This window comes from Fuchsiella alkaliacetigena, assembly GCF_023227765.1.
Lineage (GTDB): Bacteria > Bacillota > Halanaerobiia > Halobacteroidales > Acetohalobiaceae > Fuchsiella > Fuchsiella alkaliacetigena.
On record NZ_JALKBZ010000002.1, the window covers coordinates 1 to 115,343 of the forward strand.

Below are 115,343 nucleotides of genomic sequence, written 5' to 3' on the forward strand. Positions count from 1 at the left end.
ATTGCTATTTTGCCAAGCAGAAAAAAAGATGACCTAATAAATTACTTTGAAGAGGAATGGCCAAAAGAGGTTAGAGAGAATATAAAAGCTATATCTATGGATATGTGGGGTGCCTACAACTCAATGGCTCAAGAAGTGTTTCCAAATGCTAAAATAGTAGTAGATAAATTTCATATGGTAATGAAAGTAAATGATGCTCTTGATGATATAAGGAAAAAAGTAAAAAGAGAAGCTAATGAAGAAAATAGTACTAAGTTCTATAAAAGTCGCAACTTGCTAAGAAAACAGGGTGAAGAATTGACAGATGAAGAACATGATAAGCTCATAGAAATTTTTAAACTAAGCCCATCATTAGAAAAAGCTTGGGAGCTTAAAGAGGAATTTAGAGATGTATTACAGATGAATAAGCTTTCTGAAGCTGAAAATGCATTAAATGATTGGTATGACCGTGTTGTAGATAGTAGTTTAAAAGCATTTTTAAAAGCTAAAGAGACAGTTGAAAACTGGGAAGATAAGCTACTAAACTTTTTTGAAACAAAGATAAGCAATGGATTTGCTGAAGGAATAAATAATAAGATCAAATTAATAAAGCGAATAGGATACGGAGTGACTAATTTAGAAAGTTTGAGACATAGGTTGTTTATAGCTTTTATGTAAAACAGAAATAAAAATAAAGTTCGAAATCTATTGTAATTATTTTCTAATAGACTTCGATTACAACAGAGATTATTTTTCACAACATTAATTAAAGAGCCATAATATTAAGTCCTGGCGCTAACTCTGTTAACGATAACTCCACAAAGTTAAAGCCAGGCAGCTTATTAATCTCAATCTCACTAAAGCTCAACACCTCTTTACTCATGCTCCTGCCTCCTTTTGCGCCAATAAAACAGCCAACAGTCGCCGTCCCTGTTGGGAAATCAGTTTAAATACATCCTCTTTACTAGGCGGCTTAATTCGATTTTTTTTCTTTAAAGGAGTATAAGCATTAGAATTGTAAGCCTCATTTAACTTATTATAAATCCGCTGAACTAGCTCTTTAGGTAGTTCAGCCTGCTCTCCTCTTTCCAGTTTTAAAAGATAATCAGCCAATAAAGATACAGAACTATTAGCTCCTGCTAAATCAGTTAGCTCCACCGGCGGATGAGTTTGATTCTTCAACTGCTCAATCAGTATTCGACTACCGGCTACCCGACCTTCCAACTGCTGAATTAAACTTTCTCGCTGCTGATCAATTTCAAGATGTAAGTCACTACAACCACTCAAAATAACCTCCAGTAATATCAACTCCGGACTCCAATCAAAACTATATTCTCGCCTTAACTGTGCTTCCAAATTACTAAAGATAAGTCCTGGTAACTGCTTAACTTCCGCCAGCTGAGCAGCATCAATCTCCAAGCTAGCATACTTTAAGTTAGCTATGGGTAAACGTGAAGCCTCAAAATCACCAGGGTCCTTAATAGTCACCGTCCAAATACTATGACACTTTCGCTCATTAGGATTTAAAGGCTGTGGAGAACCAGGATTTAAAATAATACCAGCCGAATGCTCATCCAAAGCTGGCTGATGAACATGGCCTAGTACCCAAGCAGTAGTTCCTACTCCCTTTAACTCAGCGCTAGCCACTGGTGCATAATTACTGCTAGGATTATTTCTTTCAGCATGAAGCAAGGCCACAGTAGCTAGTCCATTATCGGGCAGCTCAAAGTCTACTAAAGGACTGCTAGTCACATGTTGTTGAGGATAGGACCAGCCACACAAATTCAAAACCGCTTCTCCCTTTCTTTTTAACTGTCTACTTTCCCACTTCCCTTCAGCTCCTAAAAAGATAAAAAATTTTGAATCTATACTAGCAGCTAACTCCGGTAAAAGATCATAATCGTGATTACCCGCCACAGCAAAAGTTACTATCTGCTCCGCAGCTAAGCTGTTAATTCCTTGCTCAAAGGGCCCATAGGCCTGATAATAACAGCTCTCCCGATCTATTATATCTCCGGCTATCACTACTGCATCCACCTCTAAATTTATCGCTTTCCGCACTATATCCTTCCAAATAGAAATAGGCGAAAAACTGCTAGAGCTATGCTCACTAGGAATCCGGCTCGGATACCTACCTAAGTGTAAATCAGCAGTACATAGTAAATTTATTTCTGCTGCCGACATCAAAACTACCTCCTTACCCTCTAACTTTCCAACTCATTATACCATAAAAGACCAATTATTCAAAGTTTCAACACTGAAGTTTGAACTAAAAAAGTTTTCCTTAAACTGCTAAAGGAAAATTGAAAAATATCCAGAATTAGTATTAATAAGCCTAAAAACTTAAATTACCGAGGAGGTAAGTCAATGCTAAAAGCTTTTAAAGTCCTCTTAATAATAGCTATATTAATAGTTTTGAGCTCTGTATTTATTTTTGATATGCAAGTAGAGGAAGTTATAGAGAAAACTGGAGTAATTATTGAAGAGGTAGCTACTCCCCAATATACCGGGGTGATTATCGATACCAGAGGCTTAGAAGTAAGCACTGCTCTTTACCCACAGGTATTTGATACTCAGGGGAACTTGCTTTACGGGCCCACAGTAGTTGGCCCTGAAGATAGCTCTTCTTTAGTCGCTTATTCACGCTCTTTAGAAAAGGCTAAAGCCATGGAGCGAGCCGGCTCTAATCCGCTGCTTATTGAAGCCAGTAGTACTGTAAACAATACTGATCTAATACTAGACTCTCAAACTGTTGAACAGCTGTTAAAGAGCAATGAAAAAAATGAAATCTTGGATAAAAAAGCCGTTATCTTTGTTATAGATTAGACTTTTTTTAAAGCTCCAAAGTTGACTTTTGGCCGAGGTGAATTAAATAAAACTAGCCTTGGCCTTTCCTATCTAGAATCTGATAGGAAAGATTAAATATATCCTCTTTAATTATGTAGTAATCATTTAAATCTATCACCAACAGATAATCTCCTACTCTACCTGATAAATCTCCCCAAGTAGTTCTGATCTTAGTGTTTTCTGCTAACTGCATAGCATCTACCACATTATTCTCTAAACTTCTGCAAATATTATGTTCCTTTATATTATCCTTAGTTATTCTATAGCTTTTAGCTAATGATTGTAAAGTTATTCCATAATCATCAATAAACTGATCAGAAACAGGAGTCACCTCTTGCTCAGTTATAACCTCATATCTTTGCTTAAATTTCTCCTCACTAATAGGCCAAACTTCATTTTTCATACCTATAATTAGTTTATCGTCACAGCTAGCCGTTTCAATTCCTTCTAAAGTTTTAACTCTAATATCATTTTCAAAGTAATCACCTATATTTAAATATCTAAAATAATTACTCTTTTTCTTAGCTTTAAAGAAAGCATTCTCCCCAAAAATCTGAAAAGGATTATCTTGGGAAGTCTCCAAAAATCTTAAATCTCTATAATAATCAATCAGTTTAGTTCTGATAAATATATCAAAGCTAATATTCTGAGCAGACTGCTCAAACTGCTCTTTAATAATAAATCCTCCTGCTTTATGACAATGCCCACCTCCGGAGCCTATGCCTTCTACTAACTCTATAGCTATTTCCTGAGCAGTTATATAATCGTGATAGCTTCTAATAGAAAATTTAAATCCATTTTCTCTAATAGAATAAATCAGCACAATATCTATTCCATCTATTTCCGATAATAGATCCGAAGTATGACCTAATAGATTATCACCACAGTCACCAATTTCAGAAAATACTATACTCTGATAACGCTGAGTATTTAACATTCCTTCAGCACAAGTCTTTATATCGGCAAAGGTTAGTGTTGATAACCTCAAATAATTAAACACTTCATCATCATAATATTTTTCTAAAAATTTCTTGTGATCCTCATCTAAGACAGTCATCCCTCCATTAAAGGAGTCCGTATCCATATAGATTCCAAAATATAAAATAGTTGCTAAAGCTTCATCTATCTCTAAACCATATTCTTGTAAATAAGTCACTATCATCGTTGCACAAGCACCTATTCTAGGCTGTATATCTTTATATAAGCATTTAAAATTACCTTCTTCTAAATGATGATCAATAATCATTATATTTTGAGCTGCTACTTCACTTACATTACCTGCCCCATACTGACCATCTACTACTATTAATAACTCATTATCTTTAATTGCAAAGCCTGTTCCGATTAGCGACATTTTAATTTTATATTCTTTAATTAAATTGCTTAAATTAGGTTTTTTTATCTCTCCCCCGTGATAAATTATTTCAGTATCTTTAGCAAAGCTCTCAACTAATCTTTTTAAGCCATAAGCAGAAGCAATGGCATCAGCATCAGGATTATCGTGAGGCTGAATGTAAACCTTATCGAATTCTGTTATCAGTTCTTTTAAATCTATCATTTTTAAAAATCTCCTTTATAGTGTGTCAATTACAAACTTAATAACTATCCTAAAACGCAAACCCACCTAAAAGTCCAAATTCAAAACCACTAAAATCATAATCTCCAACCTCAGCAAAGCGATAACTTACTCGGCCCTTAATTCCGACTCTATTACTAATCTCTTCTCGAAACTTGTCACTGACAACTCCTAACTCAAAGCTGGCTCCAGGCTTAAAGCCAAAGCCAAAGTGTCTATCTTCAGTTCCTCCACTTCCATCGGTCTTAGTAACCAGATACTGACCTACGGCTAGATTCAACTCCAATCGTTCTTCAAACAGTTGATAAGCAGCAGTTCCTAGAACACCTGTAGTGGAAAGCTTGCGTTCTGCTCCCTCATCCAAGTCATCATAGCCAACCCCCAATCGCTCCAATTCCAAACCATAACTGATATCCTGGACTACTTCCGAGGGGAGATGCTCTCTAGCAAAATTGATCTGTTCTAAGCCTCTCTTGGCCCTGAGATAGAATCCTAAACCTGAGCTATTTTCGCTACCACCTTGCTCCTCCATCTGCTCATTAAACTTCTCCAAATCATAAAAATTATAGCTAATCCCTAACTCCAAGCTCCAAGGCTGGAGGACGGGAGTGACCGATTCTGCTTCTTCCCCAGTAGCCAACACTTCAAAGTCAACCTCTTTAATCTGCTCCTCAGCCATCAATTCCAGTGTTCCTGACCCAGGAGCAGTCGTTGCTAAGGAAATCCTTCCTTGATCATAGGAAGTAGATACTATCTCCCCCACATCACCCCACACCTGCCACTCGGGCTCTATCTCGTATTCCTCTCCATACTGATCATAACCTTCTGCTTTGATTATGTAACGCTGGCCCTGATAAAATTCATCGGTCTCAAATTCCACCTCTATCTCCTCTAAATAAGGTAGTTCCTTGCCTTTAAACTCAACTTCTCCTGTTCTTACCGAAGCTTCCTTCTGAGTTGGATTAAACTCCCAACCTTCTTTCTCAATCTCAAGCTCAACAGTGCCTAATAGATCTTTCTTCTCCCAATAGCCTTCTTCATCAGTCACAACTGAATCATAATCACCAGTAAACCTTATCTCTGCTTCACTGATAGGCCGACCTTCCCCATCAACAACCTGCCCCTTTAGATTATGAAGCAACAATGAATCCTTTACTTCAGGCAAAATATCCTCGATCATTTCTTCTAAAATCTCTTCCCGCTCTCCTGTGACATTACTTGAATAAATAGTAATTCCCTCGTTGATATCTACCATTTCAAAGTTTAATCTGAAGAAGGAGCCTCCTAGATTGATCAAAATCCCAGTAATTACAAAATCGGCTTCCTGTGCTTCAGCTTCTTGAACCTGATCAATATCTTCTAGATCCTCATCAGCCAAGATATCATCAATCTCATCAGCTTCAATAATCCTTAGCTCCTCTCTAAGCTCCAATTCTCCTAACAGAATATCTTCAAGCTCAGGATCATCCATCATAATCATCAGATCCAAGACTGAAGCTGCCTTAACCTTGCTACCGCTGACTATCAATAAACAGATAACTATAATTATCAGACTAGGTAAAAACTTGCTCAACTTATTCATAAACTCAGCCCCTTCTTAATCCTCAGCAGCTAACTCTTCTAACTGCTCTTTAGCTGTTTCACTTCTCTGCTGGGCAGCCTTTTGATACCACTTCTCTGCTTCTGCTACATCCTCTTCAATTCCCAATCCATGCTTGTAGATAGCTCCTAGTGCCACCTGGGCATCCTTATGGCCTTGTTGAGCTGCCTTTAAATACCATTCCCTTGCTTGTTGGTCACTATCTTCTACTCCTCTACCTCCCATATACATAAATCCAAGCATATATTGGGCTTCTTTATGCTCTCTCTCAGCAGCTTGTCGATACCACTTCACTGCCTCTTCATCATCTCTGGCTACTCCTAAACCACGATGATAAATATCACCTAATCTCTTTTTTGCTATTACATGATTTTCTTGAGCCGCCTGCTGGTAAAGCTCAATAGCTGTCTGATAGTCTTCTTGTTGATAATGATCCTCTGCCTCCTCATATGTTTGCTGTTTCTCTTCTTGAGCAGTATCCTGGATTTCTCCTGCTGGTTCCTGTCTCAAATTCAAGATAGCAGCTGAGATTAGCACCAGAATAACAGTTGCCGAAACAACAGCTACTATCTTCTGCTTACTATCGGCGGTCTGATAGAATTTTTGTAATGACTGATATAATCCTCTAGCCTTGCTGTTGATCTTTTTATATAGTCTTCGACTTAGCTGATATAATTTTTGCTGATAATCCTGCTGCTCAGAAAAAACAGAATCCTTTACTTCCCTTAAAATATCTTCTTTATTTATTCCAGCATCCAATTCTGTCCCACATTCTTTGCAGAATCTATTCTCCAAGTCATTTTCAGCATCACAATTGGGACATCCTGCACTGATCTTTTTACTATTATATTCTGCCAATAATTTCTCTACCGTCTGCTTCAGCCGCTGTATACTGCTTTCCAAATCAGAATTAAAGGCATCTAGCCAATGAGTAGAATATAAAAAGTATTCCAAAGATTTAGTAGGGTCGACATCTTCAATTCTGAAAGGAATAACTATCACTTGCTTATCGACAGCCCGCTCTACTTCCCGAAGCACCTGTTGAGATTCATTGCTGCCTGAAGAAAAGAGCAATACCATAATCTTACTCCCTCTGATTGCTTCCACAATCTCTTCGCCCCATTCCTTACCTGGAGTAATATCTCGCGGGGCAATCCAACATTCTACCTCCTCTGCCTCTAAAGCAGAACAAATCCTATCTGCTACCTCCTTATCCTGTGAAGAATAAGATATAAAAACTTCATGAGCCATTTTCTATCTCCCCTCTAAGTATCCTTTATCCTTTGATTAACTATCTTCTCCACTAGAGAATCACTTAAAGCTACCTCTTTTCAAAAATGAATCGACTAGTTTAGCTGTTTCAAACTGATAATGAATCTCTTGATGGTGATAAGGCAAAACCACAAAATCGCTTAATCCTTCATACTTTACCGACTCAACTGTAACTCGACCGTCATTGGGCCCGCTTAATAAAGCACCTAATAACAAAGCATTCTTATTACCAGCAATTGCCCCCATCTCCACCCCAGCTACTTCCTGCTCCAACTGCTTAACCTCTTCCGTCTGCAAAGAACCCAGAGTTCTAAAGATTTCCGGAGCTAAGCCCGATATTTCCGCAGCCAGATCAGCTAAGTAACTACCTTGATTAGGAGTAGCTATTAATACACATCTGCCTATTCTACGCTTCTTTTTTGTATTAGCTACAAAGCTCCTAATTACTAAACCGCCAGTGCTATGACCAACTAAAGAAATCTGCTCCCCTTTAGGTAGCCGCGCTAAAATCTTCTTAACTTTCTTTTTCAAAAGCCAAGCAGAATATTTCAACGGCTTAAAAGTCAAAGGTAAATCAACTGCTAAACACTGATAACCCAACTTCTCCAAATTTTCTTTTAAAACAAACATATCACTTTTATCCTGCTGATAACCATGAATTAAAATCACTATTTTTTTCATTAAACTCAACCCAGTAACAATAAGCTAATAGCCATTACACCCATACCTGCTACAAAACCATAAATCTCTTGGTGTCCTTCTCCATACTTACGTGAAGTAGGCAACAGTTCATCAGTAGAAATATAAATCATTATCTCTCTTGAACAAACCAAGGAAGTAGCTAAAAAAGAGGTATTAGTCTTTTTAGTAAAAAAGGCTAAGGCACTACCGATTCCCGTCGATAAGCCAGCAAATAAGGTCAATAAAAAAGCAAAAAGTAAGTCATTCATTTCTATTCCCCCAGTCTATTTTAAAAAGATATAATTGTATATTTGCAGATGAGCTTTAATAATCCTGCCAATTAAAAGGAAAAAGAAAACTTATCAAGAATTAAACCATTAACAGGTCCTCTATCTAGAGGGTTATATATGTGAGGAGGAATAATGATGAAAAAGTTTTTTAGATTAGTAGTAATAATAGCTTTATTGATATTTATCGGCTCTAGATTTTTCGAAATAGAAGTAGAAGACATCATTAGGCAAATTGGGATAATAATTGAAAATATAGGTATAATGATCAGAGAAGCAGTCTAGGTTGAAGAGATTAGTTTCAAAAAAAGCATTAGTTATCTAGATCGGGCCAGGCGAAATCCAAGCCCATAGCCGCTTTCGGCAGGGCTAGCTAGGGCTCTATTACCAACTCTACAGTAACTAGGATTAATATTCCAAGCCCCACCTCGTTTAACCCGATCTAAACGATGAACATGAGTATTACACCACTCCCACACATTACCGCTCATATCGTATAGTCCTAGTTCATTAGCCTTTTTCTTACCTACAGGCATAGTACCGCGTCCATAATTAGCTCGAGATAGATTAGAATTCCCCTTAGCCCTGGAATTGCTCCAACACCAAGCCACTTCTGCTAAGTTATTACTACCAGCATAAATAGTAACTCGACCTTGAGGACCTCCCCGAGCTGCATACTCCCATTCCTGAGAGGTAGGCAGTCTATATCCTTCTACAGTTTGAATGGTGTTCTCTGGCAAAGGCTCCCAAGTAGACTCATCATAAGCAGGAGACAGCCCTACTTGAGTCGACAACCAGTTACAATAAGCTACTGCTCCGTACCAACTAATCTCTATTACTGGATAATTACTAATATCCAATGAATCTTCCCCACTCTGTAGATAAAAATAGCTACCATTATAGGCAAACTGACAGGCTGGAGAGGTTAGATTAAGCAACTTTTTTCCCTTATAGTTGCCATTTTCATCTATGTTTTTGCTATTTAGAAACTTCAGGTACTCCTGATTGGTAACTTGATACTTAGCCAGCTCTAGTTGCTGCTCCAGAGTTATATTTCCATTATCAACTGAGGTAGTACCTGCCGGTACAAGCGCCATATTTAACAAAGAAGTATTAGTGCTAATACAAAGTTTTTTAAATGAGTTTACAGTCTGAGTAGACTCTCTATGCTCAACAGCTCCGCTTAAATTAGCTGTAGCTATTTCATTTTCCACCTTCTCTGTTTTCTGTTCAACTACTCCTAAAGCATAAGCCCAGCTATCTACCGTCCAGCTAGCTAACTCTGCAATTATTCCACAATTATTGACTAAGCTACGCTTAAGTTGAGCAGCCTTAAACTGATATTCTCCGCTTTCTTCAATCTCCAACAGTCCCCTAACTATATTTTTAGTTAAGGCCGTTAAGAGAAGAAAGTTTTCTCTATTATATTCCGGACACAGGTCGTTCAATAGGGCCCTTAATCTTTTAGGCTCTTCACAGATAACTACTCCATACTCCTCTATAATCTCTCTAAGCTGCTCAGTTACTACCTCCTTCACTACTCAAAACACCTCCTACTGACTCTAAACAGCAGAAAATTAATAAATTATTTCTCCCACCCTATTTCCAAAATCGATCTTCACTCCGGCAGCTAGGGCTATACTCCGCTCCGGTACTACCTCCTTAATTTCTCCTTTATTATTGGTAACCGACCAAGGAGTATCACTCAAATTTTTAAGTCCCCAAACTGAAGGCTTTTTAGGATGCTGAGTAAGCTCAGCTACTTCCTTAGAAAAGTCTCTCTTGCTATTTTTATCAGTATGATGTGGATATAGCTTAGCTTCAGAATTAAGCATAACTATCTTCTGTTCATTATCATCAAACTTAATTCGGTAGGGCAAGACCAACTCCTGAGCACAGTGACAACACTCTCCTGGCTGCTCTTTATCCATCTGCTGCGGATCATAAAAGTTTTCGCCACCACAGTCTACACAGTAAAAAATAGAGTCTCTTAACCTCAGCATTGCTGAGCGCCACTGTCCCTCTCTTACCCGCTTATTAACATTATTTAAGCCTTCGGTAAAGGTCTGCGTAAATAATTCCCTAATAAACTCAGGATAAATCGGCCAACTATCAATAGCATTCTGATGCTCACCGGGTACTGGTCGATTGGAGTCATCATCAGGATCAAAGATGAATACCGGCTCCTGACCATATATTTTCTGCATTGCCGGCAGATCAAAACAGCGAATCTTACTTTCTTGTTTTCCGTGCAAAGGATGACTGTTCATAAATATATAAAAAAGCAATACTGCTAAGGAGAATATGTCCGAACTGGTATTGGGAGTAGTCTCGCCGCGCACCACTTCCGGAGCCATGAAGCGCTGAGTACCCAACACACTAGCCTCACTTTCGTTATTAATACCTACATTATCGTTATCACAGATACTGATTTCACCATTACGAGGATTAAAAAAGATATTATCGAAGTTAATATCTCTATAGCAGTAACCTCTTGAATGTAACTTCCGGTAGCTATCGGCTAATTGATAGCCTACTGTACAAAGAGCCCGATAATTAGTATTCACTCTCCTAGCTACCAGTTCGGCTATGCTTTTATAACCTGGCTTACGCAGTTCCATAATATAACCAAAACCCTCTATACTAGACGAATATACTAGATCAAAGGGCCATAAAAATCTATCACAAGGAGCACCCTCCTTGATCAAGTCTTCAATTATTTCTTTTTGCTTAGTAGTAGCTTTGCTAGGTTTATACCACTTTACTGCTACCTGTTGATCTCCGTACTCCGCTTTGTAAACTTTACCTTGAGTTCCATCACCTATAGATTCTTTTATTTTACAGTCCAGCTTAGCTTTAACTGTTTTCACTTCATCTCCAGCTTGAGGCATTAAACTCATCTAATCATCCTTTCTTGCTTGCAAAGTTTCAAACTCTTCACTATTCTCCTGCTCTGTTAATAAACTATTTTGATAAGCCAAAAGCACAGTAATATCGTCTCCGCTTCCTGCCTCGGTAGTCTCCTTTAACCAAGTAGGCAAGTTATCCTTTAGAAACTGCGGGCCCTGCTTAGGCAAGAGCTCTGCAAAATCATCAGCTACCTTGAAAAAATCTTCTTCACTACGAAAAGAATTAGCATAACCATCGGTAGCAATAAAAAACAAATTAGGTTTCTTCTTAGTTGCTGAAGTTAAAGAGATTTTAAAGTAAGGGGCTGGATCGGCCATGCTTAAAGAATTAGTAGCATTACCTAACTGATCATCGGCAAAAACTCTCGTCACCTCTCCCCACTGAGACATAGTCACTATATCTCCATCGCCTAACTGTAAATAAAGAATAAAATGTTCTGTAACTAATACAGCAGTTAAGGTGCTACCGTAGGCCTTTAAATAGCCATCACTACTGCTTTCTATTTGCTCTCTAAGTTCTGGGCCTTGTTTAGTTTCAATTTCCTTTAGCTTTGCTAATGCCGTCTCATCCTCGACAAAGGGATTATCCTCTTGATACTGCTCTACCTTTTCTCGCCAACTCTTAACTATTCTCACTGGCAGTTTCTCCTTAACTCTTTCTTTCACTAAAGGTAAGGTTTTAGGATCAAAACCATCAACTAAAGCCTCCTTTATAATTACCTCCTCAGCAGCCTCCACAGCTAGCTTAGCCCCTATTTGACTGCGAAAATACTTTAAACTACCATGACCATCGGCAGTAGCCAAAAATAGATAGTCTTTTGCTCTTTTATATTGATAAGCATCCTGATTAGGAAGTCCACTTTGAATATGTTTCGCTCCCCTCACAGAAGCGGCGATTAGACCCCATTGTTCGCTTAAGTCTCCTTGAGTTTCTACCATAGCTTACCTCCCACTGTGAATTTAACCTACTTAATAATATTTTTTAAAAAACATCTATATTGGGATCAAGATCGTCATCAGCAGTAACCTGCGGCACCGGTGGTCGCGGAACATTGCTATTCTGCTCAGTAGCAACTTCAGAGCTACCTGTAGAAGCTGATTTGACTACCTCAGTCGAAGCCCACTTAATATAAGCAGTCAGCTCCTCAGAGTTATCGGCCTGCAAAGGCTCTATCTCTGGATTACCAATAAAGCGTTGCAAAACCTCATGGTCGGCATTATCACCAATAGCAATAGCAATTTTAACAGCCTTTTTACCCCAAGGCTGAGACTCTAACTCCGCTAAACCCTTTTCAAAGTCATCGGTAGGTTGACCATCAGAAAGCAAAACTAAAACCGGAGGCAAACCCTTTTTAGGCATCACAGAGGTCTTTAGCTCCTCTGCTAACATAGATAGCGCCTTACCTAAGTCTGTTACTCCATTAGCTTTTAAATCACTCCAAGTAAAGTTTTCAATATCCGTCGCTTGAGCCACATGCCACTCCGCTCCACTGGAAAACTTCAGGGCCCGCACTTTAAGTTCAGCGTTGGGATTTTCACGAGCTACCTCCCTCATTTCTGGAATAGCCTCTTTAATGGCATTATTTAAAGATTGGATCTTACCACTAACCGACATAGAACCAGAACAGTCAACAATCCAAAAGAAATGTAGCTCTCGCTTACTAAGCTCCCCACCAATTAATGACATAGCTAATCCATCCTCTCTATTATTAACTAATCGCCTATTTACAATTAAGTATTTTAGCTCCAAAAAGAATTGTTATCTAAATAATACTGTACAGCCCCAGTTTTATCCTTCAAGGTATAAGCAAAAATCAGATTTCTAGAGTCTCTGCAATCTGTCGATATTTTTTGGAGATCGTATTACTGCTTACTCCATATTTAGCTCCTACCTCTTTTTGAGTAGCTGACCAGTTATTCATTTTAGCAAATAAATACTCTACGGCTGCGGCCCAGCTTTTATCCTGTCCTCTAATTTCCTTTTTTCTGCTCTTATAATCTCTCCAAAGCAGAATAATATCACAGCATAGCTCTCCTTGTAGTTCTCCCTCATTCTTTTCAATTATCAGCTCTTCCACCCCATCTTGAAAAACTGTATTTCCTCCAAAATCTAAATTTAGCTTTTCCTTTAAGAGATCTATCTCAGTTAAATTGAAAAAATTGACCTCGCTATCTTCTACAAAATTAGCTATTAGCTCTAATTTTTCTACATAATCTCTTAGCTGCTTTCTCCCTCTTTCTTCTTGTGAAAGCTCCAAAGGAGTTTTACCATCAAATTTTTCAATTGGATTTAAAGGATCGTTTATGAAAGCTTCCACCAAAGATCTTGATTCCTCTTTACTCCTATTATCTAAACCACCAATTATCTTTCCTGTCTCCAAATCAACCTCATACTCCTTCTTAAAAGTAGCAGTAAATAACAGTAAGTCTTCTATAAGCTCTTTCCCAGCTGCAAATTTATCCTGAAGATGTGTTCTCAAAAAGATACTCTCGTCATCAATAATAAAGTTACCACAAACCCGTCCCCGCTCTTCGGAAGTCCAAACCAAAAAGTCCGTTTCTGCTGCCGAATCATCCTCTATTATATTTTCTTGAGACAGTAATCTCTTTTTAGCTAAGCTTCTGGATTGGATACTATATTCGGCTTCATATACTACTCGAATATCCTGTTCTTCCTTAAGTAGTCTACGAATATTCATAAATAGGCTAAATAGATTAACTCCCCAAGCTTGCAAAAACTCATTTAGGTCATTACTTCCCGTCTCCTGCTGATACCTAATAAAGCTATCCTTTAAATCATCTAACAGCAGTTCTTTATAATCTATAGGGATTGTATCGTGCGGGCCCACTAACTGATATTCAGTCCCTATCTTAGCAATTCTGCCTAAAATAAGCTCCCTTTCACTAAAGCTAACCTCTTTACTAGTCAACAGCAGCTCTTCCTCCCGCATAATATCCTGAAGCAAATACTCCTCCCCCCAACACTCTTCTACTAAATAAAGACCTACCGGAAGCTCCAAGCACTCTTCTAAGATCTCTTTTTCTTTCTCACTGAGCAACTCCCAGTTTTGTTCTCGAAAGAGATCAACAACCGTCTGTCCAGCCTCTAATTGATAATCAAAAATTAATAAAAACTCCAATAATAACTCAATATCTGCTGAAAGCTCAGCTTCCAGATTAACTCCCATTACTTCAGCGAAATAACCATAAAAATCCGCAACTTCAAACTGATAACCACCTTCTACTTCCTCGAAGAACTCCACTAGTTTACTCAAAAGCTTTTCTTTAGCTAAATTATAAGCTGGCTGCTCCTCTTCACCGTTAATTAAGTGATCTTCCTGTTCGCCCTCTTTTTCTTGATTATAAAGATTAATCAGCTGATCCACCTCTTCTTCATCAGCAATACCAATTCCAGAATCTTCAGCCGACTCAAAGAATGACTTAGCTGCCCCGACGTTTTCAGAATTGTTAGCATTATCCACAATTTGCTCCCCCAGCTCCTGAACAGTAGCAATCAGTTCTTTTTCGTTATCTAAGATCGACTGTTTAGCTAAAAACTTAAAGAAGGCCGTTAACACTCCTGGAATAGCCCTAAAGTACTCTTCGCCTGCACTAATCTTCCGGGGTAAAATTGAAATGCAGCATTCTCTAGTTCTGGCTTTATCCCATTGCTCCGGTTTTAAAACAAAGTTTGTATACATAAAGTCTGCAAAAGAATCAACTATAAAATAGCTTTCCCGCTGCTCAACCTTGTTCAATTCACTAAAAAAATCACTCTCCTCAAACTGCTCATGCCAAATTTCAATCTGCTCTTTAAGCTCTGCAAACTCTTCATCAGTATACCTAGTCATTACTTTCATTACTCCCCTTTCTGCAAATCCAAAAGTAAATACGAACTAAAAGCCAATATATTCAAATAATTAATTTCTATTCTTCAGTTAAAAGCAATACATTTATATGTTTACACATCAATAGCTAAAGCTCCTTCAACTAATCAAAAATTTCTTTCTTAAATAAATGTTGCTATTTTAAAACAAAAAGCATTTTAAAAACTAATCATCTGGGTTTATTGCCTATTATTTTGCATAAATCAACTAATATGATATAATAATTTAGAAACTTCTAAAATAATAAAACTATCCGTAATTCTTAACAGATATATTTCTTTAATAACTAAGAGGGGGGTTAAAAAGATGAATTATTTAGATAAAAAAGTAGGTATTTATTATAGTCAAGAAAAAACTGAATTTCATGTTTGGGCTCCTAATGTAGACCAAGTAAAGCTATTGCTCTACGAAATAAACGGCAAGTATGAAAATCCAGGCCAAGTATTTAATATGGAACAAGATTCAGACGGAATCTGGTCAATTACTGTAAGTGGCGATCATAAGGGGAAGTTCTATAACTATTTAGTAGAGGATCGTAACGACTTAAAATGTGCAGTAGATCCCTATGCGCAAGCAGTTTCCTTAAACGGAACTAAAGGAGTAATTGTCGATTTAGCAGAAACTAATCCTGAAGGCTGGGAAGATGATCAACGTCCTCCCTTGGAAAATCTAGAAGACAGCATAATCTATGAAATACACGTTAAAGATTTTTCAATTTCTCCCTATTCAGGCATGGAAAATAAAGGTAAGTACTTAGCCTTTACTGAGTTAGGTACTACAGTTCCGGGAACCGATATTAAAACAGGAGTGGCCCATTTAAAAGAGCTAGGAATAACTCACGTTCACCTGCTTCCAGTCTTCGATTTCGGCAGTGTTGACGAAAGATTAGACTATCAGTATAACTGGGGTTATGATCCTCAAAATTATAACGTTCCGGAAGGCTTGTACGCTACTGATCCTAGCCAGCCTAAAACTAGAATTAGAGAACTAAAGCGTTTAATTCAGAGCTTACACCAAAATGGAATCAGAGTAATTATGGATGTAGTCTATAATCATACCTACCGGCTTTATGAATCTAATTTCGGTAAGTTAGCACCTCAGGAATACTATCGTTTTTATGAAGAGGGAGAGCCTGCTAATGGTTCCGGTTGTGGAAATGAAATTGCTTCGGAAAATCCAATGGTTAGAAAGTTTATTGTAGACTCTGTAGAATATTGGGCCCGCGAGTACCATATCGACGGATTCAGATTCGATTTGATGGGTTTAATAGATCAAAAAACAATGGAAGCTGTCGCTAATAGACTACATGAAATTGACCCTAGTATTCTAATTTATGGCGAACCCTGGACTGCCGATAAGTCTCCTTTACCTATTGATCAGCGAATGTTAAAAGGGCGACAGCGCGGACTCAAAATAGGAGTATTCAATGATGATTTAAGAGATACCATTAAAGGAGGTACCAGAGGTAAAGCTAAAGGTTATGTAAATGGAGAGCTTGCTAATCTAGATTACTTAAAGTCTGGAATTACAGCTCAAATTTCCTCTTATGCCTCTAGTCCTCACGAAGTTATTAACTATGTCTCTTCCCATGATGACTTAACACTTTGGGATAAGATTGAAAAAACATGCCCTCAAGCTAGCTACGAAGATAAAGTACGAATGAGCAATCTAAGTAATGCGATAGTGCTTACCTCGCAGGGCATCCCCTTTTTACATGGTGGAGTGGATCTATTAAGAACTAAGTACGGAGTAGAAAACAGCTATCAATCTTCAGATAGGATTAATAAGATAGACTGGGTGAAAAAAATAGATAATAACTATGTCTTTAAGTACTATCAGGGATTAATTAAATTAAGAAAAGAACATCCCGCCTTTAGAATGGCCTCTGCCGAAGATATCAAAAAGCATTTGCAGTTTTTAGAGGCCGATTACGGAATAATTGCCTTTCAATTACAAGGGTATGCTAATAATGATAGTTGGGAAACAATTATTGTTGTTTATAACCCTTTTATGGAAGCAAGAGATATCCGACTTCCGGAAAGCAAGAACTGGGAAATTGTTGTTAAGGATAAAAAAGCCGGTACTGAAACTTTAGAAAGCTTTTACGGTCAGATGGTCTTAGTCCCCAAAATCAGTACTATGGTTTTACACGATTAATAATAATCAATTTTACCAAAATCTACTTTAAAGTGAAATCTTTATTTGATATAATGAAGATATAATCGAATTAAAAGTTTACTTTAAAAGGGGTGATCAATAATGTTAATAGAAAAAGCTTTAGTGGCTACGGACTTTTCTGAACCAGCTCGCCAATTAGTAAATAGTGTTGAAGAGTTAAAGGCTGCCGGTTTAAAAGAAGTACTCTTGATGCACGTAGTTAACGCTAGTGCTGATTATAGTATTTTAAAGTCTATGCAGGATAATAGCGAGCAGGAACTAGCTAAGGAACGACAAAAAATTGAAAACTTAGGATTAGAGGTTAAAACTTTAATCTCAGTTGGCTCTCCAGCTAATGAAATTACTCAAATTGCTCAGAAAGAAAAAATGGATCTAATTTTAATTGCTGCTCACGGAAAGGGTTATGTTAAAGAAGTACTTTTAGGCAGCACTACTTTTGATGTGGTGAGAATAAGTGAAGTTCCAGTCTTAGTAGAAAAGTTTAAAAATATAGGCTCTGCCGACTGCCAAGCTGTCACTGAAGAAAAGTTTAAAAAGGTTTTAATCCCTACCGATTTTTCCGAACGTTCACTAAGCTTTATAGATAAATTAAAGGAAGCTAAGGATATCATTGAAGAAGTAGTTTTATTATCAGTAATCGAATGGAGTAAAAGCAAACCGGAGTTCGAAGAGTTCAAAGATAAGTCCTATCAGCAATTAAAGAAATTAAGGAGCGAATTTGAAGAACTAGGAATCAAGGTTACAAACGAAGTTAGAGCAGGTTACTCTGCCGGGGGAATCTTGGCTGTAGCTGAAGAAAAAGATGTCAGCTTAATAGCAATGGCTACTAGAGGAGCGGGAACTATCAAGGGACTATTCATCGGTAGCACAGCTAATGAAGTAGTTAGAAAAGCAAAACAGCCGGTTCTTTTAGACCCTAGTTTTTAATCAACAAAGTCCCTATTCTTAGCTAAGAATAGGGACTTTAAAATTAAACTTCAAATATATCTATCAACTCATTTAGCTGTTGAGCCATCTCTGCCAATTCCTCAGCAGAATTGGAAATTTCACTAATCATATTTTCAATTTCTTGAGAAGAGTGAAGCACCTGCTGACTACCTTCAGCTACATCTGCCGCCGAAGCAGCAGTCTCTTCAACATAAGAGGAAGTATCGCTAATACTTTCCCGAATTCTCCTAAATATTTCTCCCGTCTCCTCAACAACTTCTTTTCCCTGCTTAGACTTAATCTGAACCTCCTTTACAGTCTCTACTCCAACCTTAGACTTACGCTGCACCCTATTAATCAACTGATTAATATCACCAGTAGCTTGAGCCGTCTCCTCAGCTAACTCCCTAACCTCCTCAGCCACCACAGCAAAACCTAAACCGTGTTCGCCAGCATTAGCTGCCTCAATAGCTGCATTTAAAGCTAAGAGATTAGTCTGTTCTGCTATATCATTAATCAAATCTACAATTTTACCAATTTCCTCCGAATCAGAGTCTAACTCGCTGATCACTTGTACTGCTTTACTCACTGACTGATTTATCTCCTCCATACTTTGAGCAGCATCCTCTATATTTTGATGGCCAAGCTTAGTCTGTGAGTCTGCCTCATGAGCAAATTCAGCTATTTCTTGGCTACTACTAGAAATCTCCTGAATACTGCTATCCATCTCCTCGACATTAGCATTACTCATCTCAATAAAGACATCCCCCTCTTCGGTTAAAGCCAAGAGTTCTTGACTATAAGAGGATAGTCCTTCTATAGATTCCAAAAGATTAACTACCATCTTATGAAGTTGAGTCTTCATTTCATTTAAGGCATGTACTAAGTCAGCTATCTCATCCTTGCTTTCCAACTCTAATAATTCTGCCTTTAAATTCCCTTGAGAAATTTTTTCAGCAAAGTCTACAGCCTGTTGAGCTGGCTCAGAAATATTCTTATCCAATAAAAAACCAACTACTAAAGCAACCCCAATAGCTAATATAGTTAACAAGATGATTACTCTATTCATAAAAGTACTGCGTTCCTGAACGTGGACTAAGTGAGCAGCTTTTTCCTGCTCAAAGTATTCTTTGATTTCAGCAAAATAAGCCTGTAAATCCGCTACGTGCTGCTGAGTCTGCTGGTAATAGATCTGCAAGGCCTGCTCATAACCTTCCTCTGAATCAAAACCATACTCGTTATGTATTTCCACTATTTCTGCTGCTGATTCGTGAAGCAGTCTATGTGGTTCTTCCATATTTAATAGTAAGCGCTGCACCTCTTCTGAATAGTCCTCAAACTCTTCTGACTCTAAAATAGCATAATACCTTTCTCCAAACTCACAAGCGGTATAGTCCAATTCACCAGTGAAGTCTTCTGCCAATAGTATACTATCGGCTAAACTATTTAGCCAGTACATATGATTTATCTCCTGCTCTAAAAAATAAATTATATTCTCCGACTCTTCCTCTAACTGAAAAGTCATTTGCTCCATCTCATTATTAGTATAAAAAGAGTTAATTCCTAAAACAATCATTAAGACCAGTATCAATCCAAAGCCTGTTAATAGTTTCTTTTTAATGGTCCACTTCATATCTCCCACCTTCCGTAGCTTAAAATCAATTTCACTTTATTTAATACCTATATATAGTATTCTTGATTCTTATTGAAAAACCTGCTATTTTTATTACAAAATTTTACGCTTCTAAGCCTTCTTCAACCTCTTCAGCCCAACCTAAGAGATTTTTAAGCCATTCTCCCCAGCCATCAAGAATATAATAAACTACCGGAATAATAATCAAAGTTAAAATAGTAGCAAAAAGCAAACCGCCAATCACCACTACCGCCATCGGCTGTTGGGCTTCGGCTCCATCGCCAATTCCTAAAGCTAAAGGCAGTAAGCCTAGAATAGTAGTTAAAGCCGTCATCATAATCGGCCGCAGTCTAATTGGTCCCGCTTCCAAAATAGCTGTTCGTTTATCTTCAGCATACTCTGTCCGCCGTACATTGATATAGTCCACCAAAACAATAGCGTTATTAACTACAATTCCAGCTAACATAATCACTCCAATTATAGCTGGTACACTCAAAGGAGCTCCCACCACAACTAAACCTAAGATAGCTCCCAGTAAAGCTAAAGGAACAGTAAACATAATCGTAAAAGGATGGACTAAAGACTCAAACTGAGAAGCCATGACCATATATACCAAAACTACAGCTAAAATCAAAGCAAAACCTAAATCACCAAAGGTCTCCTGCATATCCTCAGCCTCACCGCCGTATTCTACAGTATAGCCAGCAGGAATATCCAACTCATCAACTCGCTGACGAATATCACTTTCCACTACCCCTAGGCTACGTCCATAAATATCGGTATTGACAGTAATACTTCGCTGCTGACCATCACGTTCAATAGAGGTCATTCCTTCGGCTAATTCTACTTCAGCTAACTGATCTAAGGGAACTACAGCTCCAGCCGGAGAAGTTAAACGAAGATTTTCCAATTGACTTAAGGTATTATCACCTTCAGTTTCCATTTGTACTCGCAAATCAAACTCTTCGCCACCTTCTTTATACTGAGTAGCTATATCACCACGAATAGAAGAACGAACTGTAGAGCCAATCTGTGAAACACTAAATCCTAGCTCTCTAGCCATTTCTCTTTGAATATCTACCTGTACTTCTGGTCTACTTTCTGATACACTAAGTTCTACATTTCTAGTCCCCTCTACTGACTCTACCTCCTGTTGAATATCAGTACTAAGCTCAGTCAAGATATCTAAATCAGCTCCCCGAATATTGACCTCAATCGGAGAACCTTGACCCCCACCACCTAAGCCTGTTTCAGCTCGAATAGCTATCTGAGCATCGGGAATATAAGCTAACTCTCCTCGTAACTGTTCTACTACTTCAGTAGTACTTCGATCTCTTGCTGCTAATTCCACTAAATCTACGGAAATGCTCCCTTCATTGCTTCCTTCCTCAGCACCTCCCATAAAGCCAGTACTACCTACATCACTATAAAAAGAACGCACTTCGGGAATGGCTCGAATATGTTCTTCAATCTCTTTCACAGTTCGATCAGTTTCACTTAATCTTTCTCCTTCTGGTAACTCCACATCCACAGTAAAAGAACCTTGGTCTACATCAGGCATAAATTCAGTCTCTAAAGGAATAACTCCCGTCTGCAAACCCAAACCAAAAAGTATAACTCCTATAGTTATTACTACTGCTACTGCATATCTATAATCTAAAGAGAAATTTAATAAACGTTTATAGATTTTATTGACTATCCCTAGATTATCTACTGTTTCTTTTGGTGTTTTTTCTTCCTTAACATTTAACAGCTTAGAGGAAAGCATAGGAATTAAAGTTAAAGCTATTACTAAAGAAGCCAATAAAGAAAAAGCAACGGTTAAAGCTAAAGAACCAAAAAGCTGAGCTGCCAAACCTTCTACAAAGGCAATAGGTAAAAAGACCGCCGCTGTAGTTAAGGTAGAAGCTAAAATAGCCGTACCTACCTCACCAGCCCCGTCCTTAGCAGCCTGAATCCTACTTAAACCTTCCTGCTGATGACGATAGATATTCTCTAAAACCACAATAGCATTATCCACCAACATTCCAATCCCTAAGGCTAAACCGCCTAAAGTCATCAAATTAAGAGTTAAATCACTAAAGTACATCAAAATGAAGGTTGCTATAATAGAAATCGGAATTGCAGTACCAATAATAAAAGTACTACGTATATTCCTTAAGAACAACAGCAGGATTATTGCCGCTAAAACCGCTCCAATTATACCGTTATTTCTGACGTTATCAATGGAGTCCTGAATAAACTCAGCTTGATTATTAACTATCTCTATCTCTATATTATCTCCAAATTCTGCTTCTAAATTAGCTAACTCTTCTTTTACAGCATTAGCTACCTGTACTGTATTGGCATCGCTCTGCTTTTGAATAGCTAAGCCAATACTTTCTTCTCCATTTAAATAAGTATAACTACTGCGTTCTTTATGAGTATCTTCTACCTGAGCAAACTCCCGTAGTGATACTTTTTGTCCTTCCTCATTCTGTAGTTCCAAGTTTTTAATCTCATCTAGGCTTTGGAATTCACCTTGAGTTCTAAGCAAAAGTTCCTTGCTACCGTGATTAATAGAACCACCAGCTATATCTAGATTTTCTTGACCAATACTGGAGGCTACCTGATCAATAGTAAAGCCATAAGCTTCCATCCGCTCCTGATTAACATTAACTTGAATCTCTCTCTCTAAACCACCGGAAATATTTACTGAAGCTACTCCCGGTATTCTTTCTAAATCATTTTCAAATCTATCCTCTGCTAGATTACGCAGAGTCTCTAAATCCATATTACTACTCAAACCGATCTGCATAATTGGCATCATTGCTGGATCAAAACGCAAGGACATAGGTTGGTCAGCATCATCAGGCAAATAATCTTGAATCATGGAAATATTCTCTCGCACATCCTGAATAGCAAAGTCCATATCAGTACCCCAGTCAAACTCTATAAAAACCAGAGAATTACCAGGACTAGAGACAGAACTAACATTTTCTACATTATCTATAGTTCCCATAGACTCTTCAATTGGACGAGTTAATCCATCTTCTATCTCGTAAGGGTCAGCTCCTTCATAACTAGTCATCACTGCTGCATAAGGCAACTCCATTTCTGGCATTAAATCTACCGGCAAACCTAAAAGAGCTATCGCACCTAAAAGTAAAATTAAAAGAACCAGCATTACTGTAGTTACCGGTCTATCTACCGAAAAATCCGATAACTTCATTAATAACCACCTCGATCCACAATCTCAACTGAATCACCATTTAGTAAGCGTTCTTGATGGCCACGGATTATTACTTGTTCTCCAGCTTCAATCCCGCTCAAAACAACTACCTCTTCGGCAGTACTCAAGCCAGTTTCTACCTCTCTTCGTACTGCTTGCTCATTCTCTACTACAAAAATATAATCGCCCTCTTCATCGCTCAATAAAGCTCGTTGAGGAATTATCAGTTGATCTTCACTGCTGGCTACCATAAACTCTACTTGAGCATACATTCCCGCTTTAATAATTTCTTCTGCATTATCCAAAACAACCTCTACTGGAAATCTTCTACTCTGTTCTTCCTGTACTGGACTAGCATAGTCAATTACGCCTGTATAAGTTCCGTCTACAGCCGCAAAATAAATTTCTACTTCTTGACCTTCTTCGATTCGACTAATATTTCTTTCGCTTAATTTAGCGGTTACCTTAATCTGCTCTAAATCAGCTAACTTTACTAAAGGTTCTCCGCTAGCTAATTCTCCAACTTTAGCTTCATTCTGAACAACCTGGCCCTCAATAGGAGAAATCACTTCAGTATTTTTTAAAGTAATCTTGGCTCCTTCCAAATCTACTCTAGCCTGTTCTAGCTGAGCTCTCAAAGTAGCTATTTCTTCTTCGGTAGCTCCTCGCTCAGCCATTTTTAAGCTCTGTTTAGCCGATTGATAAGCACTCTTAGCACTAACATAGTTAATTTCACTTTGCTCAAAACTTTCTTCAGCAATCAACCCTTCTTTAAAAAGCCTCTCCTGCCGCTGATGAGATTTTTTCACCTGTTCATAGCTAAGTTCTGCCTCTTCTAACGCAGACTCCAGCCTAATCAGCTCTTCTTCTCTAGTCCCGGCCAAAACTTCATCCAAGGTAGCTTCAGCTACCTTGACACCTGCTCTAGCCTGTTTAAGCTGATTACGAACAGTTTGATCATCCAAAGTTATCAACTTATCGCCCTTAGCCACTCTATCTCCTAATTTGATATGTACCTCTGCTATTTCTTCTTGTAACTGCGGGCTTACTAATACCGATTTAATTGCCTCGCTATTACCTACTTTAGTTACATATTCAGCTAAATCGTCCATTTCTGCTTCTACAACTTCTACTGGATGAATCTCCTCTTCTTCTTCAGCTACAGCTTCTTCTGTCTCTTGTCCACAAGCAACGGTAAGTAACGCTAATGAAGCTATTAATACTGTAATTAATAATAACTTACTTTTTCTAGTCAACACCAATTTACGCCTCCTTTTTAACATCTAAAAATTTTTATAGAGATATTATTACATTAAAGTTCAAAACATTGGAACCACGAATGAATACGAATCAACGCGAATAAAAACATTTAAAATATCAATTCAAATTTGATTTATATTCTATCTAGTAAGTTCCAGCTAACTTATAAAAGATTCAGTTTGTTTTCTTAAGCTTTAATTTAAGCTTATAATACTTAATCTAGATTTCGAGCGCTAACCTTATCTATCTTAGCTATCGCTAAGTTATAATCATAGATAGCCTCTAAGTAATCTGTCTTGACCTCTTGATAAGTATGCTGAGCTTCCAAAAGCTCCAGACTAGTAATTAAACCTTCCCTAAACTTAACTTCCATCTCCGCTAAGTTTTTCTCAGCTTGCTTTAGATTTAGCTCCATCAACTCTAGCTGCTGCTTACTCTCTTTTAAACTGAGCAAACTTTCTTGAATCTCTAACTCAATTAAATCTTCTAACTGCTGGCGAGAAATCTCCAACTTACTTAACTCCTGCTCCTGCTGCTTGACTCGGCTACGACTTTCCCCGCCGTCAAATAAATTATAGTTCAAAGCCAAGCTAACACTCCAGTCTCCATCGCGCAGTTCAAAAAAACTATCGTCTTCGGTGCTATAATCTCCAGAAAAGCTAAGCTGAGGCCGACGTTGAGCCTGTGCCTGTCTTAACTCCTGTTTTAGTCTATCTTCCTGTAACTCTAACTGCTCTAAGTCAATTCGATTAGTAAAAGCATAGTCTTTTAATTCAGCTAAGAAGATATCCTCTTCCTCCCAGTCTAAATCTCCACTTAAAGTAAAGTCCTCTTCTTCTAGATTTAAAGTATTCTGAAAGGAAAGTCGAGCTAGCTGTAGAGCATTCTCAGCCCTCAACAAAGCTTGCTGGCTGCGATTGTAATTGATCTCAGCCTGTAAAAGATCGGTACTAGTAGCTAAACCGACCTCGTAGTTAGTCTCAGCCTGATGTACATACTCCCCTAAGCGATCTTTTTCCTGCTTAGCTAGTTCTACTAATTCCTCCGTCTTAAGTACATTATAGTAGGCCTCGCTAACCTGATAAGTTAATTCCTGCTGCTGTTCTTTTAACTGAGCCTGGGCAGCCTCCACAGCAATCTCTGCCAAACGATAGCCAGCCCTGATCTGTCCACCTAAGTAAATCGGTTGCTGTAAGTTTAAGGATAAAGCATAGTTATCCTTAGGTCCATCCTCAAGAGTTAACTGCCCACCTTCTAATGTAGGTACAGAAGGGGGATCTCCTAATCTAGTATAACTACTACTTAAATCTAAATTAGGCCAATAACCGCTCCGCGCCAATTCAATCCCGGTCTTAGCTATCTCCACCTCTTTATGTAAACGCTGTATCTCCGGATTTTTTTCTTGAGCTATCTCAATTGCCTCTTCTTTAGTCAAAACTCTTTCTTCGGCCTGTAAATATGTACTAAAAGTAAGTACCAAAACTACCAACACTAAAATAAACAAAGTATTCCGCTTCATTCATTAAATCCCTCCTTAGTAAATATCAAGAAACTCATTCAGCTATCCCTCTTAAAAATATCTCTAAAATATGCTCTGCTTTACTAGCTAAAATTAACTCATCGCTTTGGCAGATAGGATTAAAAGCACTGATCATCCCCAAAAGAATTTGAGCCATTGGCTCAGTCTTTAAGTCGGCTCTAAAGCTTCCCTCTTCAATGCCATTACTGATAATTTGACTAATTAAGTCAAGGTAATTCTCTCTAATTAAGTGCATCTGCTCTTTAAAACGCTGACTGACTGTATTAGTTGACTCATTATACATTCGGGCTAATTCTTGGTTTTGCTCAAAAAAGTCAAGAAATAACTCCACTACTATCTCTAATTTCTCAACTGCTCCCCCAACAGTAGTTACTTGCTCTGCTATGCGGTTATATAAGTTATCTAAACCGGAAAGCATTATTTCCTGAAAAAGCTGCTCTTTGCTCTCAAAGTACCAGTAAACAGTACCTTTAGCTACTTCGGCCCGCTGGGCTATTTCGCTAACACTGGTTTCGTGATAACCCTGTTCAGAAAATAACTCCAATGCTGCCTGCATCACCAGTTCCTTTTTGGAAGTTTCTTCTTCCATCTGTTAGTCACTCCTATTCTATTACTCAATTTATGCACTTGACTATCCAGTCAGTCAAGTATGATTTTAACAAGGTTGAAGGTAAAAGTCAAGGCTAAAACAAACAACTCTGATCCTTAATTAAGAATCAGAGTTGAAAGTTGATAATTTTTAACTATTTTTTAAAAAAGAGTCTAAATGATTTTGAGTTAGTAAATACAAAACATACTCTTCCACATCTTTATCTAATTTCTTAGCACTTAACTCTAACTCTTCATAAAAATCAACAGGAATTGAGACTTCGATTGAAGTTAACTCAACATTAGATATTAATTTATCAATTTTAGCTGCTAACTTTTGAGCAGCTTCTTCGTTTAAATTATGATTTCCTTCTTTTAGTGTTCTCTTGACATTCCGAGGATCTTTCATTAATGTTAGTTGATTATTATGAGCTTGACTGGGTATGCATCCATTTTCATAACGATGATAAGTAATTTCTCCCCAACCCAAAAGTTTACTCATTTCTTTTTGAGTTAACCCATATTGATTGCGAATTTCTTTTATTTGCTCTGTAAATAATAGATTATTATTTTCTCTATATAAATCAAAAGCCTTTTTTTGATTTTTTTCTTCTAACTCTTCCTGAAAAAGGCTATTTTTACATTCGGAGCACTTAGCTATTTCGGCTTTAATGGTGACTTTTTCTTTATCCATAATATTAAAGGTTTCTTGTTCAACTTCGATAAAATAATTATTTAAGTCTTCGCATTTATCACAGTATAATCTATCTTTTTCCATTGATCTTCCCTCCTTTACCTAATTCTCCCCAAGTATAACTTTTTAAAAACAACTAAAACCGTAAAAATTTCAAATCATTCTTTGTACGGGTAATTTATTTTATATTCTGCTTCATGAAATGATAAGCATTTGCAGAGTAAATGCTTTCCTTTAATCTTTAATTTTATGTAAAACTCCACGCCCTCTATTATCTCTTTACCAAACTCCCAAAAATCACCTGAAAAATTAGAACTTCTATCCTTAGTAGGGCCTCTATAATAATCTCTAACTTCTAATCTTTTCAAACTAAACTTAATATGTTTTATAGAAAGACCATATTTATTTAAGGAGTTCAGGTTTTTATCTCTAGGAATAAATTGAAATTTCCAGTCAGGATCATTAATTGCTTTTTCTACTCTTTTAAGAAAGTTAGCAACTTCTTCTTTAGTAGCTGGTGATGACATACATAATTCAGCCTCCCTATTATTATAATAAATTAAAAATATAATTATGTCAACAAAAATTATTTTATGATAATTCATTTCACTGATATGCTAGATTGATAAGGTTTTATACTATCTTAAGATAATAAAAAAAGGCCTCCAGAAATTATTCCTGAAGGCCGAGATTTCAATTAGTCTTAAAAGCTAGTTACTAGAGAAGTAGTGATCGTAGTATCGTCATCATCGTTCTCGTAGTCTAGCTCTAAAGTAGTATAGTCAGCTAGATTATAAGCTGCGCCTAAGTTCAAAATATCCTGATCTTCGCTAATATCATGGTTATACTTAGTATAGCTGAACTTAGTAGTTAAGTGCTCATTAATAACATAAGTAGCTGAAGGCTTGATTACTGTAATATCCTCAGCAGCCATGTTATTAAAGCTATCGGAATCAGCAAAGATACCGCCTTCACCAATAAAGCCTGCCTCAACCTGACCGTAGTCTAGAGCAACAGTTAAGCCTGGAGCTAATAGATCTGAAGTTGCTCCTAAAGCTAAAGCTTGTTCTTCGGCATTAGCCAATAGAAAATAAAAATCGGCCATTTGGTGACTATTATCCACTGTCAAACTGAAAGAATCATCTGCACTATTGTCATAGTAATCAAAAGTAATCTTAGAAGTTACTGGCCCTAAGTCTAAGCCACTCTTTACTCCCTGTAAGAACATTTCAGCATCCTCGTTATCTGTATCATGACCTAGTGATAAGCTTAAATCTTCAAAAGTATAATTAGCAATCACTCCGTCCAAACTGCCATCATAAAGCATATCCCGAGCTGAGTTTACATCAATTCTACCGGCCTGTAAAGAAAGCCCTGGTAGTTGAACTAAATCTGTCTTTATCCAGGCTTCATTTAACTTCAAAGCCTCATCCCAAGCACCAGTTTGAGAGCCAATATCGGCCTTTATTTCTGTAAAAACCTCTACGTTTTGAGCTGGATTAGCCGATAGGTAAAGCTCTAAAGCAGACTCAAACTCCGTCTGGCTATCTCCATTAGTAGTATATTCTCGTTCAATTTCTAATTCTCCGCCAATATCTAAAGCCATGACCGGTAAGGCCATTGTTACTACTACTGCTAATGCTACTAATACTGCTATTTTCTTTTTCATTTTATTATCCCCCTTAGTTGTTGTAATTCCTAGTGTATTTTCTACCTTTAAACCTATTTAGTTATTTAGATCAGTGACCTTGTTTCCTGATCTTAACCTTGTTTAAAGATAGAGCTGTTTAGGTATATTGAATTCATCCGTTGAGCTATGTTAGTACTATGGGGATTTCACCTCCTTCTGACTATAGTTAGCTAGCTGGATGATCAATAAAGTAATTACAAGTAACGGTATAGCCATGAATATACAGTTTGGGTTTATGTATATCGATGATTATCTGTTACTTTAATTACTATTTACTTTTTAAAGTAGTGAATATCCTGTAGGTAAATTTTGGGGGAGTTCAGAGGATAAAGGACAAAGGATAGAGGATAGAGGATAGAGGATAGAGGATAGAGGATAGAGGATAGAGGATAGATAAAGTTCAAAAAATTAAAACCTTTTTGACATGCCCCGTAGGAAATGCCCTTGGGGTGCTGACTAAAATCTGACCAAGTTCTGACTAGACCTTAAAAACATTAATTACTTATTTCTTTTAAGATTTTATGTTTTAGTCAGATTTTAGTCGGAACTTAGTCAGTGTCCAATAGAAATTGAACTTTATGTTTTGATCTTAATTTATCACCATTGGCACTAGCTCTGCGTCGCCTTTATCATCTATCCTCTATCATTTAAATAAATATCATCTGTCATTTGAATTAAAAAAAGCTCCAGGATTAACTCCTGAAGCAAAGTTAGTGCTATTGATAATTTCTTCTAAAACTTCCTAGTAAGTGATAGGGAAGCATCTAAACTCTTTTCCGAATCATCTCCAAAACCTAATCTAGCATTAGGAGAGTAAGCAAAGTCAATAGTAGTTAATTCATTAGGCTGATATCCTAGTCCCAAATTAAAAGTATCTATTTTAGGTAAGATAAAAGCAGTTTCATTATTAGTTCTTTGAAAAATTCTATCCCCCCCATTACCAGCTCTAACGGTTAAACTGCCCAAAGCTTCTTCCTTTTCTACTCCCCAATATAGATTAGCAGTAGTGCTATGTTCAGTACGAATTATATCACCGCTATAGGCAATCAGCATCCCTTCGTAATCGAGATTATAACCAGCAGCAAATCTTTTCCGACTAGCTCCGTCATCAAAGTTAAGATCAGCTAAGCTTACTAAGTCTCTATTTTCAGTAGATTCTTTAATGCTTCTAATGAATATATTAATTCTATTATCATCTGAGTTTACATTACCGTAAGTATTTAAACCAAAACTTCCCTCTAAAGTATGTCCTTCACGACGAGGATAAATAATACCCCCAGCTAAAATAGGCTCTCTGTCATTATCTATATCTATTTGCTGAGTACCACCTAAGTTTTCATCACCAGAATCAGAGCCTCTATGTAGGTCAACACCTATTCGTCCACCGGCTATTAAGCCGTTATCCAAGGGTCTAGCATTAGCTACTTTTAGAGAAAGCGGGTACTCTTTTAGCTTATAATCATCATCATTGTCATAGCTGCGTGAGTGATAGTCGAGACTAAAATCAATACCTAAAGTGTTATTATCAGCTAACTGATATACTACGCTGGGTGAAATTAAAAAGCTTTTTTCTCCTTCATCACTAGCAGAGGATAAATCGAGTTCAAAGTCTAAAAACCCCTTGTTTTCTTCGATATTATGTAGTTGTGCCGGATTTAAATGAATATCTGTAGCCTCATCGACTATGATTCCAGTCATTCCCCCTCCCCCTAAAACCTGCATTCGGCTGGAGGTAGCCATAGCTAACTGAGTCTGTCCTATTACGATAATCAGCAATAGAGTTAGCAAGAGTAGTTTTTTCCGCATACTATCAGCTCCTTGTTTTTTCTATGTTTATTATTACTTAGATGTTTAGTATGCTTTTTCCTTTAAAATATTTAAGCTATTGAAATCCTTTTAAGACTAACTAAATTCGGAAAAATTCTGGTAAAAGCTTTAAAAACTATCATAATCGATTTTCTAAGCTGATAACTTAAAGCTGAGAACTGATAGCTAAAATAAAAAAAGCCCCCAGGATTAGCTCCCGGAGGCTTGTTCTTTAGTTGAGATTAAAAGTTAACAGTTAGAGTTGTAGTTAGACTTTGTGTATCAGAATTATCAATTACATCTTCGTCGCCCCAACTTTTATCTTCAAACTCTACCTCTAATGCAGTGTTCTCAGCTAGATCATACTCAGCACCTAGAGTTAGAATATCTAAGTCTGCATCATCTTCATCAAAATCATAAAGAGCATAGCTAAAGCTAGCAGTTAAGCTATCAGTTAGGCTATAGCTCGCTGATGGAATAATAGCCATTAAATCTTCATCAAATTGAACATCTTGGCCCTGATATTCTGGATCAAAGTCATCAAAGATGCCATCATGACCTTCTGGAGCGAAATCTTCATCAGCTAATCCGATATCTAGACCAACAGTTAAACCTGGAGCTAACTGATCAGAAGAAGCTCCGACAGCAAAGGCATTCTCTTCAGCATTAGCAAAAACAAAGTTTACGTCAGCCATATCAAGGCTACTGTCTAAAGCAAAACTGAAACCATTTCGATCTCCTACATCTTCATCAAGATTAAAGAAGTTAACCGTAGCCGTAGTAAGTGCTGGCCCTAACTCAAGATCACTCATAGATGCTTCTAAAAACAGTGCAGCTTTATCATCATCAAAGAAATCAAGATTATGAGCTAAAGATACATTGATGTTATCGACGGCATAAGAAAACTGTGCTCCCGCATCGTTATCAAAACGAGCAATATTTCCGTCATATAGGAAGTCTTGAGCTGCTGCTACTCCAAATGTACCAGCTCTTACAGAAGAACCTGGTAATTGTACCGGTTCAACATCAATCCAAACATTGTTTACCTCTAAAATATCACCGCGACCATCAGCTTCTAAATCAACAAAAGCAGTTACGTTATCTGCTGGGCTATACAGAAATTCAAGCTCTATTTCAGATCCCCAGTCTACTTCATCATCTTCTAAATTAATATCATACTCTACTTCATACTCACCACTAATATCTACAGCCATAGCCGGCATAGCCATTGCTACTACTACTGCCAGCGCTACTAAAATTGCAACTTTCTTTTTCATTTTTTTTCCCCCTTGATTAGTTTCCTTTTAAATTTTATTTAATTACCTATCATCGAGACTATAGAGTCCACCGAGGCGAGTGTCCTTGTTTCCTCGCCTCAAAAGTTCTCAATGATAGTTCAGTTTCTATGTATATTGAATTCATCCTCAGACTCCAGTGGCTAACCAGTGGGGTTTCACCTCCTTTCTACCACCTAGGCCTGTATTTAGATGAATCAATACCAAAAGCTAAAACAAGCACTTCTAATTATACTATTACTGGATAATTATATAATCTCCTGCTAAAAATCTAAAAAAATCATAATTTTTCTCAGCTAAGCATAATATATAGTTTTAGTCAAAAATATACTTGAGAATTTGATCTCAATTTAGTTGATTTGAACTCTAATAATATATATTAAGTAGAATACCTTAATTCTCCTGCATAAATATCAAATTTTTATTAATTATTTGCTCTTTTATAGATAAATTGTTTTAGGGCAGATGATAAATGATAGATGATAGAGGACAAATAAAGTTCAAATTCTATTAGACGCAGACTAAAGTCCGACTAAGTTCAGACTAAAACATTAGTGCATTAAGAGCTTAAAATATTTAGTTGTATTTTTTAATCTTGTACGTTTTAGTCAGATTTTTGTCAGAACTTAGTCAGCGTCAAATTGGTTTTGAACTTGACCTTGAACTGCAACAAAACATTAATAAACCTTATCTAATATATTTAATTAAAGCTGGGCCCTATTCTTGCGAACCTCCCGCAGCTTAGCCTCTAACTGATCCTCTAACTCCCCTAAAGTCTGATCAGCATACTCTCTGACTCCCTCTTTAATCTCTTTAGCCATCTGCTTAGCTTCCTTAACTATCTCCTCAGCCTCCACTTCAGCCTCCTTGACTACCTCACTCTCAGCTATTAATCTAACAGCTTCTTCTCTAGCCTTCTCCTTAGCTTCAGCAATCAACTCTTCTCGCTGAGCCAAAATCTGTTCTGCTTCCCTTAAGTCAGCTGGCAACTCTTCTTCTAAGTTATTAATTAAACTATTAATAGCACTTTGGTCTACCAACACCTTATTGCTCAAAGGAACTCTCTGAGCCTCCTCAAGTAAACTCCTTAATTCTGCCAATATCTTAAAGACTTCCAAATTATTAACCCCCTAAGCGCTCCTCCAGCTTAGCTACCACATTATCAGGTACTAAGCCTTGCACACAGCCCCCAAACTCTACTACCTCCTTGACTATACTGGAACTGAGATAAGCGTATCTATTATTAGTCATCATAAAGATAGTCTCCACTCCCGAATCCAACTTATTGTTCATAGAAGCCATCTGAAACTCCGTTTCAAAATCAGAAACAGCTCGCAAACCACGTACAATAACCTGAGCTCCTTTTTGCCGAGCATAGTTAGTCAATAAACCTTCGAAAGCATCTACTTCCACATTTTCAAAGCCTTGCACAGCTTCTTCTAACATCTCCACTCTTTCTTCCATGGAGAATAAAGGAGTTTTATTAGGATTACAGAATACAGCTACTACTACATTTTCAAAGATTCTATTAGTTCTTTTAATAATATCTAAATGCCCGTTGGTAATTGGGTCAAAACTGCCTGGATAAACAGCAATCTTACTCATCACTACTCCCCTTCCTCTCTTTTCAAATATAAACTAAGTCTAGTATTTCCATACTCTCTATTCCTAATTAACTCTAAAGCAGCTAAGTTCTCTTGAGCCTCCTGCTGAACAGACTGTTCTACTACGATTACTCCTGCTTTTTGCAGTAGGTCTAAGTCCATTATCTTAGCTATAGTAGGCTCTACTAGATCTGCTTCATAAGGCGGGTCTAATAAAATTATATCAAAGCTATGCGTAGTTAAAAAGTGTAATTTGGCTAATACTTCCCCTTTAATCACCTGTGCCTGTTCACTAAAGCCTGTTCTGCTTAAGTTCTCCTGAATAATCTCCACCTGCTGCCTGGATTTTTCGATAAAGGTTGCTTCTTTAGCTCCTCTACTCAAGGCTTCAATCCCTAAACCGCCAAAACCGGCGTAGAGGTCTAAGACTTTGGTCTCTCTGACTGCTGTACCTAGAATATTGAATAATGATTCCTTGACTCGATCGCTAGTCGGTCTCACCTGCTGGGTAGAGCTTGATTTTAATTTTTGTCCTTTGGCCTTTCCGGCAATTACTCTCATTTATTTACACTCCTAGAAATTCAGTTAATAGTTAATAGTTGAGTTCAAGTTCTAAAAGCAAAACATTATCGTTCTATTGCTTCGTTCACGATATAGCTATTATCGAAAGCCTGAGCTAGTTGATATGTTTCAACCACTTGCCGTTCAGTCGGCGTCCGTGCCTCCTTCACTCTCAAAAATAGCCCTCCCGGCGTCGTGCCTCCGGGCTATTTTAAGAGTCGCTCTTTGAAACATATCAACTTGTAAGTTTGCGTTGTCAGCACGATCAACGAAACAGTATTAAGACCAACCAATAAAAACGACAAAAAAACTAGATTCCGCTCCTAAACACCCCTGGGGGATTAAAAATCAATTTCGTTATCAGCACGGCCAAACAGGTTTTTCTAAGCGATATTAAAGATTATTTGTCAATGCTTCTTAACGAATCGGAGCTAAAATAAGAGCTGGTTTAGCTAATTTTTCTAATTAAAATTAGCTTGCTCTTATTTTAGTGAAGATGAGTTCTAGAAGCATCAAATAATCTTTTCTAGCGTGAAACACCTGTTTGGCCTCCCACGTTCAACGAAGCAATATAACAATATTATTCAAAAAATTTAAAAACAAAATTTTATAAAACAATTATGTATAAAAACACTCCATTTAAGCCAGAATACTAGTAAGCAATATCAAATAAGTCCTCCCCATTTAACTCTTCCTCCGGTTTCTCCTCTCCCAAAAGAAGTTGGTGTGTTCATCCCACCAGCTTCTTTTTTTATTAATAACCATTAATTATACTACTGATAGCTGACAACTGATAACTAATTAACTCACCTCAATCATCTCAATACTACCCCCGAATCTAATCTCAATCAAACGCTTTAAAAGCTGATGTTCGGCAGCTAGTAGCTTATTATCGCTTTCTAGCATCTGTAAAGCCTCTTTACGAGCTAACTCTAAGGTATCGGCATCACGGAGAAGATTAGCTATCTTTAAATCAGGTAAGCCGTGTTGGCGAGTACCGAAGAACTCTCCGGGCCCGCGCAACTTCAAATCCTCCTCCGCAATTTCAAAGCCATCGTTAGAACGAGTCATAATTCTCATCCGCTGTCGTCCGCTATCGGTGCTAGGGTCGGCTACTAAGACACAGTAGGACTGATGCTCTCCCCGGCCTACTCGTCCCCGCAGTTGATGAAGCTGGGCTAAACCAAAGCGCTGGGCATCCACAATCAACATCAGCGTAGCATTGGGCACATTGACTCCTACCTCGATTACCGTAGTGGATACCAAAATATCTATCTCTCCACAGCGAAACTTTTCCATAATCATTTCCTTCTGTTCGGCCTTCAGTTGACCGTGCAAGAGGCCAATAGTAAGTTGAGGGAATACTTCTTCGTTTAGTTGATTGGCTAACTCCACCGCGGAGGTTATATCTAACTCCTCGGACTCTTCTACTAAAGGACAGACTACATAGGCCTGCCGTCCGGCTTCAATCTGCTGGCGCATGAAGGAGTAGATCTTCGGATAAGCAGCCTCACTGCGCCACTCGGTAACTACCGGCTTGCGACCGGGAGGTAGTTCATCGATTACTGACAAATCTAAATCGCCATAGAGGGTTAAGGCTAAGGTACGGGGAATAGGAGTAGCGGTCATGACCAGTACATCGGGATTGGCTCCTTTTTCTTTGAGTACGGCTCTTTGTTTAACTCCAAAGCGGTGTTGTTCATCGGTAATTACTAAACCTAACTTTTGAAATTCAATTCCTTCTTGAATTAAAGCATGAGTACCGATTACAATATCTATTTCTCCCTGAGCAATCTCGGTCAGTAGTTCCTCCTTGGCAGAGCTACGGAGACTACCTACTAACAAACCTAGTTCCAAATCATAATCAGCTAAGGAGTCTTCTAAACCTAAATAATGCTGCTCCGCCAAAATCTCCGTGGGAGCCATCATAGCTCCTTGATAGCCGCTGCCTACTGCCTTCAATAGGGCTAAGGTAGCTACTACTGTCTTTCCAGAGCCTACATCACCTTGGATTAATCTATTCATTACCTGGGCCGACTCCATATCCTCTTTAATTTCCTCCCAGACCTTAAGTTGGGCTTTGGTTAACTCAAAAGGAAGCTGCTGACGGTACTGAGCTGCTAACTGCTGCTTTTCCTGATGAAGTACTCCGCTTTCTACTTCGCCCAAATCGCTCTTTTTTAATAAAACTCCTAACTGTAAAATCAAAAGTTCATCAAAGACTAACCTCCGCCGCGCCTGTTCAAGCTCTTCCCTGCTTTCCGGAAAATGAATCTGCTCCAAGGCCTCTTTAATCCCCCACAGTCTATGCTTGCTCCTTAACTCAAGAGGTAAGAACTCCGGCAGTTTAGCTAGCTCCTCCTTTAAAAGCCGCTTGATTAGCTTCCGCAAAAAGTTCTGGCTAATTCCTTCGGTAGCTGCATAGACCGGTAAAATCCGGCCTACATAGATATCATCCTTGCTTTTAAATAGCTCATAGTTAGGATTATTAATCTGCAACTCTCCGTACTTACGCTGTATCTCTCCGCTAAAGGCTACCTGCGCCCCACGCTTAAAGTTCTTTTTTAAATAAGGCTGATTAAACCAAACTCCGGCTAACTTACCCGTTCCATCGCCGATAATTACCTTAATAATGGTTAAACCCTGGCGAGGTCGCAGTTCTTCAGTCCCCAACACTTGACCGCGCACAGTAACCTTGCTACCTACTTTTAAATCTTTAATCTGAGCAGTCTGACTCCAGTCTCGATAGTCCCGCGGAAAATAAAAAAGAGCATCCCAAACGGTCTCAATACCTAAACGAGATAGTTTAGCTGCTCGCTTTTTGCCTACTCCCTTTATATAACGAATAGACTGCCGCCAAAACTGAGGAAACTCCTCTTCTTTAACCTCTGTTTGCACAGCAGTCTGATACTCAGGACCACTTTCTTGCACAGCAGCCGCTTCCGCTGGAGACTGAACTTCCTCAACAGCTACCTCCTTTAAACGGCTAAACAGCTCCCGGCTCTCTTGCAGCTTTTCTTTGCGCTGGGCAGGGGCTACCTGAGCATAATCACTAAAAAGCTGTTCTAACTCAGCAATTAGCTCTAATAGCTGCTCCTTAGTAGTCAACTCAGCTAAGCTGCCTAGCCAGTTTAAAATATAACTAGCAAAACCACCTAATACTGCTGAGTTAGTATAGCCTAAATTACGTTCTATTTTTAAAGGTTTTAATAGTTTCTTGATAATTTCCTTTTCAGATTCCATTCCCGCCACCTCAAAACTAAAAAAAGTTCCATTTATTTATTAATTCCCAAATCTACTAAAAGTATTCTTTGATCAAAACCAATTTGACACTGACTAAGTTCTGACAAAATTCTGACTAAAGCGTACAAGATGAAAAAATAAAAAATACTTTAAGCTCTTAACGTATTAATGTTTTAGTCTGAACTTAGTCGGACTTTAGTCAGCGTCTAACAGAACTTGAACTTTATCTTTTGAACTTTATTTTTCACCATTGGCACTAGCTCCGCGTCGCCTCTATCATCTATCATTTATCATCTGCTCTAATATCATCTGCTCTAAAAAACCACCAGTCCCAAAACACCCGGGCCCGTATGAGTTCCAATCACCGGACTGATTTCAGAAATTACTATCTCCTTCCAGTCAGCTAAATCAGCCACCTGCTCTTTTAACTCCTCAGCTCCAGCTAAGTTATTACCGTGAATTATACCCAAGCTAGGAGCTGCTTCCACCTCTCGTTCAGCTAAGGCCTGCTTAGTCAATACCCTGAGCTTCTTTAAAGCCTTTTTCTGGCCTCGCACTTTAGAGTGAGAATCCACCACTCCCTGCTCGTCCAACTTAAGAATAGGTTTAATATTGAGTAAAGAACCTAAAAAAGCACTAGCCTTGCCGATCCGACCTCCCTTTTCTAAATACTCCAAAGTATCTACAGTAAAGAAGACGGTAGTCGAAGCAATTCGTTTTTCCAGCTCGGCCTTAAGTTCAACTAAATCAACTCCATTTTCTACTAGCCGGGCAGCATGCAGTACCAACATCCCCAAGCCTAAGGAAGCACTGCATGAATCGATAACCACAATTCCCGTTTCAGTCTCCTGCTCGACCTGTTGGGCCGCAGCATAGGCCGCTTTATAGGTACCACTCAACTGATCGGCCAAGTGAATAGAGATAATTACTTCAGCTTCTGCAGCTAATTCCAAATATTTTTCCTTAAACATTCCTACCGAAGGCTGAGAAGTAGTAGGTAACTCATCAGCTGCTACTAAGCGTTGAAAAAACTCCTGAGAAGAAAGACCTAACCTATCCTCAAAAAACTCATTAGCAAAGTTTACTGTTAAAGGCACTATTTCAATTCCAAACTGTTGTACCAACTCTTCTGGCAAATCCAAAGTACTATCGCTGACAATCTTAACTGCTTTGCTCACCTGCTCTACCTCACTTCCAAATTTTATTAGCTGTTAAAGCTATTCTACTGAAACTAAATAGTAATATAACGGCTGACCACCTCGATAAAGCTCCACTTCCAGCTCAGCAAAACTCTCTCCTAATCTCTCCTCTAACTGCTCTGCTTCTTCTTCACTAATCTCTTCCCCAACATAAACAGTGATTAAAAAGTCTTCCGGCTCCAGCAAGCTCTCTAAAAGCTCTACTAACACCTGCTCTGAACTGTTGTTAACTACCTCAATCTCTCCTTCAATTAGTCCCAATACATCATCTTGGCTAATCTCTTCACCTTCAACTACAGAGTCTCGAACTGCATAGGTAACAGCCCCGGATTTAATCTCCTGACTCTCAGCTAACATCTGCTCTGCCACCTGGACTAAGTCTCCTCGCGGATTAAAGCCTAACATAGCTGCAATCCCCTGCGGTATTGAAGTAGTAGGCAGCAGCTTTACCTCTTTTTCTGAAATCTCCACTGCTTGTTCAGCAGCCGAAATTATATTAGAGTTATTAGGCAACAGCACCACTTCCGAAGCCTCCAACTCCTCTATAGCCGCCACAAAATCCTGAGTGCTAGGATTATTAGACTGTCCTCCTGCTATCACCTGCTCTACTCCTAAATCAGTGAGTATATCGACCAAACCGGGCCCGTTAGCTACAGCCACTACCGCAATCTCTGCTTCCTCTGTCACAGCTACCTCTTGAGTAGCCTCTACCAGTTCATTTTGATGCTGTTCCTCCACCATATTATCGATCTTAATCTGAGATAACATGCCTAATTCCAAACCTTGGCTTAATACTGCTCCCGGCTGATTAGTATGGAGGTGTACCTTAATAAAGTCCTGCCCCTCTACTACCAGCAAAGAATCGCCTTGACTTTGCAAAAGCTCTGTTACCTCTTTACAGTTAACCTCTGCTCCCCTTAATACAAATTCAGTACAGTAATGATATTCACTTTCAACTGAACTATCCACAGTCACTTTCTTTTCCGGATCAGTTTTTGGAGATTCTGAAGCAACATAAGGCTCTACCTCTTCATTCTTTAACAGATAGTAGTTATAAATCCCTTCCCAAAAGACAGCATAGCCTTTCGCTCCAGCATCCACTACTCCCGCTTCAGCCAAAGCAGATAACTGCTGAGGAGTTTGGGCTACACTCTGCTCAGCCTGTTCAACTATAGCCTTTAAAAAGACTCCAATCTCTTTTTCTTGCTGCACTACTTTTTGGGCCCGCTGGGCTACCTCACGAGCTACAGTTAAAATTGTCCCTTCTACCGGCTTCATTACTCCTTGATAAGCCTTTTGGGCGGCTCTTTCCAGTCCTTCAGCTAACTCCTCTGCTCCTACTTTTTGTTGATCAGTAATAGCTTCAGCCATACCGCGTAACAGCTGTGAAAAGATAACCCCTGAATTACCTCTACCACCTAACAAGGCACCTGCCGCCAACTCATCCAGTACCTCAGCTACAGAATCAGTTTCCAAATCCCTGATATTATCCACTGCCTTAGATAGCGTTAAATACATATTAGTCCCCGTATCTCCATCGGGAACCGGAAAGACATTTAATTCATTGATCTCTTCTTTAAATTCAGTAAAGTAATCTACTGTAAAAATTAAGGCCTTCTGAAAATCTTTAGCCTCTAGTTCAACTAAATGTGAATCAATTTTTGGATCTCCTTCTATATCAACCGGTTTCATCCACCCTCACTCCCTGTACGTGAATATTAATCTTACTTACTTCGGTACCTGTATATTCCTCTAAAGTATACTGTACTTTATCAATAACATTATTAGCTACTTCGGAAATATTAACCCCATACTCTACTACAATATAGAGGTCTATAAGCACTTGGTCTTCATTAATATTAATTTCTACTCCTCGATTCAGCTTCTCCTTACCTAGGAGTCCCGCCAAACCATCCTGCATCTTTTGAGAAGACATCCCTACTAAACCATAACACTCCATTGCTGCTAAGCCAGCTATTTTAGAGATCACATCTTTAGCAATCACTATGTTTCCTAACTCATTCTGCAACTGCTGTTCCATTTTAAACTCCCCCCAGTTCTTTTCTTTGAATAAAGCTCTATTTTCAATTATACCCTTAGTTCTGCAAACCTACTCCTACTTAAAATAGTTATTCAACAAATTACTCAAAAATCCTTCTCTAGATAATAAATAGCCGACTTAAGCTTGCCATTTACCCCTAGTTTATGTTAAAATAGTTAAGTGAGCTTAATAGACAACTAATAATTTATATAATCGAAGGAGGTTTCGAGAATGGCTAAGTACTGTGAAATCTGTGGCAAAGGTGCCAATAAAGCTAATAGAGTAACTCGTCGAGGTAAAGCTAAAAAAGAAGGCGGAGTAGGTCGCAACGTAACTCAACGAGCTAAGCGAGTCCAAAAACCTAACTTGCAAAAGGTTAAAGCTATGATAGACGGTACCAAAAAGAGAATTAATGTCTGTACTAAATGTATCAAAGCAGGTAAAGTAACTAGAGCTTACTAAGCCTAAGCACAGTTTTTAGACCTAGAGGTAGTTAACTACTTCTAGGTCTTTTTATTTTTTCCAGTCTGAACTAGTAACTTTAACCAGCTCCTCCGGAGCTACATAGGTATAAACAGGTAAAGATAGGGCCCTAATCTTAATAAAATCACCGCTTATCTTTACTACTTGAAAGTAAAGCTCTTTGCTTTCGGAAGTTTTCACTACCACATCGCCCTCTGTTAATCTTTGAGAGCTTATCTCAGAGCTAGACATTGAAAGGCCCTCCTCAATTTACAAAGTCATTTAAATTATATTCCTAATTTGGACTAGATATGAACTAATTGTTTCATTCAAAGGACAAATGATAAATGATAGAGGCGACGCAAAGCTAGTGCCAATGGTGATAAATTAAGATCAAGAAATAAAGTTCAAGTTCTATTTGACACAGACTAAGTTCTGACAAAAATCTGACTAAAACATAAAACCTTAAAAAAGCATTAAAACTTTTGAAACCACGAATGAGCACCAATCAACACGAATAAAACCTAAAGCTTTAGTTCAAGCTTAATCTTAATATGATTTTATTTTTTTGATTTTATGTTTTAAGGTCTAGTCAGAACTTAGTCACCCCAAGAGTACTTCCTCAGTCAGCAAAGAACGCTTCCTTCAGGGCGCTGTGTCCAATAGCTTTTAATCTTTTGAACTTTATCTATCCTCTATCCTCTATCCTCTGTCCTCTATCATTTGAATAAAATAATTAAACGACTAGCAATACCACTAGCCGTTCAATTAAAAATTAACCTTCAATCGAGTTCATCAAATTAGCCATCTCCAAAGCCCCAACAGCAGCTTCCCAGCCTTTATTGCCAGCTTTAGTACCGGCTCGCTCAATAGCCTGCTCTAAGGTATCGGTAGTAATGACTCCAAACATCACCGGTATCTCTTGGGCCAAACTAACCTTACTAACTCCCTTAGAAACCTCACTACAAACATAATCAAAATGCGGTGTAGCTCCCCGAATTACGGCTCCTAAACAGATCACTGCATCATAGTTACCGCTTTTAGCCATCTTTTTAGCAACTAAAGGAATCTCAAAAGCACCTGGCACCCAGGCAACTTCTACATCTTCTTCAGCTACATCGTGTCGCTTTAAAGCATCCAGCGCTCCCGATAAAAGCTTATCAGAAATAAACTCATTAAATCTACCCACTACTACTCCAAACTTCAGTCCTTGCCCAACTAATTTCCCTTCAAATACTTTATTCATTATTCTACTCCCTTCCCGTAGCTAGTATATGACCTAGCTTTTCCTTTTTAGTCTGTAAATAGTTCAGATTATTACAGTTAGCATCCACTTCCAACGGCACTCTAGCCGTAATCTCTAGTCCATAGCCTTCTAAACCGATAATCTTGCGAGGATTATTAGTCATCAACCTAATACTATTTAATTCTAGATCGGCTAAAATCTGAGCGCCAATCCCGTAGTCTCTAAGGTCAGCTTCAAAGCCTAATAGCTCATTAGCCTCTACAGTATCCTTACCTTCATCCTGTAACTCATAGGCTCGCAGCTTATTAGCTAAACCAATACCCCGACCTTCTTGACGCATATAAAGCAGTACTCCCTGTCCTTCCTCTTCAATCTTAGTTAGAGCCTGACCTAACTGATCACCACAGTCACAACGCAAAGAAGCTAAAGCATCGCCGGTTAAGCATTCAGAGTGGACACGAACTAATACTTCTGCTGCTCCTTCCACATCTCCTTTAACTAAAGCTAAATGGCATTCTTCACTGATAACCGTTTCATAGGCATAGGCTCTGAAGTCACCATATTCAGTAGGTAACTCTACCTCGGCTATTTTTTCTACCAACTGATCTCGCTTAATTCTATACTTAATCAAATCAGCAATGGTGATAATCTTCATTTGGTGCTCTTCAGCAAAGTCTATTAATTCCGGTACCCGGGCCATTTTACCATCGTCTTTCATGATTTCACAGATTACTCCGGCTGGATAAAGTCCGGCCAGTTTAGCTAAGTCGACTGCTGCTTCGGTATGCCCGGCTCTCCTTAAAACTCCTCCCTCTTTGGCTCGTAAAGGAAAGATATGACCGGGGCGATTAAAGTCATCCGGTTCAGCTTCTTCATTAATAATTTCCCGTACTGTCTTACATCTTTCATAGGCTGAAATTCCGGTCTCAGTATCCTTATGATCTACTGAAACGGTAAATGCTGTACCGTGCGGATCGGAGTTTCTGCTTACCATCTGCGGGAACTCCAACTCCTCCAAACGCTCACCAATAATAGGCATACAGACCAAACCACGAGCATGGGTGACCATAAAGTTAATATCCTCAGGAGTTGTTTTTGAGGCAGCCATCACTAAATCGCCTTCATTTTCTCGGTCCTCATCATCAACTACAATTACCATTTTTCCTGCTTTAATATCCTCAATTGCCGCTTCGATATCATCGAATTCAAAATCCATTTTCAGTCACTCCCTAAATAAATTATAGATTAGATAAATCCTTGCTCTGCTAATAAACTAGAGTCAATTCCTGTTTTAGCTTCCTTTGAATCAGGCTCAACTCCTGTTTTTAACATCCGTTCTACATACTTACCGATTAAGTCCACCTCTAAATTCACCAGTTCACCTACCTGCTTAAAGCCTAAAGTAGTCTCCTGAGCTGTATGGGGGATTAAGGAAATAGTAAAGCTATTATTCTCCAGCCTAGCCACAGTCAGACTAACTCCATCTACAGCAATTGAACCTTTGGGAATCAAATATCGAGATAACTCCGTCGGCAAAGAAATAGTAACTAAGATAGCATTATCTTCTCGCTGGCGCTGCTTAATTCTCCCCACTCCATCTATATGTCCAGAAACTAAGTGTCCTCCTAATCTATCCTGAAGGCGGAGGGCCCGCTCTAAATTAAGCTGAGTCCCTACCTCTAACTCCTTTAAACTGGAGTTACGCAGAGTTTCGGGCATTACATCCACACTAAACTGGCTATCGCTAAACTCTGTTACCGTCAAGCAGACTCCGTTAGTAGCTATACTATCTCCTAACTGCACATCCTCTAAAACCTGCTTGGCTTGAATAACTAGCTCTATAGACTGATTACCCCGGTTAATAGCTGCTACCTCACCTAGTTCTTCTACAATACCTGTAAACACCAAACTTCACCTCCTACTGAGGATAACCCGTAATCAATAGGTCTTCCCCAAGCTGTTCTACCTGCAGCTTATCAATATTAATTCCCTGTTCTATCTTCTCTATTCCTCTGCCGCCTACTATACTTACTGCTTCGCGACCACCGATGAGCTTAGGAGCTATAAAGTACATTAGTTTATCCACCAGCCCCCCGGCTAAAAAGGAATAGTTAACCTCACTTCCTCCTTCTATCAACAGTTGCATTATCTCTCGTTTCCCTAACTCCACCAACAGAGCTTCGAGATCAATAGCACCTTGACAGTCACCTAACTGCCAGATTTCTACTCCCTGCTCTTTGAGCGCCATCCGCTTTTGAAAGCTGGAAGCAGCAGTAGTAACTACCACTGTTTTAGCTGAAGATTCCTGAGTAACTAAGTTGCACTGCTCTGGAATCTTTAAAGTACTATCCAAAACTATCCGCAGCGGATCTCTGCCCTCTCTATCAGGTAGTCTAGCAGTCAAACGAGGGTCATCAGCTAATACTGTGCCAATCCCTACTAAGATAGCATCCACCTCATCACGCAAATAATGAGTATATTGACGGGACTGTTCACAGCTAATCCACTTAGAGTCTCCAGTCCTAGTAGCTATCTTACCATCCAAGGTCATAGCTCCCTTAGAGATTACAAAAGGATAACCAGTAGTAATATATTTAATAAAGGCTTCGTTTAGCTGTTTAGCCTCTTCAGCTAAGAGACCTGATTCCACTTCAATCCCTGCTGCTTGTAAAGCATCTAAACCTCGACCAGCAACTTGAGGATTGGGATCTTGCATAGCTACTACCACCCTGCTTACTTGAGCTTCAATTAAGGCTTCGGTGCAGGGTGGAGTCCGGCCCTGATGACTACAAGGTTCTAAATTAACGTAGACTGTAGCTCCTTGAGCCTCAGCTCCAGCTTCAGCCAAAGCATTCACCTCAGCGTGAGCCTCTCCTGCTGCCTGATGGTAGCCTTGTCCTATTATTTCATTATCTTTAACTATCACTGCCCCTACCATAGGATTAGGGCTAGTTCTACCTCTGCCTCGAGCTGCTAACTGCAACGCTAACTCCATATACTCTGAATCTGTCATTTAATCACCTCATTGATGCATTATAGATAAATTGTTGCAACTAATAATTAACAATGTACAATTGACAATTAAAAATTAAAAGATAAAGTTCAAGTTCTATTAGACGCAGACTAAGTTCGGACAAAATCTGACTAAAACATAAAACCTTTTTGAAACCACAAATCAACTTGAATGAGCACGAATAAGTTCAAAATCAAAATAAAAAACTTATTAGAGCAAACACAATATAAAGCTTATTCTTAAGTAATAGTTGACAATCTAGAATTTAATTATTTAAAATTTTTAAAATGTCTTTATTCGTGTTGATTCGTGCTCATTCGTGGTTCCAAAGTTCTTGAACTTATCTTTTAAGGTCTAGTCAGAACTTAGTCAGATTTTAGTCTGCGTCAAAAAAGTTTTTAAAGGTTTTGATCTGTGTCTATCTGCGTTCATCTGTGTAATCTGTGTCTAAAAAGACCTTAAAAATCTAAAAAGCCCCCAGAAAAAACTCCGGGGACTTATAAACAAAAAAGTATAGCAACCCTATACAAAGACTTCTCTCATCCAGACTTTACTGTCGGCTTTGGAATTTCACCAAATCAACCACTATCCAATAGGGCTCGCGGGCTCTGTCCAGGTCAGACATCACCGCCGGTTAGGAATTTCACCTGTTCCCGAAGCAAAATATTCTTTTTTAAGCTACTAATAAGATATTCTATATAAAGCCTCAAAACCCTTTTTAAAAAAGAATTTAATTACAGTTTTCTCTTAACTCCTGCACAGCTTGTCCTGGATCTGCTGCTTTAAAGACAGCCGAACCGGCTACAATCACGTTAGCTCCCGCAGCTACTACTTGAGCTACATTATGAGGTTTAATCCCTCCATCAACCTGAATATCAACCTCTAAACCTGCTGTCTCCAGCTGATTACGTAACTGCTCAATCTTAGGCAGCATTTCTTCAATAAACTGCTGCCCCCCAAAGCCAGGATTAACAGTCATTATTAAAACTAAATCCAAATCCGACAGTATATTCTCTAGGGTAGTTAAAGAAGTAGCTGGATTAAGGGCTACTCCTGCCTTTAAGCCACAGTCTTTAATCTGCTGAATAGTCCGATGTAAATGCGGACAGGCTTCAGCATGAACAGTAATCAGGTCTGCTCCTGCCTGAGCAAACTGCTCAATATACCGCTCAGGATTTTCAATCATTAAATGCACATCTAAAAGATGCTCTGTTCGACCTGCTATGGCCTCCACAACTAGCGGGCCCATAGTAATATTGGGCACAAAATGACCATCCATCACGTCAATATGTAAGTATTCAGCATTGCTGACCTTCTCTATCTCTGCTCCTAAATTACTAAAGTCCCCGGATAAAATCGAGGGAGCAATTTTAATCATAGTTATTCCTCCTCTAATTCAGCTAAAAAGTTTAAGTAATTATCATAACGATGAGTATAAATATCTCCTTGTTCTACTGCATCTTTTACTGCACACTGCGGTTCATGCCGATGTAAACAGTTATTGAACTTACAATTAGCTAATCTCTCCCGCAACTCCGGGAACAAATAAGCTAGCCTTCGAGCAGCTATAAAGCTAATATCTAGACTGCTAAAACCCGGTGTGTCGGCTACTAAACCTCTATTATCCAAACCTATTAACTCCACATGCTTAGTAGTATTCTTACCGCGTTTGATTTTCTCGCTTAGTTGCTGAGTTAGCATCTGAGCTTCAGAGTTTAACAGATTAATCAAGCTGGATTTGCCTACTCCTGAAGGCCCTGCCAAAACTGAAATCTGCGCTGCTAAGTCCTTTTTTAAGTCAGCAATCCCTGCTTTTGACTTAACATCTGTATAGTGAACTGCATAACCTATATCTTCATAAGGAGCCATTAAGCTTTTAGCCTTTGCAGGGCTAACTAAGTCCACCTTATTCAAACAAAGGAGAATCTCCAACTCATAAGCTGCCGCCAATAAAAGAAATCTATCCACTAATTGATAGTTAAACTCAGGGTCTTTACTAGCAAAAACTACAACTACTTGCTCTACATTAGCCACAGCCGGTCTATTTAACTGCACTGAACGAGGCAGTAACTCCTCAATTACTCCCTCGTTCTCAGCAAGAGGAGAAAACTTAACCTGATCCCCCACATAAAAGTCCAAATCCTCCTGTCTAAATCTACCCCGCAGGGAGCACTCATAGATCTCCCCCTCTATTGGATTTAAAACATAGTAATAACCTGCATAAGCCTTAATTATTCTCCCCTGCTTCATTAATCAACCCCCATTAAAATGTTTGCTCTCTAACTAAGTTATCATTTATATAAACCTGCACTACCGTAGAGCCTACACTGACCAACTCCTCATTAATTAAATCACCTGGATTATGGATTTCATTATAGACAACCCGACGTCCATTATCGTCTTCTACAATAATCTCTACTTCCTGCTCCTCCGGGCCCGGATTAACACTAACCCTAACTCTAAAGTCATGCACTTCCGAATCATGAACATTCCTAACTCCATCACTAACTACTAAGTCAATCTCGGAACCTACTGAAACTTCAGTACCAGAGCTAGGCTCCTGTTCTAACACCTCACCTTCCTGAACATCCAAGCTATCCTCATAGCTAACACTTCCCACTACTAAGTCCAAATCTCTCAAGACCTGTTTCGCTTCTTCCTCGTTTAAGCCTATTAGCGAAGGTACATCTACCGGCTCAACCTCTTCTCCTTTGCTGACAATCAAATCTATTGAAGAATCAATAGCTATTTCTGCTTCTGGTTCAGGGCTTTGACTGATAATCTCACCTTCCGGAATCCGCTCGTGTGCCACCGCTTCCGTTTCCCCAATATTCAATTCTGCTTCATCTAAAATTATTCTAGCTTCACGCATAGACTTGCCAATTATATCCGGAGCTTTAGTCAACCTAGGACCTTGACTGACTACCACACTAACCTCGCGATTCTCTCTAACCTCTCTCCCTGCTTGAGGTTCTTGAGAAATAATATTTCCTTCCGGTATTTCCTGATGATAAGCTTCATTATGCACTGTAAAGCCCAAATTTAAAGACTCCAACTTCCTTTCAGCAGCTTCCAACTCCTTTTCCATCAGCTCCGGCACCTCTACTACTGGCACCTCTAAAAAGTCAATTAGACGCCGATAACCCAAAAAGCCACCACCAGTTAAAAGCAATAACACCATCACCATAGCTAACCAGCGTATATTTCGTTTAACAAAGCCGGGCCCATCGTCACTTGCTTCCTCTTCTGAAGCTAGTAACTCCTCAATATCTTCCTCGCTTAACTCTTCTCCTGCTTGAGAAGATTGAGAATTTTCCTCTATTTCTGCCTCTTCCTCTTCTATCTCTTCTTCCGCCTCTAACTCCGATAACAGATGTCCAGAAAACTCCTTCTTATCAGCAACTATAGTCCGTTCAAGCTCTTCTTCAGGCTCCTCCTCTGCTAAAGCTGAGAACTCTTCCTGTTCTTCCAAAGCTTTATCGATATCTGCCAGCATCTCTTTTACACTACTATAACGCTGAGCCCGATCCTTTCGAATTGCTTTCATAATAATATCCTCTATCGAAGCAGGTAGTTCAGAATTGATCTCTTTAGGTGAGCGAGGCGATTCTTTAATATGCTTCAAAGCAACTGAAACAGGAGTATCCCCCTCAAAAGGGATCTCTCCAGTTACCATCTCATAAAGCACAATCCCTAAAGAATAGATATCAGTCCGAGCATCAACAATATCTCCTTTAGCCTGTTCAGGAGCAAAATAGTTAGCCGAACCGAGTACCGTTTCGGTATGAGTTAAGGTACTAGAGTTAAGAGCTTTGGCAATCCCAAAATCCGTTAACTTCGTCCCCCCCTCAGCAGTTAAAAGAATATTAGCCGGCTTAATATCACAGTGAATGATATCGTTTCTATGAGCAACCACCAAAGCCTGAGCTATCTGCTTAGCAATACTTAAAGCTGTAGAAATCTCTAAACTATTCTCAGCTATCCTATGCTTAAGGGTCTCTCCTTCCACCTTCTCCATCACAATATAATAAGTCCCTTGATCCTTACCAATATCAAAAATATTAACAATATTAGGATGGGAAAAGGTAGCTACAGACTGCGCCTCTCGTCGAAATCGCTTCACGAATACTTTATCATTAGCATACTGAGAACGCAGCACTTTAACGGCTACCTCTCGGTTTAATAGCTTATCATGGGCTGCAAAAACTAAAGCCATTCCACCTTCACCGAGTTTAGTTTTCAACTGATATCGATTATTTAAGATATTACCAATCATTAAAGTCACCTCAATAGTTAGGCTCAGCTCTTAATTGACCTACCCTGTTAATCCATAACTTCAGCAGTCCAAATCAGCCAAAATGCTAACAGTTATGTTGTCGTAACCACCAACCTGATTAGCTAACTTCACTAATTGATTAGCCTTCTCTTGTAAATCTGCTTCCTTTAATAAAGTCTCTTTAATCTGTTCTCTACTCAATGCTTCACTCAAACCATCGCTACACAGCAATAAAATATCATTACTTTCCAAATCTACTTCCAATAAATCAACCTTTACTTCTGCTTGAGTACCTAAAGCTCTTAACAGTACATTGTTTTGGGGATGATCTCTAGCCTCTGCTACACTTATCTCCCCGGCTTTCAACAAACGATTTACCAAAGAATGGTCTTCTGTTAACTGTCTTAACTCTCCATTACGCAGTAAATAGGCTCTACTATCGCCTACATGCCCTATATAGAGCTTCCCCTGCCAACAAAGTCCCATAGTTAAAGTAGTCCCCATCCCTTTATACTCAGCATTCTCCTGAGCAGCACTATATATCTTATAATTAATATCTTTAATAAGCTTTCTAAGTTCTTGGGGAGGCTTTTTTAACTCAAAATCATATTCAGCCAAAGTCTCAATAGCTATTGTACTAGCAACCTCTCCGGCCTGATGGCCTCCCATACCATCCGCCACAGCAAGCAATTTAAACTGATCTTCATCTAAAAATAAGTAATTATCCTCATTAACCTCTCTCACTCTTCCTCGGTCAGAATTCAGCCCCACTTCCATATATATAATCACCTCATACCTTTACTTTAAAACACTATTCAATAATTCTAAAATATATAAAATAAGATTATTTTATTAGTCCTCATATTCAGACTTTAACTGCCCACAGGCAGCTTCTATCTCTACTCCTCTTTCTAAACGCAGTGTATTCTCAATCCCCTCAGCAGTTAATACTCTTTGAAAGGCTTCAATCTTTTCTTGAGAGGGTCTACTTAACTCCAATTCTGCTACCGGATTAACGGGAATTAAGTTAACATGACATAATAAGTCTGAGAGCAGTTCAGCTAAGCTTTGCGCCTGTTGAGGGCTACTATTGACTCCATCTATTAATGCATACTCAAAAGTAATACGTCGCCCAGTACATTGCTGATAATACTTACAGGCCGCCATCAGCTCCGCTAAAGGATAACGGTCGTTAATAGGCATCAATTGACTTCGTAATGAATCTTCTGCTGCATGTAGTGAAATAGCCAAAACCAACTGTAACTCTTCCTCAGCCAGCTTCCTAATCTGAGGCACCAAACCACAGGTGGAAAGAGTAATCTTCCGCATAGCTATATTTAAACCTCGTTGATCATTTAAAATCTGAATAGCTTTTAATGAATTATCATAGTTAGCTAAAGCTTCTCCCATACCCATTAGCACTACGTTACTTATTCGCGGCACCCCAAACTCTTCTTCACTTAAGGAACGTTGTACCTCTAAAACCTGAGCTACTATCTCTCCGGTACTTAAATTACGCTCTAAACCCTGTTGACCAGTAGCACAAAAACTACAGTCCATAGCGCAGCCCACCTGAGTAGAAATACAGACCGTATTTCTATGGTCAGCATAACGCATTAGCACCGTTTCAATTCGTTGACCATCCCTTAATTCAAAGAGGTACTTCACTGTTCCGTCTTCGGCTACGGCTGCTTTTAACTCCTCTAATTGACTAATATAAGCTCTTTTGCTCAACTTAGAGCGAAGTTCTTTAGATAAGGTAGTCATATCTTCAAAATCACTAGCTCCTTGCTTGTAGATCCACTGAGCAAGTTGCTGGGCCCGATAAGCAGGCTCTCCTAATTCTACAAAAAAATTATTCAGTTCTGCAAAGTCCAAAGAAGTCAACTCTATCAATTCCGTCATTATATCTTCCTTTCAAGTATTTATAATTCCCCTCTATAAATATCATATACTAACTGCTCTAAATGTCAAGCTCAGCCGACTGTTTTAATTTGACAATAAAGTAACCTTCATTCTCTCCCGGCTCCATACTAGGTAACAAAGAAAGCGCTCCCCTAAGTAAAGATTCATTGGGAATTCCAAACTCAGCAGCTGCTGAACTCAGATCCACTATTTCCAAGTCCGGCCGTTGAGCCAAAAGCTGCTCCACTACGGCCCAGTTTTCCTCTTCAGTAATAGTACAGGTACTATAAATTAACTCTCCCCCGGGCTTTAAGTACTGACTAGCATTCAGTAACAGCTCCAGTTGGAGTTCACTTAAGGCCTGAACATCTTGGGGTTTTTGCTGCCACTTAAGCTCCGGTTTTTTAGCAATCATTCCTAAACCGGAACAGGGAGCATCGACTAATATTTTATCAAAAGACTGCTCAAAAGCTAAATTTCTTCCATCAGCTAAAGAGGGCTCAACTATCTCCACTCTTAAGCGAGCACAATTTCTTTTTACTAACTCCAAACGATGCTCATGCAGCTCATTAGCTACTATCTGTCCTTGATTCTCCATTAACTCAGCTAGGTGAGTAGTCTTACCACCCGGAGCACTACACAGATCTAATACTCTCTGCCCAGGCTGAGGAGCTAACAGCAAAGTAGTTAATAACGAAGCTGCTCCCTGAATCTGAAACTTACCCTGTTTAAAGGCCGCTAACTCAGTTAAATCAGCAGCTTGCTTTAACTTAAGCAGCTGCGGTAAGTGACTAGCAAGTTCAACCTCTAAACCTGCTTCCTCCAGCTCTGTCCTTAACTGTTCAGCCGTTAAGCATAAAGAATTACTACGAATAGTAACTGTAGGCCGTTGATTAAAGGCTTGACAAAGCTCTATAGTCTCCTCTACCCCATACTTTTTAACCCAGATCTCTACTAACCACTGCGGAAAAGAGTATCTATAACGAATATGCTGAACTGGATCTTCCTTTAAGTTCGGAAACTGCACTTCAGCTAAACTTTCCAGCTCTCGCAATAGATTTCTCAAAATTCCATTTACAAAGCCGGCTGCCCCCTGATGCTGATACTGCTTAGCCAGCTCTACGGACTCATTACAGGCGGCTGATACCGGAATTCCATCCAAAAATAAGAGCTGATAGACTCCTAAACGAAGGATATTTCTGCTCCACTTATCCATCTTTTTTAACTTGCGATCAGCAAACTGCTTCAAAATCCAGTCCAAAGTATTTCGCCAACGAAGACTACCGTAAACCAGTTCTGTAGCCAAAGGTTTTTCTCGCTTAGCTAAACTATACTTATTAAAAAGCTGATTTAAAGCTAAGTTAGAATAGGCACCTTCCTCATTAACTCGATAAATAACTTCCAAAGCTACCTGTCGTCCTGTCTTTTCCACTCTTGCCTAACCTCCACTCAATAAGTTCTCAGTTTATCAGTTTTAATAAACAGCTTTTGGGGCTGCCTAACCGCCACCCAGCCTAAAACTCCACCTGCTTCCTTTTCATAGTAGACATTGCTAATTACCATCCCTTTTACATCTACCGAAGTGGTAAATAAAAACTGTACCTGTTTGCCGATAATCGGACCTAGCAAATTAGAAGCTAGAATAGCTATCACTACATATAAAATGGTAAAATTTCCTGTTTGAAATAATAAAAAAAGAAAAGTCAACGAGGAAACTAACTTAGCTACTGCCAAACTAGTTCCACATCTATTGTGAATAACCAAATCTTTTTCCCCGGACTGTAGTCTGCTTAAACCTTCTTGAGCAGCCTCCTTAACTAGTACCGGATTCACCCGACCCATAATATAAAAACCATCCTCTTTAGCCATTCCAGCCAGCTGTTGAGGGCCGTATAACTCCTCAATTACATTAATAGTAGCATGTTCTAAAGCATGATTTCTACGCAGATCAGGATTGAAAGCAATTTTAATAATCTGCTTAGGAGCAACTAAAAGCGTAACTATAGAATCAAAAGTATACTTATAAGGAATAAAAAGAATTATTAAAAAAATTAGGGAAAAGAAAGGAAGTAATAAAGGTGGAAATAAAAATCCTAGTAGCAGTATTAATAAAAGTATATACATCATTAATCAGTCCACAACTTAAATAATAAGGATAATTGTACCCCGAAAGCCACCGAATTAAACTCTGAAGCCTCTAATAAGATACCTTTAACAGATCGCATTCCAGTATAACCTTTATTATTCGTTAAAAAACACATAATCTTCTCCTCCCTCATTCAACCTTAGTCAACTCTAAAGTATTTTTAAGAGCCATATTCAATCTATTCAAGTCAACCAAGGTATTAACACAGGGCCCTTCAGGTCGAATATTAATTAAACCTATCACCGGCAAGGGATAAACATCCTGAATCCCGCTAGTTAAATCTCGTTCACAAGCCACTGCTAAAATAACTTCAGGTCGCAGTTCCTTAACTAAGCGCCGAGCTAAAGTCCCCCCAGTAGCTACCGCCACATTAATTCCATAGCTATCTCTAAACTCCAACATTTCAGTTACTTGACATTTCCCACAACGCCGACAGTTATTTAAATCATTAGTAATTCGATATTCACATTCATGATCCTGTATGCAATGGGGAAGTAAAAGTAATACCTGATCAGATCTTACAGCTAAGTAACCTGATTCCACAAACTGATTATTAACTTCTACAAAGGAGTTTTGCACCTCCAGTTTATTAAAACCAAAGAACTTACCTAAAAACACAGTTAAGGGCAATAAATAAGTAATTACTAGCTTAGTTGGAGCAGCTAAAAAGGAAACCTTTCTAGGCAAGGCAGGCCAAAAAACACCTAATGCTCCTATCAGAATAACTAAAGTTAGCAAGGTAATTATAGCAGTCAGGGCTAAAAAAATATTCTGAGTAACTGTAGTCCAGCCCACAAAGTTAAAATACCAGGCTACAGCTGTAACTAACACCGTTATCACTAAGCTAAAAACTAATAAACTTAAAAATAATTCCTGATTACTTTGTTCTTTAGTTGTCAACATTCTGTTCTCCGCTAGACTTTCTATCTGTTGCTAAAATACTCCCTGTCTGTAAATCATAGCCCCTTAAGTAATCATTAGCCGACATCGACTGCTTATTTTCCGGCTGCACCTTAGTAATCAATAACTGTCCCTCACCACTTTGTACTACAAATCCAGCCTCTACTTCAATATTAACCACCGTTCCTGGCACTACCGAAGGCTTTGTCTTTGAATCATAGATCTTAGATTCCCAGACCTTTAAACGCTGGCCTTGATGATAAGTGTAAGCTCCCGGCCAAGGATTCAAGCCCCGAATTAAATCTTTGATCTGCTGTGCTTCCGCAGTCCAGTCAATTAAACATTCCTCTTTAGTTATCTTCTGAGCATAGGTAGCCTTGCGGTCATCTTGAGGTTCAGACTCAGCCTCATCCCGAGCTACTAGCTCCAAAGTTTCCAATAAAACCTCCGCTCCTAACTTAGCTAGCCTATCGTGAACTACCCCCACTGTATCCTCAGCAGCTATCTCTATCTCTTCCTGTAAAATGATATCTCCGGTATCAAGTCCTTGATCCATATAGATAGTAGTAACTCCTGTCTGCTTTTCACTATTAATAATTACCCTATGTAAAGGAGCGGGCCCTCTATACTTAGGCAGCAGAGAAGCATGTACGTTAATACAGCCTAAAGGCGGCAGTTCTAAGAGCTCTTTAGATAAGATCTGTCCGTAAGCTACAACCACCATTGCCTGCGGCGCTAAGCTGCGTAACTTATCCACACTATCAGCACTATTTACATCTTTGGGCTGCATAATCTCCAATCCAGCTGCTTGAGCTTTAGCTTTTACTGGCGAAGGCTTTAATTGCTGTCCTCGACCCCGCCGTCGGTCGGGTTGAGTAACTACTCCCAGCACATTAATTCCCTCCTGGGCTATTAATCCCTCCAAAGTAGGAACAGAAAACTCGGGAGTTCCCATAAATACTACATCCATAAAATAAATCCTCCTTATTATTCCATTATTCCTTTAATTACTCTGCTTTATCAATAAATAATATTCCATCTAAATGGTCTATCTCGTGCTGCAAAACTCTAGCTAACAGTCCTTCAGCCTCTATTTTAACCTGATTACCTTCTTCATCTAAAGCCTCAACTACTATCTGTTCAGCTCTACTAACCTTTTTATTTCGTTCGGGAATACTTAAACATCCTTCTTCTCCACAAACCTCTCCCGAAGTATCTATAATTTCCGGATTGACTAAAGAAAGTAGTCCCTCTCCAATATCAACTACAATTATTCTTTTGGAAACTCCTACCTGAGGAGCAGCTAAACCAACTCCATCGGCGGCATACATAGTTTCAGCCATATCCTTAAGCAAACGCCTCGTCTTATCGTTAACTTCTTCTACAGCTCGAGTCTCAGTTCTTAATACTGGATCACCTATTTCTCTAATCTGCAAAACTGCCATTACATATCCTCCCCTTAACTAAGACTAAAATCATTAGTTATTACTTATTATATTATTAACCCATTATAACATTCCTATCGGTTCAATATCAACACTAATTACTATCTTTCCTAAATTAATGCTATTATTCAATATTTCTAGACTTCGCTGGCCTAATTCCCTCATTAAAGCCAAGTTCTTACCTTTTAAGATTAATTGCCAACGATACTCCCCCCTTAACTTAGCCAAGGCAGCAGGACTAGGGCCTAAAATATCTACTTCTTCCTGCTCGGCTATAGACAGCTCTCCAGCCATAATGCTCCCTAGCTGATTAGCTACCTGAGCCACAGAGGACTCCTGCTCTCCTCTAATAATAAAGTTAATCAGCCGGGTAAAGGGAGGATAGGCTAAATCCCGTCTATACTTAATTTCCTGCTCATAAAAGTGGCGATAGTCATGCTCCTTAGCTAACTGAATACTATAATGTTCCGGAGTATAGCTCTGAATGATAACTTGACCAGTAATATCTCCTCTTCCAGTTCTTCCGGCTACCTGAGTTAATAACTGAAAAGTAGTTTCAGCAGCTCGAAAGTCGGGAAAGTTCAAAGCAGTATCGGCAGTGATTACTCCTACTAAGGTGATCTGCGGAAAGTCGTGCCCTTTAGCTATCATCTGCGTGCCAATTAGGATATCAGCCTCTCCGCGTTTGAATCTATTTAAAAGCTGACGATGAGCCCCTTTATAAGTAGTAGTATCCAGATCCATTCTTAAGGTTCTAGCAGTAGGAAATTTGCTGTGCACTGCTTCCTCTACCTGCTGAGTACCCACTCCAAAGTGTTTAATATAACGGCTTTGACAGTAAGGACAAAGCTTGGGCACTGCTAACTGATAATCACAGTAATGACAGCGTAGCAGTTCTTCTTGCGCGTGATAGGTTAAAGATACATCACAGTGCTCACACTTCAATACATAACCGCACTCTCGACAGAGTACAAAATTAGCAAAACCTCGCCTATTCAAAAATAAAATAATCTGCTCCTCTTTAGCTAATCTATCTTCAATAGCTGTAGCTAGTGAACTACTAAAGATGCTTTTATTACCCTGCTTTAACTCCTGACGCAGATCCACTATCTCCACTGGAGGCAAAGGACGATCAGCTATGCGGCTGCTTAACTCTACTAACTCATACTCTCCCTGTTGGGCCCGATAATAGCTCTCCAAAGCAGGAGTAGCCGTTCCTAATAGAGTTAAGGCTCCAGCTAGGCGGGCCCTCTCAATAGCTACTCGGCGCGCATGATACTTCGGATGGTCACTTTGCTTATAAGAACTTTCGTGCTCTTCATCGATAACTATCAAACCCAAGTTACTAAAAGGAGCAAAAATAGCCGATCTAGCTCCCACAACCACCTGGGCCTGACCCTGCTTCATCCGTAGCCATTCATCAAAACGCTCTCCTGCCGAAAGACGACTATGATAAATAGCCACCTGTCGACCGAACCTGCTTTTAAATCTATTCACAGTCTGCGGAGTTAAAGAGATCTCCGGTACCAAAACTATAGCCTCTTCACCCCGGGCCAGCGTTTCCCTGATAGCCTGCAAATAAACCTCAGTCTTACCACTACCAGTAACCCCCTTCAACAACAGAGTCCCAGTTTCATCCCGGGCCCTTAACTGCCGCAGCTTAGCTAAAGCCTCCTCTTGTTCAGCAGTTAACTGCAAAGGCTCTGTAGTCTTAATATCCTCAGCATAGGGATTTCTTCTTACCACCAACTGCTCATACTCTATTAATCCCTTCTCATGTAGTTTATACACAGTGCCAGGATAAGTATCAACAGCCTCAGCCAGCTCACTAACAGTTAACTGCTGCTGATGGTTTTCGATTAAATAGTTCAATACTTCCCGCTGTTTATAAGCCCGACTACTTAATTCAGTTAACTTTTTCCTTATTTTAGGCAGTTCGTAACTCAACTTAACTACTCTTTTCTGTTTTGGCCGTCGCTGCCCCGAAGGAATAATGCACTTTAAAGCAGTAGTCAAATAAGACTGATAGTACTTGGCCATCCACTTAGCCAAAGACAAAAGCTCCCTATCAAATAAAGGCAGCGAGCCCTCTATAGCTAATATATCTTTGATCTCAAATTCAGAATCCAACTCTTCACTTAAAGATATTACATAACCCTTTAAGTTGCGATTGCCAAAGGGAACCTTAACTAAATGGCCTATCTGTAACTGCTCTTTAAGCTGAGTAGGTACTCTATAAGTATAGGCCTGATCCACCTTTTCAACTGCTAAATCTACCACTACTTCTGCATACTTTACTTCCATCAACCTACCCCCGCTCCTTAACAACTACTCTATTCATACCATTACTATTCAAGAACAAAGTTAATATTCCTTTCATAAACGTCAATTTAAGCTAGATTTTGTTTATTTAAGAAAACTTAGTTAAAGCCTTACCTTGCAAATAATCAAACTTCTGCCCCTGTTCAATATTACGCTTTTCCAGTTCATCCAAAATCCTATTATGTACTGTCCAGTAATCATAACCCCAGTTTACAAACAAAGAACCCTCTCGAGGCGCCTTACCTAATAGTCTCTGTACTGCTATTTGAGGATCTAAATGCTCTAAAAAAAGAATTACTCGTTCTATATACTCCTCCAAAGAGATTAAGTCCAGCTTTCCCTGCTGATAGAGTTCGCCAAAACGGGTATCCTCCCTGATGTAGAGGGCATGCAGCTTAACATTATCCACCTGCAAAGCCGAAAGAAGCTTGGCATTCTCAATAGCATCCTCTCGACTATCACCAGGCAGATTCAAAATTAAATGAACCCCAACGCCTACTCCATACTCTCGGGCAGTCAGTACAGCATCGATAAACTCTGCCAAAGTATGGCCCCGATTGATGCTCTTTAAAATATGATAGTTTGCCGTCTGTAAACCCAACTCCAAAGTAAGATTAGTTTCTGGAGCTTGCTGCTCTATTACTGCTAACATGGCCTCTAAATACTCCTTATTGATACAGTCAGGACGAGTAGCAAAGGCTAGCTCCACTATCCCTTCCACTTCCAAAGCCTGAGCTACATTATCCTTTAGTTCCTCCAAGGGTAAATAAGTATTAGTAAAATTTTGAAAGTAGGCAATAAACTTTTCCGCCTTATACTTATTAGCAATAGGCTCCTTAATCTCCAACAACTGCTCTTTAACTGAAGTAACTGAAGCCTCCTCAAAGCTAGCCCCTTTACTACCGCAGTAAGCACAGCCGCCAGTACTCAATACTCCATCCCGATTAGGACAGGTGAGAAGCAGATTCACAGGCAGTTTATAGGTTTTAGCTCCGTACTTATCCTGCAAATGCTGATTATAGGTATAGTATCTACTCAAAATTACCACTCCTTAAATGCTTTCTAAACTACACTATATTAACTTCTCCTTTTAACAGCTAATACCTGCGGCGGCTCATTTTGCTGATTAAGAAAACGATAATTTAATACGTTATAGCTGCGGAAATCCAAGCTCTGCAAGTAATCCAACAGAGCTTGATACTCCTCTTTTCCCCCAGCATGGCCTAAATAAGCCACCACTACCAACAAGCCGCCTTCAGCCAGCAAGTCAACTCCTGCTGAAACTGCTTTTAAGGTGCTTTCAGACTTAGTAATAATCTCCTTATCTCCCCCAGGTAGATAGCCTAAGTTAAATATCAGTCCAGCCAAATCCGTACTTATATAGTCAGCTAAATTTTGGTGGCCGTCTTTAATCAACTCCACTCGTTGGGCCAGACCTGCCTTTTGCAAACGCTCTTGAGTTCTCTCAATAGCCTCTTTTTGAACATCGAAGGCCCAAACTGAGCCCTGCTCACCAACTAATTTAGCCAAAAACTCTGTATCGTATCCATTACCTGCCGTAGCATCTACTACTTTAGCTCCGGAAGTTATATGTTCTGCCAATAACTCATGTGAAAACTCTACTGCTTGTTTAAAATCATGTGGCAAATTCCTTCCTCCTTACTTTAATTTAGTTAATATTCCCCGTCAAGAAAAAAATAAACTCCAGAATTTCCTCTTTGACCACAGAAGTATTATTTGGTTCCAAAATATCACCAGCCAGCACGTGCTTTCTCGGATTCTCTATCTCTTCCATAGCAAGCAGTTTCTTTTCTTCACTACCCCATCTTTGAAAAGTCTCCTCAATCTTAGCAGCATCCACTACCTGATCTTGCGGTGAATAAAGCACCAAAGTAGGCTCTTTAACAGCTTCCAAATCAGACTCACGCACCAAATCTACCAAAGCCATCATGGGAAATAAAGCAGTAGTAGGATAGTTTCTGGTCCAATAGCGTTCATGTTCAGGATTCAAAGACTCAGCACTATACTCCTCACCCAACAATAATGGCAGCAACTGTTCAGCCCAAGGCCAGGTTAAAAGTTCAGCCATAGAATCCCGCGGGCCAAAATTCGGTGAAATCAACACCAAAGCTGAAATCCCCTCTACCTGCTCCTGTAGTGCTAACCAAGTAGCCAAAGTACCGCCTGTGGAAGTACCGATCACCACTACTTCTTCACCTATCTGCTGCCCGATCTCTAAAGCCTCCCAAGCATCATTTAACCAGTCATTCGCTTTAGCCTCTCCCATAGCTGCTCCACTGCGTCCGTGACCGGTTAAACGAGTATAAAAAAGGTTAGCTCCTAACTCCTCAGCTACCTGATCAGCTAAAGGAGCCGTCTCCTGACGAGTAGCTGAAAAGCCATGTAGATAAATAATAGACAAGGGAGTCTTTTCCTTATTAGCATCAGCCCAGATAATCTTCTTTTCAGTTCCGGGAATCAAATCAGCAAACTCTGCCTCAGACTGGGCTAAATACTCAGTTAAGTCCTCTGTGCGTGGTGGCAAGCTCACTTTTTCGATATCTTCTTCTACTTGGACTTTGGGCCCGCTTAAAAATAAAATCAATAGTCCTAACAGTACTACTAAAACCAATATAACTAGCTTTCCCTTCATCTATCTACCTCCTCTATCGCAGACTACTGAAATAAATAGTCATATAAACAAAAACCCATATGTATATCATACTTTCTCCAAATATTATCTTTATTCCTCCATTTTCTACATATTATCAAGCAAAAAATAAAAAAGGATCAGCTACCCAAAGGCAGCTAATCCTTTTTGCTTAAAGCTAATTTTAATCCTTAAACCGTTCAATTAACTCCTCTAAAACCTCATCGGCCCGCTCATTATCTATCTGACAGGTTCCGGCAGCCTTGTGACCTCCCCCGCCGTATTCCAACATAACCTCACCTATGTTAGCTTCACTGCTTTTATTGAAGATAGACTTACCAACTGCAAAAACCGTATTTTGTTGCTGATAACCCCAGATAGTATGAATAGAAATATTGGTCTCCGGATAAAGCACATACTTCATAAAACGATTACCAGGATAAATAGTCTCCTCCTCTCTAAAGTCCAATACCAGTACATTGTCATGGACTTCAGAGCATTCTTTCAACTGCTCCTTAAAACGATCTTCATAATTAAAATACAAGTCTACCCTTTCTTTAACATCAGGTAGTTCCAGTATTTCCTCAATGCTAAGCTCTTGACAGTAATCAATCAAATCCATCATTAAGTCATAGTTGGAAATTCTAAAATCCCTAAATCTTCCTAAGCCGGTTCTAGCATCCATCATAAAGCTTAAAAGCTCCCAACCAGTAGGATTTAACACATCCTCCTTAGTAAACTGAGCTGCATCCGCCTTATCAACTGCCGTCATCATTTCCTCGGAAACATTAGGAAACTGTTCTGGACCTCCATAGTAATTATAAACAACTCTAGCTGCTGAAGAGGCTTCAGGATCAATAATATGGTTCTCCTTCTCCTTGCCCACTCTTAATAATTCACTAGAGTGATGGTCAAATACCAAGTAAGCTTCTTCTACATAAGGCAGGTTAGTTAAAATATCTCTATCGGTTATATCCTCTTTGCCGTCCTGTACATCCTTAGGATGTACAAAATTAATATCGTCAATTAAATCCATTTCTTTAAGTAAAACCGCCGACACTAAACCATCAAAATCACTTCGGGTAACTAATCTGTACTTTTGCTCTGACATACTAAATACCTCCTGTTTATAAACATTTTTTAAACTAAGGACATGATTCTCTCTACTATCTAATCTTTTAACTTCTATAAAAAAAAGAAATTACCTCTATTTTCTGAAAAACAGCCCCAAAATATTAACTTAAAACAGCATAAATACAGCCTTCAATTAAATTAATCCCCTCTTTGCTAGCTCGCTCTCTGAGTTCTTCACTTCTAGCTCCCGGTTGCAACCACAGATAGTCTATTGCCAACTCTATAATCTCTTCCATTACTTTAAGGCCAATCTGAGGATTAACTACCAGATCAACTACCTCTATCTCCGCTGGAATATCTGCAAGTTGGGCGTAGCATTCCAAGCCTGCTACCTCTTCTAAGTTGGGATTTACCGGAAATACAGAATAACCCTGCTGCTTGAGTCTGTTAACGATTTTATAGCCAAACTTATTCTGCTTATCGGTGGCTCCAACTACGGCCCAGTTCTGCTTAGCTAAACTCTCCTCTTTAATACTCATTTTTTTATCCCTCCACTTTTAAATTATAATAATAGGATTTAATGCACAGCCTTGCTATATAAATCATACTATATAGTAAATAAAATATCAAAAGAGGGATTATATTGAATTGATTTTTTACTTTTAATAGATTAACCAGCACCTTTTTAAAAGCTACCCCTAGATAACCTCCGCCAAAAAAAGGATAGCTAAGCAGGTGCTGGTTAACTTTTTTTGCTTTTCTATAACTCTAATAATAATATTTTGCCAAGCTCATACTACAAGCAAGGAGGAAATTAGACAGTGATTAAAATAAAAGATAAGTTTTCTTTTGGAATGCTAGCTAGTGCATGTGCTAATATACCAATAAATATTTTAGACTATATATTTTACTCTCTAGATATAAATAAACATCATATGTGGCATATTGCCGCTTCAGCTTATTTCAAAAAAGCAGATGTTAAAACTATTCCCGCCTTAGTTACCGGAGCAATTTCTGACTATTCTAATGCTGGTATGATGGGCAGCGTTATATTATATTTGCTTTATTTTACCGACACAGAATACTCTGGGCTTAAAGGTTTATCTGTTGGAGCAGCATGGTGGTTGCTTAGTTTTGGAGTAATTCTTCGGTCAAAAGTTAGTAGAATTGATCCTGATGATGCGGGTACTAATTTATATCACTTAGCTGAGCATCTACTGTTAGGGTTTCTGATAGCTAAAATTATAGATAAGTATGGTCAGGAAATATTAAAAGACAACAAATAACAGCGGCTGCAATTATTACTGGCTTAGGAGATTCGTCACTCTTTGGCGATAACAGTTCAATCCCTGGCCCAGAAGCACTACCTAAAACAGAATAGCACCTAATTAAACCTCTAGATATTTAAATATCTAGAGGTTTCTTCTTCAATCCCAATTATCTTTACGAAATAGGTAAAATTTTATCCTTATTTAACTTTTTCATCTACTGGATTAGTAAATGAACATGGCAAATTAACACAACATTTACCACATGCATCCGTTAACTCCAGATCAGAATGTAATTCATCATTGTATAATAGTATCTCATAACACTTATGACTATCAAAGGAATCAACTTTTAATGCATTATTAACACACCTCTGGACACATTTTTTACAGATTTCTTTACTCTTATAAAGGCAGTATTCATTATTAACTCTTTGGGACGGCTTTATTTTTAAATTAATTACTATACTTCCGATTCTACCACAACACCCTTTATCTGTAATTAACATATTATTCAAAGCAAACTTACCTAGACCCGCAATATAGCCTACATGTCTATGCGACCAATCACTTATTAAGCTGCCTTCATCAAAATTATGCGTTGCAGGTATAATAGTAGACCTATAATCCAGGTCACTAAGTTTCTTCTTAATATGATTGTTTAAATTAAGTATAAGCTGATTAGTTTCTATATAAGCTTTGGCCCATTCTTCCGAACTATACTTTCCTTTTAAATTTGAATTCACAACTGATTCGTCAAACGGGAGGAAATAAACAATTACTGTTTTAGCATCATCTAAAAAATCTTCAGGTAAAGCATGGGTTGGACTTACAATTTCTTTTAACTTAATAAACATTTCATCATTAGCATTGGCAAATTTTACAATAGGTTCTCTCCACTTGCTTTCTATTTCCTTTCTCTCTGAGTACTCTTTTACGTATTGATTAATTAAGTTTTTTATTTCAACCTTTTTCATTTAGTACTCCTTCCTTCTTTTATTCTGCCATTCATCTCCCCCTGTTTAAAAATCAAAATCGAGGGAGTTTTTAGGTCTAAATAACTAGTCTTCTTCCTAATTTACTTTAATCTCTTCCATTTTGCATTTCTTCCTTTTCCTAATACTTCTATAATTCCTTCTTTTTTTAGCTTCCTAAACACTCTATTAATTGTTGAGTCAGAAACATCAGGACAAGCATTTCTTATATCTTCTTTCGTAAAAGTTCCTAATACATTTTTGACAGCTTGTTCTACTCTAAAACTTTTGTTTCCTTTTTTACTCTTTACTAACCCAACTCTATCTTCAAATTCTTTGTAAGCAGCTAATAAAGTACCCAAAAAGTAATCTAACCAAATAAATATATTATGATTACCATCATGCCAACCCGCAGAAGATTGATTTAATGTTTTATAATAACTAGATTTACTTTCTTCAATAATTTTTTCTAAACTAATATATCTTCCAACTTTATAATCATATTTATATAATAATAGTAATGTCAATAATCTTGACATTCTTCCATTCCCGTCATTAAAAGGATGAATACATAAAAAATCTAATATAAAAGTTCCTATTAATATTAAGGGATCAATATTTTCTTCTCTCATTTCTCTGTTTAAATAATCACATAATTCCTCCATAGCTTTTGGAGTTTCATATGCAGACAACGGCTTAAATCTTACAAGCTTTTCGCCATCTGGTAGTATTTCACCTATAATATTATCTTGACCCTTCCATTTGCCTCCCTCTGAAGGGACAAACTTATATAAATCTCTATGTAATTGCAAAATTATATTAGGATTTATAGGAATAGCATCATAAGAAGTATGTATTGTATTTAAAACATCTTTATATCCAGCAATTTCCCCTTCTGAACGGTCTTTAAGATTTGTATCATCTTTCATTATCTCTTTTAACCTTTTATCAGTAACAACTATCCCTTCTATGCTATTAGAAGCTTTAGTACTTTGAACAACTGCCACTTCTTTTAATTTTTCTAATATCTGTGGAGATTGATCTATATACAAATCTTGTTTTCCTTTATACTCATTTATTTTTCCCACTAATTTTACTATATTCATTGATATCTTTTCGTTCTTTAATTTCTCATTTCTAAATGACTTCATAAATATACTCACCTTCCCTATCAATATGTTCATTTGTTTTTTTATGACTATATTTATTATACCATAAACATAATCATTTTAATATAAATATATTCATTAAATTATAAATGAGCACATTAAGACTTTTGATAAGTATATTTCACATAGGCATGTTGTGTAACGTCCCTGGGCTTCGCGACGTCTGAGCTTACTTCCGATGAAACCAATCTCATTCGTTAAAACAAAACACTCTGATATAAGTCATCTCTACCTTCTTACTAAGGCTCATATGTCGCTAAGCCCATGTTATCTGACGTACGTCGATTAATACAATAATACATGATTAAAACTTAAATTCTCTATAAACTATCCATTAAATAGAATAGGACCAGCCTCACGGCTGGGACCTCTCATCAAACTGCACGTACGGTTCTCCCGTATACAGCTTTCCATTGTCGTTGCCCCTTAACAAGGAGTAAGTCATCTTCACGATTTACCAATCTTTAGCTTCATAGTCCACTAATCTGTCCCTATTTTCATGTTATTACTGACCACGTCTCTAGACTTTCGTCAATCGCACCTTCCAGTATAACACTACTCAGGTGGTAGTATTCGTTTTCAGTTATCTTTTCCTTTCTACGCCATCTATCAGACTCATTGAACTAATCAATGTCTAAACTACTAATACAGATTAACACTCTTATTTCACTTCCAATTTCGACAATGTAGGTATCCTTCGCTCCGGTTGGTTTTACCCTCACCTAAATTACTTTAGGTTCTACGGACCAACTATTATCACTACTATGACACCATCTGACTCCTAGCCAAGCATCATTCCGGCTTTCCCTCCTTAGGTTATACCTACATTTATCTCTACCAGTTTTGATAGAGAACACGCTAGGTTCTCTTCCGGTAATTACACCACTTTTCTGCCATTCCAACCCTAATCACATCTAACTGTCTGACATAAACTCACGGAGTTTAAGCCAGCTATAGATTTCTCCGTTTTAGTGGCGGATCATCACAATTAAATGCCACCTCTGGTTCACTTTTGTTTCGGACTGACAGCACGTCTCAGATTCTTTAGATTCTACCTCACGATAGACACCCTATCACTGTTGATTCATGTACCCTTTCCGTTTAGACTTAGGCTGATGTTTGTTTTCTCGGTTTGCTCACTCTTTCGTTTGTGAGTGCCACAATATCTCAACCTTATCTACCATGCTAGTAGTACAGATAGGACTTTCACCTATTATCAGTGTAATTTACGGAACACACAAGATAAAGAGACTACCTGATTTTATCAGGTAGTCTCTTTATAAGAAATAATGGAAGGTATTAAAATTTATTCAATCATAGCTATATAACTTTTTCTTAATTCTTTTGCACAACTATACTGCTAATTAATTTATCGTGCCAAGCTTGATTTTCATCATCAATTAATATCCAAATATAGCCTAAACTAAAGATCATGCCGCTAATAATTTTACCAATAGCTTCTCTAAGAAACATCCTTCCAAAGCCAACTGCTTCTCCCGTTTTTTTATAAACTTTCATGCCTAAGATCATCTTTCCGAGAGATGTGCTTTTAGCTAACATAACTAACTGTATAATAAAAAACCCTAAAAGTAAAACTCCTATTATTGCAGCTCCTTCTTCTCCTGCTCCTGCTGCTCCAAAAGATATAAAAGCAAGAAACAGACCAAGTCCATAATCAATAAAATAAGCAATTAATCTTCTTACAGGTGAAGCTAAAGTACCTATTTCAGGAGCATTTAATAAAACTTCACACGAAGGGCAAACAGCACTACTAGCTTGAACTTCCATTTTACAGCTTTTGCATTCCATAATTTTCACCTCCCTTTCCTTAAAAATTGACTCACATTTATTTATTTCTATAAAAATAAGTATTATCCTTTAATTATTTTTTTATTTCAATCTTTTCCATTTAGCATTTCTCTCTTTTCCTAATACTTCTATAACTTCTTCTTTCTTTAATTTCCCTTTCTATATCTAATATATTCTATTATAATTTTTCTCTATTAAAGGATTAATTTCCTGTTTTAATTTAAAAATTATACACTTTTTTACCAAGTTTACTGTAATTATCAAAATTAAAAAGAAGACCCCTCAGCAGGATCTCCTAATTTCTAACTTTATTAAACTTTAAATGCTTTTCCAGCTATCTAATTAGCTTTAATAACACTTGCAATCTCCAAGTCCTTTCTCTTACTTAAATTTATCTCAATTAAGGCATCTATCTTTTCACCATTCTTTTCTTTAATTAATCTAACTACTGGCTCATATTTATTGTACTTATCTAATTTGATTACTATTCCGATCTGTCCGTTACTAAGCTTAACTATACTTCCTACCGGATAAGCAGGAATGTTTTTTAAAAACTGTTTAACTACCCTGGAGTTCCATTTACCTTTATCCCTTTCTTCTTTAATAATTTGAATAGCTTTATAAGGAGGTAAAGCTTCTTTATAGACTCTATCGGTAGTAATTGCATCATAAGCATCAGCCACGGCAGCTATTTGAGCAATTTCTAATATTTGCTCTTCTTTTAAACCTCTAGGATAACCACTACCATTATATCTTTCATGATGCTGATAAGCTACATGAGCACTGATAATACTTACTTCCTCATTATTTCTTAAGATATTATAGCCAATATTAGCATGTTTTTTTACTTCTGCAAACTCCTGTCCAGTTAATTGGCCTGGCTTCATTAAAATATCTTCATCAATTTTAGTCTTGCCTATATCATGAAGCAAAGTGCCTATAGCCAGTTTCTTTAGTTCTAATTGGTTATAATTTAACTTCATAGCTGTCATTAAAGATAAAATAGCTACATCAATTGAATGACCAAAAGTATATTCATTATAAGCTCTGATATCATTTAAATGAACTAAAGCATCCTTATTTTGTTGTAACTCATCAATTAATGAATTTGCAGCATTACTAACATCTTTAATATCTAACTTATTATGGTTCCTAACTGCTTGCATACAGTTCTTAACAGCTAATACAGTCTTTTTTCTAGTCTTTTGAGAAATAACTGTTGGTTCATCTACCGCAGGAATTTCTCTATCCTTAATAAAAACTGCAGGAACATTTTTTTCTTTTAATTTATTTATGTAATTCTCTTTTAAAGCTACTCCTTTATTTAAGAAGACAACTCCTTCCGTTGAAGCAACTGGCTTGGCTAATACTTTACCTGCTTCTAAATTCTCTAATTTCTTTTTATACATGCTTCTCCCCCCCGAAAATAGCTAATTTAAATCTTAAGCTCATCTTTTTTAAATAACTAGGGCCCGATTAATCTCCTATTATTAGTATAATACTACGTAATTAAATTAATAATTATTTCTATAAAATTTAAATAATGATCATTTTAAGCAATTTTTTGACTTTCAAAGCAGCACTACGATATAATGGCTTAAAACTATCATAGGGAGTGAGTTTTAAATATGCCTACAAAGATCAAGTTAGCTATTTGTCAGTTAAAGGTAGTATCAACGAAGGATGAGAATCTAGCTAAAGCTGAAGAGATGATAACTAAAGCAGCCCAGGCCAGAGCTAAATACATAATCTTACCAGAGATGTTTAACTGTCCCTACTCTACAGACTATCTAAATAGCTATGCTGAAAATATACCAGGCGGGAAAACCTATCAATTCCTGGCTCAACAAGCTAAAGAACATAGTATTTATTTAATTGGTGGCTCTATTCCTGAAGCTGTTAGCACAGAAGTAGGGGAAAAATGTTATAATACTAGCCTAGTTTTCGCTCCGAATGGTGAAGAGCTAGGCAGACACCGTAAAGTCCATCTCTTTGATGTAGACTTAGAGGATGGGCCCACCCATTTAGAATCAGCAAAGTTTGCTGCTGGAGATCAAGTTACGGTAGTGAAAACTGAAGATTTGCAGCTAGGTTTAGCTATCTGTTACGATATCCGTTTTCCGGAGTTTATGCGCCTAATGGTAGATCAGGGAGCAGAAGTAATTATTCTTCCGGCAGCCTTTAATACCACCACCGGGCCCGCCCACTGGCAACTACTACTGCAAAGTAGAGCCGTAGATAATCAGGTCTTTACTGTCGGCGCCTCCCCAGCTAGAAATGAAGGTGCAGACTACGAAGTCTATGGACACTCTATGGTAGTAGATCCCTGGGCCCGTATCCTAGCCGAAGCAGGTAGTGAAGAAGAGCTACTAATCTGTGAAATAGACCTAACAAAAGTAAAAGATATTCGTCGCCAGCTCCCCTTACTAAAGCATCGTCGCAGTGATCTTTATCAAATAAATACCCCTTAAACACTTAAAAGGAGTTCCAGCAATCTGGAACTCCTTTTAATAAGCTACTATTTAATTAAATAATCTCTGAAAGAAACCCGGTTCTTCTTCTACATCTAAATATAGAGCAAAGTTATACCTAACTCTATCATACTCAATTATTTCCTCAGAGTTTTCAGCATAGTCCTCTCCGGATCTATCCTCATCAGTTAAATTACTCATATGTATAAACCATCTTCCTTCTTCATCAAAATCAACCTCTATCTTACCCTGAGCATCGGTAGTCAACTCTCTTACCTGCTCACTAGGAGTAACTACAGTCACATCCTGCTCACTAACCTTTTCACCTAAGTAACTTAGCTGCAAAGCAATCTGATCACCTTCATAAAGAGTAGTACTATCCTCTTTAACTAATTCTACCTCCAAAGGAGTCTCCGCAATAGTAACTTCACTAGCATCACCTACAATTAAAGGAGCCTTAGCATCATAGTAGCGCAACTGCATTCCACCCCCGCCATCAGTTCGATCAAGTACTCCTCTAGAACCATTAAAGGCTATCCAGTATACCCCTTCTTCAGCCGGAGTAAAGGTAGCTGTATATGTATCAGTCCCTTTAGTAAAATCAAGCTCAGTTACCTCACCATCTTCACTGACTACCATTAGCTCACCATCTTCCATAGTATCAAAAAAGCCATGCTCATAATCAAAGTAATCCGGGAAATGACCAAAGGTAAACTCAATCTCTACCTCTTCTCCACTCTCTACCTGCTGGGGAAAGTCCAAAATAATTTCATGCGCTAATAACTGACTACTAAAAGCTACTACCAACATTGCCACTAAAGCTATGATTAACAACTTCTTAGACTTGCTATTCATAATTTTAATTCCTCCTGTTCTATTATTTATTTTATCTAAAACTTGCCTAAAGATTAGCAAGTTTTAAAGCTTATATTATCAAACTCTAAAAAATAACACATAGTAAACAAAAAAATAATATTAATGTTACATTTAAAAATTAATTCAAAGTAAAAAAAGGGTTCCCCAATTCTTAATTTTAAAATTAAGAATTGGGAATTAGAATCCTGGGACTAACAGGATTATAAATTTTATTTAAAGCTAACTCTCCATAAGAAAGGGGGAGGAGCCGGGTGGCAGTCCCGGCCCTAATCCAACTATCCTAACTTCTTAGGAGAGGTAGACAGAACTAACACAATTAAAAAATCTCTGCTTTCGATAACAAAAGCAGAGATAATTAGCCATAGTTTAAGTACAGTAACTCAAAAACCCTCAATCCGGTAAATAAGATTGAGGATAATTAGTCAGTACAACCAATTACCTATATTACTTGCTACCGAAGTATTAATAGGTTCAGTAACTAGGCAGGTCTCCTGACTTCTGGTTTAAAGACTTTACCTTCCCTGAATACCTCAAGTATTCAAGTGGCTTCATTAAGTCCGATTAGCAATTAATTATCAACTGCTGTTTACCAGTTACAGTGGCGAGCCCGTTCAGGATTTACACCTGATTCCCTATTCTCTCTTAGTCGTAACTAAGAGCACCTAATTACCGAGCGATATTAAATTTTAAAGTGTCTCTCAAAATTACTCTATATAAGATATTCTATATATTTATCCAAACTCCTTCTTTTAAACTAGATTTTTTTAAAAAAATTACCTAAATAAAAAAAGGGCCCTACTTTCAAAGCCAGATTTGAAAGTAGAACCTTAATAAAACAGTTATATTAGTATATTAGCTGCTAAGCTTAAGTTAAAATATCCATCAATTATAGATAGACTACAGGTACATAAAACTCTTTATCACCTCCTCTAACTTTATTTAGTAACACATTTATTATAAAAATAACACGCTATATATAAATATATTCTTCATTCATTAGCAAAGTCCTGCTTAAAAATAAATTTTTTTAATTTTTTCTTAAATAAGCAAAAGCCCTCAACCATTTCCCAGATTGAGGGCTTAAGATCTATCTAAATAACCTTTGAAAAAAGCCAGGTTTTTCTTCAACCTCTAAGTACAAAGTCGTATTATACCTTGCTCTGTCGTATTCTATTATTTCCGTAAGCTCTTCTTCAGCAAAATCTTCTCCTGAACTATCCAGATCCATTAAGCTACCGATATGAATAAACCATCTTCCTACTTGATCCAGCTCAACCTCTAACCTGCCTTCAGCATCAGTAGTTAACTCTGTCACCTGATCGTTTGGGGCTACCACAGTTACTTCTTCCTCACTAACTGCTTCTCCCTGATAACTTAGTCTAAGGCTAGCCTCACTTCCTTCAGTAATACTAATGCTGCCTTCACTAATAAACTCTGCTCCTAAAGGAGTCTCGGGAATCTCAATTTCATTATCCCCTCCTACAATTAAAGGAGCCTTAGCATCATAGTAACGCAACTGCATTCCTCCGGAAGGATCGCGGTCACTTCTATCAACTACTCCTCTGGGCCCTTCAGCAACTACCCAGTATACTCCTTCTTCCTCTGGAGTAAAGGTAGCTACATATCTATTAGCAGCCGCCTCAAGCTCAAAATCTAACTCAGTTACATTTCCTGCTTCATCAACTACCATCAGTTCAGCCTTTTCCTCCAAAGTAGCAAAAAAACTATGTTCATAGTCAGGAGCATCGGGATGATGACCAAAGAAAAATTCAATCTCTACTTCTTCACCACTCTCGACCTGTTGCGGAAAGTCCAGTACCATTTCGTGAGCCAATAACTGACTACTAAAACCCAACACCAACATTGTCACTACCAACATCATTAACAACTTCTTAGACTTACTGGCCATAATTGTAATTCCTCCTAATTTAATATTACTATATAACACCACCACAAAATAGGTGTTACTTAATAGCTAAAAAAATAACCTAAAACTCCTCCAGCAGCTGAGGCTTTACTCGCAGTAGAAAAACAACCACCAGCATACTCAAAACTGCTTCGATAACTAGTACCGGCAAGTGGGAAACAATAATCACTCTAGCTAGTTGTAAAAATGAGTCCTCAGCCAGCATCAATACTCCCGCCATTATCAAGGTAGAGATAACTATAGCTAGTCCACCACAGATAAAGGCTGCCCCTCCTAATAAATAAGTACTATCCTGCTGGCGACTTAAATTAAAAACAGACTTAAATAAGTAGTAACAGATAATAGCTGGAGTAGCCATCAATACCACATTAACCCCCAGGACTGTAAGTCCCCCAAACTGAAATAGCAGTAACTGTAATACTAAAGCAACTAAAAAGGCTGGAAAAACCTGCCAACCTAAAATGATTCCAGCAATTCCATTTAAAACTAGATGTACACTAGTTGGCCCTAAGGGTACGTGAATCAAAGCGGCCACAAATAAAGCTGCTGTTACAATAGCTACTTTAGGAATCTGGCAGTCTTTCATACTCTTTAAGCCCACCGCTACTCCTGACACTGCTGTAACAGCACCAGTAACTAAGATTGGAGCTGTCAAAACCCCCTCTGAAATATGCATTCTTTCACCTCACCATTCATTTAATAGCACAATAAAAAAATAAATAACACCACTCTATAACATATTATTCTTCATTTATTAGCAAAGTCCTGCTTAAAAATAAACTTTTTTTATTTTTTCTATAACAGGAGCAACCCCTAAAAAAACCAACCCTAGCACTTAGCCAGGATTGGCCTTCAAAAAATATTTTACTATTGTGGCCCAGCCACAAAAATGTTAGCTACATCAGTTACTCCCACTCTTGAAAAAAGTAGTTAAAGCTCCCAGAATAATCAAGATTCCTATTCCTAACGCCGCTCTAACCCACATAGGCAGCGCATCTAAAGCTGACGGCTCTGCACCGCTCTCCCAGACAGCTCGATGGCCTGCATCATCTTGAGCGACTACTCTATGCGGCTCCAGTTCAGCCTCGAACTCAAAAATACCATCCTCATTAGTTTCTCCCTCCAGGATTAATTCATCTTGAATATCATATAACGAAACATCAGCCCCTACAGCCACACTACCATCATCAAATCTAGCCTTAACCTGACCATCCTCCGGCTCCTCAACGATCATCCGGTGAGCCTGTACACCTACTGTTACAGCTAAAAGTAATACTAAACACAATACAGATATTCTTAAAAGTTTATTTTTTGACATTAGTATAGTCCTCCCTATTTTTAAATTATTATCAAACCTACTTCTATCATAATAAACCAGCTAATTAAGACCACAGTAGCCGAAAACACTAATAAATCACTCACCGAAATACTGAAGTTATCTCTAATATAAAGCTTACCTTTAAAGCCTCGAGCTAACATAGCCTGATAAACTCTATTGGAACGATCGTAACTCTTAATCAACAGCATTCCCACCAGATAAGCATAGGTACGATAAGAATGCAAATTAGTCCGCGGTTTAAAACCTCTATTAAGCACAGAATTATGTAAAGTGCTAAACTCATCAGCAATTACGTGTATATAACGATAGACAAAGAAAAAGAGATAAATTAGCTTTTCTGGAATATATAGCTGCTTCATAGCCTGCAATAAAGAGGTCATCTCAGAAGTAGAAAGTAAAGCAATCATGGCTAACATAATCGCATTAGATCTTAAAGTAATTCGCAAAGCATAAATAACTCCCTCATAGGAAGCAGTTAAGGGCCCTAAGTAAAACAGAGCTGTACCGGGATAGGTAAAGGGGATAAAAATCCAGATTCCGAAGATGAAAAAGTTAATTACCAGTAAGCGTTTTAAAACCTTTTTCCAGCTCAACTTAGCCGCCACTATAAAAAAACTAGCCAGTAGTACCGCCTGAATCAACATAGGCATGCTTTCTCCTACCGCTACTATTATAGCTAACATTACTACCATCAATATTTTTAACCTAGGATCTAACTTATGCACCCAAGTAGAACCCTCCGCAAATTCTTGATTAATCATCATTTTAAAAACTCCCCTTTATTATTTAACCCTTATAGATTAAGTGAACTTAACTCTATTTCCTGCATAGCCTCCGGCTTAGTTTTGACAATAAAGACTACACAGATCGCAGTCAAAACCCCCTCGATTAACATTACCGGTAAATGAGATAATAAAATCAGATTAGCCATCTCCATAAAAGAGTCCTGAGTAAAGACTAAAGCAAACATTAACATTATTACTGTTAATAAAACTCCTAAAGCTCCACAGACAAAAGAACTGACTGATAATACCTTTAAACCGCCTCTCTTTCTTTCCACAACTGATCTAAATAAATAATAGCAGATTAAAGCTGGTACAGCCACAATACTTACATTAACTCCTAAGGTAGTTAAACCGCCGTGTTGAAAAAGTACCGCCTGTAAGAAAAAAGCTATCAAAAAAGCGGGAAAGACCTTCCAGCCTAAAAAGACGCCTGCTAAACCATTCAAAACCAAGTGTACACTAGTCGGCCCTAAAGGTACGTGAATTAAAGAGGCTATAAATAAAGCTGAGGTTATTATTGAAGTCTTAGGAATATCCTGATCATCCAAGTCCTTTAAACCAACAGCTACTCCTCCAGCCGCAACTGCTGCCCCAGCAGCTAAAACCGGTGCTGCTAATACTCCTTCTGAAATATGCATTATGTTTATACCTCCATTTAGATTTTTTGAAGTTACTGATCTCAACAGCTAAACGGAGGCTTTAACTTTCATATTAAAAACCCAACCTAACAAGTAGGATGGGGAGCTTAGCAGATACTGCTACCTCCTTGCCATCGAAGATCTAGTAGCTTCAATAATTAGGCAGGTCTCCTGACTTCCGGTTTTAAAAAGACTTTGCCTTCCCTGAATACTTAAAGTACCCAAGTGGTCACTAAGTCTACTCAGCAATTAACAATGTTTAATTGTTAACTGCTCTTTTCCGGTTACAGTGGCGGGCCCGTTCAGGCTTTACACCTGATTCCCTATTCTCCCCTAGCCGTAGCTAGGAGCACCTAATTATCAACGATATTAACTTTTAAAAACTCTACTTAATAGTATGTTCTATACATATTAGAATTTTCCTGCTTAATTAACAAAAAACTTAAAAATTCCCTCCCCAAGTCTAGTAAACTTTACTTTCTCTTAAACTAGAGCCTTTCTTTTAAAACAGTTACCGCTTCCTCAATTGTCTGGGGTAGACTAGAAAGCTCTGTTAACTCAAGCCTTTGAAATAACTTAGTAATAGTAGGTAAGTCCAAGTTAGCCTGCTCGATTAACTCCAAGTTAGCTAATAACTCTCTACCTCCCTCAGCTAACACCCTTCCCTCTTCAATAACTATCACCCGATCAGCCCACTCAGCAGCAAAGTCCATATCATGGGTAACTACCAGAAGTGTCTTTTCTGTCTTATGTAAACGGTCTAAAATCCCTAAAAAATCAGCCTTACCCTGGGGATCTAAGTAAGATAGCGGTTCATCAAAAATAATAATCTCTGGCTCAATAGCTAAAATCCCCGCAATAGCAACTCGCTTTTTCTGCCCATAACTGAGATTATGGGGCGAAGCATCCTGTAAATCCAGAATATCTACTGAGCTTAGGGCCCATTCTATCCTCTCTTTAATCTTTTCCTCATCACTCCAGCCAAAGTTCAAGAGTCCAAAGGCTACATCCTCATAAACAGTGGTCGAAAAGACCTGGTCATCAGGATCTTGCATTACTAAGCCCACCTGGCTTCTTACCCATTCCTTATTTTCATCGTTAACCACCTGTGACTTAATCTTTACCTGCCCTTGTTGGGCCAGATAAAGAGCATTTAGATGAAATAATAAGGTAGACTTACCAGCGCCATTGGGCCCTAAGATAGCCACCCGAGTATTTTTTTCTACTGCAAAACTGACATCTGCTAATGCTTTAGTACCATCTCCATATTTATAAGCTAAATTATTTACCTCAATAATATTCTCCAATATCTACACCCCTATACTTTCTCGGATACTTCTCTGATATCTATTAACAGAGACTAAAACTAAAAAATCCTCAACCTGACAGATATGGTTGAGGGTAATTAGTCAAATGCTAACCACCTACCTTTCTTGCCATCGAAGTAATAGTAGGTCAATAACTAGGCAGGTCTCCTGACTTCCGGTTTTAAGAGGACTCTACCTTCCCTGAACACTTAAAGTATCCAAGTGGTCTAAATAGTCCTGTTAGCAATTATTAATTGTTCTTTTCCGGTTACAGTGGCGGGCCCGCTCAGGCTTCTCACCTGATTCCCTATTATCCCTTAGCTTCTCCTAAAGGCACCAAGTTATTAACATTATTAACTTTTAAGATTAAATTAATCTCTTTTAATATATTCTAGACAATAAGTAAAAAACCTGCTTAAATTCGAAAAAAATAAATAAGCCTCTCCATTTAAAGTGAAGAGGCCTATAGTTCAAAGCAATTCTTTAATTTCTTTCACTTAAAATAGCATACTGCTGATCATTTAGAGCTAGCTCTTTTACTATCTTCATTCCAAATTGAGATAAGATCTCCGCTAACTCCTCCGTGCTTACTCTGATCTCCAAAGGCGGGCCCGACTCCATTTCCTCTTTCTTCCACTCAATAATAGCTAAAGCACCATCAAGTTTTAGCTTATCTAAGTAGTTAGCAAAGAACTGCTGTTTATCTTCAACTTCGTGGATCACACTAGAAATCAAAATAAAGTCAACCGCATCTTCTAGCTGAGCATCGTATTCACTGCTTTTAACTAGCTTTAAGTTAGCAAGCCCTTCCTCCTTAACTATCTCTTCGAGAGCACCTAACATCTCCTCCGAAGTATCCAGAGCGTAAACCAAACCTTCACTTCCCACTATTTGAGCTGCTGGCAAAGAAAAGTAACCAATTCCAGCTCCAATATCGGCTACGGTAGCTCCTTTTTTTAAGCCTAACTTCTTTAAAGTCTCTTTAGGTGGCAGTATCTCTTGCCTTTCCTGACTTATCAACTTATGCTTATTAGCTGGATCGAATTTATGAATTATAATCTCCTCCTATTTCATATTAGACCTTTAAAGGCCTTAGTTAATAACTTCTGAGTATAGATATGCTTTGGATTTTCTAATATCTCAAAGGAAACTCCTCGCTCTACAATTTCACCTTCATTCATTACGCAGACCTTATCGGCAATTTTGCGAGCTAAGTGTAAATCATGAGTAATATATAACATCGAAAAGCCTTCCTGGTTTTGCAAGCCCTTCAGCTTTCTTAAGAGATTAGCCTGAGTTGAAGGGTCTAGCATGGAGGTTATCTCATCGGCTATTAGTAGTTTAGGCTCGGTGACTAGGGCCCTAGCTATAGCTACCCTTTGCCGCTGGCCCCCACTTAAAGCATGGCAGTAACGATTTAAAAAGGCTTCAGTTGTCGGCAGTTGCACCTTCTTTAAGCAGTCTATAGCTTTAGCCTTTCTTTGTTCCCGATCCTCCCACTTAATTATCTCCAGCGGCTCTTTAACTACATCTAAAAGCTTCATCCGACTGCTAGTAGAGGAAGAAGGGTCTTGAAAGATAATCTGCATTCCGCCTATCATCTTAGTAGCCCAATTATCTGTTACTTGCTCTCCTCTATAGTATACCTCGCCTTCATCTACATCTAAAACTCCGGCTATAGAGTGAGCTAAGGTTGACTTGCCTGAACCGGACTTACCTACTAAAGCTACTACTTCCCCGCTTTTAATCTTTAAACTGACCTCTTTAACTGCTGTTATTTCTTTATCCTTAAGCTGATAAGTCTTTTTAATATTCCTAGCTTCTAAAAACTCCTCTATTCCTCCCTTGTGACAGGCTACTCTTCTTTCTACAGCTACATACTCTAAAGGTGGTCTAGCCCCGAAGCAGTTAGCTCCACTTTGACAGCAGCGAGAGGAAAAGGCACAGCCTTCTCCTGGCTTAGCCTCTCCTTCAATTCCCCACAGATCTTTATATTTAAAGAGATTAGGAGAGGAGTTTAAGAGACCTCGGGTATAAGGATGGAAGGGGTCTCTAAGCACTTTATCGGTAAGCCCTACCTCTACTACCTGTCCACAGTACATAGTCATTACTCTAGAGGTTAGCTCTTTAATACTACCGATATCGTGAGATATCATGATCATAGAAAAGTCCATTCTTTGCTGAAGCTTCTTTAATAGTTGTAGTATTTCATCCTTGGTTACCGGATCTAAACCTGTAGTTGGCTCATCTATAATCAACAGCTCTGGCTCACAAGATAGAGCCATGGCTAATAATACTCGCTGTCTCATTCCCCCGGATAGATTATGAGGGTAGCTATCTCGCCAGTCTGGATTAAGACCTACTAGCTCTAAGAGCTCTATTACCCTCTCTTCTAGCTCTTGAGCAGAATACTGAGCATTTCTTCTTAACGGCTCTTTAATCTGCTCGCCAATAGTTAAGACTGGATTCAATACCTCTAGAGAATTTTGAAAGACTAAGGCTATTTTCTGCCAGCGAATCTCTTTTAATCTCTTGGCTGAGGCTGCTAAGATATCTTCTTCTTGATAAGTAATCTTGCCTTGGACTTCTCCGTCTTTAATTAAGCCCATTATAGCTAGAGCTAAAGAACTCTTACCCGAACCCGATTCACCGATAATACCTAAGCTCTCTCCTTCTTTAAGTCCTAAGGAAAGCTGATCAACCGCCTTTACTTTATCATCTTCACCTGTATAAACTATAGATAAATCATCTACCTTCAGTAAATACTCCTTATGATGACTCATTATTAATTCCTCCTTAATTCCCCAAACGGGGATCGACTATTCTTTCTAAGTCCCGACCTATAAAAGCCAAAGATACTGTTAAGATAGTTAAAGCTAACCAGGGATATAACAACCACCATCTCCAAAAAGAAGTGTAGTAGATCCCCTGAAAGTTAAGGGCATGATGGATAATCAGGCCCCAGCTTCTAGAAGTAGGGTCTCCCAATCCTAAAAAAGATAGACCGGCCTCGGCTACAATAGCTCTGCTAGAAAGTCTAATAATGCTAACGGCCAATAAGGGGGAGACCTCTGGCAAAAAATGCTTGCGAATCAAGTACCAGCTTTTAGCTCCATAGCTTTCAGCAGACTTAATATAGCTCTGTTCCTTTAACATCAAAACCTGAGAGCGGACAATGCGGGCCGGCCTAATCCAAGAAAAGATAGCTAATACCAAAATAATATTGAATAAACTGGGCCCGAAAAAGGCCGCCAATAGAATCATCACCGGCAAATCAGGCATGACCATCATAATATCTATTAATCTCATCAAAATCTTATCTATTAAACCGCCTTTATAGGCGGCAACAATCCCCATAATTCCTCCGCCTACGGCGGCTAACAAAGCAGTACCAAAGCCTACTAGTAGGCTGATTCGGGCTCCGTTAGTAATCTGGGCCCACAAATCAATTCCTAAATCATCGGTACCCAAAATATGCTCGCTATCCGGTGGAATCAGGGCTGAGCCCGATGAGCGTTGATGTGGATGAGGACTAAGCCAAGGAGCAAAAATAGCCATTAATAAGATTAGTAAGATTAAAATTAGACCTAACTTACCTGATAGAGAAAACTTTTTAAAAGCATTAATTGCTGATTTGATCTTTAAATGAAGTTCCATCATTATCTTCTCCTCTAAGCTGTTGCTTCTTCATTACTTTCTATTCTTGGATCGAAGTGCTTATATATTAAGTCGGCCATTAAGTTTGCTATTAAAACAAAGAGAGCTACTACCAGAAAGATACCTTGAATTAAAGTATAGTCATGCACATTCACCGCTTCCTGCATTAAAAGACCTAAGCCAGGATAATTAAAAACATTCTCTACTAAAATAGCTCCCCCTACTAATGAGCCTAAGCTTAAGAAAGTACGAGTTACTATAGGTAGCATAGCATTCCTTAAAATATGCCATAGTAAAATTCTCCCTTTGCTTAAGCCCTTAGCTTGAGCCGTAAGCAAGTAATCTTTCTGGATTACGCTAACTACACTGTTTCTAGCCAATAGATAAATCCCACCTAGTCTAGCCAAAGTTAAAGTAACAATAGGTAAAAAGGCATGGTGCAAAATATCTAAAAGTTTATCCCACCAGTTGCTATAAGTCGTAAAGTGACTCATGGCCCCCGCAAGCGGAAATAAGCCTAGCATAGCCGAAAAAACAAATAAAATTAATAGTCCTGTAATAAAGGCCGGAATTTCTGAAATAGTAATCAAATTAAAAAATAAAAATTGATCGAAAAAATTCCCCCGACACCAGGCCGAAATACTTCCAAGCAGGCTTCCAATTATAGTCCGTAAAATCACTGTAGAAATTACTAGAAATAGAGTCCAAGGTAGTCTACGTAAAATAATAGTCGTTACCGATTCATTATAATAAATGCTATGCCCTAAATCTCCCCGTAATAGATCACCTAAATAAGAAAGATACTGCTTATGCATCGGTCTATCCAGACCATATAGCTCAAAGTAGTACTGCCTCTGTTCTTCTGTAAGAACTGCTGCCTCTTCCTCTACATCAGATAAAACTAGGAAGGGATCCCCAGGCATGGCCCGGGGAAGTGCAAAGTTAAGAGTTACTATCACTAACACAGTCAGTAAATATTCTATTACTCTCATACCTCTTACTTTTTTCAATTAAGATCAGTCCCTTTCTAGATAAGAAAGTTTAGGATGCTCTAAAGCATGATGGTCGAACATATGCATCCAGTCATCATAGCTATCTGCTCTATAAGCTGTATATTCAGCAGGATAATAAAGAGGAATCTGCGGTATATCCTCAGCCAATATTTCCTGAACTTCAAAAATCATTTCTTCTCGTCTTTCTTCATCGACTTCATATCTTTGCTCAGCTAATAGTTGATTTAGCTCTGAATTATCATAACCTAGACTCTGTTGTTCAACGTCACCTCTTTCATCTGCAGCTGGAGACATAAATCTTTCCCGTAAATAATCGGGATCTCCTCCCCAGCCACCTCCACCGTGAATAATCAACTGATAATCATAGTTACGGAGTCGATCATCATGACTTTGGCGTTCCTCGCTTATTACATTCACGCCAATTCCTAGATCAGACAACTGCTCCTCCACAATTTCTCCTAATCTAACATCATCATCTCGAACAAATAAATCAAAGGACAACTCCTCACCAGCTTCATTATAGCGAACTCCCTCTTCAGTAGTATTCTCATAGCCTAACTTTATCAGTAACTCCTCTGCTTTATCTAAATCCTGATCATATTCTTTAACTTCAGGATTATACATTACATGATCCGGAGGAACAATCCCAGCATTTCCTGCTACCCCAGCCCCTCGAGCATCTCTATCTACTACATCTTCCAGATCAAGGGCATAATTAATAGCCTGTCTTAACTCTGTGACTTCTAATTGAGGATTATCCTCCATATTAAATCGCAAGCGATAACCCCAAAAAGCCGGGTTTTGAACAACTTCAAATCCTTCCTGTTCCTCAAAACGAGATAATAAATCTGTCCCTATTCTGGTTAAGTCTATATCGCCCTGCTCAAAAGCCATAATATCATCACTGACCGGTATAAACTCTATAGCTTCTACACTTTGATTTGGCCCCCAAAAATCTTCAAATGCTTCAAAACGATAAGTACCATGTTCTAAATTATACTCATCTAATTGATAAGGGCCAGTTCCGACTACCGCCTCTTCTTCCAGATAGTTTTCGGGATCGTCTACATCTTTCCAGATATGCTTCGGAATAATCGGAATTCTTCCTAGATCATGGGCCAAAACTGCATCAGGTTCAGGCGCAATAAATAAGACTTGGTTATCATTTTTTAACTCTACTTCAATCTCATCATCTTTTTGTACATAAGTTCTTACCATTGGATATTCCAAACTATATTCATAACTAAATTTTACATCTTCAGCTGTCATTTCCTCGCCATCCTGCCATTTAACTCCATCTCGAATAGTAAATAAAATCTCTAGACCGTCCTCTGAAATCTCATAATCTTCAGCTAACCAGGGAACCCATCCTTCTTCATCCCTCTCCAGCATACTATCAAAGATTAAGTTCATTTTATAAGAACCTGGCCCGCGACGATGATGGGCATACGGACTAGGATAGCCATCATCCTGACCTCCTTCCAGTCTAACCACATCTACTGTCTCCTCTTCTACCGACTCCTCGGTAGCTTCTTCTACTCCACAAGCTACCGTCATCATTATTAATAAACAGATTAGTACTAATAGACTCAATCTTGAGCTTGCTTTTTTAAACATAATTCCACCCCTTTAATCGTAATATTTTTTATTCTTCAATACTATCCTGTTAAGGATTATCCATTCCGCCAAATAAAAAAATCTCTGACCTCGATAACAGATCAGAGATAATTAGCCAACTACTAATTACCTACCTTCCTTGCCATCGAAGATATAGTAGGCTCAATAATTAGGCAGGTCTCCTGACTTCTGGCTTTAATACTGGACTCTTACCTTCCCTGAATGCTTAAAAGCATTCAAGTGGCTTATTTAAGTCCAATTAACCAGTTACAGTGGCGGGCCCGTTCAGGATTCTCACCTGATTCCCTATTCTCCCCTAGTCGTAACCAGAGGCACCCAATTACTAACGGTATTTAATTTTTTATACTTCACTATGTTATTATTCTTGAAATAGTATCAAACTCCTTCAAAAACTATATATTTTTTATTTTCTCTAATAGCTGCTCATCGTAAAGATTCCAGTCCTCCTTGGTTGAGAACTGGAATCAACCCCCTTAAACTAAACTCTTAAACTCTGCTAAAGAAGCCTGATAATTTATATCTATCCCTTTTTCACTATTCAAAAAACTACCCACCTTCGTACACTTCCAGTCATTTTCATTTTGCAACTTATTAACTACCTTGCTATTAATAGTCCCTTTTCCAGAATAATGACTATCCAGCACCTTTTCTAAGCTATCAACAGTTATTGACTTCTCTTCTAGACTAGGCTCCTCGGTAAAAAAAGCAGGGAATTTCTCCTTAAGTTCATTATGCTCCTCTAAAACTTCAATAGCTACTCCCTTGTACTCGGCTAACAGATTCAACTTTTCTTCTTTTCTCATTTTAATCTCTCCTTTTATTTTTAATAAAAAAATCCCCTACCTCGATAATCAGGCAGGGGATAATTAAAACCAAATATAAAAATCTCAACTCGATAGGTTGAGATTAAGGATAACTAGCCATAAAATAACTAAACAATAGACTAATTACCTACCTTCCTTGCCATCGAAGATATAGTAGGTTCAATAATTAGGCAGGTCTCCTGACTTCTGGCTTAGCAAACTTTACCTTCCCTGAACACTTAAAGTATCCAAGTGGTTTACTAAGTCTGCTCTTTTGCCAGTTACAGTGGCGGGCCCGTTCAGGATTTACACCTGATTCCCTATTCTCCCCTAGTCGTAACCAGAGGCACCCAATTATTAACGATATTAAATTTTCACACTCCACTATGTACTATTCTAGAAATAGTATCAAACTCCTTCAAAAAACTATATATTTTTAAATCTTTTTATTTTCTCTAATAACTGCATTGCTCTGTTTTTTGAACAACTTACAGTAAAGCGAATTATTTAATAGTAGTTCATTATGAGTGCCAATATCTATTAGTTCTCCCTTCTGCAAAACTCCTATCCTATCTGCTTGTTTTAGCGTTGAGAAGCGATGAGCAATAATCAATGCTGTTCTATCTGCAAGTAAAGTCTCTAATGCCTGTTGAATTAAGAGTTCACTGTAAGCATCTACACTAGAAGTAGCTTCATCTAAAATTAATATCAACGGGTCAGCTAGTAGGGCCCGAGTAAAAGAAATAAGCTGCTTCTGTCCCCCGGATAACTTAACCCCTTCCTCTCCAACCTGAGTCTGATAGCCATCAGGAAGCTTAATAATAAAGTCATGAGCATTTATTAGTTGCGCTACTTCTTTAACCTCTGCATCTGTAGCGCTTGGAACCCCATAACGAATATTCTCTAAAATAGAGGTGTTAAATAAGAAGACATCTTGAGTTACAATACTGATCATTCGGCGTAATTTTTTAATGGGAATTCTATCTATATCTATCCCATCAATAGAAATCTTACCTTGATCTATCTCGTATAGCCTAGTTAATAGATTAACTAAAGTAGATTTTCCTGCCCCAGTTGGCCCTACTAATGCAAAGACTTCACCAGGGCTTACCTGTAAGTCAAAATCCTTTATAATTGGTACATCTCCATAAGCAAAATTTACTCCTTCAAAGCTAAAACCTCCCCTGAAGTCACTCTGCTGAATTGAAAGCTCATTAGACTTATCAATATCTGCTGGAATAGATAGGTATTCATAAATTCTATCTAAAGCTGCTCCGGCTGATTGATAAGTATTATAAACCTGACTTAAGTCGGTTAAAGGAATGAAAAAACGTCTTACATAGCCCAAAAAAGCCACCAATACTCCCAAAGTTAATCCTCCATTGACTACACTCCAACCACCATACCAGAGTACCAAAGCCTCCCCTAGCACTCTACTAAAGGTCATAACTGGAAATAAGAGAGCAAAAACGGAAACAGCTTTAAGATTAGCCTTCAGACTCTTCCAACTTAAGCGGCTAAACTTGCCAGTATTGACTGCTTCTCTATTTAAGGCCTGTACTACTCTAATCCCCGAAATACTCTCCTCAACACCAGCATTAAGTTCAATTTTCCCTGTACTTCCCGATAAGCTAATCTCATCCTCTTACCTAAATAATTAATAATTATTAATATTAACGGTATAGTAATGAAGGTAACTAAGGCTAAATTGAAATCAAGACTTAACATAATAATTACTATTCCTAGCAAAGTTAAGAAATCATTGAGTAAACGTACAAAGCCACTGGTTACAATCTCCGAAAGAGCATCTACATCATTGGTTAATCTCGAAATAATATCACCAGTCGGCTGCTTATGAAAAAAGTCCAGCGAAAGACTATGGATATGTTGATATAGATCTTCTCTAATACTGCTAACCACTTCCTGTCCTACCCAGTCAGAGAGATATCTCTGCCAGTAGGATGAAAACCAAAAGACTCCATAAGTACCCAGCATAATCAGTAATATTAGATTTAGCCCTCCAAGATCACCTGTGAGAATATAATCATCTACTGCAACTTTAGTAAGATAAGGGCCCGCCAAGGTAGTTATAGTAACTACTAACATAGCCAGTGTAGCCCATATTAATTTACTTAAATGTGGTTTTAGATAGCTACCTATAAACTTCAAATGTCTTTTATTCAGCTTCGATAGTTCAAAGCCATCTTCCTTATCTGATATCAGTCTTCTTCTAAATCCCTTTGACATGATTAGCACCTACCTCTGCTATTCTTCCCGACTTTAAGACAGAATCATAGAGCTTACTATAGACTCCATCCTTGGTCAATAATTCTTCATGGCTCCCCTGCTCAACAATCTGCCCCTGCTTGACTACCAAAATACGATCTGCCCTCTGTACCGTCCAGAGTCGATGAGCAATAATAAAGGTAGTCCGATCTTTAAGTACTTCTTTTAGCGCTAACTGCATCTTCTCTTCAGTTTCGATATCTATACTAGAAGTAGGTTCATCAAGAATCAATAATTTAGGATCTGTCAACAACATCCGGGCCATAGTTAACCGCTGCTTCTGCCCACCAGAAAGATTGACTCCCCGTTCTCCTATAGGAGTTTCGTATCCAAGTGGTAATGAAGTAATAAAATCATGAATCTGAGCCAGTTTAGCAGATTCAATAATATCTTCCATAGAAGCCTCCGGTGTCCCATAAGATATATTCTCGCGAATAGAGGCCGCAAAGAGAAAGTTGTTCTGGAGTAAGATACCTACCTGTCGCCGAAGACTGTCTATAGTAACCTCCTTTACATTATGACCATCAATCAATACTTCTCCGCTATCAGGATCATAAAATCGAGGTATTAGCTGAACTAGAGTACTTTTGCCCGCGCCAGTTGCACCTACAATAGCTATAGTTTCACCGGGATTAACAGTCAGATTAATTCCTTTTAAGATCTGACTATCATTCTGATAGGAAAAAGAAACATCTTTAAACTCAACTCCACCACTAATCATTGGTAGCTCGTAAGCTCCAGGTTCATTTTTAATGTCAGGTTCAATATCCAAAATTTCAAAGATTCTTTCGGCAGAAGCAACAGCTTGAGAGCTGAAATTAACCATCATTCCCGTCTGTCTAATAGGCTTCATTAACATAGATATATATCCTAGAAAGCCAACCAGAACTCCTACCGAAACTGTCTGATTAATAATTAACCGACCACCATACCAGACTACCAGCGTAGTACCCAAGCCCAATACGAAGCGAGCGTAGGGCATCCATTTAGCTGACAGCTTAGCTGTTTTCATTTTAATATCGAAGTATCTTCTATTCTCCTCTGTAAATCGTTCAACCTCCCAACTTTTCTGCCCAAAGAGCTTAACAACTTCGATACCATTGAAAACCTCCTGAGCTATCGATGTTAGTTGGGCTAGCTTATTCCTAGCCTTACGGAACATAGGCCTAACTCCAGTAGCATAACTCTTCATAGCCAGTATCATCAAAGGTATCATCAGCAAGTATAGAATGGCTAATTTGAACTCCCAACTAAACATAATAATGAATATTCCCACTATGGTCAACAGATTTCCAGAGATATGAACACTAGCACTCGATAAGAATCTATTTAATGTATCAGCATCAGCCGTTAAGCGGGACATAATATCTCCTGTGCGGCTCTGATCATAGAACAAAAAGGAAAGCTTGTTAAGATGAGTATATAGTTTTTGGCGAATATCATGGATAATACTCTGAGATACATATTCAGCTATATATCTTTTAGTAAAGTCTATAACCCCTTTTAATATTGATATGGCTACCATAATAAGGGCCAGCAACCAGAGATAGTCTACTTCTTCCACTGCAATCATATTATCTATACCATATCGGATAAGCCAAGGAGGAAGAAGCCCCAATCCTGTAGAAATTAAAACACCACATACTACTCCCAGTAAGGCTAAACAATGATCCTGGGCATAACCAATAAGTCGGATTAATACTTTTAGCATAGATTTATCTGTAGGTATATTTTCTTTGTCATCCTTCTTGGGGTTTAACATTATTTTCCTCCTTCTTCACCTGACCCTAAAACATTATAATTCCAAATATTATAAATAAAATAAATAAGTGAGGGGTATAAATACTAATACAATTAACAGTAAATTACCCCAAATAGCTCTGCCAACATCGCCAAAGGTCCAGAACACATTTGAAGCAATCTGAACACCATCAGCAAAGTACTGCATAGCCGTAGTCTCAGCAATGAAAGGAGAACCAAGAACTACACCGGTTAAAATCATAATCTCTGCAGAGACCTGCTTATACTTAGCCAGAGCCAATATATTAAAGTAGAAATTAAGGCCCAAACAAAGGCCAGGAGATCCCAGTGGGTTTTTAAGTATATTCTGCATTATTGCTCCCCAAACCGAAAGTCCGGCCCCGCCAGCAATAGCAGTCAGAATTCTGGGCAAGCGGATATTCTAGATTATAGTATTAGCACTTCCTAGCTGACTTCCTACAAGTACCTTAGCAACATCCATTACTGGTGCCTTAAATATCCCTACAACTACTGAGTAGATAGCTAAGACTATTAGTAGAATAATCAATACAACTCCAAATAATACCTTCCTGCCTATCGACTCTTCATACTGCACGGTTTTATTAAGTATGTAAAAGTATTCTTTCCAGAAAAATATAAACTAGACTAGCGCTCCGTTCTAACCCACCCTCTTTAGAAATAGATTATAGAAAAATTTTGATACTAAAGGAATTAAACCAATAGCAAGTAAAGATAGCATAACCTGCGTAGATAGTAGATCTGATAATTCACTGATCTCAGTTATTTGATTCCCGGCATTGGTAAAGATCAAAATGCCAGGTAATTGACCTATAAAACTTACCCAGTAATAGGTAGTCGCTTTAATAGAAGTAATACCAAAGAAAGAATTAATAACAAAAGAAGGTGTGATTTCAGTTATTCTAAGCAAAAACAATAGACTTGCTCCATACTCCTGTGAGATCTGCTCAATTAAGCTAAAATAATCTTCAAATGATTTTTTGACCCAATTTCGAAATGCATATCGACTCAATAAAAAGCCAACTAAAACTCCAAGGCTAACAGATAATGTAACAAGAATAGACCCTAACCAAAAATCAAAGATAGCTCCAGCAACAATGGTTAATACACCACTACCTGGAATTGAAATTACTGCAAAGAAAAAACGAATCAAAAAGAAAATTAATAGTGTTAATAAAAAATAATTATCAGTATAAAAATGTAATCTCTGCAAATTGTTCTGAAACCAACTTAAGTTAATAGAGATATCAGAAAGAAAAGTATAAAATATGGCTGTAAGAAGCAACAAAGAAATAAATTGAGCAATTCTCTTTCTGTTAAAATCAGAATAAGCAATTATTTTTTTGCTAAATCCAGAGTAAACTTTCTCCACTAGAATACACCTACCTTTAATGGCCTAAATAGATCAATATAGACTTGATTAAAAAATCAAAAAACCTGTCTTCGATGAATAGAAGACAGGACTCAGTAATTAAGTATAATGCTAAAACTCCTCAACTTACCTACCTCTCTTGCCATCGAAGCAACAGCAGGTTAAATAATTAGGCAGGTCTCCTGACTTCTGGCTTTAAGGACTTTACCTTCCCTGAATACTAAGATATCCAAGTGGCTTAGCAAGTCTACTCTTTTGCCAGTTACAGTGGCGGGCCCGTTCAGGATTTACACCTGATTCCCTATTCTCCCCTGGCCATAGCCAGAGGCACCTAACTATTAACGATATTAAATTTTTAAATAAATCAACTTAATCTTAAAATAAATACTTCTATAAACAATAACTAAATCCTTCTTTGTATTAATAAAAATAACTAGAATTATAAATTAATATTATTGTCGATTTTCCACATAATATATCTGTAGAGAAAAGAAAGGAGGATATACTAACATGTCTTGCAATGATATCAAGTGTGCTGTAAGCAACTGCAAACACTGGGAACAACAGCACTGTACAGCTTCAGGAATAGAAGTTAATGTTGACGGCGGTGGTCAAAGCGCCCAAAACCAAGAGAAAACAAACTGTAGTACCTTTGAAACTGAATAGTTAAGCCATTAGTTTAAAGGCCACAGCTTAATTGTGGCCTTTACTAGCTTCAATATAAAAAATCTCAATCCTTAATAATAAAAGATTGGAACAACCAATTAAGTTATTAAGTCTTAAAAAAAATATAAGTTCCAAAGTTGAAGACTAAATTAATTTAACTCCTTGTTCATCAAATTTATCCAAAAGCCTATCGTTTAAAATCTTAATATGAGTTCCTTTAGCTCCTAAAGAACGAGACTCTACAACTCCAGCACTTTCAAATTTTCGCAAAGCATTAACTATCACTGACCTAGTAATTCCAGCTTCATCAGCAACTTTACTAGCTACTACTATCCCCTCTTCATCATCTAATTCAGCAAAAATATGTTCAATCGCCTCCAGTTCAGAATAAGATAGACTTTCTAAGGCTACCTTAACGCTTACCTCTTTACGAGCCTCAGCTTCCAATTTATCATTTTTTACTCTCAAAATCTCCATCCCTACTGTTAAAGCTCCATACTCAGCTAAAATTAAATCATTAGAATCAAACTTCTCGCTAAATCTAGCTAATAATAAAGTACCTAATCTCTCCCCAACAGCATTAATAGGAATAATAGTAGTTATTTTATGTGTAAACTGACATCCTTCTCCCAGTTCAAAAACACAATCAGCAGATGTCTGTTCAAAATTAGCTTTAGTCTCATCGATTGAAAGCAACATCTGATTATATTTTTCCGGAAATATCCCCGGCTCAACAACTTCATCCAACATTATTTCACATTCAAAGTTTTCTAATAACCGATAACCAAGTAAACTCCCTTGATTATTTATTATATACACATTAGCTTTAATAGAGCTATTAAGTATTCTAGCCACATCTGTAAAATCAACAAACTGTTCAGCTGACTTTTGAATAGATCTATTAATCTTTCTAGTTTCTGCTAATATAGCTTCCATTTCCATAGTTATCGTCCTTCCTCTTAAAAACAATTTATTATTTAGTTATTCTAGTTTTTAGTTTAAATTAATTATCAAAAGCTAAAAAATCTCAATCAAATCTAGATTGAGTCCCTAAATTAGCTTTTATCTTTACTTTTTACAACTGATTTGCAAACTTTCTAATTATTTCATTCTATAAATTAAAGTTAAACTCCTTCTTTTTTTATAAAAAACCATAACATCGTAACTATACAATTACTCCGGCTGCTTATAAACTCGCCAAGTAGGATAAGCAAAATCAATATCTCTTTCTTCTGCAAACCTATCTAAAATTCCTTCATTTAATTGATTTTGTATCACTCTTCGTCGACGTACAGAAGTTAAATATCTTAAAGTGATCTCCACCCCACTATCTTTAATATCGGTATAGGTAATTGGTGATAATTTGCTGTATCTAATCATATACCGCCGCGCCATCTTCTTAATCTCCTGTCTAGCCTTTTCTTGAATAGACTCACACTCTTTCAGGGCCATATTCAAAACTATCTGTTTAGCCTTTTTCCAATCACTTTCAAAGGTAACTAAAAAATGCATTTCATTCCAAATATAAGGGAATCCATCAGTATAATTATAAGCCGGCCTCTTAAAAATAGTACTATTAGGAATATGGACTAATCTACCAGTACTCTGATCACTCTCTACCCAGTTACCTACCTCCAATAAGGTAGTATAAAAAACACGCACATCGATCACATCACCGCAGACATCGCCCCATTCTATACGATCACCCAAATCAAAAGGACGACGAATCAACACCAATACCCAACCAGCAATATTAATTATCACTTCATGTAAAGCTAAAGCTACACCAGCCGAAATAAAACCTAAATAAGTAACAAAGTTAGCCGTCTGCTCTAACCAAATCAAAGCCAACACAATCAAAGCTAGTCCTGTAGTAACATAATAAATATAACGCCGAGTTCGATGACGTTTTTTGAGATTTTCTATTTTAATATTAATAAACCTTACAATTCCAAAAGCTAAAAGATAAGCTAAAAATATAACTATAGCTGAAAATGCTAGCTTTTGGATAAAAGGATTATTCCAATCAAATAAGCTTAAAATTTCGCTGATATCCAACTAAACTTTCTCTCCTTCCGCTACTAAGCTATCCTGTGTCTGCAAAAACTCCATAAACTCTTCCTGCTGATCAGAAATAAACTCATGAATTAAGTATTCAGGCTTTAGCATTTGCAACAACTCTGCAGGTGATACCTCAGTAAAAGGCAGATGTTGATCAGACTTAGTAATAAACTCCCGCACTAATTCTTCCTTTTCCGCTAAGCTATCGCTATCCTTAAACTGCTGATAAATCTTCTCTCTATGTTGATATCTATAAGAACCTGATAACGACTTATGAAGATGAACCCCGTAAATAAAGTCCCATATTTTAGGCAAACTTTGCAAAATAGAGTTCAGATAATCTAAAGCCTGCTTTTCATTATTCAGCCTTAAACTAGTATTCATTAAGTGACCTGTATCCAAAAGTAAGCCTACCTCTTCATAATTCACTTGCTTTAAAAAGTCAAGTGTATCTTCTTGACTTAAAAAAGTTAAACCACTCCACCAAAGATTTTCAAATAATAGCTTGAAATTCAAATCTAAATCTTTAATGATATCATTTATCACTTCAGCTACTGATTCTAATACCTCTCGGTCATTGTAGTTAAACTGTTGAGTAAATATCTCAGCAGGAGTTACACTGCTAGCATGAAAAACTACATAATCAACTTGCAGTTGTCTAGCTAAATCCAGCTGCTGTCGATAGGTTTCTCTTACTTCCTCCAGCTCTATATTAGAAACTAGGCCTTCATTTAAAGGAAGCCAGTCCAAATAATAGGCTAAATGCATCCCTACTATTAATTCTTGCGGAAGCTCTTTTATATCCTCAAGCTCTTTTAGTCCAGAAGCCGATAGTTCCACTCCAGCAAAACCATGCTCATCACAAAAATCGATTACCTGCTGCCAATCATTATCAAACCATTCTAAGCTATAAATACTAAAATTAAAGAGTTTTTTCACTATAAATTCACATCCTCAACTTATATTTTAATTCTAAAGAACTAACTGTATAACCAATCCTTTAACTCCTTATGCTGCTCAATACTATCAAAATCAAAATCCAAGCCATATTTATTTCCTTGAGACCAAGTTACCTTAGCAGTCAGTTGAGTCCAAGTCAAAGAAGCAAAGCTAAAATCAAGTACTATTTTGGAGGTCCTTATTTTATTATAACTAATTAACAAAGCTCCTATAGCACTCAGATTTTTAATTATTCCTTCATACTCAGTTGAATCCACAAAGTAACTTGTCTCTTTATTTATTTCTATTCTTTCAAATCTCCTTCTTTCAATATGCAAAACATCACCTTGTAGCTCACCCAAAGAGTTAATCCCGTGCTTAGTTTCTACTTTATTGGTAATTTTAAGCGGTAAATGATAAACTCCTCTCTCAACTCTAAAAATTAAAACAAATATCTGATCTTCCATAAGTAAATCCATTAAGTCAGCTTTGGGGTTAGGAAATTTCAACTTTAATAAGTTCTCTTCTACAACCTCCACAACCCTAACGGTATATAGCTTGCCCTTTATTCTCATATCTGTATTTTGCTTGTTAAATTGATCAACAAAGTCTGCTAGCTGAAAATCTTTAACTAATCTAGTATACATTTCTTCTCCCCCAATTATAACTAAAATAAACCTCCATTTACAGGTTTATTTCTATAAACCTAAATTTATTCCTGCTTAATCTAAGTAGCTTTTCAGAATCTTTCTAGCAATAAAAAAGACCTTGACCTGTTTAAAGCAGATCAAAGCCTTAAAGATATTCCCAGAATTTATATTTTAATTGGCTAATTTTCCTAAATAATTAAGGGGTTTATCTATAGTTTTTTCTAGCTTATCTAATTTATTAGCTGGCAGAGTAATCAATAAAACTGTAGCCGGGCCCGCTGACTTCTCTAAATCCAGCTTAAGCTCTGCTTTCAACTCCAAACGAAGCTGATTTAACTTTGCTAACAGCTCTGCTTCGTACTTTATTCCTTTAGAACCTACTGGTAAAATATCCTGAACATAGTCTAGACTCAATAACTGCTGCAAAACTTCCAAATCAGCCATTACCTCTTTAGCTGTTAAAACTTCCTTAGCAACCTTAGGTAAACCTACCGCTACTAAAGCAGCTCCCGCAGCAGAGCTAGCCAAACGCAGTTCCTCTTTTTTAGCCACTCCAATTACCGTAATTCCTACTCCAGTCTGTATAGTAGCTACATTTTCTTCGGTACTACCATTCAAAAGCTGCTCTATATCTACATCTAAAAGCTTTACTTCTTCTTCAATTCCCGCAATTATGCTCTGTCCGGTAGGATCTTTCTCCACACAAAGTGTATTAATTACAGAAATCGGTCGGGCCCGAACTGCTAAGACTTCCATCAAAGCTACTCGTACAGCTAGTTTACCTACTAGTTCTCCTTCTACCCGAAGAGCATCACCCTCTTTAGGACCAATTCCACCTAAAGAATCACAGGCTACTACTAATCTATTTTCTTTATTCAATTCAATTAAAGAAATATCTCTATTCACAACTATCACCTCTTAAGAAGCTCTTTCAAAAATTCGATAAATTAAAATAGCAATCAAAATATTAACTGTAGAAGCTACCAAGAGCATCGGCGTCAAGCCTACAAAAAGTCCCATTCCTAACCAAGGAATCAGCAAAGCACTGATGATAACTCCATTAACCAAAGTACCTACTACCGCTGCTGCTATTAAATTAAACTGTTTAGCTAAGAAAGCAAATAATAATCCACAACCGCCCATCATAATAGCAATGGGAATATGAATAGGACCTAGCGGAAAACCTGCCTTAAGCGAAGAAACTACGTGTCCTACTCCCAGCACAATTGCCCCTTCAACACCCCCAGCAAAAAGAGCTAAAAAGTAACCAGGCGCCGAATCCAACCCTACAGTACCAGTGGGGCTAGGGAGAGGAATCAAGCCTCCTACTGCTCCTAAAGCTATGAATAAAGCCATTCTAACCAACCTCTTCACGTGCCAAAACTCCTTTTCTTCAGCTTCAATCTCAATACTCATTTTTAAACTCTCCTTTATAAGTTATTTTTACCTATATTATTTGCCTTTACCTGAGCCTCTTCAAAGGTAGCCATCTCACTGATAATCCTAGTAGCCGCTTCTACTAGCTCCATACCTAAGACAGCTCCTGTTCCTTCACCTAAACGCATATCCAGATTCAACATCGGCTCTAAACCTAAGAGATCATAAATCTTCAAATGTCCCGGCTCTACCGACTGGTGAGAAGAAATAAGATACTTAACAACCTGCGGCTCCAAGCTTTGAGCAATTAAACCCGCAGCTCCAGAGATCAAACCATCTACCATCACTGGCACTCTATTAGCAGCAGCTCCTAACATCACTCCCGCCATTCCTCCTATTTCTAAACCACCGACTTTAGCTAAAACATCAATTCCGTCGTCAGCTTGAGGCTGATTTAACTCTATCGACTGAGCTATCAGCTCCTTCTTTTTTGCTAACTGTTCTTCGCTAATCCCAGTTCCATAGCCTACTACTTCATCTAGAGAATAGTCAGTCATCACCGCTAAAATAGCACTACTAGGAGTAGTATTGCCAATCCCCATCTCTCCCGTACCTATTAAGTTAGCTCCTTGAGCAATTAAGTCCTCAGCAACTTCAATACCTGCTTCTATGCTGGCTATAGCCTCTTTTTTACTCATAGCCGGGCCCAGAGCCAAGTTATCAGTCCCAGATTTAATCTTCTTCACTAGCAACCCCTCAGCCTCTATTTCACTAGCTACACCAATATCCACTATCTTAACCTCAGCTCCTACTTGCTGGGCCAGCACATTAATAGCTGCTCCTTCATTTAAGAAATTATAAACCATCTGCGTAGTCACTTCTTGGGGAACAGTGCTCACTCCTTCAGCTACCACTCCGTGATCTCCGGCCATTACTACGTGTACTTTTTGATCTACTTTAGGGTATATCTCTCCGTTTATTCCTGCTAACTTAATAGCTATATCCTCCAACTTACCTAAACTTCCGGGAGGCTTGGTTAAAGAATCCAACCTCTCCTGAGCCTTTGTCATTAATCCTTGATCCAAGTCCTCAATTTTCTCTACTGTGCTTTTTAATAGTTCCATTTTTATCAACTCCTATATTGATTTTGACTTTGAACTTTATCTATCCTCTATCCTTTATCATTTATTTACATCACCTTATCAATTTCCATTTTCGCTCCTTTATAAGCCTTCACCTTCTCGCCATTAATAGCCAACCTAGCCTGTTCAGCCCAGTCCTGCTTAACTCTAGCTTGAGCCAACTGCCTGTCCAAATTGCTAGCTGTAGCTCCCCGCTTAGCTATATCACCAGCGTGAGTGGCTATCCGTGCTGCCACAACCCCCCGCTTTACATCCTCTTTATTAGGTAATCCTAAATGTTCCGCTGGAGTTACATAGCAGACAAAATCAGCTCCGGCCCAAGTCGCCTTAGCTCCGCCAATAGCTGCCACAATATGATCATAACCAGCCGCTATATCGCTAACTAACATTCCTAAGATGAAAAAGGGAGCTTCATGACAGAGTTCCTTTTGTAGTTGAATAGTGCTATCTATCTGCTCTAAAGGAACATGGCCCGGGCCCTCTACCATCACCTGCACTCCCGCTTGACGAGCTTTTTGTACTAGTTCCCCGGTTACTAGCAGACCTTGTACCTGGGCCCGATCCAGAGAATCCACTATAGCCCCCGGTCGAATTCCATCACCTAAACTCAAAGTTACATCGTACTTTTTAGCTATCTCCAACACCCGCTGATAATCAGTATACAGCGGATTTTCCTGCTGATTATGTAGCATCCAGCCCGTTAAAAATCCCCCGCCACGGCTTACTATATCGGTAACTCTGCCTTCCTCTTTCAATCTGGACAGTACTTCGAGGGTCATTCCACAATGAATGGCCATAAAGTCCACCCCGGCCTGAGCCTGTCTTTCAATCTCTGCAAAGATATCTTCAGCCTCCATCTCCACTACTGAACCCTGCTCTTCAATACTCCTAATTCCTGCTTGGTAAATAGGCACAGTACCTACTGGCACTGGAGATATCTCCAAAGTATTCTCTCTTATTTTATCAATATCACCCCCAGTACTCAAATCCATAATAGCATCAGCTCCAGCCTCTAAAGCAGCCGCTAACTTCTCCTTCTCTCTTTCCGGATCAGGATAGTCCATAGCCGAACCCATACTAGCATTAACTTTAGTTCTCAAACCACTGCCAATCCCCATATAATTCTCTCGTTTTCTATTTTTATTGGCTGGAATCACTACTTGCCCCCGAACTACTTTATCTCTAATTACTTTCGGTTCTAAATCTTCATTTGCAGCTACTATTTCCATCTCTTTAGTAATAATCCCCTGCTTTGCTTTACTTAGTTGAGTCATTTTATCCACTCCTTAATTAAGGTATTGATCTACTACTTTAATAGCACAGTACTCTCCACACATAGCACAGCCTTCACTATCTAAGTTCCGCTCTTCTCTAAACATGCGGGCCCGTTTAGGATTTAAAGCTAAATTCAATTCCTGCTCCCAATCCAAATTCTTTCTAGCCCTAGCCATCTCTTCTTCTTGTTGCCAAGCCTGTTCATTTCCTTTACTTAAATCACCAACTTGGGCTGCAATTCGCGAGGCCATAACTCCCGCTTCTATATCTTCTGTAGTAGGAAAGTCCAAATGCTCCACTGGAGTTACATAACATAAAAAGTCAGCTCCAGCTGCCGCAGCTACTGCTCCCCCTATAGCGGAATTAATATGATCTTCACCAGTAGCTAGATCTGTTACCAAAGGCCCGAATACAAAGTAAGGTGCTTCATGACAGAGCTCCTTTTGCAGTTGTACCGTACTCTTAATCTGATCTAGAGGCACGTGTCCGGGCCCTTTAACCATCATCTGCACTCCCGCTTCTCGACCTCGCTTAACTAACTCTCCTAAGACCACTAACTCCTGAACTTGGGCCCGATCCAAAGAATCAACTATAGCTCCCGGCCTAAAGGTATCAGCCAAGCTAATAGTTACGTGATGCTCCCTAGCCAGTTCCAACAATCGATCATAATACTCATAAAAAGGATTTTCCGCCTCATTTTCCAGCATCCAAGCAGTTAAAATCTGTCCTCCTTGACTAACCAAACCTTCAACTCGGCCTTCAAACTCCAACTTATCCAAAATACTTAACTGTAAGCCAGCGTGAATACCTAACATATCAACTCCATCAACTATATGTCGCTCTACTACTGCAAAGATATCCTCCACAGTCATCTCCAACCAAGAACCCCTTTTCTCTTCAGCCTCTTTAGCTGCCTGATAGATAGGCAAAGTACCTACTGGTAGTTCAGTTTCAGCTAAAATTTGCTGACGCATGGAGTCGATATCCCCATCTTTACTTAAGTCCATAATCATGTCACTACCTAGCTCTTCAGCCAACTCTACCTTCTTCAACTCCTCAGTTTGATTAGTGTAATCCTCATAAAGACCTACGCTAGTACTCACCTTAGTTCGCAACCCCTTACCAAAACCATAACTTAACCCAGAATCACGATGCTTATTCTTAGGAATCACTACTCTTCCTGCTGCTACTTCCTCTCTAATCTGTTCTGCACTTACTCCTTCTGCTTTAGCTACTTCTTCCATTGCCGAAGTAATCACTCCCGCTCTAGCCTTATTTAATTGAGTCATTAGCCCATACTCCCCCTTATAATTTAATATTATCTACTTCTCTTTCTTTAATCTCCAGTTCTACTATCCGTAAATTAGTTAAATTTTCACCTCTAAATCGCTTAACCTCAATATCATCCACCTCATTAAATACTGAAGCCTTTTTAAGCGAAACAGTCTGCAGCCCTTCTTCTTTAATTCGTAAATAACCTTCATTAGCTTTTAAAGCATATAATTTAATAGTTTACACCTCCTATACCGCATTTAATAAGGTATCTAACTTAGCTACTCCCTTTTCAGGTTCAACATTCTGGGCCCTAACCCACTCCCTTAACTTATCAACAGCCTGACCTGAATCTATAATCTCACCTGCTTTATAGTATCCCTCTGCAAAGCTACTGCTATAGTCCATTAAATAAAAAATTAAAGCTGCATTAAGAGCCACAATATCCCTCCTAGCCCGCTTACCCTTTCCGCTTAATAAAGCTAAGATTCGCTGCGCCTCTTGATGACGACTCTTAGCAGGTGCAATTTCCTTTATATCTGGCTTAGCAATTCCTAAATCTTCAGGAGAAAAAGAATAAGTAACTATCTCCCCATCTGCCTTTAGTTCGGCTATAAAGTTTTGACCTAGAGTAGAAGCTTCATCCATCTCTAACTCTTCATCTCCAACCAGACCACAGACTACAATCGCCTTTTTATAGCCAATTTTCTTCATTGCCTTAGCTACCGGCAGCACCAGCTCCTTAGTATAAACTCCCCGTACCCCATACTCAGGTAAAACAGGATTAGCTAAAGAAGCAGCTATATTTAAAGTAGTCCCAAAAGAGATCTGAGATAAAATTCTACCCAAAGCCTGAGGATGCACCTGAGGACTCATGCCATTAAAGAGTCCAATTCCAGCTTCGGTTATACTATTAACTACCACTTCCGGAGTACACTCTACATCCATTCCTAACTCTTCAAGTATATCCACAGTTCCACAGACTGAGGTAATAGAGCGTGAGCCATGGCGAGCCATATTAATCCCCGCAGTAGCAGCAACTATCGCCGCAGCTGTGCTGATATTAAAAGTACTTACAGCATCCATGCCTGTCCCACAATTCTCCACTAACGATAACTCATTTTCCAACTCAACCTTTACCGTGTCCAATTCATAGATAGCCTCCCAACAACCTACTGTCTCTTCAACAGTCTCTCCCTTGGCAGTTAAAGCTGCTAAAAAAGCTCCTTGCTGCATCTCGCTTTGTTCATTCTTGAGTATTTGCGCAAAGCTAGCTTTCGCTTCCTCACGAGAGATATCCTCACCATTAATTAATCTACTAATAACTCCTCCAAAATCTTTCATCTGACTGCTCATCTCTACTATCAACTCCTCTGAAAATTACTTTCTTATAGCTTGTTGAATAATTAAATCTATCCGCTTTTAAGAATCAAAATATTCCATTCCCTTGCCGTTCAGTCGGCCTCCTTGCCTCCTTCACTCTCAAAATTAGCCCTCCCGGCGTCCGTGCCTTCGGGCTAATTTAAGAGTCGTCCATTGGAATATTTTGATTTAATGCTTATTTATTACTGGTAAAATCTTTTATTCAGCAACCTTTCTTAAATTAAGTATACTCTTTAAACCCTGTTTAGTTCTCACTTTCTCCATTGCATCCCTAATATCTTGCAAAGCGAACTCTTCAGTAATCAGCCCTTCAACCTCTAGCTTTCCATTGGCCATCATTTGCAAAGCCTTCTTATTTTGCTCTGCAGTACAGCCATAAGCTCCTACCAACATCATCTCTTGATAATGAAGCAAATTACCATCCAACTTTAAGCCAGCTCTTTCTTTAGGTAGACCAGAAAATAAGCAGACTCTCCCCCGCGGAGCTAAGAGACTTAATAAAGGATATTCTACAGCCGCTTCACCACAGGCTAGGATAATAACATCTACCCCTCGCTCTCCAGTCTCTTCAAATACAACCTCTTCCAAATCATCCTGTTCAGTATTAATTAGTCTATCTGCTCCCGTCTTTTTAGCTAACTTTAAACGTGCTGCCGATTTATCAGCCACTAATATCTGTTCAGCTCCATAACTTCTACCTAGTATGGCTTGTAAGCAGCCAATAGGGCCACTCCCAATGATTAACAGAGTATCTCCTTGATTCACTCCCACTAGCTCAAATCCATTAATACAGCAAGCAATAGGTTCAGCTAAAACTGCCTCTTTAAAAGAAACTCCAGTTGGAATCAAGTTAATAATACCCGCCTTCACTCCAGCAGCCGGAATGCTCAAAAATTCAGCAAAGCCTCCATCTCTAGTAAAACCAATAATATCAATTTCACTACAGTGATTAGTAGCACCTCTAAGACAGTATTCACACTGACCGTAGACTATCCCGGGAGCTATCTGTACTTTGTCTCCTACTTGATAAAAGCTAACCTCACTCTCCTCAATAACTCCAGTTACTTCATGGCCCAGAACCCTTGGATAAGTTAAAGCCCTATGTCCTTGATCCACCATCTTTATATCCGCTCCACAAATAGCAGCAATCTCTACTCTAACTAATACACCTCCTACTGGACAGTATGGAGTAGATATATCTTTTACAACTAAATTCCCTGGCGAATCCAATACTACTGCTTTCATCCATTATCCCCCTTTTAAACAACAAAAAAAGTCCATAACCCCTGTAAACAGGAGTTATGGACTTTGCCATCATCCATAGTAGAAGCCTATCCTTTATTCCACGAAGGATAAGTCCACTCTTTAATAGGCAGGTTTCCTGGCTCACGACCTAATCTCTTCAACCTTCCCTAATTATTTAAAGTATAATCAGGTGGTAATTTTAGAGAAATAATCTATCGCTTAACAGTGGCGGGACCGCGCTGTCACGAAGAAAGATTCACCTCATGCAGACTTCCCTTTTCAACTTATCCTGAAAAAGAGTTTTCCTCCCCGGCAGAATAAGTCACCTATTAAAGTATATTCGTTTTTACAAAAAACCAACTTCCAATATTAATTATTCAACACTAATTAATAAAATCCTGCTTAAAATTAAATTTTTTTATAAAACACAGCTTTTCTCTCTCCTATTTGGAATCTCCAACTGATGCTGCTTATCTAAAAATAACTCTGGAATAACATACCTTGCTCCCTCTAAACAAAAAGCATAAAAGTCCTGTCCATTAATTTCTATCTTTCCTTCCGGATAAGCACTGCCTTGATAACAGCATTTAACTAGGTATTTATAAATATGATTATAACGCTCTTGCTCAGTAATATTATAGATCAACCGCTCATGCATATCAAATAATTCTTTCAAAATATCGGTAGTAGTATAAACTTCTCCCTTGACTAACTTCAATTTATCATCCTCTCCTTACTTTTTTATTTTGAAATTTGAAATTATTTAAGCATGCATCCTCTCTATCTCCTGCTGTAATTTCTTAATAATCCGCTTTTCTAAACGAGAAATATAAGACTGCGAGATCCCTAGAATATCAGCTACCTCTTTTTGAGTCATCTCCTCTCTATCTTCTCCTAAACCAAACCTTAAAATCATAATCTTTCTCTCGCGCTCAGTTAAAACCTCCATCGCCTGCACTAATAGCTCTCGGTCTACATCCTCTTCAATATATTGATAAATCAAGTCCATATCAGTACCTAAAATATCAGAAAGCTTTAATTCGTTCCCATCCCAATCGATATTTAAAGGCTCATCAAAGGATATCTCCGATTTTTTCTTATTATTACGACGCAAGTACATTAAAATTTCATTCTCTATACAGCGCGAAGCATAAGTAGCTAACTTAATTCTTTTACTAACATCAAAAGTATTAACAGCTTTAATCAAACCAATAGTCCCAATAGAAACCAAGTCCTCAATATCAATTCCCGTATTTTCAAATTTGCGAGCTATATAAACTACTAAGCGCAGGTTACGTTCAATTAAAACACTCCTAACTGCTTGATCCCCCTTTTCCAATTTTGAAAGCAAGTACTTTTCTTCTTCCGTCGATAATGGTGGCGGTAAAGCCTCGCTACTACCTACATAAAAGATATTTTTAGCCATATAAAGACCCAAACTCTGTAACAGTTTAATAAATAAAATCCTAAACTGAAGCCTAAACCGTCTAATTAATGATAACAAGCCTACTCCCCCTTTAATAGTTTTTAAGTCTCTGTTGCCAAGTTGATTAACTCCGGATTAATTAAAGCAGTATAATCATTGCTTTTATCGAAGTGCTGATTGTAAACTCCCAAAATAACTCTTTCAACCTCTACTTTCTTTTCTTTTAACTGCAATACAACCTTATCAGGCCGCAAGCCAATCAATAATCCATCTGGATTACCTACACTAGAAAAAGGAATTATCCTAAACCTATTAGCCCAGTTAGTATTACTTAAAGCAGTAGCCAAATTTTCTATTTCTAATTCCAGATCATAATCTATAAAGATTTCTTCTATTTGCGCCGGAAACACCTCTAATAAAGAGTCTAACTCTACAATAATTACCGGCACATCGGTTAAAGGATCACTTAGCTGATTACCAGTATCTAGCAAAGCATCGAGCTGCAAACTTCGACCTTCAAAGTCAACTATTAAGGAAATAGAATAGTCTTCAGTGCGCAGCTGGCCCTGAAAAAGCCACCAACTAAACTTTCCTAATAATCCTAAAACCAGTATTCCAAATAAGAAAATCCAAGTATCCTGCAAAGAAAGTTCGAATGTATTAGTTAACTTTAAAAACTGAGACTTTAAATTTAGATTATAACCAGCCATCAAGACCCCCGCTGCCAAGAAAGCAATCAAATAAAAGTAACCTATCATCTTCAATAATCTCTTAAAACTTACTGGAAAATAAGCAATAATAAGCATCACTACCGATACTAATAAATATATTAATAGATTATTTAAAAACTGCCCTACTGGTAATAGGATCAAAATAGTATATAAGGTTCCAAAAAAAGCACTCAATAATAATCGCCAAAATTGATAATCCATTTTAACCAAACGACCAGTAGTCCATAAAATCAAATAGTTCATAATTAAGTTAATAACTATCAATAAATCAAAATAAATAATTAATTCCATTTAATCCTACTCCTAATATATACATATATTTAAATAGGTATAAATATGCTAATTTTAAAAAACCATTTTTTAAAAGAATTTCAAATAAAAATTCACTTAAGCCAACTTGATAGTAAAAAGAGTCTTTTTTTGTAGAAAAACAAAAATCTCGATTCCCCTTGGGGAATCGAGATTCTAAATTAATCTTTATTTTGGCGTAAAAATGCCGGAATATCCAAATCACCACTAGCAAAAGATCTAATATTATCTAAATCATTACCATATCTATCCTCTGTTGAGTTTTGCGGAGTGCTTTTTTCTTCCTGTTGAGCCTGTTGTTGGGCTTCATCAAAGCCAGTAGCAATTACTGTCACCTTTATTTTACTATCCAGCTCTTCATCAACTACAGCTCCCAGAATAATATTGGCATTGGAATCGGCTACATCAGAAATTACCTTAGCAGCCTCATTCGCCTCATGTAAACCTAAGCTAACTCCACCAGTAATATTTAATAATACTCCGTTAGCACCTTCAATGGAAGCTTCCAATAAAGGAGAAGAAATAGCCTCTCTAGCTGCTTCTGTAGCTCTATTTTCACCCTCAGCTTCTCCAATACCCATTAAAGCCGAACCAGCATCTACCATAATAGTTTTAACATCAGCAAAGTCTAAATTAATCAAACCAGTAATAGTAATCAAATCTGAAATCCCTTGCACTCCCTGTCGCAATACATCATCAGCTGTTTTGAAGGCTTCTATTAATGAAGTCTGCTTTTCAACTACATCTAATAGCCTATCATTAGGAATAATTATCAGAGTATCAACCTTTTCTTTTAAGTTATCAACCCCGTATTCAGCCTTTTCCATTCTCTGTCGACCTTCTACGGTAAAGGGTTTAGTTACTACCCCTACTGTCAACGCTCCCAGTTCTTTAGCAATCTCTGCCACTACCGGAGCAGCACCAGTTCCAGTACCGCCGCCCATGCCAGCAGTAATAAATACCATATCCGAACCCTTTAAGGCTTCAGCAATCATATCTCTACTTTCTCTAGCTGCTTCTTCACCAATTTCAGGATTAGCTCCTGCTCCCAAGCCTTTGGTAAGCTCTTCCCCTATCTGCAAAGAAATACTAGCTTCCGAAGAAACTAAAGCTTGAGCATCGGTATTTATAGCCACAAATTCAACTCCTTGCAAACCAGATTCAATCATTCTATTGATGGCATTATTACCACCACCACCTACTCCTACAACTTTTATATCAGCAAACTGCTCAGTTTCCGAACATATCTCAAACATAACCAGACTCCTCCCTAATTAAAATACATCTTCAAACCAACTTCTCACTCTACCTAATAAATGATTAACTAACTCACTTCTATTCTGCATATTTAAATTCTGCTGATAGTCCTGTTGACTACCATAACAGACTAAACCTACCCCTGTAGCAAAAACAGCCGTATTATCTTCAGCAATATTAGCCTCCTGTTCACCCACCATATAAATATTATCATCTATAAAGTCGGCTAAGCTATCTACTTTTTCAGGAATTCCCCTTCGCACAGGTAAACCTAACTTTTCCGAAGCCAGTTTAGGTAAACCCTTCATCAAGGAAGCTCCTCCGGTGATTACTATCCCCGCTGGAATTAAACCATCATAAGTTGAATTAGCAATTTCCTGCTTAACCAAAGTAAATATTTCATCTGCACGAGGTTCAATTATTTCACATAATACTCTTCGCGAAACCTCCCTAGTTTCTTTACCACTAGTAGTTAAAACATTAATTACTTCTTCTTGATCAACATTTGCTGCTAGAGCAGAACCATGCTTAATCTTGATCTTTTCTGCACTAGTAATTGGTGTTCTTAAGCCTACTGCAATATCACTAGTTATATGATCACCGCCAATTGGTAAAACTGCTGTATGTAAAATACTGCCTCCCTTAAAAATAGCTATATCAGTAGTACCACCACCGATATCAATTAAAACGACTCCTAATTCTTTTTCACTCTCAGATAAAACCGCCTGTCCAGCAGCTAATGGTTCTAAAACTACATCCTTGACATCAATTCCTGCTTTATGTATACTCTTAACTAAGTTCTCTATAGAAGATATAGAACCAGTAACTATATGAGTATCTACTTCTAACCTAACTCCTGACATACCTAAAGGCTGCTTAATATCTCGACAGCCATCTATAGTAAACTTTCTAGGCAATACATGTAAAATTTTTTTCTCCGGCGGAATAGCAACTATTTGAGAAGCCTCGATTACTCTCTCAACATCCTCCGCAGAAATTTCCTTATCTTCACCAGTAATAGCAACTACTCCATGGCTATTCAAAGATGAAATATGGGAACCGGCTATGCCGGCAAAAACAGAATCTATTTTAATTCCAGACATTCTCTCAGCTTTTTCCACAGCAGAGCTAATTGAATTAGCAGTATCATCAATATCAATAACTATTCCCTTTCTAATTCCTACACAAGGGCTAGTTCCCACACCTATTATATCTAAAATTTCTTGCTCACTAACTTCAGCTATAATAGCACATATTTTAGTAGTTCCAATATCCAATCCGGTTACTATTCTTCGTTCTGACACTAAATAGCCCCCTCTCTAAACGATAGTCCAAACAACTTAATCATCTATTAAGAATATAAGATTATTTCACTTCCTTATTTATCATATTTTCAACATAAATTCTTTATTTCCTTTTTTTCTAAGAAATTTTATTAAAAATATCTCTATCTAATTCATTTTAATCTCAAAACTGGATTATTATGATAACTTAAGTTAATATAATCAATTGAACTTATATCTACTTCAGCTAAAATTAGATTGAGTATTTCTAACTTATATTCCACTTCAAAAGGCTGTCCAAATTTAACTCGACCTGAATCTAAAAAGTATAATACTACTTCTCTTTCACTATCGATCTCTATTTTTTTAACCTCAACTAGATATTTTTTTTCAAGTCCAGTTAAATAGTCCAGAACTATCTCCAAGTCTGGACTTAATTCCAAGTTATTATTATCCGGTTTAGCTTCTACTCCTTCTAACAAAGGATAATCAACTTCATTTATATGATCAAACTCAGCTAAAATCCAACCTTCTTTATCGATTAATAAATACTCACTTCCTTCATCAATAACACCTAAAGGTTGACGTTCATCAACAAAAACTTCGATGGTAGCAGGGAGGCTGCGCTCTAAAACTACACCTTGAATCTGAGGCATTGACATTAAGTTATCACTTGTTTTCTCAAGATCTATACGAAAAATATTTTCCTTCTTATCTAAAGCAGAAGAAATAATTACTTCTTCATTACTCAATAACTCATTCCCTTCAATTATTACCTTATCCAGCAAGAAGTAGTTAGAATTTATAAAAAATAAAAAAGAAATTATCATCAACAGAGTTAACACTAAATAAAAATATTTTCTGCGGCTCAACTACTATTCCTCCTTAAATCTGGCCCGAGCTAACAGTTTGAATAAGTTACATAATTTACCTCACCTGCGCAGTTTAAGCACAGGCGAGGCTTTAAATCTAAACAGCATAACTTAAAATTTTTATTATTAAGTCTTTAAATTCTATCCCAGCAGCCTGAGCTGCCTGAGGTAGAAGGCTAGTTTCAGTCATCCCGGGAATAGTATTAACTTCTAAAACATAAGGAGTTCCTGTAGAAGAAACCATCAGGTCAATTCGACCCATGCCTGCACAATTAAGTGCTTGATAGGCTTTTAAAGCTGTAGTTTCAGCTTGCTGATAAATCTCTTCTGTTAACCTAGCCGGAATTACAAACTCGGTTAAGCCCTTAGTATACTTAGCTTCAAAATCATAAACACCATCTTTAGGCTCAATCTCTATAATTGGCAAAACCTCAGGATTTCGATTGCCTAGCAGACCTATAGTAATCTCTCGACCTTCAATATACTCTTCAAAGAAGATTTCTTCACTATATTCAAAGGCCTCCTCGATAGCATCCCCTAAATTCTCCTTAGTTTCTATAATAGATAATCCTAAACTAGAACCTTCTACGGTAGGCTTTACTACTATAGGTAAATCTAAGGTAGCGGTTAATCGCTCTACTATTTCTTCTCCAGCCGCATAGTCTTGATTATGTAAAGTTTCAAACTTTGGAGTTGGAATTCCATTTTGCTTAAATAAGCGCTTGGAAACCACCTTATCAATTGCTAAAGCACTGGCTAAAACTCCTGAACCAGTATAAGGAATTCCTTCCATCTCTAATAAACCTTGAATGCTCCCATCCTCTCCATATCTACCGTGTAAAGCAATAAAGGCTATATCTATTTCACTTTCAGTTAATTGCTTTAAAAAATCATTAGCTTGAGGATCAAGCTTTATAGCATCCAAACCATTATTTTCCAAAGCAGAATAAACAGCCTGCCCGGTTTTTAAAGAAATCTCTCTTTCGGCTGATTTCCCTCCACAAATCACCGCTATTCGTTTTTCCTCTACACTCATCAGACTCCCCCTTTCCAAATCTTTAATCAGCTAACCTAGTAATCTGACCGCCTAAATTAGTTATTTTTTCTTCCAAATTCTCGTAACCACGATCAATATGATAAATATTCTTAACTTCAGTCTCTCCTTCAGCTACTAAACCAGCTAAAACTAAAGCCGCTCCCGCTCGTAAATCACTAGCTTCTACAGTAGCAGCTGACAATTTATCTATTCCTTGAATAATAGCTGAACGACTCTCAACCCTAATATCTGCTCCCATACGTCGCAGCTCATCAGCATGCTTAAAACGATTTTCAAATATACTTTCAGTAATCACACTATTGCCTTGGGCAATAGAAAGCAGAGCCATAAACTGAGGCTGCATATCGGTAGGAAAACCCGGATAAGGAAGAGTTTTAATATCAATACTCTCTATTTCAGGAGTTCCTATTACTTTAATTTGATCTTGATTATATTCAACTTCAACTCCTGTTTCCAAAAGCTTAGCAATCACAGAATCCACGTGTTCAGGAATCACATTATTTAATAGTATCTCCCCATTAGTTATAGCAGCTGCTACCATAAAGGTACCAGTTTCAATTCGATCCGGAATTACAGTATAATCAATGGAATTTAACTTCTCTACACCTTTGATTTTAATAATATCAGTTCCAGCTCCCCTAACTTGAGCTCCCATTCCATTTAAAAAGTTCTGTAAATCTATGATTTCCGGTTCTTTAGCAGCATTTCTAATTACAGATTTCCCCTCTGCTTTTACAGCTGCCATCATAATATTCTCTGTAGCTCCTACACTGGGAAAATCTAAATGAATATCAGCTCCTACTAACTTATCGGTCTTCCCTTCTAAACAGTCTTCCTTCTGAGTAAACTCCACCCCTAGAGCCCTCAAACCCTTCAGATGAAGGTCAATAGGTCTAGGTCCAATACTACAACCTCCTGGTTGAGAAATCGATACTTTATTAAAGCGTCCTAATAAAGGGCCCATTAAAAAGACAGTAGCCCTCATTTTTTTCATTAAGTACTCTGGAATCTCACAAGAGTCAACTAAATTTGAACTAATCGTCAATGCATCTTCACTTTCCTTAACTTCAGCTCCTAGAGTCCTTAATACCTCTTTCATAACCTCTACATCTCTCAACTTAGGAACTGAGTGAATAGTATTTTCACCAGCAGAAAGTACTGTCCCCGCCAAAATAGGCAGTACAGCATTCTTAGCTCCACTGATCTCAACTTCACCACTTAAAGACCTTCCACCTCGAACAAGTAAACTACTCACAGCTATCACCTCCTACTAGGCCAAAATTCAATTTCTAATTCTAATAAAATCCCGTATTTTCTGTTTACCAAACTTCTCACTTTATCAATTAACTCCAATACATCGCGGGCCCTAGCCCCACCATCATTAACAATAAAGTTAGCGTGTTTTTCCGAAACCTTAGCTCCACCAATCTGTAAACCCTTTGCTCCGGCTTCATCGATTAACCTTCCCGCTGAATCCCCTTCAGGATTCTTAAATATACAGCCCGCATTAGGCAGACTAAGAGGTTGTGACTGCCGCCGACTGTTTATCAACTCTTTCATCTTAGCTTCAATATTCTGGCTATCGCCAACAGTCAATCCAAACTCAACCTCCACTATAACTGAACTACCCTCTTGAAATCTGCTACTTCTATAAGCAAATTCACAATTAGCCTGCTCAAAGCTCTGCTTAGCTCCAGTAGCCGAAAGTACTTCCACTCTATTAATTAAGCCACCTACGCTAGCCGAAGCACCTAAACCGGCATTCATTACCGTAGCTCCTCCTACGGTAGCCGGAATACCTACCCCAAACTCCAAACCTGCTAAGCCGGCTTTAGCAGCTCTTCTAGCTACTACCGGTAGCCTTGCTCCAGCTCCAGCGCGAACAGTACTTCCATCTATCTCAATTTCATTTAAGCTTCCAGCCAGCTTAATAACCACCCCAGCAAAACCCTCATCAGCAACCAGAAGATTACTTCCATTTCCGAGCACTCGATACTCAAGCCCGTTGCTATGTAAATAGCTTAGAGTCTTCTGTAAATCCTCAATATCTGCTGGAATAATCAGCACTGTTGCTGGCCCACCAATCCTAAAATAAGTATGCTTAGCTAAAGACTCCTCAAAGCTAAGCTCTCCTTTTAGTTTAGCCTCTAGCTCAGACTTAATTTTCTGCTCCATCACTTAAACCTCCATAGTTAATTCACCCGATGCCTTTAAATCCGAATCCAACTCTTCAGCTACTAGCCTTTCCCCAACCTTCCAAACATCACCTGCACCCAGGGTTAAGACTAAATCATCCGCCTCTACTACTTCCTGTAAATAATCATAAACTCCTTCTAACTCTGAAATAAAGGTAGCTTTTCTAAAAAATGACTTATTAATTAAATCTACTATCTGCTTAGAATTAAGACCTGGAATTGGCTCCTCGCCAGCAGCATAAATATCGGTAATAATTACCTCATCAGCCTGAGCAAAGGACTTACTAAAATCCTCTAGTAAAAGTTCAGTTCTACTATATCTATGCGGTTGAAAAACAGCAATTACTCGTTTAAAATCAGCATTTTTAGCAGCAGTTAAAGTAGCCTGCAATTCTGTAGGATGATGAGCATAGTCATCAACTACAGTAGCTCCTCTATATTCACCCTTTTTCTCAAATCTTCTTCCTACTCCTGTAAAAGAGTATAAAGCCGTAGCAATCTCTTCAAAATCCAGTCCAATATGTAATCCTTGGGCAATAGCTGCCAAAGCATTAAGCAAATTATACTTCCCAGGTACTCTTAACTTAAGCTGACCTAATCTCTGGCCCTGCCAATATATAACAGCTTGAGAGCTTAAATTATTTAATTCAATCTGCTGAGCAGTCAAGTCAGCCTCAGATTCCAAGCCATAAGTTATTAAGTTGCTTTCAATTTGATCTATTATGCTTAAAACTCCCGGATCATCTATGCAGACTATCCCCACTCCTTGAGCAGGCAGTTTATTCAAAAACTCAACAAAGGTCTCCTCAATCTTCTTTCTAGAACCATAATGATCCAGATGGTCATCCTCTATATTAGTAACTATCCCAATTTCTGGCTCCATAAATAGTAATGACCCATCGCTCTCATCGGCTTCAGTTATAAAGTAATCACCACTACCTAGCTTAGAATTACCGCCAATTAAGCCTAACTTACCTCCAATCAAGGAAGTAGGATCTAAATTATTTTTTTCTAAAATAGTAGTGATCATAGAAGTAGTAGTAGTCTTACCGTGAGTCCCCGAAATAGCTATCCCTTTCCAGTCTTTCATTAATCTGGCTACCATTTCTGCGCGCTTTAAAATAGGAATTTCCTGCTCTTTAGCCATCTTTAATTCTGGATTATCTTCAGGAATTGCTGAAGATACAACCACTAATTCAGCTCCCAAAACATTTTGAGACTGATGGCCAATACTAATTTCAGCTCCTTTACAACGTAGATTAGCTAAAATATTTGAATCCTTGAGATCGGAACCACTTACCTCATATTCTAGTTCGACTAAGAGATTGGCAATTCCACTCATTCCAATCCCACCAATGCCAATCAGGTGAATACTTTTTTGATCTACCATAATTGCTATCTCACTCCTTTTCAACCCTGACATATGCTATAGTATGCAGTTACTTAATAAAGTGTTCAAACTAACTTGTCCTAATCAAAAATAAATTCGTTTTAATTAACTAAACCAATAATAAATTGAAACTAGAGCAATTCCTTCAAAATCTCTAAAATATTTTCGAGGGCTTGAGGCTTACCCAACTTCTTACTAGCTTCAGCCATACTAGCTAACTTTTTTTCGGTAAAAATCAACTCTTTAACCTTGCTAGCTAACTTTTGTCCTGTTAATTCTTCATCCAAAATAACTTCAGCTGCCCCTTCTTTTTTCAAAGAACGAGCATTATGCTCCTGATGGTTTTCCGCTGCATGAGGATAAGGAATCAAAATAGCTGGAATTCCTCTAGCTGTTATTTCTGCTAAAGCCGTTGCTCCAGCTCTACAAACTACCAGGTCTGCTGCTGCCAAAGCAGCAGCCATATTATGCAAATAAGATTTAATGATAGTATCTCCTCTTTCCAGTTCAGTTATACCCAACTGCTGAGCAACTTCTTTAACTCTTTCAAAATCCTGATGGCCAGTAATGTGTATTATCTGCAACTGCCCCTCTTCAGCTAACGGATAAAGGGCTTCCATAGCTTGATTAATACTCCTAGCCCCGCTACTTCCTCCAAAAGCTAACAGTTTTGGTTTTTCAAGCTCCAATCCTAACTCTAAACAAGCCTCTTCCTTTCTAGCTGTTAATATTTCTGGTCGCACCGGATTTCCAGTCCAAACTAAATCAGCCTGATCACTAAAATGATGGCTAGCAGCTCGATTACTCAAAGCAACCTTATCAACTTTGCTAGCTAATAATCTATTGGTTAAACCAGGATAGGCATTCTGCTCGTGGATAATAGTCTTTTTTCTCAATAATACGGCCGCCAAAATAGTAGGGCCACTAACATAACCTCCAGTTCCAATTACCAAATCCGGTTTAAAAGAAAAAACTTTTTTTAGCGCCTGACAAAAGCCCACACTACTAAGCAAAATACTTTGTAAAATTTTTAAAGAAACTTCTCTAGGTAAACCTTGACAGGGAATAACTTCTAATCTATAACCAGCTTCCGGTACAATATCAGCCTCCAAACCATCAGCACTACCTAAAAAAATAATTTCTGCCTGAGAATAATGCTCTTCAATAGCTGCTGCAATAGCTAAGCCAGGATAAATATGCCCCCCAGTTCCTCCCCCAGCAATAATCGCCCGCATTTAACCACTCCTAATAAGTATATCTAGAAATATTCAATAAAATCCCTACTCCAATCAACATAACTCCCAAAGAAGAACCACCGTAACTAATAAAAGGTAAAGTCATTCCGGTAACAGGCATCGAACCAGTAACTACTCCAATATTAACTATCGCTTGCAAAGTAATTAACATTGTAATACCTACTGCTAGTAAGCTAGCAAATAAATCCGGAGCATCTAAGGCTACTTTTAAACCTCGCCAAGCGAATAAAAAGAAGAGAGCAACTATCACCAATACCCCTATAAAGCCTAACTCTTCCCCGATAATAGCAAAAATAAAATCTGTTCCTGGCTCCGGTAAATAAAAGAATTTCTGTCTACTCTGCCCAATTCCAGCTCCAAATAAACCTCCAGAACCTAGAGCATATAATGATTGAATAATATGAAAGCCTGAATCCAAAGGATCGCTCCAAGGATCTAAAAAAGCTAATAATCTTCGCCTACGATAAGGAGCACTAATAATCAAATAAGCCAACCCACCAGCTCCCGCCATACTTAAACCAAGCAGATGTTTTATTTTCACTCCTGCTGCTAAAAACATTACCATTACAGTTCCAGCAATAGTAATTGTAGTACCTAAATCAGGTTGCATTAAAATCAAAGAACAGACTAAACCCAATACCAATAATGGAGGTATTAATCCTTTAGTAAAAGAATTTAATTTTTCCTGCTTAGTAGATAAATAATGAGCCATATAGATAACTATAGTTACCTTTACTATCTCCGAAGGTTGAATTCCTAAAGAACCAACCCCTAACCAGCGTCTAGAACCCCCCACTACTCTACCTATAAATAAAACTAGTACTAATAAAACTATACTACCTAATAAAGAGACTCGAGCTAATCTTTTATATATATTATAATCTATTTTCATAAATAACACCATAGCAATAATCCCCAAAGCCGACCAACCCAACTGACGTTTTAAAAAATAAAAGCTATCACCATAATCAGCATAAGCTCGAATAGAAGTAGAGCTAAAGACCATCATAATCCCAATTCCTAACAAGCTAATCACCGTAAAAAAGATTATAAAGTCCGGATTCTCTGCCTCTTTCATTCTATTTCCCCCTTAAAGACATAACTGCCTGCTTAAACTTATTACCCCTTTCCTTATAACTGCTAAACATATCCCAGCTAGCACAGGCGGGCGATAAGAGAACTACATCCCCCGAAGTACTCAACTGATCAGCCCACTTCACCGCTTGAGAAATAGAATTTACTCTTTGAATATTATCCAAACCACTATTCAAAGTACTTTCTTCAATTTGATCGGCAGTTTCTCCTAATAAAATTAAGTGCTTAACATTATCAGCAATTTTTTTAGCAAATTCAGTAAAACAAGCTCCTTTATCCATTCCCCCTGCAATTAATATTAAGGGAGCCTCAAAGGTCTCTAAAGCCTTAGTAGCTGCAGCAACATTAGTTGCCTTAGAATCATTTATATACTTTACACCCTCTATTGTAACTATTTCTTCTATTCTATGCTCTACTCCTTGAAAGTTCTTTAAAGTAAAGTTAATAACCTCTATAGAAAGTCCCCGCAACAAAGAAATAGCTATAGCTCCGAGAACATTTTCTAAGTTATGCGGGCCCTTAATTCCTATTTCTTCAACTCTAATTAAAGACTCTTGCTGAGCAGTCAAATCATTAATCACTACTCCATCTTTTACATAAAGTCCCCCTGCTAATTCCTCCTTCTGGCTAAAATAAACTACTTCAGCCGCAGACTTAGCAGCTAAGTCTCTTACAGTCTGATCATCATAGTTTAACACTAAATAATCATCTTCCAGCTGCTGAGCAGTTATCTCAGCTTTAGCAGCTACATAGTCTTCCCAAGAACTATGGCGATCTAAATGATCAGGAGTCAAGTTCAATATTAAAGCAATTTGTGGTCTAAATCTCTCAACATTCTCCAATTGAAAAGAGCTAATTTCAGCTATCACCACTCCTTGCTCACTGAGTTGAGGAACACAGCTGATTAAAGGACAGCCTATATTTCCTCCCACTTTTACCTCAGCCTCAGCAGCAGTAAATATTTCACCGAGCAAAGTAGTAGTTGTAGTCTTCCCATTAGTTCCAGTAGTAGCTAAAATATCGGCTTTAGTAAAACGATAAGCTAACTCTATTTCACTCCAAATAGGAATCCCTAACTCTCTAGCTTTTTTTAGAATATCAATCTGACTAGGAACTCCCGGACTAATCACAATTAAATCTGTATCTGCAATCACCTTTTCACTATGCCCACCTAAATCAAACTCTAAAGAGTAGTCTTCCAACTCTGCCAACTGCTCTGTTAATTTATCTGCGGGCTGTAAATCACTAACTACTACCTCAGCTCCTGCTTTAACTAAAAACTTAGCTACAGCTACTCCAGTTCTTTTACCTAATCCCAAAACTACTACTTTTTTATTTGCTAAATCCATTTTAAATTAGCCTACCTTTCTAAAATCAAATCCCTGTTAATCCTAATAAGCCTAA

106 protein-coding genes, 1 pseudogene and 8 riboswitches (1 of these 115 running past the window's edge) are annotated in these 115,343 nt (G+C 38.1%); of the genes and pseudogenes, 9 read left to right on the top strand and 98 right to left on the bottom strand.

Annotation, left to right across the window (positions count from 1 at the left end; genetic code table 11):
* The coding region (locus MWH30_RS00670; protein WP_248662122.1) for an ISL3 family transposase at nucleotides 1-657 on the top strand (657 nt) is incomplete at its 5' end.
* Nucleotides 658-858: 201 nt separating this feature from the next.
* On the opposite strand, the gene MWH30_RS00675 is transcribed toward MWH30_RS00670, so the two are convergent.
* The gene (locus MWH30_RS00675; RefSeq protein ID WP_248662123.1) at nucleotides 859-2,163 is read right to left on the bottom strand and encodes a metallophosphoesterase family protein; all 1,305 of its coding nucleotides are present in this window, start codon (nucleotides 2,161-2,163) and stop codon (nucleotides 859-861) included.
* Between the two features lie 183 nt (nucleotides 2,164-2,346).
* Between MWH30_RS00675 and MWH30_RS00680 the strand changes: the two genes are divergently transcribed.
* On the top strand, nucleotides 2,347-2,805 hold the full coding sequence (locus MWH30_RS00680; protein ID WP_248662124.1) for a TP0624 family protein: 459 nt from the start codon (nucleotides 2,347-2,349) through the stop codon (nucleotides 2,803-2,805).
* A 52-nt stretch (nucleotides 2,806-2,857) separates the two neighbouring features.
* Here the strand turns inward: MWH30_RS00680 and MWH30_RS00685 are convergent, their stop codons facing one another.
* The 5 genes from MWH30_RS00685 to MWH30_RS00705 are packed head-to-tail and all read right to left on the bottom strand — an operon-like array spanning nucleotide 2,858 to nucleotide 8,224.
* A complete protein-coding gene (locus tag MWH30_RS00685) occupies nucleotides 2,858-4,384 on the bottom strand; it encodes a DHH family phosphoesterase (RefSeq protein ID WP_248662125.1) in 1,527 nt (508 codons plus the stop codon).
* Nucleotides 4,385-4,433: 49 nt separating this feature from the next.
* On the bottom strand, nucleotides 4,434-5,984 hold the full coding sequence (locus MWH30_RS00690; RefSeq protein WP_248662126.1) for a carboxypeptidase-like regulatory domain-containing protein: 1,551 nt from the start codon (nucleotides 5,982-5,984) through the stop codon (nucleotides 4,434-4,436).
* Between the two features lie 15 nt (nucleotides 5,985-5,999).
* Nucleotides 6,000-7,253, bottom strand: a complete 1,254-nt coding sequence (locus MWH30_RS00695) for a TIR domain-containing protein (RefSeq protein ID WP_248662127.1) — start codon at nucleotides 7,251-7,253, stop codon at nucleotides 6,000-6,002.
* A gap of 60 nt (nucleotides 7,254-7,313) precedes the next feature.
* On the bottom strand, nucleotides 7,314-7,955 hold the full coding sequence (locus tag MWH30_RS00700) for an alpha/beta fold hydrolase (protein ID WP_248662128.1): 642 nt from the start codon (nucleotides 7,953-7,955) through the stop codon (nucleotides 7,314-7,316).
* A gap of 5 nt (nucleotides 7,956-7,960) precedes the next feature.
* Nucleotides 7,961-8,224: a hypothetical protein gene (locus MWH30_RS00705; protein ID WP_248662129.1), complete on the bottom strand. Its 264-nt coding sequence runs from the start codon at nucleotides 8,222-8,224 to the stop codon at nucleotides 7,961-7,963.
* Between the two features lie 156 nt (nucleotides 8,225-8,380).
* Here MWH30_RS00705 and MWH30_RS00710 point away from each other — a divergent pair, with 156 nt between their 5' ends.
* Nucleotides 8,381-8,527: a hypothetical protein gene (locus tag MWH30_RS00710; protein ID WP_248662130.1), complete on the top strand. Its 147-nt coding sequence runs from the start codon at nucleotides 8,381-8,383 to the stop codon at nucleotides 8,525-8,527.
* A 32-nt stretch (nucleotides 8,528-8,559) separates the two neighbouring features.
* On the opposite strand, the gene MWH30_RS13900 is transcribed toward MWH30_RS00710, so the two are convergent.
* The 5 genes from MWH30_RS13900 to MWH30_RS00735 all read right to left on the bottom strand — a co-directional run bounded on the left by MWH30_RS13900 (nucleotide 8,560) and on the right by MWH30_RS00735 (nucleotide 15,002).
* Nucleotides 8,560-9,780: a formylglycine-generating enzyme family protein gene (locus tag MWH30_RS13900; protein WP_248662131.1), complete on the bottom strand. Its 1,221-nt coding sequence runs from the start codon at nucleotides 9,778-9,780 to the stop codon at nucleotides 8,560-8,562.
* Between the two features lie 39 nt (nucleotides 9,781-9,819).
* Nucleotides 9,820-11,142: a serine/threonine protein kinase gene (locus tag MWH30_RS00720; RefSeq protein WP_248662132.1), complete on the bottom strand. Its 1,323-nt coding sequence runs from the start codon at nucleotides 11,140-11,142 to the stop codon at nucleotides 9,820-9,822.
* A complete protein-coding gene (locus MWH30_RS00725; RefSeq protein WP_248662133.1) occupies nucleotides 11,143-12,090 on the bottom strand; it encodes a PP2C family serine/threonine-protein phosphatase in 948 nt (315 codons plus the stop codon).
* A gap of 43 nt (nucleotides 12,091-12,133) precedes the next feature.
* Nucleotides 12,134-12,838: a vWA domain-containing protein gene (locus MWH30_RS00730; RefSeq protein WP_248662134.1), complete on the bottom strand. Its 705-nt coding sequence runs from the start codon at nucleotides 12,836-12,838 to the stop codon at nucleotides 12,134-12,136.
* A gap of 127 nt (nucleotides 12,839-12,965) precedes the next feature.
* Nucleotides 12,966-15,002: a hypothetical protein gene (locus tag MWH30_RS00735; protein WP_248662135.1), complete on the bottom strand. Its 2,037-nt coding sequence runs from the start codon at nucleotides 15,000-15,002 to the stop codon at nucleotides 12,966-12,968.
* A 342-nt stretch (nucleotides 15,003-15,344) separates the two neighbouring features.
* Between MWH30_RS00735 and pulA the strand changes: the two genes are divergently transcribed.
* Together pulA and MWH30_RS00745 are read left to right on the top strand one after the other, a co-directional pair.
* A complete protein-coding gene (pulA, locus tag MWH30_RS00740) occupies nucleotides 15,345-17,195 on the top strand; it encodes a type I pullulanase (protein ID WP_248662136.1) in 1,851 nt (616 codons plus the stop codon).
* A gap of 102 nt (nucleotides 17,196-17,297) precedes the next feature.
* On the top strand, nucleotides 17,298-18,143 hold the full coding sequence (locus tag MWH30_RS00745; protein WP_248662137.1) for a universal stress protein: 846 nt from the start codon (nucleotides 17,298-17,300) through the stop codon (nucleotides 18,141-18,143).
* Between the two features lie 43 nt (nucleotides 18,144-18,186).
* Here the strand turns inward: MWH30_RS00745 and MWH30_RS00750 are convergent, their stop codons facing one another.
* The 17 genes from MWH30_RS00750 to MWH30_RS00830 all read right to left on the bottom strand — a co-directional run bounded on the left by MWH30_RS00750 (nucleotide 18,187) and on the right by MWH30_RS00830 (nucleotide 40,508).
* Nucleotides 18,187-19,776: a methyl-accepting chemotaxis protein gene (locus tag MWH30_RS00750; protein ID WP_248662138.1), complete on the bottom strand. Its 1,590-nt coding sequence runs from the start codon at nucleotides 19,774-19,776 to the stop codon at nucleotides 18,187-18,189.
* A gap of 103 nt (nucleotides 19,777-19,879) precedes the next feature.
* A complete protein-coding gene (locus MWH30_RS00755) occupies nucleotides 19,880-22,987 on the bottom strand; it encodes an efflux RND transporter permease subunit (protein WP_248662139.1) in 3,108 nt (1,035 codons plus the stop codon).
* A complete protein-coding gene (locus MWH30_RS00760) occupies nucleotides 22,987-24,246 on the bottom strand; it encodes an efflux RND transporter periplasmic adaptor subunit (protein ID WP_248662140.1) in 1,260 nt (419 codons plus the stop codon). The genes MWH30_RS00755 and MWH30_RS00760 overlap by 1 nt, the downstream gene beginning before the upstream one ends.
* Before the next feature lie 215 nt (nucleotides 24,247-24,461).
* On the bottom strand, nucleotides 24,462-25,766 hold the full coding sequence (locus MWH30_RS00765; RefSeq protein ID WP_248662141.1) for a TolC family protein: 1,305 nt from the start codon (nucleotides 25,764-25,766) through the stop codon (nucleotides 24,462-24,464).
* A 34-nt stretch (nucleotides 25,767-25,800) separates the two neighbouring features.
* A complete protein-coding gene (locus MWH30_RS00770) occupies nucleotides 25,801-26,376 on the bottom strand; it encodes a TetR/AcrR family transcriptional regulator (RefSeq protein WP_248662142.1) in 576 nt (191 codons plus the stop codon).
* A gap of 150 nt (nucleotides 26,377-26,526) precedes the next feature.
* Nucleotides 26,527-27,153 (bottom strand): type II TA system antitoxin MqsA family protein, encoded by a 627-nt coding sequence (locus tag MWH30_RS00775; RefSeq protein WP_248662143.1) that lies wholly within the window; start codon nucleotides 27,151-27,153, stop codon nucleotides 26,527-26,529.
* Nucleotides 27,154-27,227: 74 nt separating this feature from the next.
* Nucleotides 27,228-27,596 (bottom strand): hypothetical protein, encoded by a 369-nt coding sequence (locus MWH30_RS00780; RefSeq protein ID WP_248662144.1) that lies wholly within the window; start codon nucleotides 27,594-27,596, stop codon nucleotides 27,228-27,230.
* Nucleotides 27,597-27,772: 176 nt separating this feature from the next.
* Nucleotides 27,773-28,738, bottom strand: coding sequence for a porin (locus MWH30_RS00785; protein WP_248662145.1), 966 nt, complete (start codon nucleotides 28,736-28,738; stop codon nucleotides 27,773-27,775).
* Between the two features lie 753 nt (nucleotides 28,739-29,491).
* Nucleotides 29,492-30,565 carry a hypothetical protein gene (locus tag MWH30_RS00790; protein ID WP_248662146.1) on the bottom strand — a complete coding sequence of 358 codons (1,074 nt, stop codon included), beginning with the start codon at nucleotides 30,563-30,565 and terminating at the stop codon, nucleotides 29,492-29,494.
* 242 nt (nucleotides 30,566-30,807) lie between these two features.
* Nucleotides 30,808-31,842 (bottom strand): hypothetical protein, encoded by a 1,035-nt coding sequence (locus MWH30_RS00795; RefSeq protein ID WP_248662147.1) that lies wholly within the window; start codon nucleotides 31,840-31,842, stop codon nucleotides 30,808-30,810.
* 722 nt (nucleotides 31,843-32,564) lie between these two features.
* A complete protein-coding gene (locus MWH30_RS00800; RefSeq protein WP_248662148.1) occupies nucleotides 32,565-32,978 on the bottom strand; it encodes a hypothetical protein in 414 nt (137 codons plus the stop codon).
* Between the two features lie 4 nt (nucleotides 32,979-32,982).
* Nucleotides 32,983-33,465: a pantetheine-phosphate adenylyltransferase gene (coaD, locus tag MWH30_RS00805; RefSeq protein ID WP_248662149.1), complete on the bottom strand. Its 483-nt coding sequence runs from the start codon at nucleotides 33,463-33,465 to the stop codon at nucleotides 32,983-32,985.
* 2 nt (nucleotides 33,466-33,467) lie between these two features.
* A complete protein-coding gene (rsmD, locus tag MWH30_RS00810; protein WP_248662150.1) occupies nucleotides 33,468-34,025 on the bottom strand; it encodes a 16S rRNA (guanine(966)-N(2))-methyltransferase RsmD in 558 nt (185 codons plus the stop codon).
* 801 nt (nucleotides 34,026-34,826) lie between these two features.
* Complete coding sequence (gene recG, locus MWH30_RS00815) at nucleotides 34,827-37,268, bottom strand: ATP-dependent DNA helicase RecG (RefSeq protein ID WP_248662151.1); 2,442 nt, start codon at nucleotides 37,266-37,268, stop codon at nucleotides 34,827-34,829.
* 314 nt (nucleotides 37,269-37,582) lie between these two features.
* A complete protein-coding gene (locus MWH30_RS00820) occupies nucleotides 37,583-38,446 on the bottom strand; it encodes a DegV family protein (protein ID WP_248662152.1) in 864 nt (287 codons plus the stop codon).
* Between the two features lie 39 nt (nucleotides 38,447-38,485).
* Complete coding sequence (locus tag MWH30_RS00825) at nucleotides 38,486-40,159, bottom strand: DAK2 domain-containing protein (RefSeq protein ID WP_248662153.1); 1,674 nt, start codon at nucleotides 40,157-40,159, stop codon at nucleotides 38,486-38,488.
* Nucleotides 40,146-40,508, bottom strand: a complete 363-nt coding sequence (locus tag MWH30_RS00830) for an Asp23/Gls24 family envelope stress response protein (protein ID WP_248662154.1) — start codon at nucleotides 40,506-40,508, stop codon at nucleotides 40,146-40,148. The genes MWH30_RS00825 and MWH30_RS00830 overlap by 14 nt, the downstream gene beginning before the upstream one ends.
* A 231-nt stretch (nucleotides 40,509-40,739) precedes the next feature.
* Here MWH30_RS00830 and rpmB point away from each other — a divergent pair, with 231 nt between their 5' ends.
* Nucleotides 40,740-40,970, top strand: coding sequence for a 50S ribosomal protein L28 (gene rpmB, locus MWH30_RS00835; protein ID WP_248662155.1), 231 nt, complete (start codon nucleotides 40,740-40,742; stop codon nucleotides 40,968-40,970).
* Between the two features lie 51 nt (nucleotides 40,971-41,021).
* Here the strand turns inward: rpmB and MWH30_RS00840 are convergent, their stop codons facing one another.
* From MWH30_RS00840 to MWH30_RS00940, 22 genes are all read right to left on the bottom strand, one after another.
* Nucleotides 41,022-41,222 (bottom strand): hypothetical protein, encoded by a 201-nt coding sequence (locus MWH30_RS00840; RefSeq protein ID WP_248662156.1) that lies wholly within the window; start codon nucleotides 41,220-41,222, stop codon nucleotides 41,022-41,024.
* Nucleotides 41,223-41,745: 523 nt separating this feature from the next.
* Nucleotides 41,746-42,216: a 6,7-dimethyl-8-ribityllumazine synthase gene (gene ribH / locus MWH30_RS00845; RefSeq protein WP_248662157.1), complete on the bottom strand. Its 471-nt coding sequence runs from the start codon at nucleotides 42,214-42,216 to the stop codon at nucleotides 41,746-41,748.
* Between the two features lie 4 nt (nucleotides 42,217-42,220).
* Nucleotides 42,221-43,432, bottom strand: coding sequence for a bifunctional 3,4-dihydroxy-2-butanone-4-phosphate synthase/GTP cyclohydrolase II (locus tag MWH30_RS00850; protein ID WP_248662158.1), 1,212 nt, complete (start codon nucleotides 43,430-43,432; stop codon nucleotides 42,221-42,223).
* 29 nt (nucleotides 43,433-43,461) lie between these two features.
* Nucleotides 43,462-44,121 carry a riboflavin synthase gene (locus MWH30_RS00855; RefSeq protein ID WP_248662159.1) on the bottom strand — a complete coding sequence of 220 codons (660 nt, stop codon included), beginning with the start codon at nucleotides 44,119-44,121 and terminating at the stop codon, nucleotides 43,462-43,464.
* Nucleotides 44,122-44,134: 13 nt separating this feature from the next.
* Nucleotides 44,135-45,229 (bottom strand): bifunctional diaminohydroxyphosphoribosylaminopyrimidine deaminase/5-amino-6-(5-phosphoribosylamino)uracil reductase RibD, encoded by a 1,095-nt coding sequence (ribD, locus tag MWH30_RS00860; protein ID WP_248662160.1) that lies wholly within the window; start codon nucleotides 45,227-45,229, stop codon nucleotides 44,135-44,137.
* Between the two features lie 527 nt (nucleotides 45,230-45,756).
* A riboswitch (FMN riboswitch) is annotated at nucleotides 45,757-45,894 on the bottom strand.
* Nucleotides 45,895-45,959: 65 nt separating this feature from the next.
* Entirely contained in the window at nucleotides 45,960-46,607 is a 648-nt protein-coding gene (gene rpe / locus MWH30_RS00865) for a ribulose-phosphate 3-epimerase (RefSeq protein ID WP_248662161.1), read from the bottom strand.
* A gap of 2 nt (nucleotides 46,608-46,609) precedes the next feature.
* Nucleotides 46,610-47,479 (bottom strand): ribosome small subunit-dependent GTPase A, encoded by an 870-nt coding sequence (gene rsgA / locus MWH30_RS00870; protein WP_248662162.1) that lies wholly within the window; start codon nucleotides 47,477-47,479, stop codon nucleotides 46,610-46,612.
* A 13-nt stretch (nucleotides 47,480-47,492) separates the two neighbouring features.
* The gene (pknB, locus tag MWH30_RS00875; RefSeq protein WP_248662163.1) at nucleotides 47,493-49,505 is read right to left on the bottom strand and encodes a Stk1 family PASTA domain-containing Ser/Thr kinase; all 2,013 of its coding nucleotides are present in this window, start codon (nucleotides 49,503-49,505) and stop codon (nucleotides 47,493-47,495) included.
* Nucleotides 49,506-49,565: 60 nt separating this feature from the next.
* Nucleotides 49,566-50,282, bottom strand: coding sequence for a Stp1/IreP family PP2C-type Ser/Thr phosphatase (locus MWH30_RS00880; RefSeq protein WP_248662164.1), 717 nt, complete (start codon nucleotides 50,280-50,282; stop codon nucleotides 49,566-49,568).
* A gap of 75 nt (nucleotides 50,283-50,357) precedes the next feature.
* Nucleotides 50,358-51,410, bottom strand: coding sequence for a dual-specificity RNA methyltransferase RlmN (gene rlmN, locus MWH30_RS00885; protein ID WP_248662165.1), 1,053 nt, complete (start codon nucleotides 51,408-51,410; stop codon nucleotides 50,358-50,360).
* A gap of 58 nt (nucleotides 51,411-51,468) precedes the next feature.
* The gene (gene rsmB, locus MWH30_RS00890) at nucleotides 51,469-52,842 is read right to left on the bottom strand and encodes a 16S rRNA (cytosine(967)-C(5))-methyltransferase RsmB (RefSeq protein ID WP_248662166.1); all 1,374 of its coding nucleotides are present in this window, start codon (nucleotides 52,840-52,842) and stop codon (nucleotides 51,469-51,471) included.
* Between the two features lie 17 nt (nucleotides 52,843-52,859).
* The gene (locus MWH30_RS00895) at nucleotides 52,860-53,537 is read right to left on the bottom strand and encodes a DUF6391 domain-containing protein (RefSeq protein ID WP_248662167.1); all 678 of its coding nucleotides are present in this window, start codon (nucleotides 53,535-53,537) and stop codon (nucleotides 52,860-52,862) included.
* Nucleotides 53,537-53,671: a hypothetical protein gene (locus tag MWH30_RS13740; protein WP_282706106.1), complete on the bottom strand. Its 135-nt coding sequence runs from the start codon at nucleotides 53,669-53,671 to the stop codon at nucleotides 53,537-53,539. Before MWH30_RS13740 ends, MWH30_RS00895 begins: the two co-directional genes overlap by 1 nt.
* Before the next feature lie 14 nt (nucleotides 53,672-53,685).
* Nucleotides 53,686-54,459 (bottom strand): DUF116 domain-containing protein, encoded by a 774-nt coding sequence (locus tag MWH30_RS00900; protein ID WP_248662168.1) that lies wholly within the window; start codon nucleotides 54,457-54,459, stop codon nucleotides 53,686-53,688.
* Nucleotides 54,446-55,426 (bottom strand): methionyl-tRNA formyltransferase, encoded by a 981-nt coding sequence (gene fmt, locus MWH30_RS00905; protein WP_248662169.1) that lies wholly within the window; start codon nucleotides 55,424-55,426, stop codon nucleotides 54,446-54,448. The genes MWH30_RS00900 and fmt overlap by 14 nt, the downstream gene beginning before the upstream one ends.
* Nucleotides 55,427-55,463: 37 nt before the next feature.
* Complete coding sequence (def, locus tag MWH30_RS00910) at nucleotides 55,464-55,901, bottom strand: peptide deformylase (protein WP_248662170.1); 438 nt, start codon at nucleotides 55,899-55,901, stop codon at nucleotides 55,464-55,466.
* Nucleotides 55,902-55,964: 63 nt separating this feature from the next.
* Nucleotides 55,965-58,205, bottom strand: a complete 2,241-nt coding sequence (gene priA, locus MWH30_RS00915; RefSeq protein WP_248662171.1) for a primosomal protein N' — start codon at nucleotides 58,203-58,205, stop codon at nucleotides 55,965-55,967.
* Between the two features lie 106 nt (nucleotides 58,206-58,311).
* Nucleotides 58,312-59,271, bottom strand: coding sequence for a tRNA modification radical SAM protein MnmL/YtqA (gene mnmL, locus MWH30_RS00920; RefSeq protein WP_248662172.1), 960 nt, complete (start codon nucleotides 59,269-59,271; stop codon nucleotides 58,312-58,314).
* Between the two features lie 29 nt (nucleotides 59,272-59,300).
* Nucleotides 59,301-59,870, bottom strand: coding sequence for a tRNA 5-(aminomethyl)-2-thiouridylate-methyltransferase MnmM (gene mnmM, locus MWH30_RS00925; RefSeq protein WP_248662173.1), 570 nt, complete (start codon nucleotides 59,868-59,870; stop codon nucleotides 59,301-59,303).
* Nucleotides 59,871-59,892: 22 nt separating this feature from the next.
* Entirely contained in the window at nucleotides 59,893-60,876 is a 984-nt protein-coding gene (locus MWH30_RS00930) for an alpha/beta hydrolase (protein WP_248662174.1), read from the bottom strand.
* 181 nt (nucleotides 60,877-61,057) lie between these two features.
* On the bottom strand, nucleotides 61,058-61,984 hold the full coding sequence (locus tag MWH30_RS00935) for an exopolyphosphatase (RefSeq protein WP_248662175.1): 927 nt from the start codon (nucleotides 61,982-61,984) through the stop codon (nucleotides 61,058-61,060).
* A 124-nt stretch (nucleotides 61,985-62,108) separates the two neighbouring features.
* Nucleotides 62,109-62,486, bottom strand: coding sequence for a CoA-binding protein (locus tag MWH30_RS00940; protein WP_248662176.1), 378 nt, complete (start codon nucleotides 62,484-62,486; stop codon nucleotides 62,109-62,111).
* A 282-nt stretch (nucleotides 62,487-62,768) separates the two neighbouring features.
* On the opposite strand from MWH30_RS00940, the gene MWH30_RS00945 reads away from it, so the two are divergent.
* Nucleotides 62,769-63,233 carry a hypothetical protein gene (locus MWH30_RS00945; protein ID WP_248662177.1) on the top strand — a complete coding sequence of 155 codons (465 nt, stop codon included), beginning with the start codon at nucleotides 62,769-62,771 and terminating at the stop codon, nucleotides 63,231-63,233.
* A gap of 182 nt (nucleotides 63,234-63,415) precedes the next feature.
* Here the strand turns inward: MWH30_RS00945 and MWH30_RS00950 are convergent, their stop codons facing one another.
* The 4 genes from MWH30_RS00950 to MWH30_RS00965 form a co-directional block, all read right to left on the bottom strand.
* Nucleotides 63,416-64,192 (bottom strand): epoxyqueuosine reductase, encoded by a 777-nt coding sequence (locus MWH30_RS00950; RefSeq protein ID WP_248662178.1) that lies wholly within the window; start codon nucleotides 64,190-64,192, stop codon nucleotides 63,416-63,418.
* A gap of 101 nt (nucleotides 64,193-64,293) precedes the next feature.
* Nucleotides 64,294-65,340, bottom strand: a complete 1,047-nt coding sequence (locus MWH30_RS00955) for a Fic family protein (RefSeq protein ID WP_248662179.1) — start codon at nucleotides 65,338-65,340, stop codon at nucleotides 64,294-64,296.
* A 1,353-nt stretch (nucleotides 65,341-66,693) separates the two neighbouring features.
* A complete protein-coding gene (locus tag MWH30_RS00960) occupies nucleotides 66,694-67,167 on the bottom strand; it encodes an RDD family protein (RefSeq protein WP_248662180.1) in 474 nt (157 codons plus the stop codon).
* Nucleotides 67,168-67,505: 338 nt separating this feature from the next.
* Nucleotides 67,506-68,576 carry an HD-GYP domain-containing protein gene (locus MWH30_RS00965; protein WP_248662181.1) on the bottom strand — a complete coding sequence of 357 codons (1,071 nt, stop codon included), beginning with the start codon at nucleotides 68,574-68,576 and terminating at the stop codon, nucleotides 67,506-67,508.
* Nucleotides 68,577-68,795: 219 nt separating this feature from the next.
* On the opposite strand from MWH30_RS00965, the gene MWH30_RS00970 reads away from it, so the two are divergent.
* A complete protein-coding gene (locus tag MWH30_RS00970) occupies nucleotides 68,796-69,638 on the top strand; it encodes a carbon-nitrogen hydrolase family protein (RefSeq protein ID WP_248662182.1) in 843 nt (280 codons plus the stop codon).
* A gap of 51 nt (nucleotides 69,639-69,689) precedes the next feature.
* Here the strand turns inward: MWH30_RS00970 and MWH30_RS00975 are convergent, their stop codons facing one another.
* From MWH30_RS00975 to MWH30_RS01060, 19 genes and pseudogenes are all read right to left on the bottom strand, one after another.
* A complete protein-coding gene (locus tag MWH30_RS00975; protein ID WP_248662183.1) occupies nucleotides 69,690-70,493 on the bottom strand; it encodes a DUF4198 domain-containing protein in 804 nt (267 codons plus the stop codon).
* A gap of 485 nt (nucleotides 70,494-70,978) precedes the next feature.
* A riboswitch (cobalamin riboswitch) is annotated at nucleotides 70,979-71,195 on the bottom strand.
* A 406-nt stretch (nucleotides 71,196-71,601) separates the two neighbouring features.
* Nucleotides 71,602-72,423 (bottom strand): DUF4198 domain-containing protein, encoded by an 822-nt coding sequence (locus MWH30_RS00980; protein ID WP_248662184.1) that lies wholly within the window; start codon nucleotides 72,421-72,423, stop codon nucleotides 71,602-71,604.
* Between the two features lie 79 nt (nucleotides 72,424-72,502).
* A complete protein-coding gene (gene cbiM / locus MWH30_RS00985) occupies nucleotides 72,503-73,117 on the bottom strand; it encodes a cobalt transporter CbiM (protein ID WP_248662185.1) in 615 nt (204 codons plus the stop codon).
* A gap of 225 nt (nucleotides 73,118-73,342) precedes the next feature.
* Nucleotides 73,343-73,759: a hypothetical protein gene (locus tag MWH30_RS00990; RefSeq protein WP_248662186.1), complete on the bottom strand. Its 417-nt coding sequence runs from the start codon at nucleotides 73,757-73,759 to the stop codon at nucleotides 73,343-73,345.
* A 20-nt stretch (nucleotides 73,760-73,779) separates the two neighbouring features.
* Entirely contained in the window at nucleotides 73,780-74,544 is a 765-nt protein-coding gene (gene cbiQ, locus MWH30_RS00995; RefSeq protein WP_248662187.1) for a cobalt ECF transporter T component CbiQ, read from the bottom strand.
* Nucleotides 74,545-74,573: 29 nt separating this feature from the next.
* The gene (gene cbiM / locus MWH30_RS01000) at nucleotides 74,574-75,203 is read right to left on the bottom strand and encodes a cobalt transporter CbiM (RefSeq protein ID WP_248662188.1); all 630 of its coding nucleotides are present in this window, start codon (nucleotides 75,201-75,203) and stop codon (nucleotides 74,574-74,576) included.
* 144 nt (nucleotides 75,204-75,347) lie between these two features.
* Nucleotides 75,348-75,575, bottom strand: a riboswitch (cobalamin riboswitch).
* 116 nt (nucleotides 75,576-75,691) lie between these two features.
* Nucleotides 75,692-76,510, bottom strand: coding sequence for an ATP-binding cassette domain-containing protein (locus tag MWH30_RS01005; protein ID WP_248662189.1), 819 nt, complete (start codon nucleotides 76,508-76,510; stop codon nucleotides 75,692-75,694).
* 141 nt (nucleotides 76,511-76,651) lie between these two features.
* Nucleotides 76,652-76,866: riboswitch (cobalamin riboswitch) on the bottom strand.
* A gap of 127 nt (nucleotides 76,867-76,993) precedes the next feature.
* A complete protein-coding gene (locus MWH30_RS01010; RefSeq protein WP_248662190.1) occupies nucleotides 76,994-77,530 on the bottom strand; it encodes a class I SAM-dependent methyltransferase in 537 nt (178 codons plus the stop codon).
* Nucleotides 77,531-77,580: 50 nt separating this feature from the next.
* Nucleotides 77,581-79,293 (bottom strand): ABC transporter ATP-binding protein, encoded by a 1,713-nt coding sequence (locus MWH30_RS01015; protein WP_248662191.1) that lies wholly within the window; start codon nucleotides 79,291-79,293, stop codon nucleotides 77,581-77,583.
* 13 nt (nucleotides 79,294-79,306) lie between these two features.
* Nucleotides 79,307-80,167: an ABC transporter permease gene (locus tag MWH30_RS01020; protein ID WP_248662192.1), complete on the bottom strand. Its 861-nt coding sequence runs from the start codon at nucleotides 80,165-80,167 to the stop codon at nucleotides 79,307-79,309.
* 14 nt (nucleotides 80,168-80,181) lie between these two features.
* A complete protein-coding gene (locus tag MWH30_RS01025; protein WP_372494111.1) occupies nucleotides 80,182-81,159 on the bottom strand; it encodes an ABC transporter permease in 978 nt (325 codons plus the stop codon).
* Between the two features lie 24 nt (nucleotides 81,160-81,183).
* Complete coding sequence (locus MWH30_RS01030) at nucleotides 81,184-82,797, bottom strand: ABC transporter substrate-binding protein (protein ID WP_248662194.1); 1,614 nt, start codon at nucleotides 82,795-82,797, stop codon at nucleotides 81,184-81,186.
* Nucleotides 82,798-82,952: 155 nt separating this feature from the next.
* Nucleotides 82,953-83,152, bottom strand: a riboswitch (cobalamin riboswitch).
* A gap of 139 nt (nucleotides 83,153-83,291) precedes the next feature.
* The gene (locus tag MWH30_RS01035; RefSeq protein WP_248662195.1) at nucleotides 83,292-83,621 is read right to left on the bottom strand and encodes a hypothetical protein; all 330 of its coding nucleotides are present in this window, start codon (nucleotides 83,619-83,621) and stop codon (nucleotides 83,292-83,294) included.
* A gap of 173 nt (nucleotides 83,622-83,794) precedes the next feature.
* Nucleotides 83,795-83,990, bottom strand: a riboswitch (cobalamin riboswitch).
* 67 nt (nucleotides 83,991-84,057) lie between these two features.
* Nucleotides 84,058-84,978, bottom strand: a complete 921-nt coding sequence (locus tag MWH30_RS01040; protein ID WP_248662229.1) for an ABC transporter ATP-binding protein — start codon at nucleotides 84,976-84,978, stop codon at nucleotides 84,058-84,060.
* A gap of 27 nt (nucleotides 84,979-85,005) precedes the next feature.
* Nucleotides 85,006-85,868: pseudogene (locus MWH30_RS01045) on the bottom strand (ABC transporter ATP-binding protein); the annotation flags it as partial.
* Nucleotides 85,852-87,669, bottom strand: a complete 1,818-nt coding sequence (locus MWH30_RS01050; protein WP_248662196.1) for an ABC transporter ATP-binding protein — start codon at nucleotides 87,667-87,669, stop codon at nucleotides 85,852-85,854. The pseudogene MWH30_RS01045 and the gene MWH30_RS01050, both read right to left, overlap by 17 nt.
* Before the next feature lie 48 nt (nucleotides 87,670-87,717).
* Complete coding sequence (locus MWH30_RS01055) at nucleotides 87,718-88,080, bottom strand: iron chelate uptake ABC transporter family permease subunit (protein ID WP_248662197.1); 363 nt, start codon at nucleotides 88,078-88,080, stop codon at nucleotides 87,718-87,720.
* Between the two features lie 9 nt (nucleotides 88,081-88,089).
* Nucleotides 88,090-88,215 carry a hypothetical protein gene (locus MWH30_RS13745; protein WP_282706108.1) on the bottom strand — a complete coding sequence of 42 codons (126 nt, stop codon included), beginning with the start codon at nucleotides 88,213-88,215 and terminating at the stop codon, nucleotides 88,090-88,092.
* A 111-nt stretch (nucleotides 88,216-88,326) separates the two neighbouring features.
* Complete coding sequence (locus MWH30_RS01060; RefSeq protein WP_248662198.1) at nucleotides 88,327-89,058, bottom strand: TVP38/TMEM64 family protein; 732 nt, start codon at nucleotides 89,056-89,058, stop codon at nucleotides 88,327-88,329.
* 155 nt (nucleotides 89,059-89,213) lie between these two features.
* Nucleotides 89,214-89,408, bottom strand: a riboswitch (cobalamin riboswitch).
* A 160-nt stretch (nucleotides 89,409-89,568) separates the two neighbouring features.
* Between MWH30_RS01060 and MWH30_RS01065 the strand changes: the two genes are divergently transcribed.
* Complete coding sequence (locus tag MWH30_RS01065; RefSeq protein WP_248662199.1) at nucleotides 89,569-89,724, top strand: DUF1540 domain-containing protein; 156 nt, start codon at nucleotides 89,569-89,571, stop codon at nucleotides 89,722-89,724.
* A gap of 144 nt (nucleotides 89,725-89,868) precedes the next feature.
* Here the strand turns inward: MWH30_RS01065 and codY are convergent, their stop codons facing one another.
* The 25 genes from codY to mraY form a co-directional block, all read right to left on the bottom strand.
* Nucleotides 89,869-90,660 carry a GTP-sensing pleiotropic transcriptional regulator CodY gene (gene codY, locus MWH30_RS01070; RefSeq protein WP_248662230.1) on the bottom strand — a complete coding sequence of 264 codons (792 nt, stop codon included), beginning with the start codon at nucleotides 90,658-90,660 and terminating at the stop codon, nucleotides 89,869-89,871.
* Nucleotides 90,661-90,897: 237 nt separating this feature from the next.
* Nucleotides 90,898-91,782 carry a mechanosensitive ion channel family protein gene (locus MWH30_RS01075; RefSeq protein ID WP_248662200.1) on the bottom strand — a complete coding sequence of 295 codons (885 nt, stop codon included), beginning with the start codon at nucleotides 91,780-91,782 and terminating at the stop codon, nucleotides 90,898-90,900.
* Nucleotides 91,783-92,724: a sugar phosphate isomerase/epimerase family protein gene (locus MWH30_RS01080; protein WP_248662201.1), complete on the bottom strand. Its 942-nt coding sequence runs from the start codon at nucleotides 92,722-92,724 to the stop codon at nucleotides 91,783-91,785.
* Nucleotides 92,725-92,765: 41 nt separating this feature from the next.
* Nucleotides 92,766-93,371 carry a PilZ domain-containing protein gene (locus MWH30_RS01085; protein WP_248662202.1) on the bottom strand — a complete coding sequence of 202 codons (606 nt, stop codon included), beginning with the start codon at nucleotides 93,369-93,371 and terminating at the stop codon, nucleotides 92,766-92,768.
* A 174-nt stretch (nucleotides 93,372-93,545) separates the two neighbouring features.
* A complete protein-coding gene (locus MWH30_RS01090) occupies nucleotides 93,546-94,280 on the bottom strand; it encodes an AIR synthase related protein (RefSeq protein ID WP_248662203.1) in 735 nt (244 codons plus the stop codon).
* Nucleotides 94,281-94,292: 12 nt separating this feature from the next.
* The gene (locus tag MWH30_RS01095) at nucleotides 94,293-94,790 is read right to left on the bottom strand and encodes an ECF transporter S component (RefSeq protein WP_248662204.1); all 498 of its coding nucleotides are present in this window, start codon (nucleotides 94,788-94,790) and stop codon (nucleotides 94,293-94,295) included.
* A 14-nt stretch (nucleotides 94,791-94,804) separates the two neighbouring features.
* The gene (cobT, locus tag MWH30_RS01100; RefSeq protein ID WP_248662205.1) at nucleotides 94,805-95,875 is read right to left on the bottom strand and encodes a nicotinate-nucleotide--dimethylbenzimidazole phosphoribosyltransferase; all 1,071 of its coding nucleotides are present in this window, start codon (nucleotides 95,873-95,875) and stop codon (nucleotides 94,805-94,807) included.
* A 65-nt stretch (nucleotides 95,876-95,940) separates the two neighbouring features.
* The gene (thiC, locus tag MWH30_RS01105; protein ID WP_248662206.1) at nucleotides 95,941-97,167 is read right to left on the bottom strand and encodes a phosphomethylpyrimidine synthase ThiC; all 1,227 of its coding nucleotides are present in this window, start codon (nucleotides 97,165-97,167) and stop codon (nucleotides 95,941-95,943) included.
* A gap of 12 nt (nucleotides 97,168-97,179) precedes the next feature.
* Nucleotides 97,180-98,457: a phosphomethylpyrimidine synthase ThiC gene (gene thiC, locus MWH30_RS01110; protein ID WP_248662207.1), complete on the bottom strand. Its 1,278-nt coding sequence runs from the start codon at nucleotides 98,455-98,457 to the stop codon at nucleotides 97,180-97,182.
* A 232-nt stretch (nucleotides 98,458-98,689) separates the two neighbouring features.
* Nucleotides 98,690-99,796, bottom strand: a complete 1,107-nt coding sequence (gene trpD, locus MWH30_RS01115; RefSeq protein WP_248662208.1) for an anthranilate phosphoribosyltransferase — start codon at nucleotides 99,794-99,796, stop codon at nucleotides 98,690-98,692.
* Between the two features lie 225 nt (nucleotides 99,797-100,021).
* Entirely contained in the window at nucleotides 100,022-101,068 is a 1,047-nt protein-coding gene (locus MWH30_RS01120) for an alcohol dehydrogenase catalytic domain-containing protein (RefSeq protein ID WP_248662209.1), read from the bottom strand.
* A gap of 109 nt (nucleotides 101,069-101,177) precedes the next feature.
* Nucleotides 101,178-101,413, bottom strand: a riboswitch (cobalamin riboswitch).
* Between the two features lie 73 nt (nucleotides 101,414-101,486).
* Nucleotides 101,487-101,786 (bottom strand): hypothetical protein, encoded by a 300-nt coding sequence (locus MWH30_RS01125; protein WP_248662210.1) that lies wholly within the window; start codon nucleotides 101,784-101,786, stop codon nucleotides 101,487-101,489.
* 45 nt (nucleotides 101,787-101,831) lie between these two features.
* Nucleotides 101,832-102,572 (bottom strand): RNA polymerase sporulation sigma factor SigE, encoded by a 741-nt coding sequence (sigE, locus tag MWH30_RS01130; RefSeq protein WP_282706109.1) that lies wholly within the window; start codon nucleotides 102,570-102,572, stop codon nucleotides 101,832-101,834.
* Nucleotides 102,573-102,595: 23 nt separating this feature from the next.
* Entirely contained in the window at nucleotides 102,596-103,516 is a 921-nt protein-coding gene (gene spoIIGA, locus MWH30_RS01135; RefSeq protein WP_248662211.1) for a sigma-E processing peptidase SpoIIGA, read from the bottom strand.
* A 179-nt stretch (nucleotides 103,517-103,695) separates the two neighbouring features.
* The gene (gene ftsZ, locus MWH30_RS01140) at nucleotides 103,696-104,790 is read right to left on the bottom strand and encodes a cell division protein FtsZ (RefSeq protein ID WP_248662212.1); all 1,095 of its coding nucleotides are present in this window, start codon (nucleotides 104,788-104,790) and stop codon (nucleotides 103,696-103,698) included.
* Between the two features lie 18 nt (nucleotides 104,791-104,808).
* Nucleotides 104,809-106,095: a cell division protein FtsA gene (gene ftsA / locus MWH30_RS01145; protein ID WP_248662213.1), complete on the bottom strand. Its 1,287-nt coding sequence runs from the start codon at nucleotides 106,093-106,095 to the stop codon at nucleotides 104,809-104,811.
* Between the two features lie 152 nt (nucleotides 106,096-106,247).
* Nucleotides 106,248-106,946, bottom strand: coding sequence for a cell division protein FtsQ/DivIB (locus MWH30_RS01150; protein WP_248662214.1), 699 nt, complete (start codon nucleotides 106,944-106,946; stop codon nucleotides 106,248-106,250).
* Between the two features lie 97 nt (nucleotides 106,947-107,043).
* Nucleotides 107,044-107,982 (bottom strand): D-alanine--D-alanine ligase family protein, encoded by a 939-nt coding sequence (locus tag MWH30_RS01155; protein ID WP_248662215.1) that lies wholly within the window; start codon nucleotides 107,980-107,982, stop codon nucleotides 107,044-107,046.
* Between the two features lie 22 nt (nucleotides 107,983-108,004).
* The gene (gene murA, locus MWH30_RS01160; RefSeq protein ID WP_248662216.1) at nucleotides 108,005-109,258 is read right to left on the bottom strand and encodes a UDP-N-acetylglucosamine 1-carboxyvinyltransferase; all 1,254 of its coding nucleotides are present in this window, start codon (nucleotides 109,256-109,258) and stop codon (nucleotides 108,005-108,007) included.
* A 5-nt stretch (nucleotides 109,259-109,263) separates the two neighbouring features.
* Nucleotides 109,264-110,178, bottom strand: coding sequence for a UDP-N-acetylmuramate dehydrogenase (gene murB, locus MWH30_RS01165; protein WP_248662217.1), 915 nt, complete (start codon nucleotides 110,176-110,178; stop codon nucleotides 109,264-109,266).
* Between the two features lie 3 nt (nucleotides 110,179-110,181).
* Nucleotides 110,182-111,588, bottom strand: coding sequence for a UDP-N-acetylmuramate--L-alanine ligase (murC, locus tag MWH30_RS01170; RefSeq protein ID WP_248662218.1), 1,407 nt, complete (start codon nucleotides 111,586-111,588; stop codon nucleotides 110,182-110,184).
* Nucleotides 111,589-111,719: 131 nt separating this feature from the next.
* The gene (murG, locus tag MWH30_RS01175) at nucleotides 111,720-112,823 is read right to left on the bottom strand and encodes an undecaprenyldiphospho-muramoylpentapeptide beta-N-acetylglucosaminyltransferase (RefSeq protein ID WP_248662219.1); all 1,104 of its coding nucleotides are present in this window, start codon (nucleotides 112,821-112,823) and stop codon (nucleotides 111,720-111,722) included.
* 10 nt (nucleotides 112,824-112,833) lie between these two features.
* On the bottom strand, nucleotides 112,834-113,922 hold the full coding sequence (gene spoVE, locus MWH30_RS01180; protein WP_248662220.1) for a stage V sporulation protein E: 1,089 nt from the start codon (nucleotides 113,920-113,922) through the stop codon (nucleotides 112,834-112,836).
* Nucleotide 113,923: 1 nt separating this feature from the next.
* Nucleotides 113,924-115,288 (bottom strand): UDP-N-acetylmuramoyl-L-alanine--D-glutamate ligase, encoded by a 1,365-nt coding sequence (murD, locus tag MWH30_RS01185; protein WP_248662221.1) that lies wholly within the window; start codon nucleotides 115,286-115,288, stop codon nucleotides 113,924-113,926.
* A 25-nt stretch (nucleotides 115,289-115,313) separates the two neighbouring features.
* Nucleotides 115,314-115,343, bottom strand: the end of a protein-coding gene (gene mraY / locus MWH30_RS01190) for a phospho-N-acetylmuramoyl-pentapeptide-transferase (protein WP_248662222.1). Its footprint extends 930 nt past the window's final position; only the last 30 of its 960 coding nucleotides appear in the window; its start codon lies off the right edge, out of view — the gene reads right to left on this strand; the stop codon is at nucleotides 115,314-115,316.

Bases quoted from the DNA above. Each gene is read 5' to 3' on its own strand.
- MWH30_RS00675 (WP_248662123.1), bottom strand. From the start codon at position 2,163: ATGTCGGCAGCAGAAATAAATTTACTATGTACTGCTGATTTACACTTA.
- MWH30_RS00680 (WP_248662124.1), top strand. From the start codon at position 2,347: ATGCTAAAAGCTTTTAAAGTCCTCTTAATAATAGCTATATTAATAGTT.
- MWH30_RS00685 (WP_248662125.1), bottom strand. From the start codon at position 4,384: ATGATAGATTTAAAAGAACTGATAACAGAATTCGATAAGGTTTACATT.
- MWH30_RS00690 (WP_248662126.1), bottom strand. From the start codon at position 5,984: ATGAATAAGTTGAGCAAGTTTTTACCTAGTCTGATAATTATAGTTATC.
- MWH30_RS00695 (WP_248662127.1), bottom strand. From the start codon at position 7,253: ATGGCTCATGAAGTTTTTATATCTTATTCTTCACAGGATAAGGAGGTA.
- MWH30_RS00700 (WP_248662128.1), bottom strand. From the start codon at position 7,955: ATGAAAAAAATAGTGATTTTAATTCATGGTTATCAGCAGGATAAAAGT.
- MWH30_RS00705 (WP_248662129.1), bottom strand. From the start codon at position 8,224: ATGAATGACTTACTTTTTGCTTTTTTATTGACCTTATTTGCTGGCTTA.
- MWH30_RS00710 (WP_248662130.1), top strand. From the start codon at position 8,381: ATGAAAAAGTTTTTTAGATTAGTAGTAATAATAGCTTTATTGATATTT.
- MWH30_RS00720 (WP_248662132.1), bottom strand. From the start codon at position 11,142: ATGAGTTTAATGCCTCAAGCTGGAGATGAAGTGAAAACAGTTAAAGCT.
- MWH30_RS00725 (WP_248662133.1), bottom strand. From the start codon at position 12,090: ATGGTAGAAACTCAAGGAGACTTAAGCGAACAATGGGGTCTAATCGCC.
- MWH30_RS00730 (WP_248662134.1), bottom strand. From the start codon at position 12,838: ATGTCATTAATTGGTGGGGAGCTTAGTAAGCGAGAGCTACATTTCTTT.
- MWH30_RS00735 (WP_248662135.1), bottom strand. From the start codon at position 15,002: ATGACTAGGTATACTGATGAAGAGTTTGCAGAGCTTAAAGAGCAGATT.
- pulA (WP_248662136.1), top strand. From the start codon at position 15,345: ATGAATTATTTAGATAAAAAAGTAGGTATTTATTATAGTCAAGAAAAA.
- MWH30_RS00745 (WP_248662137.1), top strand. From the start codon at position 17,298: ATGTTAATAGAAAAAGCTTTAGTGGCTACGGACTTTTCTGAACCAGCT.
- MWH30_RS00750 (WP_248662138.1), bottom strand. From the start codon at position 19,776: ATGAAGTGGACCATTAAAAAGAAACTATTAACAGGCTTTGGATTGATA.
- MWH30_RS00755 (WP_248662139.1), bottom strand. From the start codon at position 22,987: ATGAAGTTATCGGATTTTTCGGTAGATAGACCGGTAACTACAGTAATG.
- MWH30_RS00765 (WP_248662141.1), bottom strand. From the start codon at position 25,766: ATGAAGCGGAATACTTTGTTTATTTTAGTGTTGGTAGTTTTGGTACTT.
- MWH30_RS00770 (WP_248662142.1), bottom strand. From the start codon at position 26,376: ATGGAAGAAGAAACTTCCAAAAAGGAACTGGTGATGCAGGCAGCATTG.
- MWH30_RS00775 (WP_248662143.1), bottom strand. From the start codon at position 27,153: ATGGAAAAAGATAGATTATACTGTGATAAATGCGAAGACTTAAATAAT.
- MWH30_RS00780 (WP_248662144.1), bottom strand. From the start codon at position 27,596: ATGTCATCACCAGCTACTAAAGAAGAAGTTGCTAACTTTCTTAAAAGA.
- MWH30_RS00785 (WP_248662145.1), bottom strand. From the start codon at position 28,738: ATGAAAAAGAAAATAGCAGTATTAGTAGCATTAGCAGTAGTAGTAACA.
- MWH30_RS00790 (WP_248662146.1), bottom strand. From the start codon at position 30,565: ATGCGGAAAAAACTACTCTTGCTAACTCTATTGCTGATTATCGTAATA.
- MWH30_RS00795 (WP_248662147.1), bottom strand. From the start codon at position 31,842: ATGAAAAAGAAAGTTGCAATTTTAGTAGCGCTGGCAGTAGTAGTAGCA.
- coaD (WP_248662149.1), bottom strand. From the start codon at position 33,465: ATGAGTAAGATTGCTGTTTATCCAGGCAGTTTTGACCCAATTACCAAC.
- rsmD (WP_248662150.1), bottom strand. From the start codon at position 34,025: ATGAGAGTAATTGCCGGAAAGGCCAAAGGACAAAAATTAAAATCAAGC.
- recG (WP_248662151.1), bottom strand. From the start codon at position 37,268: ATGGAATCTGAAAAGGAAATTATCAAGAAACTATTAAAACCTTTAAAA.
- MWH30_RS00825 (WP_248662153.1), bottom strand. From the start codon at position 40,159: ATGAAACCGGTTGATATAGAAGGAGATCCAAAAATTGATTCACATTTA.
- MWH30_RS00830 (WP_248662154.1), bottom strand. From the start codon at position 40,508: ATGGAACAGCAGTTGCAGAATGAGTTAGGAAACATAGTGATTGCTAAA.
- rpmB (WP_248662155.1), top strand. From the start codon at position 40,740: ATGGCTAAGTACTGTGAAATCTGTGGCAAAGGTGCCAATAAAGCTAAT.
- MWH30_RS00840 (WP_248662156.1), bottom strand. From the start codon at position 41,222: ATGTCTAGCTCTGAGATAAGCTCTCAAAGATTAACAGAGGGCGATGTG.
- ribH (WP_248662157.1), bottom strand. From the start codon at position 42,216: ATGAATAAAGTATTTGAAGGGAAATTAGTTGGGCAAGGACTGAAGTTT.
- MWH30_RS00850 (WP_248662158.1), bottom strand. From the start codon at position 43,432: ATGGATTTTGAATTCGATGATATCGAAGCGGCAATTGAGGATATTAAA.
- ribD (WP_248662160.1), bottom strand. From the start codon at position 45,229: ATGACAGATTCAGAGTATATGGAGTTAGCGTTGCAGTTAGCAGCTCGA.
- rpe (WP_248662161.1), bottom strand. From the start codon at position 46,607: ATGATTAAAATTGCTCCCTCGATTTTATCCGGGGACTTTAGTAATTTA.
- rsgA (WP_248662162.1), bottom strand. From the start codon at position 47,479: ATGAAGCAGGGGAGAATAATTAAGGCTTATGCAGGTTATTACTATGTT.
- pknB (WP_248662163.1), bottom strand. From the start codon at position 49,505: ATGATTGGTAATATCTTAAATAATCGATATCAGTTGAAAACTAAACTC.
- MWH30_RS00880 (WP_248662164.1), bottom strand. From the start codon at position 50,282: ATGGAAGTGGGGCTGAATTCTGACCGAGGAAGAGTGAGAGAGGTTAAT.
- rlmN (WP_248662165.1), bottom strand. From the start codon at position 51,410: ATGACGGAATTGATAGAGTTGACTTCTTTGGACTTTGCAGAACTGAAT.
- MWH30_RS00895 (WP_248662167.1), bottom strand. From the start codon at position 53,537: ATGATGTATATACTTTTATTAATACTGCTACTAGGATTTTTATTTCCA.
- MWH30_RS13740 (WP_282706106.1), bottom strand. From the start codon at position 53,671: ATGTGTTTTTTAACGAATAATAAAGGTTATACTGGAATGCGATCTGTT.
- MWH30_RS00900 (WP_248662168.1), bottom strand. From the start codon at position 54,459: ATGTTGACAACTAAAGAACAAAGTAATCAGGAATTATTTTTAAGTTTA.
- fmt (WP_248662169.1), bottom strand. From the start codon at position 55,426: ATGGATGTAGTATTTATGGGAACTCCCGAGTTTTCTGTTCCTACTTTG.
- def (WP_248662170.1), bottom strand. From the start codon at position 55,901: ATGGCAGTTTTGCAGATTAGAGAAATAGGTGATCCAGTATTAAGAACT.
- priA (WP_248662171.1), bottom strand. From the start codon at position 58,205: ATGGAAGTAAAGTATGCAGAAGTAGTGGTAGATTTAGCAGTTGAAAAG.
- MWH30_RS00930 (WP_248662174.1), bottom strand. From the start codon at position 60,876: ATGAAGGGAAAGCTAGTTATATTGGTTTTAGTAGTACTGTTAGGACTA.
- MWH30_RS00935 (WP_248662175.1), bottom strand. From the start codon at position 61,984: ATGTCAGAGCAAAAGTACAGATTAGTTACCCGAAGTGATTTTGATGGT.
- MWH30_RS00940 (WP_248662176.1), bottom strand. From the start codon at position 62,486: ATGAGTATTAAAGAGGAGAGTTTAGCTAAGCAGAACTGGGCCGTAGTT.
- MWH30_RS00950 (WP_248662178.1), bottom strand. From the start codon at position 64,192: ATGAAAAAGGTTGAAATAAAAAACTTAATTAATCAATACGTAAAAGAG.
- MWH30_RS00955 (WP_248662179.1), bottom strand. From the start codon at position 65,340: ATGAAGTCATTTAGAAATGAGAAATTAAAGAACGAAAAGATATCAATG.
- MWH30_RS00960 (WP_248662180.1), bottom strand. From the start codon at position 67,167: ATGGAATGCAAAAGCTGTAAAATGGAAGTTCAAGCTAGTAGTGCTGTT.
- MWH30_RS00965 (WP_248662181.1), bottom strand. From the start codon at position 68,576: ATGTATAAAAAGAAATTAGAGAATTTAGAAGCAGGTAAAGTATTAGCC.
- MWH30_RS00970 (WP_248662182.1), top strand. From the start codon at position 68,796: ATGCCTACAAAGATCAAGTTAGCTATTTGTCAGTTAAAGGTAGTATCA.
- MWH30_RS00975 (WP_248662183.1), bottom strand. From the start codon at position 70,493: ATGAATAGCAAGTCTAAGAAGTTGTTAATCATAGCTTTAGTGGCAATG.
- MWH30_RS00980 (WP_248662184.1), bottom strand. From the start codon at position 72,423: ATGGCCAGTAAGTCTAAGAAGTTGTTAATGATGTTGGTAGTGACAATG.
- cbiM (WP_248662185.1), bottom strand. From the start codon at position 73,117: ATGCATATTTCAGAGGGGGTTTTGACAGCTCCAATCTTAGTTACTGGT.
- MWH30_RS00990 (WP_248662186.1), bottom strand. From the start codon at position 73,759: ATGTCAAAAAATAAACTTTTAAGAATATCTGTATTGTGTTTAGTATTA.
- cbiQ (WP_248662187.1), bottom strand. From the start codon at position 74,544: ATGATGATTAATCAAGAATTTGCGGAGGGTTCTACTTGGGTGCATAAG.
- cbiM (WP_248662188.1), bottom strand. From the start codon at position 75,203: ATGCATATTTCAGAAGGAGTATTAGCAGCACCGGTTTTAGCTGCTGGG.
- MWH30_RS01015 (WP_248662191.1), bottom strand. From the start codon at position 79,293: ATGAGTCATCATAAGGAGTATTTACTGAAGGTAGATGATTTATCTATA.
- MWH30_RS01020 (WP_248662192.1), bottom strand. From the start codon at position 80,167: ATGGAACTTCATTTAAAGATCAAATCAGCAATTAATGCTTTTAAAAAG.
- MWH30_RS01025 (WP_372494111.1), bottom strand. From the start codon at position 81,159: ATGAGAGTAATAGAATATTTACTGACTGTGTTAGTGATAGTAACTCTT.
- MWH30_RS01030 (WP_248662194.1), bottom strand. From the start codon at position 82,797: ATGTTTAAAAAAGCAAGCTCAAGATTGAGTCTATTAGTACTAATCTGT.
- MWH30_RS01035 (WP_248662195.1), bottom strand. From the start codon at position 83,621: ATGAGAAAAGAAGAAAAGTTGAATCTGTTAGCCGAGTACAAGGGAGTA.
- MWH30_RS01050 (WP_248662196.1), bottom strand. From the start codon at position 87,669: ATGTTAAACCCCAAGAAGGATGACAAAGAAAATATACCTACAGATAAA.
- MWH30_RS01065 (WP_248662199.1), top strand. From the start codon at position 89,569: ATGTCTTGCAATGATATCAAGTGTGCTGTAAGCAACTGCAAACACTGG.
- codY (WP_248662230.1), bottom strand. From the start codon at position 90,660: ATGGAAGCTATATTAGCAGAAACTAGAAAGATTAATAGATCTATTCAA.
- MWH30_RS01085 (WP_248662202.1), bottom strand. From the start codon at position 93,371: ATGTATACTAGATTAGTTAAAGATTTTCAGCTAGCAGACTTTGTTGAT.
- MWH30_RS01095 (WP_248662204.1), bottom strand. From the start codon at position 94,790: ATGAGTATTGAGATTGAAGCTGAAGAAAAGGAGTTTTGGCACGTGAAG.
- cobT (WP_248662205.1), bottom strand. From the start codon at position 95,875: ATGGAACTATTAAAAAGCACAGTAGAGAAAATTGAGGACTTGGATCAA.
- thiC (WP_248662206.1), bottom strand. From the start codon at position 97,167: ATGACTCAACTAAGTAAAGCAAAGCAGGGGATTATTACTAAAGAGATG.
- thiC (WP_248662207.1), bottom strand. From the start codon at position 98,457: ATGACTCAATTAAATAAGGCTAGAGCGGGAGTGATTACTTCGGCAATG.
- trpD (WP_248662208.1), bottom strand. From the start codon at position 99,796: ATGAGCAGTCAGATGAAAGATTTTGGAGGAGTTATTAGTAGATTAATT.
- MWH30_RS01120 (WP_248662209.1), bottom strand. From the start codon at position 101,068: ATGAAAGCAGTAGTATTGGATTCGCCAGGGAATTTAGTTGTAAAAGAT.
- spoIIGA (WP_248662211.1), bottom strand. From the start codon at position 103,516: ATGGAATTAATTATTTATTTTGATTTATTGATAGTTATTAACTTAATT.
- ftsZ (WP_248662212.1), bottom strand. From the start codon at position 104,790: ATGTTTGAGATATGTTCGGAAACTGAGCAGTTTGCTGATATAAAAGTT.
- MWH30_RS01155 (WP_248662215.1), bottom strand. From the start codon at position 107,982: ATGAGTGTAGAGGAAAAACGAATAGCGGTGATTTGTGGAGGGAAATCA.
- murB (WP_248662217.1), bottom strand. From the start codon at position 110,178: ATGGAGCAGAAAATTAAGTCTGAGCTAGAGGCTAAACTAAAAGGAGAG.
- murC (WP_248662218.1), bottom strand. From the start codon at position 111,588: ATGGTAGATCAAAAAAGTATTCACCTGATTGGCATTGGTGGGATTGGA.
- murG (WP_248662219.1), bottom strand. From the start codon at position 112,823: ATGCGGGCGATTATTGCTGGGGGAGGAACTGGGGGGCATATTTATCCT.
- spoVE (WP_248662220.1), bottom strand. From the start codon at position 113,922: ATGAAAGAGGCAGAGAATCCGGACTTTATAATCTTTTTTACGGTGATT.
- murD (WP_248662221.1), bottom strand. From the start codon at position 115,288: ATGGATTTAGCAAATAAAAAAGTAGTAGTTTTGGGATTAGGTAAAAGA.